At 40.7% G+C, this 115,343-nt stretch carries 107 protein-coding genes (1 of these 107 running past the window's edge); 86 read left to right on the top strand and 21 right to left on the bottom strand.

Features of this window, described 5'->3' with window-relative positions:
* A protein-coding gene (argS, locus tag CVT14_RS04375; protein ID WP_021088671.1) for an arginine--tRNA ligase crosses the window boundary here: on the top strand, positions 1–555 show its 3' portion. Its footprint begins 1,029 nt before the window's first position; the window shows 555 of its 1,584 coding nt (coding positions 1,030–1,584); its start codon lies beyond the left edge, outside the window; its stop codon occupies positions 553–555.
* A gap of 49 nt (positions 556–604) precedes the next feature.
* Here argS and CVT14_RS04370 read toward each other — a convergent pair whose 3' ends face one another.
* Entirely contained in the window at positions 605–1,540 is a 936-nt protein-coding gene (locus CVT14_RS04370) for a sugar transferase (protein WP_021088588.1), read from the bottom strand.
* Positions 1,541–1,643: 103 nt separating this feature from the next.
* On the opposite strand from CVT14_RS04370, the gene CVT14_RS04365 reads away from it, so the two are divergent.
* Entirely contained in the window at positions 1,644–2,627 is a 984-nt protein-coding gene (locus CVT14_RS04365; protein ID WP_107849795.1) for a YeiH family protein, read from the top strand.
* Here CVT14_RS04365 and nadD read toward each other — a convergent pair.
* Entirely contained in the window at positions 2,611–3,492 is an 882-nt protein-coding gene (gene nadD, locus CVT14_RS04360) for a nicotinate (nicotinamide) nucleotide adenylyltransferase (protein WP_107849794.1), read from the bottom strand. The two genes, CVT14_RS04365 and nadD, sit on opposite strands and share 17 nt — an antisense overlap.
* 79 nt (positions 3,493–3,571) lie before the next feature.
* Here nadD and gap point away from each other — a divergent pair, with 79 nt between their 5' ends.
* The 5 genes from gap to CVT14_RS04335 all read left to right on the top strand — a co-directional run bounded on the left by gap (position 3,572) and on the right by CVT14_RS04335 (position 8,205).
* Complete coding sequence (gene gap, locus CVT14_RS04355; protein WP_107849793.1) at positions 3,572–4,570, top strand: type I glyceraldehyde-3-phosphate dehydrogenase; 999 nt, start codon at positions 3,572–3,574, stop codon at positions 4,568–4,570.
* Positions 4,571–4,586: 16 nt separating this feature from the next.
* Positions 4,587–5,786 (top strand): phosphoglycerate kinase, encoded by a 1,200-nt coding sequence (locus CVT14_RS04350; protein ID WP_107849792.1) that lies wholly within the window; start codon positions 4,587–4,589, stop codon positions 5,784–5,786.
* A gap of 3 nt (positions 5,787–5,789) precedes the next feature.
* Positions 5,790–6,470, top strand: a complete 681-nt coding sequence (locus tag CVT14_RS04345; RefSeq protein ID WP_021088619.1) for a triose-phosphate isomerase — start codon at positions 5,790–5,792, stop codon at positions 6,468–6,470.
* A 168-nt stretch (positions 6,471–6,638) separates the two neighbouring features.
* Positions 6,639–7,457 (top strand): enoyl-ACP reductase FabI, encoded by an 819-nt coding sequence (gene fabI / locus CVT14_RS04340; RefSeq protein WP_021088641.1) that lies wholly within the window; start codon positions 6,639–6,641, stop codon positions 7,455–7,457.
* Between the two features lie 79 nt (positions 7,458–7,536).
* On the top strand, positions 7,537–8,205 hold the full coding sequence (locus CVT14_RS04335; RefSeq protein ID WP_021088635.1) for a DUF2625 family protein: 669 nt from the start codon (positions 7,537–7,539) through the stop codon (positions 8,203–8,205).
* Between the two features lie 682 nt (positions 8,206–8,887).
* Here the strand turns inward: CVT14_RS04335 and CVT14_RS04325 are convergent.
* A complete protein-coding gene (locus CVT14_RS04325) occupies positions 8,888–9,994 on the bottom strand; it encodes an FtsW/RodA/SpoVE family cell cycle protein (RefSeq protein ID WP_107849791.1) in 1,107 nt (368 codons plus the stop codon).
* A gap of 52 nt (positions 9,995–10,046) precedes the next feature.
* Here CVT14_RS04325 and CVT14_RS04320 point away from each other — a divergent pair, with 52 nt between their 5' ends.
* The 24 genes from CVT14_RS04320 (at position 10,047) to CVT14_RS04195 (ending at position 40,375) form a co-directional block, all read left to right on the top strand.
* Entirely contained in the window at positions 10,047–11,018 is a 972-nt protein-coding gene (locus CVT14_RS04320; RefSeq protein ID WP_107849790.1) for an RluA family pseudouridine synthase, read from the top strand.
* Complete coding sequence (locus tag CVT14_RS04315) at positions 10,951–11,625, top strand: fibronectin type III domain-containing protein (protein WP_187153557.1); 675 nt, start codon at positions 10,951–10,953, stop codon at positions 11,623–11,625. The genes CVT14_RS04320 and CVT14_RS04315 overlap by 68 nt, the downstream gene beginning before the upstream one ends.
* Positions 11,626–12,156: 531 nt before the next feature.
* Positions 12,157–13,344 (top strand): tRNA (guanosine(46)-N7)-methyltransferase TrmB, encoded by a 1,188-nt coding sequence (gene trmB / locus CVT14_RS04305; protein WP_107849789.1) that lies wholly within the window; start codon positions 12,157–12,159, stop codon positions 13,342–13,344.
* On the top strand, positions 13,328–13,999 hold the full coding sequence (locus CVT14_RS04300) for a cell division ATP-binding protein FtsE (protein WP_004317228.1): 672 nt from the start codon (positions 13,328–13,330) through the stop codon (positions 13,997–13,999). Before trmB ends, CVT14_RS04300 begins: the two co-directional genes overlap by 17 nt.
* Positions 13,986–14,801 carry a cell division protein FtsX gene (locus CVT14_RS04295; RefSeq protein WP_107849788.1) on the top strand — a complete coding sequence of 272 codons (816 nt, stop codon included), beginning with the start codon at positions 13,986–13,988 and terminating at the stop codon, positions 14,799–14,801. The genes CVT14_RS04300 and CVT14_RS04295 overlap by 14 nt, the downstream gene beginning before the upstream one ends.
* Positions 14,798–16,015 (top strand): murein hydrolase activator EnvC family protein, encoded by a 1,218-nt coding sequence (locus CVT14_RS04290; protein WP_107849787.1) that lies wholly within the window; start codon positions 14,798–14,800, stop codon positions 16,013–16,015. Before CVT14_RS04295 ends, CVT14_RS04290 begins: the two co-directional genes overlap by 4 nt.
* Before the next feature lie 73 nt (positions 16,016–16,088).
* The gene (gene pyrH, locus CVT14_RS04285) at positions 16,089–16,805 is read left to right on the top strand and encodes a UMP kinase (protein ID WP_009294284.1); all 717 of its coding nucleotides are present in this window, start codon (positions 16,089–16,091) and stop codon (positions 16,803–16,805) included.
* Between the two features lie 18 nt (positions 16,806–16,823).
* Positions 16,824–17,039, top strand: coding sequence for a DNA-directed RNA polymerase subunit omega (locus CVT14_RS04280; RefSeq protein ID WP_004317259.1), 216 nt, complete (start codon positions 16,824–16,826; stop codon positions 17,037–17,039).
* On the top strand, positions 17,026–19,215 hold the full coding sequence (locus CVT14_RS04275) for a RelA/SpoT family protein (protein ID WP_021088672.1): 2,190 nt from the start codon (positions 17,026–17,028) through the stop codon (positions 19,213–19,215). The genes CVT14_RS04280 and CVT14_RS04275 overlap by 14 nt, the downstream gene beginning before the upstream one ends.
* Before the next feature lie 9 nt (positions 19,216–19,224).
* Positions 19,225–20,433, top strand: a complete 1,209-nt coding sequence (tyrS, locus tag CVT14_RS04270) for a tyrosine--tRNA ligase (RefSeq protein WP_021088624.1) — start codon at positions 19,225–19,227, stop codon at positions 20,431–20,433.
* Positions 20,434–21,525, top strand: a complete 1,092-nt coding sequence (locus tag CVT14_RS04265) for a nitronate monooxygenase (RefSeq protein WP_004317256.1) — start codon at positions 20,434–20,436, stop codon at positions 21,523–21,525.
* Positions 21,522–22,967 (top strand): N-acetylmuramoyl-L-alanine amidase family protein, encoded by a 1,446-nt coding sequence (locus CVT14_RS04260; RefSeq protein ID WP_021088608.1) that lies wholly within the window; start codon positions 21,522–21,524, stop codon positions 22,965–22,967. Before CVT14_RS04265 ends, CVT14_RS04260 begins: the two co-directional genes overlap by 4 nt.
* The gene (gene mnmC / locus CVT14_RS04255; RefSeq protein ID WP_107849786.1) at positions 22,964–24,829 is read left to right on the top strand and encodes a bifunctional tRNA (5-methylaminomethyl-2-thiouridine)(34)-methyltransferase MnmD/FAD-dependent 5-carboxymethylaminomethyl-2-thiouridine(34) oxidoreductase MnmC; all 1,866 of its coding nucleotides are present in this window, start codon (positions 22,964–22,966) and stop codon (positions 24,827–24,829) included. Before CVT14_RS04260 ends, mnmC begins: the two co-directional genes overlap by 4 nt.
* A 73-nt stretch (positions 24,830–24,902) precedes the next feature.
* The gene (locus CVT14_RS04250; protein WP_002941685.1) at positions 24,903–25,547 is read left to right on the top strand and encodes a cupin domain-containing protein; all 645 of its coding nucleotides are present in this window, start codon (positions 24,903–24,905) and stop codon (positions 25,545–25,547) included.
* Between the two features lie 111 nt (positions 25,548–25,658).
* Positions 25,659–26,819 (top strand): multidrug effflux MFS transporter, encoded by a 1,161-nt coding sequence (locus CVT14_RS04245; RefSeq protein WP_107805168.1) that lies wholly within the window; start codon positions 25,659–25,661, stop codon positions 26,817–26,819.
* Positions 26,812–27,450, top strand: coding sequence for a uroporphyrinogen-III synthase (locus CVT14_RS04240; protein ID WP_107849785.1), 639 nt, complete (start codon positions 26,812–26,814; stop codon positions 27,448–27,450). The genes CVT14_RS04245 and CVT14_RS04240 overlap by 8 nt, the downstream gene beginning before the upstream one ends.
* Positions 27,451–27,682: 232 nt before the next feature.
* On the top strand, positions 27,683–28,927 hold the full coding sequence (gene purD, locus CVT14_RS04235) for a phosphoribosylamine--glycine ligase (protein ID WP_021088674.1): 1,245 nt from the start codon (positions 27,683–27,685) through the stop codon (positions 28,925–28,927).
* Positions 28,924–29,373, top strand: coding sequence for an RDD family protein (locus CVT14_RS04230; protein WP_002941696.1), 450 nt, complete (start codon positions 28,924–28,926; stop codon positions 29,371–29,373). Before purD ends, CVT14_RS04230 begins: the two co-directional genes overlap by 4 nt.
* Positions 29,366–31,528, top strand: coding sequence for an LPS-assembly protein LptD (locus tag CVT14_RS04225; protein WP_021088667.1), 2,163 nt, complete (start codon positions 29,366–29,368; stop codon positions 31,526–31,528). The genes CVT14_RS04230 and CVT14_RS04225 overlap by 8 nt, the downstream gene beginning before the upstream one ends.
* A gap of 13 nt (positions 31,529–31,541) precedes the next feature.
* The gene (locus tag CVT14_RS04220) at positions 31,542–32,240 is read left to right on the top strand and encodes a sodium:proton antiporter (protein WP_002941705.1); all 699 of its coding nucleotides are present in this window, start codon (positions 31,542–31,544) and stop codon (positions 32,238–32,240) included.
* Positions 32,230–34,428, top strand: a complete 2,199-nt coding sequence (locus CVT14_RS04215) for a polyribonucleotide nucleotidyltransferase (RefSeq protein WP_107849784.1) — start codon at positions 32,230–32,232, stop codon at positions 34,426–34,428. The genes CVT14_RS04220 and CVT14_RS04215 overlap by 11 nt, the downstream gene beginning before the upstream one ends.
* Before the next feature lie 18 nt (positions 34,429–34,446).
* The gene (locus CVT14_RS04210; protein WP_103596952.1) at positions 34,447–35,298 is read left to right on the top strand and encodes a universal stress protein; all 852 of its coding nucleotides are present in this window, start codon (positions 34,447–34,449) and stop codon (positions 35,296–35,298) included.
* 742 nt (positions 35,299–36,040) lie between these two features.
* Positions 36,041–39,652: a DNA polymerase III subunit alpha gene (gene dnaE, locus CVT14_RS04200; protein ID WP_107849783.1), complete on the top strand. Its 3,612-nt coding sequence runs from the start codon at positions 36,041–36,043 to the stop codon at positions 39,650–39,652.
* Between the two features lie 15 nt (positions 39,653–39,667).
* A complete protein-coding gene (locus tag CVT14_RS04195; RefSeq protein WP_021088587.1) occupies positions 39,668–40,375 on the top strand; it encodes a DUF6882 domain-containing protein in 708 nt (235 codons plus the stop codon).
* On the opposite strand, the gene CVT14_RS04190 is transcribed toward CVT14_RS04195, so the two are convergent.
* The 3 genes from CVT14_RS04190 to CVT14_RS04180 form a co-directional block, all read right to left on the bottom strand.
* On the bottom strand, positions 40,361–41,254 hold the full coding sequence (locus CVT14_RS04190; RefSeq protein WP_035169674.1) for a glutamate--tRNA ligase family protein: 894 nt from the start codon (positions 41,252–41,254) through the stop codon (positions 40,361–40,363). The two genes, CVT14_RS04195 and CVT14_RS04190, sit on opposite strands and share 15 nt — an antisense overlap.
* A complete protein-coding gene (locus CVT14_RS04185) occupies positions 41,232–41,477 on the bottom strand; it encodes an RNA recognition motif domain-containing protein (protein ID WP_009294719.1) in 246 nt (81 codons plus the stop codon). The genes CVT14_RS04190 and CVT14_RS04185 overlap by 23 nt, the downstream gene beginning before the upstream one ends.
* Positions 41,478–41,701: 224 nt before the next feature.
* The gene (locus CVT14_RS04180) at positions 41,702–42,253 is read right to left on the bottom strand and encodes a DJ-1 family glyoxalase III (protein ID WP_021088630.1); all 552 of its coding nucleotides are present in this window, start codon (positions 42,251–42,253) and stop codon (positions 41,702–41,704) included.
* 81 nt (positions 42,254–42,334) lie between these two features.
* Here CVT14_RS04180 and CVT14_RS04175 point away from each other — a divergent pair, with 81 nt between their 5' ends.
* The gene (locus tag CVT14_RS04175) at positions 42,335–42,592 is read left to right on the top strand and encodes a SelT/SelW/SelH family (seleno)protein (protein WP_257639680.1); all 258 of its coding nucleotides are present in this window, start codon (positions 42,335–42,337) and stop codon (positions 42,590–42,592) included.
* A gap of 43 nt (positions 42,593–42,635) precedes the next feature.
* Here the strand turns inward: CVT14_RS04175 and waaF are convergent, their stop codons facing one another.
* Together waaF and CVT14_RS04165 are read right to left on the bottom strand one after the other, a co-directional pair.
* Positions 42,636–43,589, bottom strand: coding sequence for a lipopolysaccharide heptosyltransferase II (waaF, locus tag CVT14_RS04170; protein WP_035169677.1), 954 nt, complete (start codon positions 43,587–43,589; stop codon positions 42,636–42,638).
* Entirely contained in the window at positions 43,586–44,617 is a 1,032-nt protein-coding gene (locus tag CVT14_RS04165; RefSeq protein WP_021088661.1) for a glycosyltransferase family 4 protein, read from the bottom strand. The genes waaF and CVT14_RS04165 overlap by 4 nt, the downstream gene beginning before the upstream one ends.
* A 131-nt stretch (positions 44,618–44,748) precedes the next feature.
* Between CVT14_RS04165 and CVT14_RS04160 the strand changes: the two genes are divergently transcribed.
* From CVT14_RS04160 to CVT14_RS04140, 5 genes are read left to right on the top strand one after another with little or no spacing between them, the layout of a single operon-like run.
* Positions 44,749–45,684: a glycosyltransferase family 9 protein gene (locus CVT14_RS04160; protein WP_021088591.1), complete on the top strand. Its 936-nt coding sequence runs from the start codon at positions 44,749–44,751 to the stop codon at positions 45,682–45,684.
* On the top strand, positions 45,650–46,966 hold the full coding sequence (locus CVT14_RS04155) for an O-antigen ligase family protein (protein WP_021088628.1): 1,317 nt from the start codon (positions 45,650–45,652) through the stop codon (positions 46,964–46,966). The genes CVT14_RS04160 and CVT14_RS04155 overlap by 35 nt, the downstream gene beginning before the upstream one ends.
* Entirely contained in the window at positions 46,944–47,981 is a 1,038-nt protein-coding gene (locus CVT14_RS04150) for a glycosyltransferase (RefSeq protein ID WP_107849782.1), read from the top strand. The genes CVT14_RS04155 and CVT14_RS04150 overlap by 23 nt, the downstream gene beginning before the upstream one ends.
* The gene (locus CVT14_RS04145) at positions 47,968–49,041 is read left to right on the top strand and encodes a glycosyltransferase family 9 protein (RefSeq protein WP_107849781.1); all 1,074 of its coding nucleotides are present in this window, start codon (positions 47,968–47,970) and stop codon (positions 49,039–49,041) included. The genes CVT14_RS04150 and CVT14_RS04145 overlap by 14 nt, the downstream gene beginning before the upstream one ends.
* Positions 49,038–50,153, top strand: coding sequence for a glycosyltransferase family 4 protein (locus CVT14_RS04140; protein WP_107849780.1), 1,116 nt, complete (start codon positions 49,038–49,040; stop codon positions 50,151–50,153). The genes CVT14_RS04145 and CVT14_RS04140 overlap by 4 nt, the downstream gene beginning before the upstream one ends.
* Here CVT14_RS04140 and CVT14_RS04135 read toward each other — a convergent pair.
* The gene (locus CVT14_RS04135) at positions 50,101–51,198 is read right to left on the bottom strand and encodes a glycosyltransferase family 9 protein (RefSeq protein WP_107849779.1); all 1,098 of its coding nucleotides are present in this window, start codon (positions 51,196–51,198) and stop codon (positions 50,101–50,103) included. The two genes, CVT14_RS04140 and CVT14_RS04135, sit on opposite strands and share 53 nt — an antisense overlap.
* A gap of 102 nt (positions 51,199–51,300) precedes the next feature.
* Here CVT14_RS04135 and CVT14_RS04130 point away from each other — a divergent pair, with 102 nt between their 5' ends.
* The gene (locus CVT14_RS04130) at positions 51,301–52,071 is read left to right on the top strand and encodes a polysaccharide deacetylase family protein (RefSeq protein WP_107849778.1); all 771 of its coding nucleotides are present in this window, start codon (positions 51,301–51,303) and stop codon (positions 52,069–52,071) included.
* Positions 52,072–52,447: 376 nt separating this feature from the next.
* Here CVT14_RS04130 and CVT14_RS10815 read toward each other — a convergent pair whose 3' ends face one another.
* The 5 genes from CVT14_RS10815 to waaC all read right to left on the bottom strand — a co-directional run bounded on the left by CVT14_RS10815 (position 52,448) and on the right by waaC (position 56,467).
* Positions 52,448–52,774, bottom strand: a complete 327-nt coding sequence (locus CVT14_RS10815) for a glycosyltransferase (protein ID WP_021088593.1) — start codon at positions 52,772–52,774, stop codon at positions 52,448–52,450.
* Between the two features lie 73 nt (positions 52,775–52,847).
* Positions 52,848–53,912 (bottom strand): putative lipopolysaccharide heptosyltransferase III, encoded by a 1,065-nt coding sequence (gene rfaQ, locus CVT14_RS04120; protein WP_021088653.1) that lies wholly within the window; start codon positions 53,910–53,912, stop codon positions 52,848–52,850.
* On the bottom strand, positions 53,909–54,613 hold the full coding sequence (locus CVT14_RS04115; protein ID WP_021088645.1) for a glycosyltransferase family 2 protein: 705 nt from the start codon (positions 54,611–54,613) through the stop codon (positions 53,909–53,911). Before CVT14_RS04115 ends, rfaQ begins: the two co-directional genes overlap by 4 nt.
* Complete coding sequence (locus CVT14_RS04110) at positions 54,607–55,500, bottom strand: lipid A biosynthesis lauroyl acyltransferase (RefSeq protein ID WP_107849777.1); 894 nt, start codon at positions 55,498–55,500, stop codon at positions 54,607–54,609. Before CVT14_RS04110 ends, CVT14_RS04115 begins: the two co-directional genes overlap by 7 nt.
* A complete protein-coding gene (gene waaC / locus CVT14_RS04105; protein ID WP_107849776.1) occupies positions 55,493–56,467 on the bottom strand; it encodes a lipopolysaccharide heptosyltransferase I in 975 nt (324 codons plus the stop codon). Before waaC ends, CVT14_RS04110 begins: the two co-directional genes overlap by 8 nt.
* A 63-nt stretch (positions 56,468–56,530) precedes the next feature.
* Here waaC and CVT14_RS04100 point away from each other — a divergent pair, with 63 nt between their 5' ends.
* From CVT14_RS04100 to CVT14_RS04090, 3 genes are read left to right on the top strand one after another with little or no spacing between them, the layout of a single operon-like run.
* Positions 56,531–57,541, top strand: coding sequence for a 3'-5' exonuclease (locus tag CVT14_RS04100; protein WP_103596306.1), 1,011 nt, complete (start codon positions 56,531–56,533; stop codon positions 57,539–57,541).
* A gap of 20 nt (positions 57,542–57,561) precedes the next feature.
* The gene (locus CVT14_RS04095) at positions 57,562–58,620 is read left to right on the top strand and encodes an NAD-dependent epimerase (RefSeq protein WP_107849775.1); all 1,059 of its coding nucleotides are present in this window, start codon (positions 57,562–57,564) and stop codon (positions 58,618–58,620) included.
* On the top strand, positions 58,617–59,483 hold the full coding sequence (locus CVT14_RS04090; RefSeq protein ID WP_021088580.1) for a DNA ligase: 867 nt from the start codon (positions 58,617–58,619) through the stop codon (positions 59,481–59,483). The genes CVT14_RS04095 and CVT14_RS04090 overlap by 4 nt, the downstream gene beginning before the upstream one ends.
* On the opposite strand, the gene CVT14_RS04085 is transcribed toward CVT14_RS04090, so the two are convergent.
* Positions 59,480–60,520: an LLM class flavin-dependent oxidoreductase gene (locus CVT14_RS04085; RefSeq protein ID WP_021088688.1), complete on the bottom strand. Its 1,041-nt coding sequence runs from the start codon at positions 60,518–60,520 to the stop codon at positions 59,480–59,482. The two genes, CVT14_RS04090 and CVT14_RS04085, sit on opposite strands and share 4 nt — an antisense overlap.
* Before the next feature lie 190 nt (positions 60,521–60,710).
* On the opposite strand from CVT14_RS04085, the gene galE reads away from it, so the two are divergent.
* The 30 genes from galE to CVT14_RS03940 all read left to right on the top strand — a co-directional run bounded on the left by galE (position 60,711) and on the right by CVT14_RS03940 (position 93,316).
* Entirely contained in the window at positions 60,711–61,694 is a 984-nt protein-coding gene (gene galE / locus CVT14_RS04080; protein WP_021088639.1) for a UDP-glucose 4-epimerase GalE, read from the top strand.
* A gap of 8 nt (positions 61,695–61,702) precedes the next feature.
* Positions 61,703–63,025 carry a UDP-glucose dehydrogenase family protein gene (locus CVT14_RS04075; RefSeq protein WP_107849774.1) on the top strand — a complete coding sequence of 441 codons (1,323 nt, stop codon included), beginning with the start codon at positions 61,703–61,705 and terminating at the stop codon, positions 63,023–63,025.
* Positions 63,022–63,465, top strand: a complete 444-nt coding sequence (locus tag CVT14_RS04070; protein WP_021088626.1) for an ecotin precursor — start codon at positions 63,022–63,024, stop codon at positions 63,463–63,465. Before CVT14_RS04075 ends, CVT14_RS04070 begins: the two co-directional genes overlap by 4 nt.
* Positions 63,462–64,694: a nucleotide sugar dehydrogenase gene (locus CVT14_RS04065; RefSeq protein WP_002939912.1), complete on the top strand. Its 1,233-nt coding sequence runs from the start codon at positions 63,462–63,464 to the stop codon at positions 64,692–64,694. The genes CVT14_RS04070 and CVT14_RS04065 overlap by 4 nt, the downstream gene beginning before the upstream one ends.
* A 118-nt stretch (positions 64,695–64,812) precedes the next feature.
* Positions 64,813–66,330: an MATE family efflux transporter gene (locus CVT14_RS04060; RefSeq protein ID WP_107849773.1), complete on the top strand. Its 1,518-nt coding sequence runs from the start codon at positions 64,813–64,815 to the stop codon at positions 66,328–66,330.
* Positions 66,331–67,092, top strand: a complete 762-nt coding sequence (locus tag CVT14_RS04055) for a glycosyltransferase family 25 protein (protein ID WP_107849772.1) — start codon at positions 66,331–66,333, stop codon at positions 67,090–67,092.
* The gene (locus CVT14_RS04050) at positions 67,093–68,025 is read left to right on the top strand and encodes a glycosyltransferase family 2 protein (RefSeq protein WP_107849771.1); all 933 of its coding nucleotides are present in this window, start codon (positions 67,093–67,095) and stop codon (positions 68,023–68,025) included.
* A complete protein-coding gene (locus tag CVT14_RS04045) occupies positions 68,022–69,080 on the top strand; it encodes a glycosyltransferase (protein ID WP_107849770.1) in 1,059 nt (352 codons plus the stop codon). The genes CVT14_RS04050 and CVT14_RS04045 overlap by 4 nt, the downstream gene beginning before the upstream one ends.
* Positions 69,077–70,120 (top strand): glycosyltransferase, encoded by a 1,044-nt coding sequence (locus tag CVT14_RS04040; RefSeq protein WP_107849769.1) that lies wholly within the window; start codon positions 69,077–69,079, stop codon positions 70,118–70,120. Before CVT14_RS04045 ends, CVT14_RS04040 begins: the two co-directional genes overlap by 4 nt.
* Positions 70,117–71,241 carry a glycosyltransferase gene (locus CVT14_RS04035; protein WP_107849768.1) on the top strand — a complete coding sequence of 375 codons (1,125 nt, stop codon included), beginning with the start codon at positions 70,117–70,119 and terminating at the stop codon, positions 71,239–71,241. Before CVT14_RS04040 ends, CVT14_RS04035 begins: the two co-directional genes overlap by 4 nt.
* Positions 71,234–73,333 carry an STT3 domain-containing protein gene (locus tag CVT14_RS04030; protein WP_107849767.1) on the top strand — a complete coding sequence of 700 codons (2,100 nt, stop codon included), beginning with the start codon at positions 71,234–71,236 and terminating at the stop codon, positions 73,331–73,333. The genes CVT14_RS04035 and CVT14_RS04030 overlap by 8 nt, the downstream gene beginning before the upstream one ends.
* Before the next feature lie 2 nt (positions 73,334–73,335).
* On the top strand, positions 73,336–74,451 hold the full coding sequence (gene pglA / locus CVT14_RS04025) for a N,N'-diacetylbacillosaminyl-diphospho-undecaprenol alpha-1,3-N-acetylgalactosaminyltransferase (RefSeq protein ID WP_107849766.1): 1,116 nt from the start codon (positions 73,336–73,338) through the stop codon (positions 74,449–74,451).
* Positions 74,444–75,049: an undecaprenyl phosphate N,N'-diacetylbacillosamine 1-phosphate transferase gene (gene pglC / locus CVT14_RS04020; RefSeq protein ID WP_107849765.1), complete on the top strand. Its 606-nt coding sequence runs from the start codon at positions 74,444–74,446 to the stop codon at positions 75,047–75,049. The genes pglA and pglC overlap by 8 nt, the downstream gene beginning before the upstream one ends.
* Positions 75,036–75,626, top strand: a complete 591-nt coding sequence (gene pglD / locus CVT14_RS04015) for a UDP-N-acetylbacillosamine N-acetyltransferase (RefSeq protein WP_107849764.1) — start codon at positions 75,036–75,038, stop codon at positions 75,624–75,626. Before pglC ends, pglD begins: the two co-directional genes overlap by 14 nt.
* 49 nt (positions 75,627–75,675) lie before the next feature.
* On the top strand, positions 75,676–76,767 hold the full coding sequence (pglE, locus tag CVT14_RS04010; protein WP_107849763.1) for a UDP-N-acetylbacillosamine transaminase: 1,092 nt from the start codon (positions 75,676–75,678) through the stop codon (positions 76,765–76,767).
* On the top strand, positions 76,768–78,549 hold the full coding sequence (gene pglF, locus CVT14_RS04005; RefSeq protein WP_107849762.1) for a UDP-N-acetylglucosamine 4,6-dehydratase (configuration-retaining): 1,782 nt from the start codon (positions 76,768–76,770) through the stop codon (positions 78,547–78,549).
* A 2-nt stretch (positions 78,550–78,551) separates the two neighbouring features.
* Positions 78,552–79,448, top strand: a complete 897-nt coding sequence (locus CVT14_RS04000) for a PDC sensor domain-containing protein (RefSeq protein WP_009294679.1) — start codon at positions 78,552–78,554, stop codon at positions 79,446–79,448.
* Complete coding sequence (hisH, locus tag CVT14_RS03995) at positions 79,445–80,056, top strand: imidazole glycerol phosphate synthase subunit HisH (protein WP_107849761.1); 612 nt, start codon at positions 79,445–79,447, stop codon at positions 80,054–80,056. The genes CVT14_RS04000 and hisH overlap by 4 nt, the downstream gene beginning before the upstream one ends.
* On the top strand, positions 80,056–80,766 hold the full coding sequence (gene hisA / locus CVT14_RS03990; protein WP_103570229.1) for a 1-(5-phosphoribosyl)-5-[(5-phosphoribosylamino)methylideneamino]imidazole-4-carboxamide isomerase: 711 nt from the start codon (positions 80,056–80,058) through the stop codon (positions 80,764–80,766). Before hisH ends, hisA begins: the two co-directional genes overlap by 1 nt.
* Before the next feature lie 63 nt (positions 80,767–80,829).
* Complete coding sequence (locus CVT14_RS03985; RefSeq protein WP_002939933.1) at positions 80,830–81,195, top strand: chemotaxis response regulator CheY; 366 nt, start codon at positions 80,830–80,832, stop codon at positions 81,193–81,195.
* Positions 81,195–82,028: a 50S ribosomal protein L11 methyltransferase gene (locus CVT14_RS03980; protein ID WP_103570230.1), complete on the top strand. Its 834-nt coding sequence runs from the start codon at positions 81,195–81,197 to the stop codon at positions 82,026–82,028. Before CVT14_RS03985 ends, CVT14_RS03980 begins: the two co-directional genes overlap by 1 nt.
* Positions 82,021–83,946, top strand: a complete 1,926-nt coding sequence (gene ftsH / locus CVT14_RS03975; protein ID WP_002939560.1) for an ATP-dependent zinc metalloprotease FtsH — start codon at positions 82,021–82,023, stop codon at positions 83,944–83,946. The genes CVT14_RS03980 and ftsH overlap by 8 nt, the downstream gene beginning before the upstream one ends.
* A gap of 2 nt (positions 83,947–83,948) precedes the next feature.
* Positions 83,949–84,566, top strand: coding sequence for a phosphatidylserine decarboxylase (locus CVT14_RS03970; protein WP_103570231.1), 618 nt, complete (start codon positions 83,949–83,951; stop codon positions 84,564–84,566).
* Between the two features lies 1 nt (position 84,567).
* Entirely contained in the window at positions 84,568–85,299 is a 732-nt protein-coding gene (gene pssA / locus CVT14_RS03965; protein ID WP_107849760.1) for a CDP-diacylglycerol--serine O-phosphatidyltransferase, read from the top strand.
* A 140-nt stretch (positions 85,300–85,439) separates the two neighbouring features.
* On the top strand, positions 85,440–86,954 hold the full coding sequence (locus tag CVT14_RS03960; RefSeq protein ID WP_103570233.1) for a 2-isopropylmalate synthase: 1,515 nt from the start codon (positions 85,440–85,442) through the stop codon (positions 86,952–86,954).
* 905 nt (positions 86,955–87,859) lie between these two features.
* Positions 87,860–88,882: an NADH:flavin oxidoreductase/NADH oxidase gene (locus CVT14_RS03955; RefSeq protein WP_021088611.1), complete on the top strand. Its 1,023-nt coding sequence runs from the start codon at positions 87,860–87,862 to the stop codon at positions 88,880–88,882.
* A 231-nt stretch (positions 88,883–89,113) separates the two neighbouring features.
* Positions 89,114–90,016 carry a TonB-dependent receptor plug domain-containing protein gene (locus tag CVT14_RS10810; protein ID WP_234403114.1) on the top strand — a complete coding sequence of 301 codons (903 nt, stop codon included), beginning with the start codon at positions 89,114–89,116 and terminating at the stop codon, positions 90,014–90,016.
* Positions 90,007–91,125: a TonB-dependent receptor domain-containing protein gene (locus CVT14_RS10805; RefSeq protein WP_234403113.1), complete on the top strand. Its 1,119-nt coding sequence runs from the start codon at positions 90,007–90,009 to the stop codon at positions 91,123–91,125. The genes CVT14_RS10810 and CVT14_RS10805 overlap by 10 nt, the downstream gene beginning before the upstream one ends.
* A gap of 128 nt (positions 91,126–91,253) precedes the next feature.
* Positions 91,254–92,600 (top strand): FAD-dependent oxidoreductase, encoded by a 1,347-nt coding sequence (locus CVT14_RS03945; protein WP_107849759.1) that lies wholly within the window; start codon positions 91,254–91,256, stop codon positions 92,598–92,600.
* A 38-nt stretch (positions 92,601–92,638) separates the two neighbouring features.
* On the top strand, positions 92,639–93,316 hold the full coding sequence (locus CVT14_RS03940; RefSeq protein ID WP_234403112.1) for a DUF4272 domain-containing protein: 678 nt from the start codon (positions 92,639–92,641) through the stop codon (positions 93,314–93,316).
* A gap of 203 nt (positions 93,317–93,519) precedes the next feature.
* Here CVT14_RS03940 and CVT14_RS03930 read toward each other — a convergent pair whose 3' ends face one another.
* From CVT14_RS03930 to galU, 4 genes are all read right to left on the bottom strand, one after another.
* On the bottom strand, positions 93,520–95,109 hold the full coding sequence (locus CVT14_RS03930; RefSeq protein ID WP_107849757.1) for an ABC-F family ATP-binding cassette domain-containing protein: 1,590 nt from the start codon (positions 95,107–95,109) through the stop codon (positions 93,520–93,522).
* A gap of 62 nt (positions 95,110–95,171) precedes the next feature.
* On the bottom strand, positions 95,172–95,717 hold the full coding sequence (locus CVT14_RS03925; protein WP_107849756.1) for a DUF1287 domain-containing protein: 546 nt from the start codon (positions 95,715–95,717) through the stop codon (positions 95,172–95,174).
* 3 nt (positions 95,718–95,720) lie between these two features.
* Positions 95,721–96,941, bottom strand: a complete 1,221-nt coding sequence (locus CVT14_RS03920) for a glucose-6-phosphate isomerase (protein ID WP_107849755.1) — start codon at positions 96,939–96,941, stop codon at positions 95,721–95,723.
* Positions 96,938–97,759, bottom strand: a complete 822-nt coding sequence (gene galU, locus CVT14_RS03915; protein WP_107849754.1) for a UTP--glucose-1-phosphate uridylyltransferase GalU — start codon at positions 97,757–97,759, stop codon at positions 96,938–96,940. The genes CVT14_RS03920 and galU overlap by 4 nt, the downstream gene beginning before the upstream one ends.
* 126 nt (positions 97,760–97,885) lie before the next feature.
* On the opposite strand from galU, the gene CVT14_RS03910 reads away from it, so the two are divergent.
* From CVT14_RS03910 to CVT14_RS03880, 6 genes are all read left to right on the top strand, one after another.
* Positions 97,886–98,521, top strand: a complete 636-nt coding sequence (locus CVT14_RS03910; RefSeq protein ID WP_107849753.1) for an IMPACT family protein — start codon at positions 97,886–97,888, stop codon at positions 98,519–98,521.
* 36 nt (positions 98,522–98,557) lie between these two features.
* A complete protein-coding gene (lgt, locus tag CVT14_RS03905; RefSeq protein ID WP_107849752.1) occupies positions 98,558–99,373 on the top strand; it encodes a prolipoprotein diacylglyceryl transferase in 816 nt (271 codons plus the stop codon).
* Positions 99,374–99,492: 119 nt separating this feature from the next.
* Positions 99,493–100,191, top strand: coding sequence for a fumarate reductase cytochrome b subunit (locus CVT14_RS03900; RefSeq protein ID WP_035142502.1), 699 nt, complete (start codon positions 99,493–99,495; stop codon positions 100,189–100,191).
* Positions 100,192–100,205: 14 nt separating this feature from the next.
* Positions 100,206–102,224, top strand: a complete 2,019-nt coding sequence (locus CVT14_RS03895; protein WP_004317497.1) for a fumarate reductase flavoprotein subunit — start codon at positions 100,206–100,208, stop codon at positions 102,222–102,224.
* Positions 102,217–102,936, top strand: a complete 720-nt coding sequence (locus tag CVT14_RS03890) for a fumarate reductase iron-sulfur subunit (RefSeq protein ID WP_004317555.1) — start codon at positions 102,217–102,219, stop codon at positions 102,934–102,936. Before CVT14_RS03895 ends, CVT14_RS03890 begins: the two co-directional genes overlap by 8 nt.
* Before the next feature lie 285 nt (positions 102,937–103,221).
* Entirely contained in the window at positions 103,222–103,665 is a 444-nt protein-coding gene (locus CVT14_RS03880; protein ID WP_265094439.1) for a restriction endonuclease, read from the top strand.
* Positions 103,666–103,889: 224 nt separating this feature from the next.
* Here CVT14_RS03880 and CVT14_RS03875 read toward each other — a convergent pair whose 3' ends face one another.
* Positions 103,890–104,765, bottom strand: a complete 876-nt coding sequence (locus CVT14_RS03875) for a pirin family protein (RefSeq protein ID WP_021088643.1) — start codon at positions 104,763–104,765, stop codon at positions 103,890–103,892.
* Between the two features lie 229 nt (positions 104,766–104,994).
* Between CVT14_RS03875 and CVT14_RS03870 the strand changes: the two genes are divergently transcribed.
* From CVT14_RS03870 to tsaD, 5 genes are read left to right on the top strand one after another with little or no spacing between them, the layout of a single operon-like run.
* Complete coding sequence (locus CVT14_RS03870; RefSeq protein ID WP_107849750.1) at positions 104,995–105,726, top strand: phosphatidate cytidylyltransferase; 732 nt, start codon at positions 104,995–104,997, stop codon at positions 105,724–105,726.
* Positions 105,708–106,817: a 1-deoxy-D-xylulose-5-phosphate reductoisomerase gene (gene dxr / locus CVT14_RS03865; protein ID WP_107849749.1), complete on the top strand. Its 1,110-nt coding sequence runs from the start codon at positions 105,708–105,710 to the stop codon at positions 106,815–106,817. The genes CVT14_RS03870 and dxr overlap by 19 nt, the downstream gene beginning before the upstream one ends.
* On the top strand, positions 106,804–108,039 hold the full coding sequence (locus CVT14_RS03860) for a uracil-xanthine permease family protein (RefSeq protein ID WP_107849748.1): 1,236 nt from the start codon (positions 106,804–106,806) through the stop codon (positions 108,037–108,039). Before dxr ends, CVT14_RS03860 begins: the two co-directional genes overlap by 14 nt.
* Positions 108,039–109,337, top strand: a complete 1,299-nt coding sequence (locus CVT14_RS03855) for a M99 family carboxypeptidase catalytic domain-containing protein (RefSeq protein ID WP_107849747.1) — start codon at positions 108,039–108,041, stop codon at positions 109,335–109,337. Before CVT14_RS03860 ends, CVT14_RS03855 begins: the two co-directional genes overlap by 1 nt.
* Positions 109,334–110,338, top strand: coding sequence for a tRNA (adenosine(37)-N6)-threonylcarbamoyltransferase complex transferase subunit TsaD (tsaD, locus tag CVT14_RS03850; RefSeq protein ID WP_107849746.1), 1,005 nt, complete (start codon positions 109,334–109,336; stop codon positions 110,336–110,338). The genes CVT14_RS03855 and tsaD overlap by 4 nt, the downstream gene beginning before the upstream one ends.
* 48 nt (positions 110,339–110,386) lie before the next feature.
* Here the strand turns inward: tsaD and putP are convergent, their stop codons facing one another.
* The gene (gene putP, locus CVT14_RS03845; protein WP_021084746.1) at positions 110,387–111,874 is read right to left on the bottom strand and encodes a sodium/proline symporter PutP; all 1,488 of its coding nucleotides are present in this window, start codon (positions 111,872–111,874) and stop codon (positions 110,387–110,389) included.
* Positions 111,875–112,020: 146 nt separating this feature from the next.
* Here putP and CVT14_RS03840 point away from each other — a divergent pair, with 146 nt between their 5' ends.
* The 4 genes from CVT14_RS03840 to CVT14_RS03825 all read left to right on the top strand — a co-directional run.
* Positions 112,021–112,731 carry an amino acid ABC transporter permease gene (locus tag CVT14_RS03840; RefSeq protein WP_012140157.1) on the top strand — a complete coding sequence of 237 codons (711 nt, stop codon included), beginning with the start codon at positions 112,021–112,023 and terminating at the stop codon, positions 112,729–112,731.
* Positions 112,724–113,452 (top strand): amino acid ABC transporter ATP-binding protein, encoded by a 729-nt coding sequence (locus tag CVT14_RS03835; protein ID WP_009294566.1) that lies wholly within the window; start codon positions 112,724–112,726, stop codon positions 113,450–113,452. The genes CVT14_RS03840 and CVT14_RS03835 overlap by 8 nt, the downstream gene beginning before the upstream one ends.
* An 11-nt stretch (positions 113,453–113,463) precedes the next feature.
* Positions 113,464–114,234, top strand: coding sequence for a basic amino acid ABC transporter substrate-binding protein (locus tag CVT14_RS03830; protein WP_021086683.1), 771 nt, complete (start codon positions 113,464–113,466; stop codon positions 114,232–114,234).
* Positions 114,235–114,363: 129 nt separating this feature from the next.
* A partial coding sequence (locus tag CVT14_RS03825) for a cache domain-containing protein (protein WP_159071745.1) occupies positions 114,364–115,343 on the top strand: 980 nt, incomplete at its 3' end.

Raw genomic sequence — 115,343 nt, 5'->3', positions numbered from 1 at the left:
CTTATGCAGATGGTTAGCCTATTAAAAGAGGGCAAGCCATATAAAATGAGCAAGCGCGCTGGCAATGCGGTGCTGATGAGTGATATCGCGAGCGAGATCGGTGCTGAGGCACTTAGATTTATCTTTATAAGCAAAGCAAACACAAGTAGTTTGGAATTTGACGTGGATGAGCTTAAAAAAGAGGATAGCTCAAACCCTATTTTTTATATAAATTACGCTCACGCCAGGATAAATCAGATCTTTGCAAAGGCTGGAAAAAGTGTTAGTGACGTGATAAATGCTGACTTTGAGTGCCTAGATGAAAATGCTAAAAATTTACTTTTTGAAGCGCTTATATTGCCTGAAATTTTAGAGGATGCTTTTGCTTCAAGGCAGCTTCAAAAGATATCAGACTATCTAAAGTCGCTGGCTGCTAGCTTTCATAAATTCTATAATGAAAACCGCGTGGTTGGAAATGAAAATGAAGATAGCTTGCTAAAAGTCTTTGCAGTCGTTGCTGTCTCGATAAAAACAGCATTTAACATAATGGGAATCACAGCTAAAGATAGGATGTAGCTTTATATCCACCAGACAAATTTAGTCAAAAAGGGATATGCGGGTTTGACTAAATGCCCCTTTTTTCAAATATAATTGCAATAGTTTTTACTATTATCTTTATCTCCAGCCAAAGTGACCAGTGCTTTATGTAATAAAGATCATACATCAGCTTTTGTTTGGCGTCATGTGTGTTTGCGCCATAAGGGTAATTTACCTGTGCCCAGCCGGTAATGCCAGGGCGGACGATATGTCGTTCATTGTAGTAAGGTATCTCTTTTTCAAAGAAATTTATCCAATATCTTCGCTCTGGTCTTGGGCCTATTAGGTGCATCTGACCGCGAAGCACATTTATGCACTGTGGCACCTCGTCTATGCGAGTTTTACGCATAAATTCGCCAAATTCAAAGACTCTCTCATCGTTTTTGCTAGCAAATTTAGCCCCGTCTTTTTCAGCATCAACCACCATTGAGCGAAATTTGATACACTCAAATTCTCTATTTCCCAGCCCAACCCTGTTTTGCAAGAAGTAAAGGCTACCAGGGGACTGCTCATCTATCTTTTTCTTTACATAAAATTTAAGCATAAAAAGTATCATAAGAAGCAGTGAGCAGCTTACATAGTCGATCACGCGTTTTAAGGTGTATTCAAGGGCATTATAAGGCTTGATATCGTTTAAAAAGTTTAAATTTTCGCCATTTTCTGGGATGTAGCACTTTTGCAAGTAAATTTCTAAAAAGCTCTCCACATTTAGAAATTTGATCTTTTTATACTTCGTCTTAAACTGCAAAAGCGTGAGAAATCTCACCAGTTTGCTATCAACAGGCTTTTGGGTATTTAGCACTATTAGCCTCTGATCGCCTGATTTTATGAGATTTTCTAGCGCACCTCGCAGGGCTTTTGCGTCGCTATTTTCAGGGGATAAAAAATTTACCTGGCCAAATTTCTTCCTAAGCTTCTCTAGCTCGAGTTTGGTGAAAGTATATTTTTCGCCAAGGATGATCATAGGCCTATCCCTTTATCTTTATTTTAAATTTGCATTATAAAATTCGTCTAATTATACCCAAACGTGCTAATTGCATTTTTAAAAAAAGAGTTAAGGTTAAAATATGTCTCACAAAATTCTCGCAGTGCTTGTTTTAGCGCTCATATGCGCCGTTTCTTTCATGCTCTCAAACATGGTCTTGGCTAAATTTCACACCAGCCCACTCATCATCTCTATCATTTTAGGCGCCATTTTTGCAAATCTTTTCACCAAACAGACTCAAATTTTAAAAAATAGTGGCATCGTAGCGATCGCTGGGAAGCAAATTTTAAGGCTAGGCATCATACTTTTTGGCTTTAACATAAGCCTTAGCGAGATCGCAAGTGTCGGCACCATTGGCGTGATATACGCAGCTTTTATGGTTTTTGCGACCTTTTGCTTTGCGCTTTTTACCGCCAAAGCTTTGGGGCTTAGCAAGGATAGCGCCGTGCTCATTGGCTCGGGGGCTAGCATATGCGGTGCAGCTGCTGTTATGGCTACTCAAAATGAGATAAAAGCGGACGCAAACAAGCTTGCTATCGCCATTTGCACGGTGGTGCTATTTGGGACTATTGGCATGTTTATCTACCCATTTATCGCTAAATTTCTAGCTCTCACGCCTCAGCAAACTGGCTTTTTTATCGGCGGCTCACTTCACGAAGTAGCCCACGTAGTGGCAGCCTCAGCAGCATTTGACAGCACAGCAAGTAGCACTGCCGTCATCATAAAAATGCTTCGCGTCATCATGCTAGTGCCATTTTTGTTTTTGCTAAATTTCTTAAATTTAAGCCAAAATAGTGACGCCTCAAAGCTAAAGAGCATACCATGGTTTGCGCTATTTTTCCTAGTGGCGATCTGCGTTAGATCTTTGCCATTTTTCCCTGAAAATTTGGTACAAATTTTAAAGCTAGCCGCTAGCATTTGCCTTTGCGTGGCGATGTGTGCTTTGGGGTTTGGGATAGATAGGAGTATATTTAAAGCGACGGGCAAAAAACCATTTTTGTTAGCATTTTTTATATTTTTATGGCTTATTTGCTCATCGCTTGTCTTTGTTAAGACTCTTTGCTAGTTTTTAGCTTTTGCAAAAACTCTTCAATGTTGTATTTTGCCCTGTAAGCTGGGCTTAAAAGATGTATCAAGATGTCGCCAAGGTCCATCACGATCCAATCAGGCGAGCTCTCAGTGCCTATAAATTTCTCTCCAAGAGGCTTAAGCTCCTCTTTTAGATCCTCAGCCAGCGAGTAAGCGTGCCTCTCACCAAGCGTAGTAGCGATAACTACGGCCTTTACGAAATAATCATCCCCGCTCATATCAAACACTTGTATCTCTTCAGCCTTTTTTGCGTCTAAAACCTTAACTATACTTTCGGTGCGCTCTTGCATCGATCTTTCCTGCATCTTTAATCCTTGGTAAAAATTTATAATCTCATCTTTTATCTCGCTAGGCAGCTCATCAAGCCCCTTTTGGTGCCTGATCTGCGACGAGCTAACATCCACGTGCACGTCCATTTTTTGTAAATTTCGCGGAATTTCTATGTGATTGCGCTTGGCGATCACAAAATGCACCAAATTTTTTAGCTCCTCATATCCGTGCCACTTATCAAGCGTGGCTAGGTGGTCCGCGCCTATTATGAGATAAAATTTCTCTATCTTGAATTTCTCATACAAATACTTAACCGTCTCTATGGTAGGCACTGGGCGAGCTAAATTTATCTCATAGTCTGAGATCTCGACCTTCTCTAGGCCGCCCCAAATTTCTCTTATCCACTTTAGGCGAAGCTCTGGCGGAGCTGAAAATTCGCTCTTAAAGGGACTTATAAAAGTTGGCATGATGATGAGCTTGTCGATATCAAGGCCACTTAGTGCCATTTTTACAATGCTATCGTGTCCTAAATGAACCGGGTCAAAGCTCCCGCCAAAAAGTGCTAACTTCATCTATTAAAGTGCCTTGTTTATATTTGTTTTAAAATTCTTTTTTGTAGAATTAGGCGTAATTATATCAAAAGGAGCTAAGATGTCAGTTAAAGTAGCAATAAACGGCTTTGGGCGTATCGGTAGGTGTGCTGCGCGTATTATTTTAGAACGTGATGATGTTGAGCTTGTCGCTATTAACGACACCGCAACAAGGGATATGACGAGGTACTTGCTCAAATACGACAGCGTTCATGGCGAATTTAAGCAAGACGTTAAGGTGATAAGCGACGATTTTATAGAAGTAAATGGCAAAAAGATAAGAGTTTTTTCTACAAGAGATTTAAACGAGCTTAGCTACGCAGACTACGGCACAGACGTGGTTTTAGAGTGCACTGGCAAGTTTTTAACCACTGAAAAATGTGAGCCATATCTTGCTCGCGGCGTCAAAAAAGTCGTCATGAGCGCTCCGGCAAAAGATGATACGGCGACATTTGTAGTCGGCGTAAATGACGATAAATACGCAGGCGAAGCGATCGTCTCAAACGCAAGCTGCACCACAAACGGCCTAGCTCCAGTTGCAAAGGTGCTAAACGATAAATTTGGCATCGTAAAAGGGCTGATGACCACGATCCACGCCTATACAAATGGTCAGAGCTTAGTTGATGTAAAAGCTAAGGATTTCCGCCGCTCACGCGCTGCAGCGCTAAATATCGGACCTACGACCACCGGAGCTGCAAAAGCGATCGCTAAAGTGCTTCCAGAGCTAAATGGCAAACTACACGGCCAAGCAGTGCGTGTGCCAGTGGCAAACGTCTCTATGGTCGATCTAACGGCGGTTTTAAAAAGACCAGCTAGCAAAGATGAGATAAACGAGGCGTTTAGAACGGCTGCGGAGTCAAATTTAAAGGGAATTTTATTTGTTGATGACGACTACAGAGTTAGTAGCGACTTTTGCACGAGCACCTTTAGCAGCATCGTAGCTAGCGACACTACGCAGGTTATCGCTGATGATATGGTGAAGGTCTTTGCGTGGTACGACAACGAGTGGGGCTACTCAACAAGGCTTGTAGATCTTGCTAAGATCGTGGCTACAAAGTAAATTTAAAGGGTGAAAAATGAGTGATATTTTATCGATCAACGACCTTGAACTTAACGGCGCAAAAGTCTTTATAAGGTGCGATTTTAACGTGCCTATGGATGAGTTTTTAAACATCACTGATGACCGCAGGATCCGCTCGGCGATACCAACTATCCGCTACTGCTTGGATAATGGTTGCAGCGTGGTTTTGGCTAGTCACCTTGGACGCCCAAAAAACGGCTATGAAGAGAAATTTTCACTTCGCGGCGTAGCAAAAAGGCTATCAAGACTGCTTGATAGAGAGGTGATATTTGCTGAAGATGTGATCGGAAATGACGCTAAGACAAAGGCTGAGGCGCTAAAAGCTGGCGAAATTTTGATGATAGAAAATTTACGCTTTGAAAAGGGCGAAACCAAAAACGATGAGGCTTTGGCAAAAGAGCTTTCAGGCTTTGGCGAATTTTACATCAATGACGCATTTGGCGTTTGTCACAGGGCTCACGCATCAGTCGAAGCGATCACTAAATTTTATGATGAAAAGCACAAAGCAGCTGGATTTTTACTACAAAAAGAGATAAATTTCGCTCAAAATTTGATAAAACATCCATCTCGTCCATTTGTCGCAGTCGTGGGTGGCTCAAAGGTTAGTGGCAAGCTTCAAGCCTTGCATAACCTTTTGCCACGCGTAGATAAGCTCATAATTGGCGGCGGTATGGCATTTACATTTTTAAAATCACTTGGCGAAAACATCGGAAATTCGCTCCTTGAAGAAGAGCTCATCGAAGATGCAAGGCAAATTTTACAAAAAGGCAAAGAGCTAGGAGTGAAAATTTACCTACCAGTAGATGTCGTCGCTGCTCAGACATTTTCAGCTGAAAGTGCCGTAAAATACGTCCCAGCTCAAGAGATCCCAAATGGCTGGATGGGGCTTGACATCGGACCTGCATCGATTAGGCTATTTAAAGAGGTCATCGCAGATGCGCAAACCATCTGGTGGAACGGACCTATGGGCGTTTTTGAGATGGATAAATTTAGCAAGGGTAGCATCAAAATGAGCCACGCTATCATCGACACTCACGCGACAACTGTCGTTGGCGGTGGCGATACGGCTGACGTGGTCGAGCGCGCAGGCGACGCTGATGAGATGACATTTATCTCGACTGGCGGTGGTGCGAGCTTGGAGCTCATTGAAGGCAAAGAGCTGCCTGGCATAAAGCCGCTTAGAAAAGAGGAGTAGGTCTTGAAATTTCTAGCGAATTTAAAGTGCAACCACACAAGAGCAAGCTTTAGAGAGTACGCGAAAATTTTAGACGCAAATTTAAGCGCAAATGACGACGTGAGCGTATTTGCTCCAGCTAGTGCTTTTGATGAAAAAAGGCATATTTTTAGGCTTGGAGCGCAGAATTTCTACCCATGCGAGAGTGGGGCATTTACTGGCGAGATCGGCAAGGCGATGCTTGATGAATTTGACATAAAAGACGTGCTGATAGGCCACTCTGAAAGGCGTGAAATTTTAAAAGAGAGCGAGGAATTTTTGCGAGCGAAATTTGACTTTGCCGCAAAAAATGGCTGGAATGTGATCTACTGTATCGGCGAAAATTTAAGCACAAATGAAAGCGGAGCGACCAAAGAATTTCTAAGCCGCCAGCTTGAAAATATCGACCTTGGCTATAAAAAATTAGTCATCGCCTACGAGCCGATCTGGGCGATAGGAACCGGTAAAAGCGCTAGCATAGAGCAGATAGATGAGGTGCTAAGCTTTTTAAAGACAAAGGCAAATGTGTCGCTACTTTACGGCGGAAGCGTCAATGCGGCAAATATCGCTGATATCGCGGGTATCAAAAGCTGCGATGGGGTGCTGGTAGGCACAGCCAGCTGGGATGCGAATAATTTTTTAAATTTGATACGCGTTGTCTCGTGAGTGCCTTTTAATGAGTTCGAAATTTTAAGTCTGCGACAGGCTATTTGCCTAGTCTTGACCTAAAATTTCTACACAACATTAAAATTCATCTCGCGATACTGCCGCTATTAAATTTGGTTTAAAATTTAAATATCGCTTAAAAGCCAAACAAAATAAAAAGGAGAAATGATGATACTAAAGGGTAAAAAAGGTCTAATCGTAGGCGTCGCTAATGCAAAATCGATAGCTTACGGCATCGCAAAAGCTTGTCACGATCAAGGTGCGCAGATGGCATTTACATACCTAAACGACGCTCTTAAAAAGCGCGTAGAGCCGATCGCTGAGGAGTTTGGTAGCAAATTTGTCTATGAGCTTGACGTAAATAACCAAGCTCACTTAGACGTCCTTGCTGATAGGATCAAAAAAGACCTTGGCGAGATCGACTTTGTCGTGCACGCTGTGGCTTACGCGCCAAAAGAGGCACTTGAGGGCGAGTTTGTAAATACCACAAAAGAGGCATTTGACATAGCGATGGGCACTAGCGTCTACTCGCTACTAAGCCTTACTCGCGCGGTCTTACCGGTGCTAAAAGAGGGCGGCTCGGTGCTAACTCTTACGTATCTTGGCGGACCAAAATTTGTGCCACACTACAACGTCATGGGCGTTGCCAAAGCAGCACTTGAAAGCTCAGTTCGCTACCTAGCACACGACCTTGGCGCTAAAAACATCCGCGTAAATGCGATCAGCGCAGGCCCAATTAAAACGCTTGCTGCAAGCGGAATAGGTGACTTTAGGATGATTTTGCGCTACAACGAAGTAAATAGCCCGCTAAAACGCAACGTCACCACTGAAGATGTCGGCAACAGCGCTATGTACCTGCTTAGCGACCTAGCTAGCGGCGTAACAGGCGAGGTTCATTACGTAGACTGCGGCTACAACATCATGGGCATGGGCGACGTGGCTACCGACGCCGAGGGCAACACTATCCTAGCTTGGGACGCAAAATAACATACTGATATAAATTTGGCGGGGCGACTCGCCAAATTCTTCTTTTAAATTTCACCAAATTTGATAAAAAGGACAGAAAGTGAGAGCTTTAGATGAGCTTATAGACACAAATGAGCCAGGCTGGGCGCTGATCGAAGAGTGGCTAAAGGAGGCTAAAAACGACTATGAAATTTTGCCTCGCGATGAGAGCAGGGCGCAAAGTGAGCTTTTAGGACTTCAAGTCACCACTCGCTCGCCGATGGGAGCGCTTGTTTATGGGTGCGGCGGCATAGTGATAGATGGCGGTTGGTTGCGCCTGCTTGGCTCAGGGTGCGAGCGGATGAAGCGCGGAATTTACAGCTTTAACCTTGGCAAAAGCTTTAGCGAAGTAGGGCAGATGCCTAGCTATTTGCTCGTGGCGGACGATATTTTGGGTGGATTTTTCGCGGTAAATGGCGGCGCCTTTGGTGGCAAAGCTGGTAACGTCTTTTACTACGCACCAGACAGCGGCGAATGGGAAGATACGCAGCTTGGCTACTCGCAGTTTTTATACTGGGCGTTAAGTGGCGATATATCTAAATTTTACGAGCTTTACCGCTGGGATGGCTGGCGCGAGGATGTGCGTAAATTTAGCCTTGATAAGGTGATGTTTGCGCTACCACCACTTCTTTGGCAAGACGCCGACGTAAAACTAAGGCTTAAAGATATGAAAAAAGATGGCGTTAATATAGGTGAATATTTTTCTTCTTTGTTTGAGGAGGAGAAATAGGATTGATTTTGTAAATTTCTGCTTTTGCAAATTTTAAAATCTTACTCGCTTACCTTAGCAACTTACCAAATTCAGGTCTTGTTATTACTTGCCACTGAATTTGGAAGCGTGATATGCTCGTTCATAAATTTTAAAATTTGCTCGAGTTTCTAACCGCATGCAGTGCAAAGCACTATTGCATGCACTTTGAACGTGCGAGAGGGTTTTTACTCGGGCTTCGTCCGTAGCCGCAAGCAGACGATGATATAAAGAGAGATAAGGGGACAGGCTTCGTGTCTGCCACTCAGTTGCGAGCCCGCGAAGCAAAATTTAAATCCTCTTGTCACCCTTTTTTAATAAAAAGAATTTACAAATTTAATGAAGCTATTTTACAAATTTTAAAACTTTCATTCACTCGCAAGAGTTGGCTACTAAAATTTGGCTTCGCTAACCGCTTAGCTCAAATTTTAGAGCCGAAATTACTCGTTCATGAAATTTTAAAATTTGTCTGACACTTGTCTGATTTGACAAAATAAATTTATAAATTTTAAAATCTTACTCACTCGCCTTAGCAGACTACTAAATTTAGGCTGCATTTCGTTTAGCACTAAATTTAGAGCCGTGATATGCCAGCTCTAATTTTAAAATTCGTTTGAATATTTTTGTAAAAAAATTAAATATTTGTAGTTCGTGGTCGCAAATTTTAAAATTTAAATTTCACTGAGCGGTAGGTCTGATCAAACCTAAATGTTAGTAGATTTTGCAGTATCCCAAAAAGTACCATGAAGGTGACAAAGCTGCTTCCGCCGTAGCTAAAAAACGGCAGTGGCACGCCCACAACCGGCGCAAAACCGATCGTCATCGAAACATTTACCCCCACATAAACAAAGATGAGCGTGGCTATACCAGTGGCGGTCACCTGCGTGAAATAATCATTTTTAAGCCCGTAGTTTAGGCTAAGTAAGTGCGTTATAAGCGCTCCATAAAGCCCCAGCAAAAGAAGCGCGCCGTAAAAGCCAAAACGCTCGATATTGTAGGCAAAGATGAAGTCACTTGTGGCGATTGGCAAAAATTTAAAGTGCGTTTGCGTCGCCTCGTCCTTTGGCTTGCCTTTTAGCCCGCCGCTACCTATGGCGATGATACTTTGTTTGACGTGATAGCTTGGCTCTTCGGCGATGAAGTCGTGGATCCTCTTTTTTTGATAATCATGCAAATTTTCATATAAAACTGGCGCCGAAAATCCTATGGCAAGGATGATGCAGATCCAAATTTTCTTATTTACGCCGATGACAAAAAGGATGGTGTAGCCAACTATCAAAAGTATGAGCGCGGTGCCAAGATCAGGCTCTTTAATGATGAGCGCAAATGGCAAAAGTATGTAAAAACTAAGCCTTAAAAAGTCTTTTAGCCCGTAACCATCGACCTCTGGCGGGCGCTGCTTAACTAGATAGGCTAGCATCAGCAAAAAGGCTGGCTTCATGAGCTCTGAGGGCTGAAGTGTGAAGTGAACGAAGGGAATTTCCAGCCAGCGCCTAGCTCCAAGCTTGCTAACGCCAAAGATATCAACGCTTAAAAGCAGCACGATGCAGACCCAGTAAAACATCGGGATGATCCAGTCGATGCGTCTAATGGGCAGTAAAAATGCGATGCAAAATGAGACAAATCCTATGCCAAAATACACAAGCTGTTTGTTTGCCAAAATGTCATTTGCTTCGGAGACTAGGATGTATGAGATGGCTATGATTGGGATGATCAAAAACGGCTGAATAAAATCAAAATGTGTTAAAATACGCCGATCTAGTTTTATCAAGAAGCAAACCTTAATTTTTGGGCTAGATTATATCACAAACAAGGCTTTGATTTTGGTTAAATTTAATGTTTTAAATAGCTCAAGACTCGACGTTGCAGTAGCACATGAGCTTCAAATTTCACGTAATCAAGCTTTAAATTTGATAAAAGACTCCCTTGTAAGCGTAAATTTAAAACCAGTCTCAAAACCAAGCTTTTTGTTAAATGAAAACGATGAAATTTGCGTAAATTTTGCCCCAAAAAAAGAGGTGCAAAACGAGTACGAAGTAAATTTTGATATCCCGATTATATATGAAGACGACGATCTCATAGTGCTAAACAAGCCCCCACAAATCGTCGTTCACCAAGCCCCAAGCGTCAAAGAGGCGACACTTGTTGAGTGGCTAAACAAAAAAGGCTTTATGCTTTCAAATTTAAACGGCGACGTAAGAGCTGGCATCGTCCACCGCCTAGATAAGGGCACGAGCGGCGCTATCGTCGTCGCTAAAAACAACTTCTCCCACGCAAAACTTAGCGAGCAACTAAGCGATAAGAGCATGGGACGAATTTATCTAGCGCTCACCGACTTGCCCCTAAAAGAGGACGTCGTCATCGACAAGCCAATCGGCAGAAATCCAAACAACCGCCTAAAAAAAGCGATCGTTGCGGACGCTAAATTTGCAAAAAGTGCCTTTGTAAATTTGCTAAGTGAAGGCGGAGTAAATTTGATAGCGGCAAAGCTTTTTACAGGTAGGACGCATCAGATAAGAGTGCATCTTGCTAGCATAAATCGCCACATTTTAGGTGATGATTTATACGGATTTAAGAGCCAAGGCGATAAAATAAGCAGGGTTATGCTTCACGCTTATATGCTCTATTTTATCCATCCGCGAACTGGCAAAAGGGTAGAATTTACCGCAAAAACGTATGATGACTTTAACCAAATAATTTACAAAAAAATTCCCAAGGAGATTTTTGATGAAAAAATTTGCCCTACGCATATTGACACCATTTTTAGTAGCTTTCTTAGCGGGATGCGGCTCTAGCGTACCGACTCAGCAAAGCACGTCACTGCCAACTATTACAAGCTTAAAAACTATTTCAGATATGACAGAAGTTGGCTTCGAGTGGAACCCAGTGAGCGACGAGAGCGTCGTTGGCTACTATCTTTACCGCTCAAATCCAAACGATGCAAACTCAAAAATGCAACTAGTTGCAAACATAAAAGACCGCTTTGCTACGCACTATGTGGATCGCGACCTAGCTCCAGAGACGACTTATTCATACCAAATGAGAACCTACTCAAGTAACGCCATCTCTCAACCAGGTGCGATCGCAACTGCGACAACTAAGCCACTACTTGACTCTGTGCCATTTGCGCAAGCTATCACTGGGCTTCCAGGCCGCGTAAAAGTGATCTGGAGACCACATCCTGATAGCACAGTAGCAAGCTACATCATTCAAAGAAGCGATGCAGGAGCTAATAAATTTAGCCAAGTAGCAGAGGTAAATGGCAGACTAAATGCCGAGTATATCGACACTGATGTAAAACCTGGCAGGTCTTATGAGTATAGGATCTTAGTTAAAACTTCTTCTGGCGTCATCTCAAAACCAAGCCAAAACATAAGCGCCACAACAAAGGAGTTACCCTAAATCAGTAACGAACGTCCAAGCAACCAAAAATGCTCCAAAAAAGATCATCTTAACGTGGGATTACGCGCCAGCTGAGGATTTTGCTTATTTTAAGGTTTATAGAACGACAAGTAAAATTTTACCTTACACATACCTAGCAAAAACGACTAGCAACACCTATGAGGACCTCATAAATACAAACGCAGCGACAAGGTATTATAGAGTCACAGCTGTCGATAAAGACGGTCTTGAGAGCTTAAAGCAAGAAGAGCCGATCGTTGGTAGCACACTTGGCGCACCAAAAACTCCAAGCATAAGCGCTAGCTACGATGGCAGCGGTGTAAATGTAAGCTGGAGCGCAGTTGATAGAGCTAGCTCATATACAGTTTATAGAAGCGGTGCTAGCGAGAAAGTCTTTAGCGGTATAAGTGATACTGGGCTTAGAGATGACAGCGTCCAAAAAGGAGCTAGCTACTCTTACAGCGTCGTAGCAGTCGATGAATACGGCATCGCCTCTGATAAGTCATCAAAAGCAGAAGTTAGCACAAAATAATGCCAAATTTCATCGCTTCGTCCTTAAAAGAGCTCTCGTTTCCATTTGGTAACGACAAGATCAAATTTCTTTGGCAGGCAAATGGCCGAAACGAGAGGCTCATCTACACAAAAAATGAAGATGAAGGCTTTTTTCTAGTCGTAAAGCCAGGCAAAAATGGCGTCGTCGTAAAGGGAGAAAAGCTTACAAAACCTGCTAAAGTCGGACTTTTGCAAGAGGCGCTGGAGCTTTTTAAAGAGCAAAATTGTAACGACATCATCAGTCAAGCATTTGCTGTAAAAAAGACAAATTTGACCAAAAAAGTGAGTGAAATTTTAAGTCTTGAAGAGTTTGTGCCAGCATTTTTCGAGCTAAAAGATAAATTTAAAGAGATTTTTATCGAGATTGGCTTTGGCTCTGGCAGGCACTTGCTCTATCAGGCTAAAAACAACCCAAATGCCCTAGTTATCGGCATAGAGGTCTATAAACCAAGCATCGAGCAAGTAGCAAAGCTAGCTAGGGCAAATGCCCTAGAAAATGTGCGTCTAATAAACACCGACGCAAGGCTCTTACTCTCACTTGTTGGATCAAATTTGGTTGATAGAGTATTTTTACACTTTCCAGTGCCGTGGGACAAGGCCGAGCATAGACGCGTGGTCTCATCGGCGTTTGCGCTTGAGTGTGAGAGGATACTAAAAGTTGGCGGTAAATTTGAGCTAAGGACTGATAGTAAGGAGTATTGCGACTTTAGTTTGAGTAAATTTTTAGAGCCCGCAAACTCAAAGATAGAGGCTTTTAAAAATAGAAATTTAGAAGTAACTAGCAAGTATGAAGACCGCTGGAGACGCCAAGATAAGGACATTTACGATGTCATTTATACTTGTGAGGTTGAAAGTGGCGAGAGCGTTTTGGCTGGAGATTTTAGCTTCAAAGAAAAGACAAGCGTAAAAAATATCATTAAAAATTTTAAAAATTTCATCATAAAAAAAGAGGATCACTTTTTACATTTTGAAGAAATTTATACTATAAACGAGGGTGAAATTTTGCTAAAAGTCGCCTTTGGAGCGTTTAACAAACCAGAGCAGTGTTTCATCAAAATAAGCGATGAAAAAAGCGAATATTTTATAAAAAAACCGATCTTAATACGTGAAAATTTAGCAGCACACGAGCTTTTGAAGGAGTATTTGGCTGATGCAAGAGATAATTAGCGCAAGAAATTTAAGCCTTGCTTATGAGCGCAATGAGGTTGTGATCAATAGCGTAAATTTAGACATCTACGCAAATGACTTTGTCTTTATCACAGGCAAGAGTGGAAGCGGAAAGAGCACGCTTTTAAAGTCATTTTACGGAGAAATTTCACCACTTGCTGGCGAGCTAAATGTCTGCATGACGCAAATGGACGATATCGATGACAAAAGACTTTGCGAGCTTAGGCAGCGAGTTGGCATTATATTTCAAAACTATCGCTTGATAAATGAGTGGAATGTCGAAAAAAACGTCATGCTGCCACTCATCATCAAAGGCGTCAATCAAAATGTGAGCAAAAAGCAGGTCGCTAAACTTTTAAAACATGTAAATATGCTTCACAAAGCCGATAAATACCCTCGCGAGCTAAGTGGCGGCGAACAGCAAAGAGTTGCCATGGCAAGAGCACTCGCGCACAATCCAAATTTGCTCTTATGTGACGAGCCAACGGGAAATTTAGACGAATACTCAAGCGACGTCATCTGGTCGCTTCTAAAATCAGCCAGAGAATTTCTAGGCACAAGCGTTGTCGTGGTGACGCATCACATCCCATCAACGCTTCGCATCCCATACCGCCACTTCGTCATAGAAAATGGAGGCGTGCATGAGATCGCTTAAAAACCACCTTGGATTTATCCTGCCGTTAATCGCGCTTTTATTTTCAGTGCAGTTTAGCCTCACAGCAGACAAGATCGTAAGAGAGTATGAGAGGCTTATGGGAAATGACTACAACATCGTGGTGGTCTCAAACAAAGAGCTAAGCGAGCCAGTGCTAAAGCCAGTAGTTGGCACGCTAGCAAGTGTAGAGCCACTAAGCCCACAAAAGATCATCGACCGCCTATCAAACGACATCTCGGCTAAAAATTTATCCATCCTTCAAAACGCCTTGCCTAAATTTTACTCGCTAAGACTAAGCGAATTTCCATCGCCAGAATATATGGAGGAGATAAAGCAAAAGCTTTTGAAATTTGATGGTATAAGCAAGGTCGAGACATTTTCAAAGACCCATGACAAGGTCTTTAAGATGCTAAATTTAGCCAAAAGTATATCTTATGCATTTATGGCGATACTTTGTGTCGTTGGGCTTATGCTTATGCTGAAACAGACTAAAATTTGGCTATTTGAGCATAGAGAGCGCATCGAGATCATGACGCTTTTTGGCGCGCCATTTTGGCTAAAATCAGCCATGCTCTATAAATCAGCCATGGTTGATAGCATAGTTGCGACCATTGTTGTTGGCGCATTTTTCTTTTTCTTGCCTAGCATTGAAATTTTTAGAGAAAATGCCGCAAGCATCGATGTAGTCTTGCCTAGCCTTGATCTTTCAAGAGATATTTTTATCCTATTTGGCGTGGCTGTGGTTTTAAGCATTTTTGCTGTTAGTTTAGTGATGAGTAAGGCTAGAAAAAGCACGATATGAAAAAAGGAATTTTTACACTTTTGCTAGCTTTTAGTCTAGCTTTTGCATCAAATACTAAAGAGAAGATAAAAGACTCCAAAAACTCGTTAAGATCGACGCAGGCCATGAGTGAGCAGCTTAGTAAAAAGCTCGATGACTTGGCTGGTGATATCGTAACTGGCGAGAAAAAACTGCGCGGCATAAGCGGCGATATCACAAATTTAAAAGGTCAAATTTCAGTTCTTGAGACAAATGCTTCAAAAGCGCTTCTTGAGCTTGATGATCTAACAAAGCAAAACAAAGAGCTAGAGCGCACCCAAAAAGAGCTAGAGCAAAATATGATAAGGATCATCGCAGAAGACCTCTCTTTTGATCTTATGATGTCTGCAAGCGAGGGCAAACAAAGCGAAGAGAGCATCATCTCGTCGCAAATTTTAACCAAGCTAAATGCCATAGCAAAAGAGGACTTTAAAAGGCTTAGTGAGAACTACGAAGATACGATAGAAAAGATAAAAAACAAATCAAGCAAGATAAACGAGATAAACTCAAGCATAAAAAACTATAGGCGCAAGCAAAATGATCTGCAAAGCTTAGAGAGCACGCAGAAAAATACAATAAACGGGCTAAAACGCGATAAAGAAATTTACAGCAAAAAGTTAGCCAAGCTTCAAGCTCAACAAGATGAGCTAAGAAAGACACTTGAGCAGCTTGCTATCATGCAAAAGCAAGAGGATGAAGCAGCCAGAGCTGCCAGAGAAAAGCAAGAAAGAGCAGCTAGCAAAGGTGGCAAAAAGGGCGAAAAGAGCCAGCCAATGGGTGGGGGCTATCAGACAAGCTCTGTTAAGAGATACTCAGGCACAAGGACGATCGCTCCGCTTGATAGCTACTCTGTAAAGCAAAAATTTGGCAATTACGTAGATCCGATATATAACATCAAAATTTTTAACGAGTCAGTCATACTTCGCTCAAGCACGCCAGATGCGAAGGTTAAAAGCGTTTTAAATGGTAAGGTTGTCTTTGCAAAAGCTACTCCGATGCTTGAAAATGTCGTTATCATCGAAAACGAAAACGGCATCCACACGATCTACGCCCACCTAAGCCAGATCGCGCCAACTGTAAAGGTCGGCTCAGTCGTGCAAAAAGGCTACGTCATAGGTAGGGTAAGGAACGATCTAACTTTTGAAGTAACGCAAAGAAACTACCATATCGACCCGCTTGAAATGATCTCAAAATAGTCACTTTGTAAGCGTTATTAGCTAAATTTAAAGCCTTTTTGGCTAAAATGCGTGAATTTCAAGGAGCATGACAATGAGTAAGAGAAAACGCGTATTGGTCAAATTTTCAGGCGAGGCCTTGGCTGGAGAAAATGGTTTTGGTATAGACACAGCTGTGCTTAAATTTATAGCAAGCGAGATAAAAGAGCTTATAGAAAATGATATCGAAGTTGGCATCGTAATTGGCGGTGGCAACATAGTGCGCGGTGTGAGCGCTGCAAAAGATGGTATCATCAAGCGAACAAGTGGCGATCATATGGGCATGCTAGCAACTGTCATCAACTCGATCGCGATGCGTGAAGCTTTGGAGAGAAGTGGGCTTGAAGTAAGAGTGCAAAGTGCGATCAAGATGGAAGCGATCTGTGAGACTTTCATCGTGGGACGTGCGCAGCGCCATTTAGAAAAGGGCAGAGTTGTTATCTTTGCTGCAGGCACTGGCAATCCATTCTTCACAACAGATACAGCAGCTACGCTAAGAGCTATCGAGATCGGCTCAGATATGATCATAAAAGCGACAAAAGTTGATGGCGTTTATGACAAAGATCCTAAAAAATTCAAAGATGCAAAACTTCTAAAATCACTAAACTACGAAAAGGCGATGAGCGATGACATCAAGGTTATGGACGACACTGCCATAGCTTTAGCAAAAGATAACGCACTGCCGATCTTAGTTTGTAATATGTTTAAGGCTGGAAATTTATTAAAAATAATAAATGAAGAAGAAGCAGCCCTATACTCAGTTGTAAAATAAATTTCAAAAAGGATAAAAATGAGAACAGAACAAATCACAGCAAGAGCACTAAAACAAGTAGGAGATGACAGATATAAGCTTTCACTTATCGTTGCAAAGCGTGCAGAAGCGCTAGCAAATGGCGCCATAGCTTTAGTTGATGCTGATACTTCAAAGATGAAATTTGCCGACATAGCACTACTTGAAGTGGCTGAGGGCAAAATAGGCTTAGAGGCAATAGTTGAAGGAAAATAGTCTTTTTTTAGAGCAGTTGATAGAGCAAATTTTAGCTTGCAAAAACGTTTCAGAAGCGATAAAACTGCTCTTTTCTCTTTGTGAGAGAAGTGAAATTTTAGACAAAGCGATAGATAGCTGCGTCACATCTCACGCTGGACAATACCGCAAAAGTGGCGAACCATACGCCATCCACCCCATCTTAGTAGCCTCTATCGTAGCAAATATGGGCGGCGATGAGAGCATGGTTATAGCTGCACTCCTTCATGACGTGGTCGAAGATACCGACGTAACGCTAGGTGAGCTTCAGGCTGAATTTGGCGATGAGGTGGCAAAGCTAGTTGAAGGGCTTACAAAGATAGTTGCCATTAGAGAAAACAAGCTCGCAAGCTCGGATAGCAACGAAAAACTGGCAAGCTCGGCGCTAACTTTTAGAAAGATGCTCTTAATCTCCATAGAAGACGTCAGAGTCCTTGTCGTAAAGCTTTGCGACAGACTTCACAACATGCTAACTCTTGAAGCGCTAAGGCCTGAAAAGCAAAAACGCATAGCCGAAGAGACGCTTATGGTCTATGCTCCGATTGCTCATAGGCTGGGAATTTCATCGATCAAAAACATGCTTGAAGATCTAAGCTTTAAGTATGCGATGCCAGAAGAATACGCAAAGATCGATAGCTACCTAAACAAAAACAAGCAGCAGCTTAGCCTAAAACTAAATGCTTTTCACGAAAAGGTAAGTCAAATTTTGCTTGAAAATGGCTTTATCGAGGGCACTTTTGAGATACAAAAACGCATAAAACACTACTACTCGATCTACCTAAAGATGCAAAGAAAGGGCATTTCTATCGAAGAGGTGCTTGACTTGCTTGCCATTAGGATCATCGTGCAAAAGCCGCTTGATTGCTACCTTGCACTTGGAAATTTACATATAAATTTTAATCCTCTCATCTCAAGATTTAAAGACTATATAGCGCTTCCAAAGCAAAATGGCTATCAAACGATACACACAACCATTTTTGATAACAAAAGCATATTTGAGGCGCAAGTTCGCACTTATGATATGCATAAAACCGCTGAATACGGCGTTGCCGCTCACTGGAAATATAAAAACGGCGAGGGCAGCCTCTTAAATCCAAAGCTTGACTGGCTAAATGACATCAGCATGCAAAATAGCGAGAATGAGAGCAATGTTGAAGAGCTCTATGAATACGCAAAAGATAGCCTTTATATCGAAGATATCGCAGTTTATTCTCCAAAGGGCGAGGTCTTTACTTTACCACGTGGTGCTACGGCGCTTGATTACGCTTATGAGATACACTCAGAGATCGGACTTTACGCAAAAGAAGCTTATATAAACCGCGTTAGGATGCCACTTTTAACAGAGCTAAAAAATGGCGACATCGTTAGGATAGTAACTGGCGAAGAGGCTAAATTTCGCTGTTCATGGATAAACAGCGTGCGAACAGGCAAGGCAAAGGCGACGATAAGGTCATTTTGTAAGCAAAAGATAAGAGATATAAACTACAAAATGGCGATCGATATCTTAAAATCAGTATTTAATGTCTCAAAAGATAGAATTTTAGAGTGGGTAGAGAGTGAAAATTTAGGCAAAAAGGTATTTCGTGCAGCAACTGATAGCGAGTATCTGCAAGAAGTGGCAAATATGCTTAAAAAATACATCAGAAAAGAGCGCCCATTTATGATCTCTTTGGGCGACAAATACCAGATCAAAAAGCAAAAATTTGAAAATATAGTGATCTACTCAAACCATAAAATTTCAAATGTCGAGTTTGATTATTGTTGCAATCCAAAAAGGGGCGATAGCATAGTTGGCTTTAAAAATGGCCACACCGTGACAGTGCATCACAAGCTTTGCGAGCGCGCTGGCAAGCTAATGGATAAAGGCGATGAGATCATCTTTGTCAAATGGACGAGAAATGCCCCACATAGGTATAAAATTTTATTAAATTTAGAAAACAGAAAAGGTGCGTTGGCTGAATTTTTAACATATCTTGCTAGACTTGATATAAATTTAGCTACAATCTCGCTAAACGAAGCAAATGATCTTAGCGGAGATACGTTTGAAATAAGCGTCGAAATAGCAGAAAACATCGATGCAAACGAGATCAAAGAGAAGATCAAAGATAGATATAAGATTATTGATTTTGTTTCGCAAAGCGACCCATATCATAATTAGGAGAGAAAAATGGTTCAAGATATAGACGATATTTTACAAGAGATAAACCGCGGCGTTGCCGAGATGATCGATGCTGAGAGAGTTGAAAATTTGGTTAAAAATTATTATGAAAAAGGCGAAAATTTCTACGTAAAAGCAGGCTTTGACCCAACCGCTCCAGACCTTCACCTAGGTCACACAGTCGTTTTAAACAAGATGGCTTTGCTTCAAAAACATGGCGCGATCGTGCAGTTTTTGATAGGCGATTTTACCGCTCAAATAGGCGATCCAACAGGCAAGTCAGCCACTAGAAAAAAGCTAGATCAAGAGACTGTTTTAAAAAATGCTAAAACTTACGAAGAGCAAGTTTTTAAAATTTTAGATCCTAAAAAAACTGTGATAATGTTTAACTCAAAATGGTCAAATGAGCTAGGAGCTGCTGGGATGATTGAGCTAACTAGCACATTTTCAGTAGCTAGGATGCTAGAGCGAGATGACTTTGAAAAGAGGATAAAAGCGGGCAATCCTATATCAATCTCTGAGTTTATGTATCCGCTTCTTCAAGGCTATGATAGCGTTGCTATGAAGTGTGACATCGAGATGGGTGGCACAGATCAGAAATTTAACCTTCTAATGGGCAGAACCTTACAGCGAACATATAATATCGGCAAAGAGCAAGCTGTCATCATGATGCCACTTCTTGAAGGGCTTGATGGCGTAAATAAGATGAGTAAAAGCCTTGGTAACTACATCGGCGTTACTGAAAATGCAAATGATATGTTTGCAAAAACGCTTAGCATAAGTGACGAGCTTATGTGGCGCTGGTACGAGCTACTAAGCACAAAAAATCTTGGCGAGATAGAAGAGCTGATGAATGACGTAAATAGTGGCAAATATCATCCAAAAAAGGCAAAAGAGGATCTTGCTTATGAGATAACAGCGAGATATCACGGCGAGGAGGCTGCTAAGGCTGCTATGGCTGAGTTTAACAGCGTGCACTCTCAAAATCAGCTCCCAACTGATATGAAAGAATTTAGCTTAAAAGCGCCGATTTGGATAGTTGAAGCCTTATCTCAGTGTGGGCTAAGCGAGTCAAACTCTCAAGCAAGGCGAGATATAAAAGCAAACGCAGTTAGCATCAATCAAGAAAAAATTAGTGATGAGCAGTTAAAATTAGGAGCAGGCGAGTATATCTTGCAGGTTGGAAAGCGTAAATTTGCGAAGATAAAGGTTGAATAAATGGAGTTAAAGCCGTTAAAAATAGGTAAATACGAGATAAAATACCCGATATTTCAAGGCGGTATGGGGCTTGGCATCAGCTGGGACAAACTAGCTGGCAATGTGAGCTTAGAAGGCGGTCTTGGCATAATTAGCTCAGTTGGCACAGGCTACTATGAAAACCGCAAATTTATAGATAAAGAGCTAAATGCAAAGCCTTTTGGAAGCGAAAATTTCTACTCTACAAGAGGTCTTCGAGCAGTCATAGAAAATGCACGTAAAATTTGTGGTGACTTGCCACTTGGCGTAAATATAATGTATGCTGCAAACGACTACGCAAGGGTGGTTAAAGACGCCTGCGAGGCTGGTATAAATATCATAGTCTCAGGTGCAGGTTTGCCTACAAATTTACCTGAATTTACACAAAATTTTAAAGAGATAGCACTTGTGCCGATCGTCTCAAGCGCAAAAGCACTAAAGATCATCTGTAAGCGCTGGCTTCAAAGATATGAGCGCTTGCCAGACGCTGTCGTGCTTGAAGGGCCACTAAGTGGTGGACATCAGGGCTTTACATACGAGCAGTGCCTTGATCCTGAGTTTTCGCTATTTAATCTCATCCCGCAAGTAAAAGCCGAGATCAAAGAGTGGGGCGACTTCCCTCTCATCGCAGCTGGTGGAATTTGGGATAAAAATGACATCGAAAAGGCGATATCACTTGGAGCAAATGGCGTTCAGATGGGCACACGCTTCATCGGCACTCACGAGTGCGACGCAGACATCGGCTTTAAAGAGGTCCTGCTAGCAGCTGAAGAAAAAGACATCGAGCTTATAAAGAGCCCAGTTGGCTACCCAGCTCGCGGGATAAGAACAAATTTGATAAATTTAGTCGATAAAAGAATGGGGCCAAAGATCCAGTGCATAAGCAACTGCGTAAGCCCTTGCCAAAGAGGAAAAGAGGCAAAGCAGGTGGGATACTGCATCGCGGATAGGCTATTTGACGCATATAGCGGCAAAAAAGAGAGCGGGCTTTTTTTCACGGGAGCAAACGGCTACAAACTAAAAGAGCTAATAAGCGTAAAAGAGCTAATGCATAAGCTGGTACATGGTGAATGAAACGGGTTTTAATATCTCTTTTTCTAACATTTAGTTTTCTTTTTGCAGCGACAAATTCGGAGACTTTTGCCAAATTTGATAGAAATTTTATGGCTCTAAATAGAAGCGCAAAGATCAAGCTTCATAATGATATAAAAAATATCTATGTTGATGCGATCATCAAAAATGATAAAAACACGAAAAAGCAGGCACTCACTAGACTTATAACCAGCTCAAAAGCGCTTGGTTTTGACTCAAGCGCATATATAAGAGATATAAATGCGATAAACGGCGTAAAAGGTGCCAGCGCGCAAGCGGTTTCGCCAGCTTTAACGCTACTAAGCGCTACAAAGGTAAATGATACCTTGGTGCTTAAATTTAACACGAAGCTAGATACCGCAAGGCTAAAAACATCGTTTGCCAAACAGCAAAATGCCTACAAAAATATCATGGACATCGATGGCAGGCTAAATGGCAACCCGCTAACTTATAAAAATTTCATCTCAGACTACATCCACATCTCTCAGTATGACAAAAATACCGTCAGGATCATCTTTTCTGACAAGGCGCAAAAGACGATAAAAGCAAATGCGACTGGCGATTTGCTAATAATAAGCGCTCAAAATTTCATCTCAAATGAAAATGTAAGAGCGCCACTTCATAAGCTTAAAAATAAAAATGAAAAGCCAGCACAAAGCGCCGTAGAGCCAAATTTAAAGTCTGAGCCAGCACAAAGTGAGCCAGTAGAAGAGCCTTTGCCTCCAGTTGCTGCGGGTAAATTTTCACGCAACAAAACGATCGTCATCGACCCAGGGCATGGCGGCACAGATCCTGGTGCGGTAAATGGCAGTTTAAAAGAAAAAACAGCCGTTTTAGGTGTAGCCAAAAAGCTTGGCGAGATACTAAAATCTCGTGGTTACAAGGTCTATTTCACCAGATCAACTGACGTTTTTATAAATTTAAGATCAAGAACGAAATTTGCAAATGACAAGATGGCTGACCTCTTTGTCTCTATCCACGCAAACGCCGCTCCAAACGCTGCTAAAGCAAAGAGCATGCACGGCATCGAGACATTTTTCTTATCGCCTGCAAGGAGCGAGCGCAGCAAAAACGCAGCCGCACTTGAAAACAAATCAGACATCGAAGAGATGAACTATTTTTCGCAGCAAACGTTTCTAAACGTGCTAAACCGCGAGAAGATCATCGCCTCAAACAAGCTTGGTATCGACATCCAAAAAGAAATTTTAGCAAGTGCTAGAAAGGTCTATGCAGCCAGCGACGGCAGCGTGCGAGAGGCGCCATTTTGGGTACTCGTGGGCGCTCTTATGCCGGCAGTTCTTGTCGAGATCGGCTACATCACGCATCCAGTCGAGGGCGAAAAACTCTTTGACGAGGCCTATCAAAAAGCCCTTGCAAACGGCATCGCAAACGGCATAGATGGATATTTCGCAAAAAATAGATGAAAAATGCAAATTTGAGCTTTAAAGGGCAAATTCCATTTAACGAAGAGTTTGGTGACATCTACTTTAACACCGAAAAACCCTGGCTTGAGAGCGAATTTGTCTTTGCGAGCGCACTTGATGAAATTTGGCAGAGCAAAGATAGCTTTATAGTCGCTGAGACTGGCTTTGGCGCCGGACTAAATTTCTTCACACTTTGTAAGAAATTTAAAAATAGCTCCAAAAAACTTCATTTCGTTAGCATCGAAAAAAGCCCTATCAAAAAAGAAGATCTTTTAAAAATTTATGAAAATTTAGGCATTTTTAAAGCCTACGCCAAAAAACTAGTTTCGCTCTATCCACCGCTAATTTCAGGCATACACCGCATAAATTTCGCGCCAAATATCACCCTTGATCTTTGCTACGGCGAGGCGGATCAAATTTTGCCTGAGCTTGATTTCGCCGCTGATATCTGGTTTTTAGACGGCTTTGCCCCAAGCAAAAATGGCTCGATCTGGAGCGAGGGCGTCTTTAAGCAGATCGCAAGGCTAAGCAGGGTTGGCACCATAGTTAGAACCTACTCGTGCGCAAAAATGGTAAAAGATGGGCTAAAAAATGCTGGCTTTTTACTGAGCCTAAAAGAGGGCTACGCTAGAAAACGCCAGATGAGTAGCGCCGTGCTAGAGAAAAAGGATGAAAATTTAAAGGACGCTTGGTTTGCGAGATGCGAGCCAGTTGCCAGCGTAAAAGGCAAAACAGCGCTTGTTATAGGAGCAGGAGTGGCTGGACTTGCCACCGCTGGAGAGCTAGCTAAAAATGGCTTTAAAGTGGTGATCGCTGAGGCAAAGAGTGAGGTCGCGACAAATGGCTCAGGCAACCACTGCGGCGCCTTGATGCCATTAGTTACGAAGCCTGGGGTAAATTTAGGCCGCATGCACATAAATGCGTTTTTGCAAGCAGTGAGATTTTACAAGGCAAATTTACCAAAAAGCCTCATCAAATTTAATGGCTGCATCGACTATGCATTTGATGACGAGCTCGTTAAAAGATACGCATCGTGGCAGGATCAAAGCGCGGAGGATATTTTTAAATTTGATGAGAGCTTAAAGCCATATCTTGGGATATTTATAAAAGAGGCGGCATACGCTAGGCCAAGAGAAATTTGTAAATTTCTATCAAGTAACTTTGAAATTTTATTTAACCACGAGTACGAGAGTAGGGCGCACCTGCAAAATGGCAAGATAAGCGTTAAATTTAAAAATAAAAAAAGCTTGGAGGCTGATATCTTAGTCTTTTGTACAGGTAGTAAAAGTAGCGAAATTTTTAAAGACTATGACATGCAAATAAGTAGCGTCCGCGGTCAAGTCACGCACCTAAAACCAGTGCTAAAAAATGAGCTGCCACTAAGCGCAAAAGGCTACATCTGCCCAGCCGTAAAAGGTGTGCAAGTCATCGGCGCAACCTACGCTAGAAATGAAATTTGCGACATGCCTAAAGATGAGGATAACGCTAAAAATTTAAGCGACGTGAGCGAGTTTTTTGACGCCACAAAAGCCACCATCATCGGCTCACGCGTGGGATATAGAAGTTATAGCGGAGATAGATTTCCGATAATCGGCGCTTTGCACGACGAGGAGTTTTACAAGCAAAACTACAAAGGGCTATTTTGGAGTAAAAATAAAGATAACAATCCAAAAGCAAGCTACGAAAAAAATCTCTTTGTAAATTTCGCTCACGGCTCAAGGGGCCTTGGTACGGCGATACTTGGAGCAAATTTGATAACCGATCTTGTGCTTGCCCGCCCACTTTGCATAGAAAGATCGCTATTTTACGAGCTACACCCTGCTAGATTTTTGATAAGAAAACTAAAAAAAGGACTAAAATAGTCAAATTCCTTAACATATGTTAAGAACTGTTATCAAAACTTGCATTATAATCCTTCGCAAAAAAGGATACAACTTGAGCAAAATTTATAATCTTGACAAAGACACAAAGATAGTTGAAAAAAGCGTCGTTAGTAAAAGGCTCTTTCAAAACAAAAACGCAAGTGTAGATATATACGCATTTGATGAGGGTGAGGAGCTTGATCACGAGATGCTTTTTATAGATAGCCTTGCCTTCGTCATAGACGGCGAAGCGCAGCTTGAATACGGCGAAAAGCAGATGAAGCTTGGACGCGATGAAGCCTGCCTTATCGAGGCAAAAACCTGGCGAAAGCTCAAATTTACAAAGAAGACAAAATATTTACTAATAGATTTTAAGGAGAATGTTATGATAGATCATTTAGACAAAGCGAGTGTCTTTAGCCTCGCAGATGCCGTTAGCTACGAGAGTGGCAAGATAGTTAGCAAGACGCTTGTCAAAAACGAAAATGGCTCGATGTCACTACTTAGTTTTGACAAAGACCAAGAGCTATCAACTCACGCTGCCCCTGGCGATGCGCTACTTATCGCGCTTGATGGAGAGCTTGATTTAAAGATAGCTGATGAGAGCTTTCACCTAGTAAAAGGCGATAGCATCGTGCTTCCAGGTAAGATCCCGCATGGCCTAAAAGTGAAAGACAAATTCAAAATGCTTCTAATCGTCACAAAAGACAAAATGTAAAAATAAGCCCTATCTTAGGGCTTTTCTCTTTTACAAATAACATTAAATTTACCCTTAATAACTCAAAAAGCAAAGTCATAATATAATCTCTTTAAAATTTAAAGAAGAGCTATGAAAAAAGAAAATTCCAAACTATTTTTACTACTATTTTTGGGCGCGCTTTCAGCTTTTGGACCATTTGTCACAGACCTTTACCTGCCAGCACTTCCAGCCATAACTGAGTGGTTTGGCACAAGCGTTTCAGCAACCCAGCTAACTCTTACAACCTCGATGGCAGGCCTTGCGATCGGTCAGTTAATAGTTGGTCCAATCAGCGATAAATTTGGGCGAAAAACACCACTTACCATCTCGCTCATAATCTACACGATAAGCACGATTTTTATATTTTTTGCGCAAAATATCCAGTTTTTTATCTTTATGCGCATCATCCAAGGGCTTGCAAGTGCGGGCAGTCTGGTTATCTCAAGAGCCGTTGTGAGCGACCTTTACAAGGGTCACGAGATGACTAAATTTTTTAGTCTTATGATGGTTGTAAATGGTCTTGCTCCGATATTTTCGCCCATAGGCGGTAGCTTGCTGCTTAAATTTACCGACTGGCGCGGCATCTTTATGGCGCTAACGATCATCGGCATTTTACTATTTATCGCAAATTTTTACTTCAAAGAGAGCCTAAGCCCCGCTAACCGCCTAAAAGTGCCTTTGCTTCAGACCTACAGCGTCTTTGGCAAAATTTTAAGAAAAAAGAAATTTATGCTATTTATTGCGATCCAGACATTTACGATGGCTGCGATGTTTGCCTATATCGCGGCATCTTCTTTTATCTTACAAGAGTTTTACCTGCTAAGCCCAGTAAGCTACAGCTTTTGCTTTGCGGCAAATGGTCTAGCCATCGTCATAGGTGCTAGGCTTGCAAGCTTGCTAAATGAACGAAAAGCACTAAAAACTGGGCTTTTTGGCACCTTGTTTGCTAGCATTTTTATAGCGTTTATGCTTTGCTTTAAATTTGAAGTGATCGGCGTTATCATCGCATTTTTCTTACTTTTGCTCTTTACTGGCTTTATCTTACCAACGGCCTCATCACTTGCGATGAACGAGGGCAGGGAGTACGCTGGCTCAGCCTCGGCAGTGCTTGGATTTTGCCCATTTTTCTTAGGCGGCGTCATCTCTCCACTAGTTGGTCTTGGTGACATTTTTTACTCGACGTCAATAGCCATTTTAGCTTGCAGCGTGCTTGCTTTTATCTCATTTTTAGGACTAAAAAGAGTTGCGTAAAATTTATCTTGTCTCAAACACAAAAACGACTGATGAGAGCGTTATAAATTTAAGCGTTAGTAAGATAGAGTTTTTGAAATTTGAGATAAATTTAAGCGAATATGACGCGCTTGTAGCAACCTCAAAAAATACCTTTAAAGCTTTAAAATTTAATGGCATTTCGCCTATAAATTTGCCAGTTTTTGCTATCGCAAATAGTTGCGCAACATCTGCAAGAGAGTTTGGTTTTAGTGAAATTTACACTGGGCAAAATGCTCATGGAGATGACTTTGCAAGAGAAAGTTTGCCACTTTTAAAGGGCAAAAAGGTTCTTTATCTAAAAGGCAAAGATAGCGCTTCAAATTTCTTAGAAATTTTGCAAGATGGCGGCGTAAATATAAAGGCGGTCATAGCTTATGAAAATGTCTTAAATCCTTGCAAAATGGAGCTAAAGCCACCAAAAAATAGCATTTTGATCTTCGCATCTCCGATAAATGTGAGAAATTTTCTAACTAATTTTGGCTGGGACGATAGCTATCAGACGATAAGCATCGGAAAGGTCACTGCAAAAGAGCTAAAATTTAGCACGCCACTTGTTAGTCAAAGTCAAGATATAAACGCTTGTATCGCACTTGCCAAAACATTACTTTAAGCAAAGAATTTATATAATTTTATTGCCTGAGTGAAGCGAGTCAGCATTTTACGGGGTCCAACACTTTTTTGTTAGCGAAAAGGTATGGGTGCCTTGCGATGTGGCTTCGTTTGAGCCTTAAACAGCGAGAAGTTGCAACCTTTTGGTATCCATCTATTTGCAAGATTGGCTTTGTTTATGGGCCACTCTTCTATGCGACGCCCACTTGGGTTTTTAAATTTACGGAGATAATATGAACATTCTCATAATAGGAAGTGGCGGCCGCGAATACGCCATTGCTCTAAAACTAAAAAGCGAAAAAAATATAAATTTATACTTTGCGCCCGGAAATGGTGCGACCTCACGCCTTGGTGAGAATTTAAACATAAAAGACTTTCATGAGCTAGCAAATTTTGCCAAAAAAAATAGTATCGATCTAACTATCGTGGGACCTGAAGCGCCTCTTAGTGAAGGCGTGGTGGATATCTTTAAAAAAGAGGGTTTGCTCATCTTTGGGCCAAGCAAAGCAGCTGCTAGACTTGAGGCTAGCAAGGCCTATATGAAGGACTTTTTAGCTAGAAATAATATAAAAACTGCAAAATATTTAAACACAGACGACAAAGAAAAAGCATTTAAATTTATTGATACCCTAAGCGCTCCGATGGTCGTAAAGGCTGATGGACTTTGCGCTGGAAAAGGCGTGATCATCGCAAATTCCAAAGAAGAAGCCAAAGAGGCAGTTAGCGACATGCTAAGTGGGGCTAGCTTTGGTGATGCTGGTAAATTTGTGGTGGTTGAAGAGTTTTTAGACGGCTTTGAGCTAAGCTTTTTTGCCATTTGTGACGGCGAAAATTTTGTAAGCTTGCCAGTGGCACAAGACCACAAACGCCTGCTTGACAACGACGAGGGTCCAAATACTGGCGGCATGGGCGCTTATGCTCCAAGTCCGCTTGCTTCAAAAGAGCTGATAAAAAGGGTTGAAGAAGAGGTGGTAAAACCTACATTAAAAGGGATGAAAAACGAGGGCAGTCCGTTTTGTGGAGTGCTTTTTGTGGGGCTGATGATCGTAAAAAATGAGCCTTATGTGCTTGAGTTTAACGTGAGATTTGGCGATCCTGAGTGCGAGGTCTTGATGCCATTAATCGACGGAAATTTGAGTGAAATTTTACTAAACGCTGCAAAAGGCGAGCTAAAGCCTATCAGCTTAAAAGATGAATTTGCTGTTGGCGTCGTGATGTCTAGCAAAAACTATCCGTATAAAAGCAGCCCAAAGGCTAAAATTTCAGTTTTAAATGATGTAAAAGACGCCCATATAGCTTACGCAGGTGTGAGCAAAGAAGGTGATGAAATTTACGCAGATGGGGGTAGAGTGCTAGTCTGCGTGGCGACTGCAAAGAGCATAAAAGAGGCACGTGATAAGGCCTATGAGCTTTGCGAAAATGTCAAATTTGACGGAGCACACTTTAGAAAAGATATCGCGTGGCAGGCTCTAAAATGAGTATGCAGATAGAAGAGAAGCTTCAAAACGAAGAAATTTCACTTGCTCCTTTTGCTAAGAGGATCATGGCGTTTTCTATCGATGAGATCATAGTTTCGTTTCTTTTTATGATCATCTATTGGGAGCCTCTTTCTACTAGTACTAACTATGATGACGCTAGAAATTTAGTATTAAATTTATTTTGGCAAGTGGTAGCTTTAAAAGTCATCTATCACACATTTTTTGTTTGGTATTATGGCGCAAGCCTCGGGCAGATGATAACAAAGACGATGTGTATAAATGTAGAAATTTTAGATAAGCCAAATTTAACTCAAAGTCTTGTTAGGGCGATATTTAGGATAGTTAGTGAAGCTTGTTTTTATCTTGGCTTTGCTTGGGCACTTTCAAACCCTGCAAGGCAGACGTGGCAAGACAAAATAGCAAAAACAGTGGTGATAAATGCGTAAAATTTTATTTTTAATTCCGGTTTGTGTTTTTAGTTTAAGTGCAGCAGTGCAAGATGTACAGCTATTGGCTGATGATGTGAAGCAAGATAAGGGCATCGTAACGGCAAACAAAAACGTCGTTGTATATTCGCAAGAGTATCTTGTGACGGCTGATTGTGCTGTTTATGATCAAAACAACTCAGTCATTGAGCTCTTTGGCAATGTCAATATGATGAAGGGCAAAGATGAGGTCTCTCGCTCAAACTACGCTAAGCTAAATTTAAAAAACAACAATGCTGCTTTTGAGTCACTCTTTATGATGAACAAAGACATGGAAGTGTGGATGAGAAGCGACGAGAGCAGCTCTGATAGCGAGTACTACAGAGTAAGAAAGGCGATGGTTTCAAGCTGCAACGTCCAAGATCCTGACTGGAGCATTACCTCAAGCTCAGCCATGCTAAATAAACAGAGCAAATTTTTGCACCTTTTTAACCCAGTCTTTCGCATTGCAAACGTGCCAGTCTTTTACCTGCCATACTTTGGCTTCTCAACTGATACTACAAGAAGGACAGGCCTTTTGCCACCAGAGCTTGGATATGGCAAGTCAGAGGGCTTTTACTACAAACAACCAGTCTATTTTGCACCTTATAATGAGTGGGATCTGGAGTTTGATCCGCAGATAAGGACAAACAGGGGCGCTGGAATTTACGGTGCTTTTAGATTTACTGATTCGCCTGATTCAAGAGGTGAGATCAGCTTTGGTTCATTTACTGATAAAAACAGCTACCGAGCCAAGCAAAAAAGTGAGACTTCAAACAGAGCTGAGCTAAAAAACAAAACTCACAAAGGTGTCGGGCTAAAATATGAAAGAGATAAACTCATAAAATATCTTAGCGAGGCTGATCTGCAAGAGGGCATGTGGATAGATGCAACCAAGCTAAATGATATAGACTATCTAAATTTAAAGGGCAGAGATGATGACTATGACTCGCTTGTCACCTCTAAATTTAACTACTTCATAGCAAATGACGATCACTACTTTGGCGCCTATGCGAAATACTACATAGATACCGAAAAGATCGGCTCAAAGAACGAAAACAAAGATACGCTTCAAGAGCTTCCATCGCTTCAGTATCATAAATTTACAGACGATATAGTCTTGCCAAATATCTTATATTCAATCGATCTTCAATCACACAGATATGATAGAAAGATAGGCGTTAGAGCAACTCAGTATGAATTTACTCTACCAGCTTCAGTTCATGTGCCACTGTTTGATGATAGCCTAACATTTTCATTTTATGAGTACCTTTACGCTTCAAGGATAAACTACGAAAACAAGATAAATTCATTTGATGACAAAAGAGAAGATAAACACGCAAATTTTGTAAATAACTATCATAAATTTGCCCTTCACACAGACCTTGCAAAGGCGTATGAGAGCTTTTATCACACTTTAAATTTTGGTGCTGAATATTTGCTACCTGGCTACAGAAAAGGAAATTTAGACGACGAGTTTATCTATGACAAAGATCTAAATGAGTATGAAAATTTCTTAGCTCAAGATCAGAGCAAAGAGGAAGTTTCTGGCTATTTGACGCAGTATTTCTTTAACGGCAGTGGCATAAAAGTCGTAAAACACAGCATCTCACAAGGTTACTACACAAAAGATGATGAGTATTCAAATTTAAAAAATGCCATCTATCTATATCCGTTTGAGAATTTTAGCCTTTATAACAAGCTAGAGTATTCACACAAAGATAGAGAGCTTAAAAAGGTTCAAAATGGACTTTACTATACGCATGATCTATTTTGGATAAATATGCTCCATACGATGAAAAAGAGCGACAGCAAGGCTAAAAATAGTGCAACAAAAGATAGCTACTTTACCAGCAGCGCTGGCGTGAAGCTCCCTCATCAATATAGCCTAATTGGCGGCTGGCAATACGACCTTGAGAGAAGCTACACAAAGAGCTGGAGAGTTGGCGTGCTTCATCAAAGAAAGTGCTGGAACTACGGGCTGATCTACCAACACGATGTCGAGCCGACAACAACGACAAATGGCTCAGCCTCAACTAAGAAAAGTGGCATCTACTTTACTATAAATTTCTATCCGATGGGCGGCTTGCACTATGACTTTTCACAAAGCAGCACTACTTCATCAAGTAGCAAATAAGATGGCTAGATAAATGGCAAGCGTTAAATTTAAAGATCAACTAGATGCAGCTAACAAGCTCATCGAGATCTTGCCAAAAAAAGAGCTAAATGACGCTAAGACGATAGTTCTTTGCATGTCGCTTGAGTCAGTTATCCTGACTGATGTGGTTTGCAGGGGGTTAAATTTAAGTTATGAGATGCTCTTTAGCGAGCCAATCCCTGCGCCAAATAACAGCGAATGCGACGTAGCGATAGTTAGCGAAACAGAAGATATCGTGCTAAACGATCCTCTCATAAAAGCTTTTAATATAAGCTATGACTACATCTACGGCGAAGCGCATAGAAAATATGAAGAGAAAATTTTAAAAAATGTCTATAAATACAGAAAAGGAAATTTGATAGGAGAGCTAAAGGGCAAGAATATTTTACTGATCGATGAGGGGTGTGAGACTGGCATGACGGCACTCATCTGCATAAAGACGCTGCTTGATGTGAAGGTAAAATCCATCTCATACGCAACGCCGATGATAGCCACTGATGTCTTTGCAAATTTAAATGATATGGTCGATGAAATTTACACGATAAACAAGATCGTTGATTTTATCGATGTGGATTCGTACTACGAGAAAAAGATCGAGGCTACGAGCGAGCGCATCATGTCGATATTAGAAGAGAGCCCTCACTATTTACCGTTACAAAAACAACAAGGAGATAAAAATAATGCAATATAGTATAGAAGTCAATAATCAGGTCGAAATTTTTGACCTTAATAAAGTAGCTAAACAAGCTAGTGGGGCAGTGCTTTTAAGGGTGAAAAACACCGTAGTTTTAGCAACTGTGGCAAGAGAAGATGTGCAAGTTGAAGAGGATTTTTTACCTCTAACCGTGCAATACATCGAAAAAGCTTACGCTGCTGGTAAAATCCCAGGTGGTTACGTCAAGCGCGAGACCAAGCCAGGCGACTTTGAGACGCTAACAGCTCGCATCATAGATAGATCACTTCGCCCACTTTTTCCAAAAGGCTACGCATACCCAACACAGATCGTTGTCATGGTACTTTCAGCTGATCCTGAGGTTGATTTGCAAGTTGTGAGCCTAAATGCGGCTTCAGTTGCACTATATCTTAGCGACATCCCTGTAAATCGCCCAGTTTGTGGTGTAAGAGTTGGATATATAGATGATAAATTTGTTATCAATCCAAGCAACTCTGAGCTAAAACAAAGCGCGATCGACCTATATGTTGCTGGCACAAAAGATGAGCTTTTGATGATCGAGATGAGAAGCTTGCCTCAGCAAACTACGCAGCTCATACCGATGGTAGCGATCGAGCCGATGATAGATCCTAGCCTAAGCGATAGCATGGCGCAAAAGCAAGTGATGAATGAATTTAGTGAAGATAAGATGGTTGAGGCGATCGACTTTGCTGGCAAGGCTATACTAAGAGCTAGCAGCGCTTATGAAGAGGCGTTTAAAGAGCATAAAAAAGAAGACGCCACACTTGAGCTAAAACCAGAGATAGAAAACGAAAATATCGCTATTTACATCGATAAATTTTATAAAGCAGAGGTTAAAAACGCGATCAATCAAATGGCAAAGAGCGAGCGTGCAAGCGAGCTTGGCAAGATCGCTAAACAAATTTCAAGCGATGAGGTAGCTCAAAAAGAGGGCTGGGACGAGGCTGTCATCTCAAATGTCCTTGGCAAATATAAAAAGAAAATAGTAAGAGAGCAGATCATAAACGAGGGCGTTAGAGCCGACGGACGCGGGCTTGAAGAGGTTAGACCTATTAGCATCGAGACAAATGTCCTTCCAAACGCTCACGGCTCATGCCTCTTCACAAGAGGTCAGACTCAGGCGCTAGTTGTCGCCACTCTTGGCACAGATAGCGATGCTCAGATGTATGACATCCTTACTGAAAAAGCTCCTTTGGTTGAGAAATTTATGTTTAACTACAACTTCCCAGGCTTTAGCGTAGGCGAAGCAAGCCCGCTTAAAGCTCCAGGCAGACGTGAGCTTGGACATGGAAATTTAGCCAAACGTGCCCTTGCACCAAGCATCGATCTAGCATCTCCATATACGATAAGGGTTGTTTCAGAAATTTTAGAGAGCAACGGCTCAAGCTCGATGGCTAGCGTTTGCGGTGGTTCGCTCGCACTTAGAGCTGCTGGGGTCAATACCCAAAAACTTGTCGCTGGTGTTGCTATGGGTCTTATATTTGAAGGCGATAAGCACGCAGTTTTAACTGACATCATGGGACTTGAAGACCACGACGGCGATATGGACTTTAAAGTTGCTGGCACAAGTGATGGCATCACAGCGCTTCAGATGGATATCAAGCTTGGAGGCATCAGCCTAGAGGTGCTAAAAGAGGCACTTTATCAAGCAAAACGCGGCAGAGAGCATATCCTTGCTCTAATGACACAGGCTGATAAAAATATAGAGATAAACGAAGATGTGCTTCCAAAACTCGAGCTATTTAGCGTTGATCCAAGCAAGATCGTGGATATCATCGGTCAAGCTGGCAAGACCATAAAAGAGATCATCGAGAAATTTGAAGTTTCAATCGACCTTGATAGAGAAAAAGGCGAGGTTAAAATCGCAGGTGGTGCCAAGAAAAATGTCGATGCGGCAAAAGACTACATCATCTCGATCACTTCAAAAGAGAACTCTCGCTCATTTAGCAAAAAGCCATTTAAACACGACAAAGACCGCGTAAAACCGACATTTAACATAGGCGATGAATTTACAGGAAGCGTAAAAAGCGTGGTTGATTTTGGAGTATTTATCGAGCTAAAAGACGGAGTTGATGGTCTGCTTCACATCTCAAAGATAAAGAGCCCATTAAACGTAGGCGATCAGGTAAAAGTGTGTGTGAGTGAGCAAAAAGGAAATAAAATTTCGCTCTCTTTGGTTGAATAAATTTTTAAAGGATAGATGATGAAATACAAAAAGTTGCTTTTTCCAATAGGAGCAGGGGACGATATCGAGCCAAGAATTTACGGTGCTTTAAAAGTTGCACAATGGTTTAAAGCTCACATGGAGATCCTCACTTGCCAACTAGATCCAAGCGTGGTTTATAATATGAAAATGACGCTTCGTGGTGGAGTGCTTTTTGAGGAATTCTTAAAATCAGCCAAGTCAGAGCTTGCGGTTGAACACGAAGAGAATGAAAAGCTTTTTAATAAAATTTGCGCAGAGCTAGGCATAAAGGTGAGCGACGAGGTCATCGAAGATGTCTGCACTGCAAATTTCACGATCCATAATGGAAAAAGAAGCGCCATAGTTGAGCAAGAGAGTAAATTTTGCGATCTAGTCGTAGCTGCAGTGCCACTTGATGGCAAGATCACTGGCACATTTGAGTCAGCTGTTTTAAAAAGCGGCAAAAATGCGATCGTTATACCTAGAAAGATGCGTGAATTTAAGGCTGATAATATCCTTGTGAGCTGGACAGGAACTACTCAAAGCTCAAGAGCCCTAACTGGCGCGATCGATCTTTTAAAGAGTGCCAAAAAGGTTCAGTGCATCACTTCAAAAGCAAGCCTTGGCGATAACGCTGAGCTAAATCTTAAAAAGCTTGAAGAGTACTTTAAGGTTCATAATATCAGTGCTAGTTTTGAAGTTATAGCAACTACAACGATACCTGGCGAGGCACTTTTAAAGGCTGCAAATGATAGAAATGCAGACCTTATCGTAGCTAGCAGATACGGTGAGAACGGACTAATGGAGATGGTTCTTGGTGGAACATCAAGATTTTTCTTAGAACATACAAATATCCCAGTTTATCTATAATGGATTGCGGCTTGGTCCGCGATCTAATTTATTATTTTGCAAATTTTAAAACTTTACTCACTTGCCTTAGCAACTTACTAAATTTAGCCCTCGTAAAACTCGCCACTAAATTTAGAAGCGTGATATGATTGTTCTTAAATTTTTAAAATTTGCCTACACCTGCCTGACGATAAAACGCATGCGGTGCAAAGCGCTATCGCATGCACATCTAACGTGCGAGGGGTTTGGGGGATTTAAAAAGGGGGATAAGGGGACGTCTTTACTTTCGATTTCGTCTCGTAACTGCGAGCAGACCGTAACTCGAGTCCCCTTGTCTCCCTTTTGAATAAAAAGAAATTTACAAATTTAATCAAGCTATCTTTTAAATTTTTAAAACTTTCATTCACTCGCAAGAATTGACTACAAAAATTTGGCTTCGCTTACCGCTTAACTCAAATTTTAGAGCTGAAATTACTAGTTCATGAAATTTTAAAATTTGCTCGAGTTTTTAACTGTATGCGATTGTGCTAGCGCAGCGCATGCCGTTTAAAATTTTATCGAGGTTAAATTTGACAATGTGATATGCCAGTTCTAGTTTTTAAATTCCTCAAACGCTAAATAGCGCAGCGTGACAACTTAACCAAGCGCTTTGCTCTTGTCGCAGGCTTAAAAAATCTCTAAATTTTAAAGCTATCATTAAGCTTTCATCAAGCGCCTTATTAGCCAAAATTTTGTAAAATCCGCTCATTAAAAAGGATAAAAAATGAGTGAAAATTCTGGCTTTACACACCTACATTTACACACCGAATACTCCCTACTAGATGGAGCTAACAAGATAGAAGAGCTAGCTCATACGCTCCATGACAGAGGCGATACGGCAGCAGCGATCACGGATCACGGCAACATGTTTGGCGCGATTGATTTTTACAAAAAGATGAAAAAAAATGGGATAAAACCGCTAATTGGCATCGAGGCATATGTGCATAACGGCGAGCAGCTCGATGATAAGAGCACCAAGCAGCGCTTTCACCTCATACTAATCGCCAAAAACGAGACTGGCTATAAAAATTTGATGTATCTTAGCTCCATGAGCTATATCGAGGGCTTTTACTACTATCCTCGTATCAATAAAAAAATCTTAAAAGAGCACAGCGAGGGCCTAGTTTGCAGCTCTGCTTGTTTGCAGGGCGAGGTGAGCTGGCATCTAAATTTAAGCGAGCGCAACGTTAAATTTGGCGCTAAAGGCTACGAGCGGGCAAAAGAGGTCGCGCTTGAGTATAAAGAAATTTTTGGAGATGACTTTTACCTTGAGATCATGCGCCACGGCATCGGCGATCAAAGGCGCATAGACGATGACATCTTGCGTATCGCAAAAGAGACTGGCATCAAGGTCATCGCCACAAATGACACCCACTACACTTTTAAAGAAAGAGCCGCTGCGCACGAGGTTTTCATGTGCATCGCGATGAACAAAACCTTAGACGATCCAAACCGACTTCGCCACAGCGTCCATGAGTTTTTTGTTAAAAGCAAAGAGCAGATGAATGAGCTATTTTTAGACATCCCTGAAGCGATAGAAAATACCCAAGAGATCGTGGATAAGTGCAACCTTGAGATCAAGCTTGGCAACCCAACTCCGCCAAATTTTAAATTTACTCTTGAGTGCGCCAAGGAGAGAAATTTGACCCTCCCAGAGCCAGAAAACAGATATAGCTTTAAAAATGACGCTGTTTTTTTCGAGCATGAGTGCAGAAAGGGTCTTGAAGAGAGGCTGAAATTTGTCCCTGAAAATTTACACGAAGAGTATAGAAAGCGCCTTGAGATAGAGATCGGCATCATCAATAAGATGAATTTCCCAGGATATATGATGATCGTTTGGGACTTCATCAACGAAGCCAAGCGTAGAGGCGTGCCAGTTGGCCCAGGACGTGGCTCTGCGGCTGGTAGCTTGGTCGCTTACTCGCTAAAGATCACCGACCTTGACCCTATCCCATACAACCTGCTTTTTGAGAGATTTCTAAACCCAGAGCGCGTTAGCATGCCAGATATCGACGTGGATTTTTGTCAAAGCAGACGTGGCGAGATCATCGACTACGTCACGCAAAAATACGGCAAATTTAACGTTGCTGGCGTTATTACATTTGGTAAATTGCTCGCAAAAGGTGTCATTAGAGATGTCGCTAGAGTCTGCGACATGCCTTATGCGGAGGCTGATGCGATGGCAAAGCTTATCCCTGATGAGCTTAACATCACGCTAAAAGACGCCTACGAGAAAGAGCCAAAGATAGCTGAGCTAATAAGCCAAAATCCAAAGGCGGCTAAAATTTGGAAATTTGCCCTTGATCTTGAGGGACTAAATAGAAACGCCGGCCAGCACGCAGCAGGTGTCGTCATCTCAAACGAAGAGCTTTGGAACAAAACCCCGCTATTTCGCCAGCCAAACAGCCCAGAAGATCGCTTTGTGACGCAGTATAGTCTAAAATACCTTGAAGACGTTGATTTAATAAAATTTGACTTTCTTGGTCTTAAGACGCTAACGGTTATCGACAATGCGATCAAGCTCGTTAAACAGCGCACTGGCAAGGACATCATCTGGGAGCAGGTCGATAAAAACGACTCTGGCGTTTATAAAATGATACAAAGTGGCCAAGCCATCGGCATCTTTCAGATAGAGGGCGAGGGCATGAGAAAGCTAGGAACTAGCCTGCGCCCAGACTGCTTTGAGGATATCGTCGCGATGCTAGCACTCTACCGCCCAGGACCGATGGAGAGTGGCATGCTTGATGACTTCGTCAAAAGAAAACATGGCGAGGCGGAGATAACATACGCATTTAAGGAGCTTGAGCCGATCCTTGCGCCAACATACGGCGTCATCGTCTATCAAGAGCAAGTCATGCAGATCGTGCAAGCCATAGGCGGCTTTAGTCTTGGTGGGGCGGATCTTGTGCGCCGTGCGATGGGTAAAAAGATCAAAGAGGAGATGGATAGGCTAAAGGGCGAGTTTGTAAAAGGCGCTGAGGCAAAGGGACTAAATGGCCAAAAAGCGGATGATCTTTTCGAGCTGATCGTTAAATTTGCAGGATATGGTTTTAACAAGTCTCACTCTGCAGCCTACGCTTATGTCACATTTCAGACAGCTTACTTGAAGGCTTACTATCCAGCTGAATTTATGGCGGCACTTCTAACAAGCGAGGAGAGCAACGTCGATAAGATCGTTCGCTACATCGATGAGATAAAGCGCATAAACATCGATACTTTGCCACCATCTATCAACAAATCAACCAAAGAATTTAGCGTCGTTAAAAATGAGGGTCACGATGGCATTATTTTTGGTCTTGGAGCGATTAAAGGCGTTGGTGGAGCAGCTATTGAGAACATCATCGCTGAGCGTGATGCAAAGGGCGAGTTTAAGAGCATGGACGACTTCGTCTCAAGGATCGATCCATTTAAGGTCAATAAAAAGGTCTTTGAAAGCCTTATAAAAGCTGGCTGCTTCGATGAGTTTGGCTTTAGTCGCAAGATGCTTTTACAAAATGTAGAAAATATCGTAGAAGCTTGCAAAAATGCAGCTCAGATACGTAAAAATGCGGCCGAGAGCCTCTTTGGCGAAGATGATAGCATGAATGATGTGAAGATAAATTTCGTCACTATAGATGATGAATTTGACATCAAGCAGATCTTGAAATTTGAGCAAGAGAGCGTTGGCATCTACCTCTCAGGTCACCCGCTTGATGACTATAAGGACGAGATAAATAAGATCAAATACACGCTAAGCTCAGAGTTTGAGACCTTGCCACAAAGTGCTGAAATTTTGGTGGTTGGCAAGATCGAGGACTTTAGCACAAGGATCACAAAAAGTGGCAAAAAAATGGGCACTATAAATGTGCTGGACTTTCACGGCAACATCGAGATCGCCGTCTTTGAAAGGGAGCTTGGCAACATCGAAGATATCGTAAAAGACGAGGCAAAACGCGATCTGCCTTATGCTTTTAGGATAAATATCTCGCGCGACGATCAGTTTGTAAGGACAAATTTAAATGAGGTTTATAGTCTAGAAGATGCGCAAAATTTAGACTTTAAGACTAGAAAGCTAAAGCAAAACTCTAAATTTAGTAAAAATGAAGAGGCGAGCGCCTCTCAAAAAGTAAGAGAGTACGCCGAGTTAGAGGTGCTTTTAAGCCTTAGCGAGCTTAGCAGGCAAAAGCTGGAGCAAATTTACTCGCTAGTTTTTAGCAAAAATGCTCCAAATAATCAAAAACGGCTAATTTTGAAGATAAAAAATGAAGCAACTGGCGAAATTTTCATCTATAAGACTGAGTTTATCATAAGTGACGATGTAGGCGAAGAGATAGAAAAGCTCGCTGCTTCGGCGTAAATTTAAGGATAAGAAATGTTTGATATTTTTAGAAAAAAGAGCCATTTTTTAGATGAGCTTGGCATAGATAAAAGTAACTGGAGTGAGCTTTTTAGCGCATGTCTTGGCAGAGCGATGCTGCTTCAAAAGAGATTATTTAAGCAAGTGGTTGAGGCTAGCAAGTGGCAGGCTGACTTTGAAAGTGGCAAAATTTGCTTTGACAAACAGGAGTTTGATATGCAGTTTATCGGCTCTGAGAGCTTTTCGTCAAATACTTGGCTTTGGGGCTATGAAAATGTAAATGGCTTTGATGAGCGCTTGCTTAGCCTTGCAAATAGGGCGCGTGAGTTTGGCGAGAAATTTGGGCTTGAAGCGTTTAGCACGGCGCGGTTTGAGCTGGACGAAAATGTAAATGGTCATACGCTTAGCTTGGTTGCTTGCGTGGCGCTTGATGAGGAGCTAAGCTACTACAAAATTAATTACGACGGAGGTGCTGCGTACGTGGCATTTAGGGCGGAGGCCATCTTTAAAGAGCCAGTTTTAGCAAATGAAGTAATAAGCGTAGTAAATGAGTGCTTAAGCGCCTATGAACTGGATCACAAGCTTTTTATAAAAGGACTTTTGTTGGGCAGCGAGATAAAATTTAGTGAAAACAAAGATGAAATAGTAGCTAAGTTTAAAGATGAACTTAGCTTCAAATTTGATAATCTTAATAGGCTCATAAATATTTCAGGTGCGATTTAGCAATAGTTCAGCTATATTTTTAAGCTTAAATTCATGCAAAAGGTTTGAAATTTTATCTGCTGAGTTTAAATTTAGCCCAAGATCACTTGCTAACATTTTGTAATAAATTTGAGGATTTTGGCTTAGATCAATAGGTGGTGATTTCGAGCTTTTAGAAAGCTTTTTAGCTCCGTCTAAAAGTAGCTTGTGGTGGATAAATTTAGCATTTAAAAAGCTAAAATTTAGCCTTTTTGCAAGGTATCTTTGAGCTAGCGTGCAAGGCAGCAAGTCCTCGCCTCTAACGACCAAATTTACCCCCATATCCTCATCGTCAATGACGCTTGCGAAGTTGTAAGCTGGAGTAAAATCCTTTTTATAAATTACAAAATCGCCCATCTGCGCTGCCACTTGCCTGCCAAGCTCGTCGTTTTCATCCACGCTTAGTCTGATAGCGGTTTTATCTTTTATAAATTTTAACTTTTTGTCTTTGCAAATTTTAGTGTAAATGCTGTTTTCATAGGCATCTTTGGTAGCTCTTGTGCACTCACAAATGTAAATTTCATCTAGCTTTTCAAGTGCGTTTTCATATCTTTTAGCTCTTTTTTTAAAGCTAAAATTACGCTCAAAGTCGCTAACGCTTGTGGCACCTTTGTCGTAACAAAGCCCCAGAAATTCTAAAACGTCAAAGATATTTTGAACAAATTCGCGCCGGTATCTGCCAAGGTCATAATCATCGATCCTTAAGTATAAAACGCCACCCAGTGAGCGCGTCAAAAGGTAAGTCAAGATGAAGTTGTAGGCGTTGCCAGCGTGCAGGTAGCCGCTTGGCGTCGGAGCTATGCGAGAGACTATGCCACCAGATGGTGGCAAATAGTCATTAATCCCTTGGTCTAGCCTCATTTACTCTTAAAGTGCGTCCGCCAAGTTCTTTTTCATTTAGTGCGTCGATCGCCTTTTGGCCCTCGTTCGCGTCGTCCATTTCAACAAATCCAAAGCCCTTTGAGCGGTCTGTTTCTCTATCTTTTACGATCTTTGCGCGCCTTACTTCACCAAATTGTGCAAAAGCTTCCTTCAACTCTGCCTCTGTCGTTCTATACGACAAATTTCCTACATAAATGTTCACAGGATTATTCCTTAAAAAAATTATCGATCTGATCGATTAGAGAAATAATAGCTTATTTCCGTCAAAAAGATGTAAAAATCAAAAAAAATATTACAAATTTTTAAAAAATATCCTTAAATGCAACAAATCGCAATAGCAAGGCATTATAATATCTATCACTAAACAAAATTTATCCTTAAGTTTAAGTGGAATAATTAAATAAAAAATTACAATTTTTTTATAAACTATTTATAAAGTAAATCATTTTTTACTTTATGGTAAGCCTCTTCGCCAAGCAAATTTTTCACTATAAAAAGCGCAAATTCCATAGAAAAAGCAGGTCCCTTGCCAGTGATGATGTTTTGATCTTTTAGCACGTTTTTATCGCTCACGTAGCCTTTTTTGTCGCTTCTTACATTTTCTTCAAATCCAGGATAGCAAACAAAATACTCTTTAAGCACACGAGCTCGCTCAAGCACCATAGGAGCGGCACAAATGGCACAAATTAGCTTACCCTCTTTATCAAATTTTTGCAAAATTTCTCTTAGTTTGGCGTCATTTGCGAGATTTTCTGCGCCAGGCAGACCTCCTGGAAGCACGATCGCATCATAGCCTAGCTCCTCCACCTCACGAAGCGTGACATCAGCTTTTACACTTATGTTGTGAGCACCTCTGATCTGCGCGTCCTTCAAGCTAGCGATAGATGCTATCGCGCCTGCTCTGCGTAAAACATCGACGGAGGTTAGCGCCTCGATCTCCTCAAAACCATCAGCTAGGATTACGGCTACCTTTTTCATAAAATCGTCCTTTCTCATGTTATCTGTTCGTTAGGATAAATTTTATATAATCAAAGCTTATTTCACAAGAAAGGACAGAGCATGCAAGTAAAAATTATTTACTGCAACTCTTGAAACTATCGTCCGGTAGCTTCTCGTGTAGAAGATGAAATAAAAGCGAACTTTAGTGATGCAAGAGTCGAGTTGGTTGTAGGAGATGGTGGAAATTTCATCGTCGAGGTTGATGGAAACGTTATCTTTTCTAAAAAGGATCGCATCGGAAACGATGAGTCAAGGTTCCCACACGGCGAAGAGATCACAACTCTTATAAACAAATATCTCAAAGAAAAGTCGGCTTAATGCTAACTAGCGGGGCAGGCAACTGCCTCGTTTTATTTTTTGCCTAAATTCCACTCTCTTTTCTTAGTAAATTTATCTCATCTATCACTATTTGCGGCTTGAGATCTTTCATGCAAGCGTGCGTTTTTAGTGGGCAAACTCGCTTCATACAGGGCATGCAAGCTAAATTTAGATGCACTATCTTTGCAAATTTATTGCCCCATGGAGAGGTCTCGCTAAATTTTGTCGGTCCAAAAAGAGCGATCGTTGGCACATGAAAGGCGGCAGCTACGTGCATAGGACCGCTATCGTTTGTGACGAAAATGCCATTTTGTCTAAGCCCAGCTATGCGCTCACAAAGCTCTTTGACACTGGTTTTGCCAGCTAAATTTTGGCAGGCTACGCCATTTTCTTTTAAAATTTGCTCTATTTTCTCGCAAATTTCTTGCTCGCCTTTGCCACCAAAGATAACGATCTCAAACTCATCTTTAAAATTTAGCGCCACTTGTGCAAAATACTCTGGATACCATCTTTTCGCACTTCCGTAGCTCGCACCTGGATTTAGTGCTAGTGTTTTTTTAGCTGAAATTTGAGGTGTAAAATGTAACTTTAGCTGAGTGGAAATTTCGCCCAAGCCAAGGGTATTTTTTACAAAATTTGCATATTTTAGCACCTGATGAAGGACGGTTTTACTCTTTTTAAATATGGCTTTTTTCTTAGCGTTTATAAAAAATAGCAAAAATTTACTAGCAAACGAGCTTCTAAAGCTAAGCGCTAAATCAAATTTGCCAAGATTTTTTGCACTTTTAGCAAGAGATAAAAATCTAAATTTAGCCTTTTTGCTCTCATCAACGACCACTTTTTCGCAGTTTGGATGGTTTTTGTAAAGCTCGCAGGCTACAAATGAGCCAAAAAAAACGATTTGTAAATTCTTCTCATTTTGCACTAAATTTTCGATCGCAGCGCTTGCCATTACGCTATCACCTAGCCAGGTTGGAAGCTCGATAAAAACTCTCATTTTAAAAGACTTTTTATCACTTTAAGAGTGAGCTCGGCGTTTTTTTCGATGCTAAAATTTAGCGAAAGCTGGTAGGCCTTCTCTTGCAGGCTCGCTAAAAGCTGGTGGTTTGCGAGAATTTCATCTATAAACTCCAGCGCGCTCTCGTCGTTTGGATTTTGAAGCACAAATTTATCTTCAAGTATCTCGCCGGCGCCATTTTGAGCCGTCGTAAAGACCACGTTTTTAAAGCTAAGTGCCTCTAGCACGACATTTGAAAATGGTTCATAGTGCGTTGGAAAGATAAAAATATCACTCGCCTCATAAAATTTCGCCGTGCTCTTTTGCTCGCCGACAAAGTAGGCGTTTAACCCAAGTTTTTTAGCTAGGCGTTTGTAGCTTGAGATGTTTTTGTCTTTGCCCACAATGAGCGTATTTACGGGCGTTTTTAGCTTTGAAGCAAGGAGTAAAAACTCTTTTAGCCCCTTTCTTTTAAAGCCATTTCCCACAAAAAGCAGGGTCGCAAGCTCAAATTTAAGTCCGAATTCCTCACAAAGTGCGAGCTTTGCCTCGGCTTTTTGTACCCTTTGGGGTAAATTTACGCCGTTATAAATGGTCGTGATCTTTTCAGGCTCTATGCCGTAAGTCGCGATGATCTGCTCTTTAATGAAATTTGAGTTTGTGATGATCTTTTGGGAGTTTTTAAAGCATTTTTTCTCTAAGTATGGATATACGAAATTTAGAGGATTTAGCCACCAAAAGCTCTTTGTCGCCCTATAAACCTTGTGCACGCCGTCTCCAGCCCTGTAGATATCGGCGCAGCTTACACGCTCTAGGCTAAAGTAAAACTCATCTTCTTTTTTTTGGCGTTTTACTTGGCGGTTAAAATGTAGAGCCTTTTTCCAAGAGGAGACGCCGGTGTCACCAAGATATGAGCGAATCTCAGTTTGGATACCAAGCTCATTTATGGCCTTAACAAGCCTTCTTAAGTATCTTTCAGCACCTCCAACTGCGTTTGGATTAGTTCTTAAAAATACTATTTTTTTCATCGATAACTCCGCCAAAGACATTTTTAAATAATATTAAATTGTTTAATAATACAAAAAAATGCCTTAACCTAAAAATTGGCTTGTTTTAAAATAATCTTAGATATAATTTGCCATTTTAATGAAGGAACATTTTGAAAATTTTACTTATAAGAAATGACAACATAGGTGATTTAATTTGCACTACGCCAGCCATTGAAGCGTTGCGCAAAGCCTACGCTCAGGCTCAGATAGATATCGTAGTAAATAGCTTAAATGCTTGTGTTGTTAAAAACAACCCTTTTTTAAACAAAATATACACATATACAAAGCCAAAGCATGTGAGATCCATTGCCACGAAGGTTAAAGCTTTTTTTGGAAAGTGTAAAATTTTATTTCAAATTTGGCGTGAAAATTATGATGTAGTTGTTATTTTTAGAAGCTCCTATTCGCCATCTGCCGCTATCTTTGCAAGAGTGGCTCGTGCTAAAAAGATAATAGGGGCAGTCAAACAAAACGAAGATAGACATCTCATAACAGATAGGTTACATTTTGATCAGTCCTTACATGAAGCCATGCTATGTTGTCAATGCTTGACACCACTTGGGGTAAATTTTAAAGATGAAAAAACACTTTATGTGCCAAGTGAAAAAAATGAAAAATTTAAAGACTTTGTATTTTTTCATATCTCATCACGAGTAGAACAAAATCGCTTAAGCGAAGGTAAAATCTTAGAAATTTTAGAATTTCTAAAGCAGCGATTTAAAAATATTGCCATTAGTGCAGAAGAAGCCAACTTTGGTAATGACATATCACATAAGGCAGATGTTATTTTTGCTAGAACAAAAAGTTTAGATGAGCTAGCGAGTTATATCTGGGCAGCCAAATTTGTTCTTACTCTTGATGGAGGTGTAGCACATTTAGCCCCAGCGCTTGGTGTAAAGACGATCGTTTTATTTGGAAAAACAAATCCTTTAAGATGGGCGCCAATCTACGGCAGTGGTGAGTGCATAGTCTTACAAAACCCAAACAAAATAGCAGAGGAAATCAAAAATAATGAAATTTTTAACAAAATATTACAGTTTGCTTGAAAATTTAAAATATATATTTTTTATCATTTATCTCTTTTCTTTGCCAGTGGCAAAAGTAGCTTCTATACAGTCTATATCTATGTCATTATTTACTCTCTTGGTTATTGCAACAGAGTATAAAAAATGGAGCTTGAAAGATTTACTAAAAATAAAAGCTCCACTAGCTCTATTTTTTATCATAGCTTTATTGGCGTATATATCACTTTTTTTTACCATAGATATAAATGAAACACTAAAAGAGGTTAATAAGGGTGTTATAAAAAACGCCGCATTTATGATCGTTTTGTTCTATTATTTTATGAATTTAGAATATGACAAAATTAAAATTTATATTTATATATTTTTCTCTTCACTTTTACTGCATTCTATCATAAATATAATAACATGGGCTAATGTTGGCTTTGATTTCCGTTATAGAACTGGCGGGTTATTAGATGGATATATTTACGATGGTGGCGGCGAGAGGTTTGGAATTTGGGCAGTGTATGCTTTTGGATGTGCCATTTCTCTTTTAACATTTAAAAAAAATAAAGCATTTGCGGTTCTTTTTTTAGCAATATCACTAGTTAGCATCATTTCAAACAATACAAGAGCTACTTATATAGGTGTTATATTTGTACTAACAACTGTTTTTTTTATTTTTATACGATCAAATAAAATCAGAATATTGTCTTGTGCATTAGTTGCTATATTTATCTTTGGTTTTTATGAGATTTCTCATCACATATCTCCAGATAGATATAATTTGACACTAATACCAAAATATATTGAGCTTATGAAAAAATCTCCAAAAGAGATGGAATCATATTCAGACATGGGACTAACCATATCTGTTCCAGCTAGGCTAGCCATGTGGAAGTCAGTCCTTATTTATAGACTGCATGAGCCATTTGTGCCGACTGGATATGGTAGATTTTTATATGGAAAAACTATTAGAAAATTAAATAGTGAGCAAGATGTGCCTTTTTCTGATTATTCTCAAGTCCATAATGAATTTTTAGGGATGTTTTTTTCGCTTGGTATATTTGGGCTTCTCGCATTTATTGGAATTTGGATAAGTTATTTAAAAACTAGCATTCAGGTAAGTAAAAATAATGATACGCTTTTAAGGGTATTTGGATACACGATTTTCTTTGGCGGACTTGGTTTTATTGCAAGCTTGCTATTTGGTAGTTTTTTTGGAAGTAGCGAAGCAAAACTTTTCTACCTTACGCTAGGTATGGCACTTGGCATATACTATAAAGAAGGCTCTAAAAACGATGATAAATATACTAGAGCTTGAAAGCTCTCTTGGATTTGGCGGGCAGGAGCACCGCACGCAGCGTGTGATAAATGGACTAGACAAGAGCAAATTTAAAGTTTTTTATGGCCTAAACCCTGGCTCAAAAAGTTTTGAAAAGCAGATAGAGTGTGAATTTGTCGAGTTTAACCTTAAAAAATCTTTTAATATCCTTGAAATTTTAAAAATTTGCAAATTTGTAAAACAAAATAATATAAAAATCATCTCAACTCACTCGGGTAAAGATGGAATTATAGGTGCTATAGTTAGCAAAATAACTGGCGCAAAGGTAGTTCGCACTAGACATTTGCAAACCCCAATTAGGTCGCCATTTAGTTACAACATAAATGATAAGATCGTTGTTGTTTCAAATGCCGTCAAGACTCAGCTTATATCTCAAGGAGTACAAGAAAACCTAATAGAGACTATCTACACTGGAGTTGATACTGAAAAATTTACTCCACATTTTAAAAAAGATATAAGAGACCAGCTTGGCTTGCCTGCAAATTCCATTATAGTGGGCATTGTGGCAGTGTTAAGAGCTGCTAAAAATCACAAAATTTTATTTGAAGCATTTAGTGAGCTAAATTTACAAAATACTTTTTTAGTTGTAGTTGGCGATGGCCCACAATATGAAAATTTGCAGAATATAAAAACTTCAAATATTTTAATGGTTGGCAATAGAGCCGATGTAAGCGATTTCTTAGGTAGCTTTGATCTATTTGTTTTGCCATCAAAAATGGAAGCCCTTGGCACAGCATTGCTTGAGGCTCAGTCTTGTGCGGTGCCTTGCATAGGCAGTGATGTAGGTGGTATTGGCGAGGCGATAAAAGATAATGAAACTGGACTTTTATTTGAGAATGACAACAAAGATTCTTTAAAAAATGCTTTAAAAACTCTTATAGAAGATGCTAAGCTTCGTGCTAAATTTAGTAGAAATGCTAGAGATTTTATAGTAGAGAATTTCTCAATCCAAACAATGGTGAGACAAACGGAAAAAATGTATGAAGCTCTTTGAAAACTTTATGCGTCTAATTTTAAATTTTAAAAGAATACAAAAGACGCAGCTGGTAACCGAGCCTTTTCAAACCATTTGTTTTTTTAGTAACACAGCACTAGGCGATACTATTTTTAACACACCAGTATTTCGAGTGTTTAAGCAAAATTTTCCGCATGTAAAAGTAGTTGCGCTACTAAATCCATCTACAGCCTCACTTTTTAAAACCGATCCAAACATTGATGAAATTTTATTATATGATGGTAAAAAAAGTGGGTTTTTGGATATTTTAAAAAAATTAAAAAAACTATCACCAGATATAGTTTTTATCTTGCACTCAAATGAACCGCAAGCTACTCCACTAGCTGTCCTTAGTGGGGCAAAATATCTATTCAAACTGCCAAATTTAAATAATAAGTTTAGCCCCTTTCACTCAAATGCTCCAGAGCCATATGGAGATGATAGATATGTGGTATTAAACCGTCTAGAACAGCTTAAATTTATAGGTATTCAAAGTCGTGACACGCGTCTAAATTTATATCTTGAGGCAAGTGATTTTACTAATGTTGATGAGGTGCTAAAAGGCCATGAGGGCCGTAAAATTGTCGGTTTTCAAATGGGTGCTAGCACTATTTCTAGGCAGTGGTTTATAGATAAGTGGGAAAAACTTGCAAGGCTTGTTTTGCAAGATAGAAATGCTATCATAGTCTTAACAGGAAGTCCTGCTGAGCGTGCCATGACTAAGCAGCTAGAAGAAAGGATAAATGATTCTCGTCTTTTAAACCTTGCTGGTAAATTTAATATTAGAGAAGCAGCTGCACTAATTTCAAGGCTAAATATACTAATCACGCCAGATACTGGTCCTTTGCATGTCGCAGCAGCCCTAAAAACTCCAACTATTGGTCTTTTTGCGGTGGCATCACCTATAAATTCAAATCCAGATTTTGATATAGATATTCATAAATTTATTAAAAAACCACGCACTTGCTCTCCATGTGTAGGCAAAAAGTGTAAATTTCAAAAATGTATGTTGCAAATTGATGAAAAAGAGGTTTATGATATGCTCAAGGAAATGATTTGAAAAAAATTTTGTTTGTGGATACTGGACATGAATATGGTGGCGGAACAAAGAGCTTTTTATATCTCTTAGAAGGTCTAGAAAAATACAAGAAATATCAATTTAGTGTTTTTTTTGAAAATGACTATAAAGTTGGTGAGCAAAATATATCTGAAATAATCAATAATCTTGGCGTGAACTTTATAAAATTTACGCCAAAGAGGCAGCCAACAAAAATAATAAAAGAGCTACTGCGTATATTTAACAAAGAAACTTTAGCTAAATACCTTTATCAAAAAGATTACAAATATGCCATCGCTATGCTTTCAAATGAAAAACCAGACATAATTCATCTAAATAATCACTTTTCAACAAATCTTGCCTACATCGAAGCTGCAAATGTTTTAGGCATTAAAGTCATACAGCATTTACGAAAAAATTCTCTCATAGAGCCGTTTAAGCTTAAAATTTTAAATAAACAAAAATTTATACCTATTTGCGTTTCAAACTCAACTTATGAATTTTATGCCAAACAGATAGAAATACAAAAAAACATCATATATAATCCAGTGATAGTTAATAACGAAGCAACTGTTATAGACAATATAAAATTTGATAAAAATAAGATCAATATAATAATGCCTGCAAATTTTCTAACACTCAAAGGACATGAGCTGGTCTTTGATACGCTAACTATTTTAAAAAGAGATGATGTCGATGTTTATTTTGCAGGCAGTGGAGAGCTCACACCTGGCGCAAAAGAGAAATTTGACATGCTAATAAGATCAGGTAAAGTACAATATTTGGGATTTGTGCAACAAATGGGAGAAATTTATAAAAATTGTGACTACGTACTAGGCTTTTCAAGCAATGAAGGATTGCCAAGGGTTGTCATAGAAGGACTTAGTTGTGGACTTGGCGTTATTTACTCAAATATACCAGTTATAAGAGAAATGTATAATATATCATCAAAAAAAGAAGATTTTTTCATAGTCCAAAGAGACCCAATGTCGCTTTTAAAATGTCTTGAAAATTTAACTAAACCAAGCTCAAAGGCGCCAGATAGTGCAGTCATTGATACTTTTAGTTTGGATAATTATATTCGCAGCGTTGATGCGATATATAGTGATCTTTGACAAATCGTTCAATCTTTTCTAGATCATCTTTGCTGAGCTCAAAAAAGGAACTTGCATCTATATTTCTAACAGTTTTAAACACCGAACTAATCGGGGATAAAGCAGAATTTATAACAAGCGAATCAAATACTCCCCTTTGCTCACTAGCAAAGCATGGACCCATTAAACATATCGTTGGAGTGTGCACGCTGTCAGCCACATAGTAGTTTCCAGTATCAGAGCTTACGTATATCTGCATCTGTGATAGATAAAACGGAAGTTCTTCAAGTTTGATCTTATCTATCATCGATATAAATTTTAATCCCTCAAAACTATTTCTTTCATTACTTTCTAAAATTAGTTTTTCCAGTAGTTTAGCCTCATCGCCAACGCCAAAAACATAAATTTCACAGTCAAATTTAGAGAAAATTTTTAAGATCTTCTTCCAAGTTTGATTAGGTGGCGTTTTCATTTTATTGCCAGCACTAAGACTTATACCTATCTTAAATTTATCACTTTTGATAATATTTTCTGATGGCACTAGTAGAGGTTTTTGTAGTTGTTTTTCAAATTTTAATTCATTAACGTTTATCATCTTTAGATATGTTGATAGTGTTAAGTCATTTAATGTATGTGAAATTTTTTTCATACCAAAAGCTAGCAGTTTAAAGCTACTAGAAGTAGCGTAATGTTTGATAGTTACTATGTTTTTGGATAAAGTGCAACGTGCCAAGAAAAGATTTAGACTATTTGGCATAAGAACATAAACATCTTTATAGTTTTGTTTAAAAAGTGCAAATGCCAGTCTTAGTTTGGAAGTTTTTTTCTTTTTTATATCATTTATTATAAAAATTTTATCTATCCTATTGTCATGTTTGGCAAAAGCAACATTTATCTCATCAAGCAATATATCAAATTTAGCCAAAGGCCCAAAAATAACAGTAGAATTTGCATAGTCGCCGATCTTGGCAGTTTGTATGATTAAAATTTTATCAGATGGTTTTCTAAAAAAACTTATAAATTTAAATATGGGATAAAAAAGTATGTATTGTAAAAGGTAAAACAAAATAAATTCCTTTAGTTTGATTTAAGGCGTATTTTACACAGTTTTTAATAAATAGGTTGTTAGAATACAAAAATAAAAAATGAAATTTTGTAAAAGGCAAAAATGAGCGTACCAGTTTTGATGTATCACCACGTACTTGAAAAGAGCGGTTTTATCGCTAGTAGCGTGGATGAGTTTAGATCGCATATGAAATTTCTAGCCGAAAATGGCTATAAAACTTTAAGTATAAATGAATTTATCGCATACAAAAAAGGCGAGCTTGAAGTGCCTAAAAAGAGCGTTTGCATAACATTTGATGATGGCTGGATGGACAACTACATCTATGCCTATCATATCGTGAAAGAATTTGGACTAAAAGCAAATATGTTTATAGTTACTGGCTGGATAGAAGCAGCACAAAAGGCCCATGAGATAAGTCGTGGAACCTTCTTAAATGGCAGCCATAGTGAGTGCAAAAAAGTGGCTCCGAGCAGACCGCAAGACGTGATCTTAAATTTAGAGCTGATCGAGAAGATGAGCGACTGTTTTAGCTTTCACTCGCATACGCATGGGCATTTTGATGGATATTTTGGGCAGCTTAGCTTGGATGAGGAATTTGGTCTTTGTCGTGAGTTTATGAAGAAAAACTTTGGTTTTGAGGATGAAGCACTTTGCTGGCCAAGGGGTAAATATAATGATGAGTATATAAATGCTGCTAAAAAGCATGGCTACAGCGCATTTTTCACAACAAAACGCGGCATAAACAGAGCTGATGATAATTTAGAGGAGATAAAACGCATAGTGACAAAGCGCGATGAAAAATGGCTTAAAAAGACTATGTTTATCTATCAAAATGACTTTTTGGGCTCGATATATGCTTTTCTTAGAAGTTAAAACCAACAAAACATTATTAAATTTTTCAATTAATTAGTGAGATCAAAAAAGATAAAGAATTCCTTTTGACCTCAAAATATAGTTATTCTTGTTTTTGTTATTTGAAATGTCAATATCTTTTACCTTAAATTTATCATCTCCAATTCAAAAGCCAAAATTTCTTTTTTATAGTGTTTTCTGGGATGTTTTTTATAAACTGTTCGCTTAAAACATGCCAAGTAAAATTTAGAAACATTCTTGAATGTGCTACCATTGCACCATACTTCTTTATTTTTTCTTTTTTCTTTTCATAAATTATTTTATTTTGTGAATTATCTTTGTTTAATGAGTGATATAAGGCTTTAAGCCCAAGCGTGAGACAAAAATTATCCTAAAGTCATCTTTGTGGCTTAGTTTTATAGTTCGCCATAAATTTTAATGTGTCTTCATAAAAGATATGATCTAAGTCTGTGATTATTAATTTATCACTTTTTGCGCTTAGAACTCCTAAATTTCTTGCTCCACTTTGGTTCCATTTTATGTCTTCATTGATTTTTATCCAGCGTAAATTTAGATTAAAATCTGGTATTTTATATTTTAATGGTGAGCCGTCATCTATTATGACAAATTCCATAATATCTAGCAATTCTGGGTCATATTTTACATAGGCATTTAATAAATTTATAACAGAGTTTATATCATTTTGATCGCAATAAAAATGCATAACATAGCTAAGCTTTATATAAAAGCGATTTTTAGTTGCAAAGTACGATGGGGCTTAATAGGAAGCTTTATTTTTATCCTTTTAAAATTTGGCTTATCCTCTCTTTTATCTCTGGCATTTCATCGCTAAAATCCATTAAAGTATTCTCAACGCCGTGCTCTTTTATGCCCTCTTTGTCGCAAGGCACAAAGTCCAAATCTTTTTGATATACGATGTGTTTGCCCATGCTTTGGATGCCGTTTTGCGCTGTGTAGCCATTTTGCATCAAGCTATTATCCCATGGTCCCCATTCAAAAGCTCCACTTGGCCCAAAAAAGGCGATCACTGGCACGTCATTTGCTGCAGCTATGTGCATGATCGCAGTATCGACGCCGATAAAGAGACTTGAGCGCTTTGAGAGGGCTATCGTTTGTTTTAGGCTTAGCTTGCCACCTAAATTTATAGGCTCACTTTTGCAAATTTTTAGCACGCTTGCAAGCTTATTTAGCTCATTTTCTTTGTTATCGCTTGTTAGCACGACTTTTACATTTAGCTCATTTTCGCAGTAGTCTATAAGCTCTGACATGCTATCGTCGTTTGCGCATTTAAACATCCAGCGACTTGTTAGATGTACATGCACAAAGCGCTTTGGTAAATTTAGATGCTCCACGCTCTCGTCTGAAAAAACGCTCACTTTTTTGCTAACCGGCTCAAAGCCCAAAGCCCTTAGCGCGTTTAAATTTAGATCAACCGTGTGGGAGAAATTTTCGTAGTATTTTGCCTTTACGCTTAAAAGCTTGTTTATCGCCTTGTGCTTGCCTAAAAAGCCGACTATCTTTTTGATCTTGGCGTACTTTGAGATGATGACGCCGCGGTCTCCAGTGGTCGTTTGCACCGCCATATCGTATTTCTCTTTTTTGATCGCTCTTATAAATTTTAGCTCGGTCATTAGCTTTTTAAAAAAACCAGAATTTGCACTTTGCCTATCGTAAATGTGGATTTTATTTATATAAGGATTGCCTTCTATCATCGCTTCTGTCCCTTTGTTTAGGGCAAAGTCGATGGTTGCCTCTGGGTAGTAGTGGTGCAAATTTTCAATGAGTGGCGTTGTCAAAAGCACGTCGCCGATGTTTCTAAATTTAATCACAAGTATTTTCATTTTATATATTTCCAAAATGTGTACTGGGCGTAAAGTCTAGCGATAACGTAGCCCGTAAGCCCCTCTTTAAAGCCACCTTTTAGCACATAAAGCTTAAAAAATGTCCAAGCTGGGCTTGTAAGCGCCTTTAGCAAATTTCTTTTTGCGCCCATGCTTGAGTAGCGATTTTGCTTGGCGATAAACTGCTCGATGCTCTCATACGCGTAGTGTAAGAAGTGATTTTTAAGCGCGCCAAGCCTTTGTGAGCCGTCATTTAAAACAACCTTTTCATGCACAGCTCTGCCATCAAATTTGGCAAAATTTTTATTAAAAAGTCTCACCGTGTAGTCTGGATATAGTCCCATGTTTTTTATCGCTTTGCCAAAGAAAAAATTTAGCCTAGCAACGTTATAAGCCATAAATTTAGGCTCTTTTAGCGTATCTATGATCTCATTTTTAAGCTCGTCTGTAATCACCTCGTCGCTATCAAGCACAAAGACCCACTCGTTTTTGGCTAGATCCACGCCCTTTTGCTTTTGCGCGCCAAATCCAAGCCAAGCTTGCTCGTGAAATTTCACGTTACTAAAGCCATCACAAATTTGCCTTGTGCCATCTTTTGAGCCGCTATCAACCATGATGATCTCATCAGCAAATTTAGCGCTCTCTAGCACCTCTTTTAGGTACTTTTCGCTATTAAAAGTCAAAATGACAACACTTAGCATTTGTACTCATTTTCGTAAAATCTCTTAAACCTTTGGTGAAACCAAAAGTACTCCTCAGGCCTTGCTCTAACCATCTCTTCGCACGCACTGCACTGCATCTGCGTCGCTTTTTGCACGGCATCTTCTTTGTCAAATGTGCTTATATCTATTGGCTCTTCAAAGCAAATTTCATTTAAATTTTCACCTTTTTGGTAGATAAATGCGTTTATGATAAGGGCATTTGTCTTTTGCGCTAGCACACTTGCAGCTGGCGTGTGAAGCACATCTTTGCCAAAAAACTGCACCTTTATGCCATCTTTTGGCGCTGTGTTTTGATCGACTAAAATTCCTACTATTCGCCTAGCTTTCAGCGCTTTTAAGATATCTTTTGCGCCGCCATCTTTGTCGATTAGCTCCACGTCAAACTGCGCTCTATTTGCCCTTAAAATTTTATCCATGACGCTGCTATCAAGCTTTCTGCCAAGCACTGAAGATGGCCCAAAATGCGCTGCAACAGCTAGAGGAAATATCTCCCACTGCCCAAAGTGCGCCGTTGTGACGATGATAGGCCGACCAGACTTCATCGCATCAAGCAAAAAGTGCTCATTTTTAAAAACAACTTGCTTAAGTATCTTTTGCTTTGTCGTGTTTTGATTAAGGATGAAATTTATACCAAGATATTTTGCAAAGTTGTAGTAGCATTTTTTGGCGATCTCTAGCTTTTCTTCTTTGCTCTTTGTTTCGCCAAATGCAAGGTCTAAATTTGTCATTACGATGTGAAATCTCTTTTTTTTAAGCTTCATAAACGCAAATGCTAAAAATTTAGCAAGCATATTTTGAAGCGAGCTTGGCAATATAAATATAAGAAATTTCAAGGTATAAAAGCCAGCTAGATATAGCCTATCCATTTAGCAGCCTTTTTGCGAAATTTGCAACCGTTTCAGGGTAAATTTCTCTTATGCAAAAGTCGTTTTTATCGATACTTCTAGCATCTATTTGCTTGCCCATATCAACAACTAAGTTTTTGTCCGTGACGTAAGCATTGCGGTGGCTTGGTCGGTTGCCAAAAAGCGTGATAGAAGGCCTATTTACAGCCCATGCAAGGTGCGTTAGACCGCTATCGTTACCGATTACCAGATCGCAGCTCGCGATGTAATCTATCATATCTTTTATGCTTAGTTTTTCAAGCAGTTTTGCAGAAGTGCCTGAAATGATCGCCTCAGCCCTTGTTTTTTCGCTCTCACTCCCGTAGCAAAGGTAAATTTCACAACCTTCAAGCAGTCTGATCACATCTTTAAATTTGTCATAAATTTTACTCTCTTCACTTGCAAAAGCAGCGATTAATACGCGTTTTTTGCCGCTTTCATTTTTAAATTTTCCCACTATTTCAAAGCAGGGCGATTTTTTTAAAATTTCATCTCTATTAAAGCCAAAATTTAGAGCGTATCCAACGAGGCTTAGGTTTCTAACTATGATATTTTCGTTGTAGTCGATCTTAAATTTATGCCTATAAAGCCTGGCTGCGATCTTTTCTTTGACGCTCTCTCTGCTAAAGCCATAAATTTCTTTGCCAAGTAGTTTTGCGACGACGGCTGATTTGAAAAGTCCCTGCAGGTCGATGATCTTGTCAAATTTGCCAAGCGTTTTTATGATCTTGTAGCTCTTTTTAAAACTCTCTTTAAGCGGCAAAATGACTAACTCGTCGATAAGCGGATGATCTTTTAAAAGGCTTGCAAAACGGGCATCAACTAGCCATGTGATGTGAGCATTTGGGCAATGCTTTTTAATAAACTGAAGCACAATGGCTGCGTGCACGATGTCCCCAAGAGCGGAGAGCTTGACTATGGCTATTTTTAGCTGATTTTTATCTTGCATTGGCTACTTTAAATATAAATTTTTGGTATGATTTTAAAAAAAAATGCTTAAAAAAGGGCTAAAATGGCGAAAAGTTACATCTGCGTCTTTGACTGTGAGACGATACCTGATGCAAATTTGATAAGAAAAATTTACGGCATTGACGGGAGCGACGAAGATGTGAGCGTGCAGGCGATGGCCTTGCAAAAAGAGGCTAGTGGGAGTGAGTTTTTGCCTGTGATGTTTCATAGAGTGGTCGCGATCTCTGCGGTGATGGCCGATGAATACGGCAAATTTTTAAAAGTTAGCACGATGGAGGGCAAGGATGAGCGCGAGATCATCGCTAAATTTTTAAAATTTATAAATGACTACAACCCAAGGCTTGTTAGCTTTAATGGCCGTGGCTTTGACCTGCCAATGCTTATGGTGCGTGCGATGCGCTACAACCTAAACGCGGCGGCATATTATGAGAGCGAGAACAAAGAGCTAAATAAAAACAAATGGGAAAATTATAGAGCAAGGTATTCGCCTAAATTTCACCTTGATCTGCTTGATTTTATAAGCGATTTTGGAAGCGTAAGAGGGCTAAAGCTTGATACACTTTGTGCTAGCTTAAATTTACCTGGCAAGTACGACGTGCACGGCGATCAGGTGCTTGAGCTATACTACGCAGGCGAGCTTGATAAGATAAACGAATACTGCGAAAGCGATGTGCTTAACACCTACTGGCTATTTTTGAAATTTGAACTTTTGCAGGCAAATATCTTGCAAGAAGACTACATAAATCACCTAAACGTGATGAGCGAATTTTTAGCCAAAAACTGCGCTCACAGGGGATATAGTGAGGTCTTTTGCTCTGCGATAAGCGACGAGCTAGCAAGGCTTAGCGGACAGCTAGACTATGAGATAAAAGTAGATAAAGAGGCTTTGGAATTTAGCGAATTTGATGATGTAAGGCCGATTAGCAAAGAGGAGCTAAACCGCGATATGCTAGGCGGTTTGCTTAAAAAAGCAAGCGATCTAAAGCCAAAAGAGCCAAAGAGCAAGACACTTTTTGAAGAGAAAGTGCCTGAGATAAATTTAGACGACGAATAAGTCAAAATGAAAGGAAAAATATGAAAATTTTAGTAACTGGAACAGCTGGATTTATAGGATTTCACCTTGCAAATGCCCTTGTGGCGCGTGGGGATGAGGTCGTTGGATATGACGTGATAAATGACTATTACGACGTAAATTTAAAGCTTGCACGCCTAAAAACGGCAGGCTTTGACGTGAGCGAGATAGACTACGGCAAGCTTATCACCTCAAAAACTCATCCAAATTTAAAATTTATAAAAGCAGACCTTGCTGATGAAAAGACGATGAAAGAGCTTTTTGAGAAGGAGAAATTTGACGTAGTGGTAAATTTAGCCGCACAAGCTGGCGTTCGCTACTCGCTCATAAATCCAAAAGCCTACATCGACAGCAACATCACAGGCTTTATGAACATCCTCGAGTGCTGCCGCCACAATGAGATCAAAAATTTAGTCTATGCAAGCTCTAGCTCGGTTTATGGCTTAAATGAAAACATGCCATTTTCTACGCACGAGGGGGTAAATCACCCTATAAGCCTCTACGCAGCGACTAAAAAGAGCAACGAGATGATGGCGCACACTTATAGCCATCTATTTAACGTGCCGACGACTGGACTTCGCTTTTTTACGGTTTATGGACCATGGGGACGCCCTGATATGGCGCTATTTTTGTTCGTTGATGCCGCACTTAAAGATAAAACCATCGACGTCTTTAACTACGGCAAGATGAAGCGCGACTTTACCTACGTGGACGACATCGTAAAGGGCATCATCAAGTGCATCGACAACCCAGCTAAGCCAAACCAAGCTTGGGACGCAAAGCACCCAGACCCTGCCACCTCAAAGGCGCCGTTTAAGGTCTATAATATCGGCAACAACAGCCCAGTCGAGCTCATGGACTACATCAAGGCAGTTGAGATAAAGATCGGCCGTGAGATCAAGAAAAATTTTCTCCCACTTCAAGCAGGCGACGTCCCAGCGACCTTCGCGGACGTGAGCGACTTGGTGGCTGACTTTGACTACAAGCCAAATACAAAGGTAAATGACGGCGTGGCTAAATTTGTCGAGTGGTATAGCGAGTTTTACGGCATAAAAATTTGAAATTTCTAGCCGTTTTCTTAGCGTTTTGCCTTAGCTTTGCTTTTGGAGCAGGGCAGGGCAAGCTTGAGCTGCTGCGACTTAGCGAGTATAAAGATCAAAACGTCTCAGGCTGGCTAGCTAGCGAGAAGCTTGATGGCGTGCGTGCCTACTGGGACGGAGAAATTTTGCTCTCAAGGCAGGGCAAAAAGCTAAATGCACCGCAAAGTTTTACTAAAAATTTCCCAAAATTTGCACTTGATGGCGAGCTTTACGCAAAAGGGCTTAAATTTGAAGAAATTCAAGCAAGTGTGATGGATAAGCTGCCAGATGAAAAGGCGTGGAACAGGCTTAAATTTCACGTTTTTGACGTGCCAGAGGCGAGTGGTGGCTTGCTTGATAGGCTTGAAGTTTTGGCTAAATTTCTAAAAAATGAGCCAAATGACAATTTAATCATCATAAAACAGATAAAGATGCGTGATAACGCTCAGTTTTTAAAATTTACTGAAAGTATTATCGCAAAAGGCGGCGAAGGAGCTGTGGTGCGTGAGCCAAATGCGCCTTATGAGCGAAAGCGAAGTAAAAATGCGCTCAAATTTAAGAAATTTAAAGACGCCGAGTGTGAGGTTATCGCCGTAAATAAAGGCAGCGGCAAATACGCCAATCTTGCTGGCTCGCTTACCTGCAAGGCGCTTGGCGGCAAAAATGACAAAGAAAGAGCTGGCGAGCCAAAAGAGGGCACTATCTTTAAAATAGGCTCAGGGCTAAGCGATAAAAACCGTCAAGAGCCTCCAAAGATAGGCTCTATCATCACATATAAATTTCAAAATTTAACGACTAATGGCAAGCCAAGATTTCCCATATTTTTAAGGATTAGAGAGGATTAAATTTCGTCCGCGATCTCTTTTAATGCCCTAAAAGAGTCAAGCTGCACCCTTTCATCAAAAATAAAGCTTTGAGCCATGATCTCATTGACTTCAAGTCTATTTTGAAACTCTAAAATTTGCTCTTTAACGCTTTGCTTTGAGCCTATAAAAGAGCACGCCATCATCTCTTCTGTGACGATTCTTTCTCTATTTTTTAGCTCTATTTGCCTAAAGTCGATCGGCCCAAAATGCGGAGTCTGTGCGCCTGCCTTGCCACTTATGGCAAATACTTCGTCGTTATCCTTTTTTGGTGGCTGCAAATACTCTTTTTCGCCAGTTACTACGTTTAAGAAAAACTGCGTTTGCGTGGTTGCCAAACTCTTCGCTAGCTCGTCACTTTGGGCTATTATCACATTTGCCCCTGCGATGACATAGGGTGCTTTTAAAAAGGGTGATGGTTTGAAATTTTGACGATAAATTTCTACCGCTTTTTCTAGCGCACGTGGTGCAAAGTGCGACGCAAAGGCGTAAGGCAGACCAAACTCAGCCGCCACGTATGCGCTATATATGCTTGAGCCAAGTATGTAAATAGGCGGAAATTTTTCAATTTTTGGATAGGCTTTTACGGCTCTTTTGGCGTTAAAATAGTCCATTAGTTCGTTTATTTGCATATCAAATTCTATCTCTCTTGCGCCTCGTCTAAGCACTGCAGCTGTCTCTTGGTCAGTCCCTGGAGCTCTGCCTAGCCCAAGATCGACTCGGTTTGGAAATAGCGTCTCAAGAGTGGCGTACTGCTCGGCGATGGAGTAGGGGCTGTGGTTTGGTAGCATCACGCCGCCAGAGCCCACGCGAAGGCTTTTGGTATGCTCTAAGATGTGTGCGATGATGAGCTGCGTGGCTGAGCTAGCTAAATTTTGCATATTGTGATGCTCTGCGACCCAGTAGCGCTTTATGCCGATATCCTCGGCAAATTTAGCCAGTCTGATGGCCGCATCTATGGCTTCTTTTGCGTCACTGCCTTGTTTTATCGGTAGTAAATTTAAGATTGAGACATTCATTTTTATCCTTTTTTGTAGATGAGGGATTATAAAGATTAAATTTAAAATAGATTGTAAGTCTATTTTAAATTTATAAAGGCAAAGACCTATCCACGCAGCGTTCAAGCAAAATTTAAAAACTAACCTTGCTTTACTTTTGCTTTACTCTATTTTTGATAAAATTAACCACTTTTTTATGAAAGGCTTAAACTTGAAAATTTTAGTAACAGGTGGAGCTGGATACATCGGCAGCCACGTAGTAAAAGCACTTTTAAAGCAAGGCAAAGATGAGATAACTATCATCGACAATCTCTGCAAGGGCTCACAAAAAGCACTTGAGGCACTCCAAAAGATAGGAAATTTTAAATTTATAAATGCAAATTTAGAAGATGATCTAAGCGAAATTTTTGCAAATGGTAAATTTGATGCGATCATCCATTTTGCAGCGTTTATTGAGGTCTTTGAGAGTATGAGCGAGCCGCTAAAATACTATCTAAACAATACCGCAAATGTCGCAAGAGTGCTAAGATATGCAAAAACTTACAATGTAAATAAATTTATATTTAGCTCAACTGCTGCAGTTTATGGCGAGCCAGACGTGGCAGAAGTTAGCGAGACAACGCCTACAAATCCGATAAATCCATACGGCAGAAGCAAGCTCATGAGCGAGCAGATCATAAAAGACTACGCTGCGTCAAATGAAAATTTCAAATTTGCGATTTTGCGCTACTTTAACGTGGCAGGCGCAGACGAGGAGGGGCTTATCGGTCAAAACTATCCAAACGCCACGCACCTTATCAAAGTAGCCGTGCAAACAGCCCTTGGCAAGCGTGAGAGCATGGGTATCTTTGGTGATGACTACGCGACAAAAGATGGCACATGCGTAAGAGACTACATCCACGTTAGCGACCTAGCAGACGCCCATATAAGCGCGCTGGAGTATATCAGTCAAAATGGCAGCGAAACTTTTAACGTGGGATATGGCAGGGGATTTAGCGTAAAAGAGGTCATCGAGACTGCAAAAAAAGTAAGTGGAGTAAATTTTAAAGTGCTAAATGCGCCAAGAAGGGACGGCGACCCAGCTATCCTCATCTCAAATGCAAGCAAACTACGCTTGCTAACAAGTTGGAGGCCAAAAAGAGACGATCTGGCGCTCATCATAAAAACTGCCCTTGAGTGGGAAAAGAGAATTTAGGGGAAAACATGAAAATAGCAGTAATCGGAACTGGATACGTTGGACTAGTAAGTGGCGCATGCTTTGCTAAGATGGGCAACAGCGTGATCTGCGTCGATGTAGATAGTAAAAAGATCGAGGCGCTAAAAAACGGCGTCGTGCCTATATATGAGCCAGGGCTCGCTGATATCGTGAGTGAGTGCTACAAAAATGGCTCGCTTAAATTTAGCACGCAGATAACTGAGGCGCTAGAGCATGCAGATGTGCTATTTATCGCAGTTGGCACGCCTATGGGCGCTGACGGGCAGGCGGATTTAAAATACGTGCTTTCAGTTGCCAAGTCAATCGGAGAAAATTTAAACAAACCGCTAATCGTGGTCGATAAATCAACCGTTCCAGTAGGCACTGGAGCTAAGGTGCACGAGGTGATCGAGGCTGAGCTTAAAAAGAGAAATGCAAAGGTTAAATTTGAAGTCGTCTCAAACCCAGAGTTTTTAAAAGAGGGCGCGGCGGTTGAGGACTTTTTAAAGCCAGATCGCGTTGTTATCGGAGCTAGCAGCGAGTGGGGCTTTAGTGTGATGAGAGAGCTTTATGAGCCATTTATGAAAAACCACGACAGGCTCATTTGCATGGACGTAAAGTCAGCCGAGATGACAAAATACGCTGCAAATTCGATGCTAGCAACCAAAATAAGCTTTATAAACGAGATAGCAAATATCTGCGAACGCGTGGGAGCTGATGTAAATTTAGTAAGAAAAGGCATCGGCAGCGACTCAAGGATCGGATATAGCTTCATCTATCCAGGCTGCGGATATGGCGGCAGCTGCTTTCCAAAAGACGTCGAGGCGCTCATCTACACGGCTAGACAAAATGGCTTTGAGCCAGAGCTTTTAAACGCGGTCGAGTCAAGAAATAAGGCTCAAAAAAGAGTGCTATTTGATAAAATTTATAACTTCTTTGGCGGCGATCTAAAGGGCAAAACGATTACACTTTGGGGGCTTGCGTTTAAGCCAAATACCGATGATATGAGAGAGGCTAACTCGCTAACTTTGATAAAGCTTTTAGACGAGGCTGGCGCAAAAGTGGTCGCTTACGATCCAAAAGCGAGCGAAGAAGCTAAAAAATATATGCCAAATTTAGATGTGAAATACGCTAAAAATAAATATGACGCTCTTGATAACGCCGATGCTATGGTGCTTGTGACAGAGTGGAGCGAGTTTAGATCGCCTGATTTTATGGAGATCAAAGAGAGGCTAAAAAACGCCGTCATATTTGACGGACGCAACCAGTATAACGCTAAAGCTTTAGCTGAGCATGGATTTAAATATTTTCAAATAGGTGTCAAAGCGTGAAGCAAATTTTATCTCTCATAGCTTTTTTGCTACCTTTTACGCTTTTAGCTAGTGATGAGGTAGGCAAAAGTGAAGTAAAGACGCAAGAGCAGGTTTTTGAGCTCCCTATCTCAAAGATGCCGCATGATTATTTTAAATATGAAGTTGCATTTTTTAAAGAGGTGCAAACGGATTGCGAATTTGCTATGCTAGAGGGCGGACATTTAGATAAAAAAGAGGATAAAAGCGGGGTTTATTATGAATTTAACGCAGATGATGAACCGCTTAAGCCTTGCAACGGCAAAAAGAAAAAGAGGCAAATTTATTATGAATTTACTCAAATTTTGCCTGGCATTAGCCCCATTAAGATCGTAACTCCGCAAGGCGTGGGCGCAGAGATAAGAATTTATGAACGTATAAAAACGATAAAACCAAAAATTTTAAAAAGGAAAGAGAAATGAAAATAGCAGTAGTAGGACTTGGATATGTGGGACTTCCACTAGCAGCAGCTTTTAGTGAAAAGTACGAAGTAGTCGGCTTTGACGTAAATGCAAAACGTATAGAAGAGCTTAAAAGTGGCTATGACAGAACGCTTGAGCTTAGCAATGAGCAGATGAAAAAAGCGATCGATAATGGCATGAAATTTAGCCTAAATTTAGATGACATCAGAAGTTGCAACTTCTTTATCGTAACCGTCCCAACTCCGATAGATAAGAACAAACGCCCTGATCTAACTCCAGTGGTAAAAGCGACTGAGAGCGTAGCAAAAGTGCTTAAAAAAGGCGACATCGTTGTCTATGAAAGCACCGTTTATCCAGGCGTTACAGAAGAAATTTGCGTGCCGCTTCTTGAAAAGAGTGGGCTTAAATTTAACAAAGACTTCTTCTGCGGCTACTCTCCAGAGCGCATAAACCCAGGTGATAAAGAGCACACTGTGACAAAGATCAAAAAGATCACAAGTGGCTCAACCCCAGAGATCGCTGACAAGGTCGATGAAATTTATCGCTCTATCATCACAGCTGGCACTCACAAAGCTTCAAGCATCAAAGTAGCAGAGGCCGCAAAGGTCATCGAAAACACTCAGCGCGACATCAACATCGCCTTTATAAACGAGCTTGCGATGCTCTTTGAAAAGCTTCACATCAACACCATAGACGTGCTTGAGGCTGCAGGCACTAAGTGGAATTTCTTAAATTTCCGTCCAGGTCTAGTCGGCGGTCACTGCATCGGCGTAGATCCATACTACCTAACTCACAAAGCTCAAGAGGTAGGCTACAACCCTGAAATGATCCTAGCAGGTCGCCGCATCAACGATGATATGGGCAGATACGCAGCCGATCAAGTGATCAAACTCATGATAAGAAAAGGCGTGCTTATCAACAAAGCGCGCGTGCTTGTTCTTGGTATGACATTTAAAGAAAACTGCCCAGATATAAGAAATTCTCGCGTTATAGACGTGGTTGATGAGCTAAAAGACTTTGGTTGCAAGGTCGATGTGACTGATCCTTGGGCTGATAGCGCTGAGGTAAAACATGAGTACGGCTTTGATTTAGTAAAAGAGTATAACCTAGACGACTACGACTGCATCGTGATCGCCGTAGCTCACAATGAATTTAAAAAGCTCAACCTAAAAGGCCACTTGGTTTATGATATAAAAAATATCTACCCAGAGGCTGACGCTAGGCTGTAAGTGAGCGTTAAATTTAAAATTTACTTAGCTGCCTTGCCATCTGGCTTGGCGGCTAAAATTTATGGTTTTTTCTTTTTAAATTTAGCTTTTGGGCTAAATTTCAAAGGTTAAAAGTCTAATGCTAATCAATCTAATAAGCTCGATCGTCGTTTTTGTCGTATCAATGGGCATAAATTTCTTTCTTACGCCATTTATCTTAAAAAGCCTTGGCAACGAGGCATTTGGCTTTGTAGGCCTTAGCAACGCCATCGTAAGCTACGCAGCAGTCGTGAGCGTGGCGATAAACTCTGTCAGCGGCCGCTTTGTCGCTCATGCGTGGCACAAAAAAGATCTAAGCCTTGCAAACACCTATTACTCATCAGTGCTTGTTGTAAATATCTTCTTTTGCGCCGTTGTGGTGGTACTTAGCTCCATTTTCATACTAAATTTGCAAAGCTTTTTAAATGTCCCTGAAAATTTACTCTTTGACGTGAGAATGACCCTTGTTTTTTACTTTATAAATTTCTGCGTTGGGCTATTTAACGGCGTTTTGACGGTTTGTGCTTTTGTGACAAATAAGCTCTATCTACTCTCCATCAGAAACGCCATCTCAAGCGCGATTTTAGCAGCCCTCATCGTGGCGCTCTTTTTCTTTTTTAAGCCGTTCATTTCATACATCGCCATTTCAGCGCTAGTTGCTAGCCTTTTTGTCTTTTTTAGCACCATTTTTATGTCAGCTCGCATCACGCCGGAGCTAAAATTTAGCCTTAGCAAATTTGACTTTTCTAAGATAAAAGAGCTTTTAAGCTCTGGTATTTGGAACAGCTTTAATGCGCTAAACCGCATACTTTTAACAGGCATGGACCTATTTATCTGCAACATTTTCGTAAATGCAAATGCCACTGGTCTTCTTTCAGTCGCCAAGGCCGCCCCTATCATACTTGAGAGCTTCGTGGCGCAGCTTAGCGGCATCTTTGCGCCAAAATTTGTCGAGCTTTACTCTAAAAATTTGATCACGGACCTCATAAAAGAGGCTAAATTTTCAATGAAGGTGATCGCCTTTGTGATGAGCGCTCCGGCTGCATTTTTCGTCGTTTTTGGGCTTGATTTTTACACGCTTTGGCTACCTTTTAAAAGCACAGATGAGGTTAAATTTATCTACAATGTCTCGATGATAACGCTAGTGCCGATCGTCTTTATAAGCTTTGTTTTTTCGCTTTTTAACCTTGATAGCGCGACAAACAAGCTTCGCCGACCAGCCATTGCCAACACCATTCTTGGCGTTAGCACGATCATAGCGCAGATCGCACTGCTCAAATTTAGTGACTACGGCGTTTATGGTATCGTCATCGTCGCAGCCATTTTTTATAGCATAAGGATTCTCGGCTTTGACCTCATAAATGCCGCCTTAAATTTAGAGGTGAAACTCACCACCTTTTACGGGGTTTATTTTAAAAATTTAGCCGTTTTTGCGCTTTGCGTGCTTGCGATGTTTGCCTGCAAGGACTTTGTGAGCCTAGATAACTGGCTAAAATTTGCTATCTTTGCTGCGATATACGCCGGCGCAGCTTATGTTTTGGGATATTTTTTGTTTTTTAATGCCTTCGAGCGAGGCATAGTCTGGCGTAAAATTTTAAAAAAATTTAAAAGGTCTTAAATGAATGAAATTTATCTGATCTCTTTGGCAAAAGATACCAAAAGGCGCGAGCTTTTAAAGCAGAAATTTAGCTCTTATGATAGCTTTAAACTAATAGACGCAGTTGATGGCAGGGAGCTAAACGCGAGGGAGTACTATAAGATCATTTCGCCATCATTTAAAGCTTATGGCAAGGTTTTAAGCCCAGCAGAGGTTGGCTGTTCGCTCTCGCACGTGAAGGCTTATGAGGCGTTTTTGGCAAGCGAGGCTAAATTTGCTCTCATCTTTGAAGACGACGTGATAGGAGATGATGAGGCCATAAAAGAGGCCTTTTTAGCAGCTAGTAAGATGCCTGAAAATAGCGTGCTGATATGTGGCATGCAAGATGGGCTAGAGGGCAGGTTTAGCGCCTTTGGCAAAAAGGTGGATGCTAGCCTAAGTAAGCCACTTTGGCAGGTCTCAAAGCACTCATTTTCAAGCATTTATAGAGCGGGGGCTTATGTGCTAACTAAAAAAAGTGCTAAAAATTTGCTTGAAATTCATAAACGTGCGCTTTGCACGACCGATGTTTGGGACTATTTACTAGGCGTTAATGATATGCAGATGTATTTTTGCGACCTTTTTGCGCATCCAACTGATCTTAGTGGCTCAAACATCGAGGGCGAGCGCCTTGAGAGAGGATACAGTGCAAATTTAAAGGCTTATATAAAGACAATTAAATTTATACTTTTCTCACGACTTGAAAAGCTTCAAGGCTATGAGAGAATTTTTAAAAGGGGCTAAATGAGCGAGCCATTAATCAGCATCGTAACCGCGACTTATAAGCGTCCAGAGCTTTTAAAAAAGGCCATAAAAAGCGCTCTAGCTCAAAGCTATAAAAATTTAGAAATAGTTGTAACCGATGACGGCGATGACGAGAGTGCGAGTGAAATTTGCAAGAGTTTTAACGACGCTAGGATCAAATTTGTAAAAAACAGCGCTCACAAAAAGAGCCCAAATGGCAACAAAAATAACGGCTTTGACAACGCAACAGGCGAGTTTATCTGCTTACTTGACGATGATGACGAGCTTTTGCCAGAGGCGATTGCCCAGTGCTATGAAATTTTAAAAAGTGGCGAGTATTCGTGCGTTTTTGCAGACGCGATCTGTGAGAAAGATGGCGTGATGACCGAGGTCGTGGCTGGCAGAAGCCCATATAGCAAGAGTGGGGCGATGAGTAAGGTTGATTATCACTGTGGGCGGATAAATGGCGAGTATTTTAAGCTTTTTTCGCGTGAATTTATAGATGGTTTTAGGTTTGATGAGAGCAGTTTTGGTGGCGAAAATGAGCTTTACATTCGCTTTTTTGAAAAAAATGTCTTCTATCTTAAAAAGCCACTTTACATCTACCGCATCGCAAGAAGCGATAGTGCTACGCTAAATGCTAGCAAGCACGCGTTAAACGTCGCAAACGCCTATATAAAAACGGCAAATATGCACTACGACATCGCTATAAAAAATGAGCCAAAATTTCTAGCTATGCAGTATAAAAACGCCGCTTACTACGCCAAAATAGCAGGCGAATATGGGCTGATGTTAAGGTGTATCTTTAAAAGTTTAAGCATTAAATTTAGCAAAGAGGCGCTTATATTTTTACTGCTTAGCCCGCTTCCAAGTGGCATTTTACCGGCACTTTCAAAGCTTAGAGTAAAGATAAAACAAAGGTTTGGCGTATGAAGGTTTTATTTGTCACATCAACGCTTAGAAGTGGCGGTGCGGAGCGAGTTTGCGCGGTGATCGCATCAAGATTTAGCATGGATCACGAGGTAAGCCTTGTTAAATTTGACAAGGGCGAGCCATTTTACGAGCTAGCAAGTGGCGTGAAGCTCATAAATTTGGGCGTTGGGGCTGATGAGCTTGGCTTGGTTGGAAATTTAAAAAAGAGAGTTTTAAAGGTGCTTGCTTTAAGAGCGCTCATAAAAGAGGGCAAATTTGACGCTGTTATATCTTTTTTAGACGCCGTAAATACCTTGGTGCTCTTTAGCTCAGCGGGTCTAAAAACGCCTATAATAATAAGCGAGCACACAAACTACCTTGCGCCAAAAAGAGCCATTTTTAAGGTGCTAAGACGCCTTAGCTATCCATTTGCAAACGCACTTAGCGTCTTAAGCGACGAGGATCTTGGCTACTACTCGAAATTTTGCAAAAATGTGATGAAAATTTACAACCCACTCTTTGAAGAGATACGCAGTGAGAGCTTTACTAAAGAAAATTTAGTCATATTTGTTGGCAGGCTAAATAAGATAAAAAACTGCGAAATGTTTGTAAGAGTGGCTGCAAGCTTAAAGCAAAGCGGCTATAAATTTGTTGTCGCTGGAGATGGCGGCGAGAGGGTAAATTTAGAAAATTTAGCTAAAAATTTGGGTGCAGAGGTGGAGTTTTTAGGCAACGTTAGCGACATCGCCTCGCTTTATAAAAGAGCAAAGGTGCTGCTCTCTTGCTCAAATTTCGAGGGTCTTGGAAACACCTTGATAGAGGCGATAAACTATGGCTGCGTGCGGGTTGCGACAAAAACTAGCGGGGCAAAAGAGCTTATAAAAGATGGCTTTGATGGCTTGCTTTGTGAGATAAATGATGCTGGGCAGATGAGCGAAAAGCTTGCAAAAATGCTGCAAGATGAGGCAAAAATGGGCGAATTTGCTAAAAACGCAAGGGCTAGACTTGATGAGTTTAGCGTGGAGCAAATTTATAAAAAATGGCTGGAGCTTTTAAAGCTTGGAGGTGTGAAATGAAAATTCTTTTTGTCATCGCCGCACTTAGAAACGGCGGAGCTGAACGTGTGCTAAACGTGCTTGCAAATGAGCTTTGCAAAGACAATGAGATCACTATCGCCCTGCTTGAAGAGGATCTTGGGCTTTATAAATTTAGCGAAAAAATAAATATCATAAATCTTAACGTGAGTGGCTCTGGGCTCGCTTTAAAATTTAAGAAAATTTTAGCCCTTAGAGCGCTTTTTAAAGAGCAAAGGGCTGATCTTATAATTAGCTTTATCGACTGGACAAACGTCGCTTGCGTGATCGCAAATGCTGGGCTAAAGAGCAAACTAATAGCAACCGAGCACCACGAGCATAGCTACTTAAAAAGTAAAGTAGCAAGCGCTATGCGTGATATTAGCTACCGCTTTGTAGATGGTTTAAGCGTGCTAAGTAAAAGCGACTACGACTACTATAAATTTGCCAAAAATCGCGAGGTCATACATAATCCACTTTTTATCGACGTGCCTGAAATTTGCGAGAAGCAAAATGTCATCTTAAGCGTGGCAAGGCTGGAGGCGGTAAAGGGCTATGATGTCTATTTTGAGGCGCTTAGCAAGGTAGATAAGAGCTTGCTTGATGGCTGGGAGATAAAGATCGCAGGCAGTGGCAGACAGGAAGTGCAGCTAAAAGAGATGGCCTCAAATTTAGGGCTTAGCGTCAAATTCTTAGGTCACATGAGTGATGTTACAAAACTTTACAGCGAGGCAAAAATTTTCACTCTTTGTTCAAGAAGCGAGGGGCTTTCAAACGTGTTAATCGAGTCAGGTGCATTTGGCTGCGCTAGGCTAAGTAGCGACACTGTGGGCGCAAGAGAGCTTATAAATGACGGCATAGATGGGCTTATCTTTAAAAATGGCGACGCAAATGATCTAAAAGATAAGCTTGAGATGCTTTTAAAAGATGAAAATTTAAGGCAAAAACTAGCAAAAAACGCCAGCGAAAGTGCAAATTTATTTAGCAAAGAAAATATCATCAAGCAGTGGCGAGAATTTATAAAAAAGGTTGTTAGCAAGTGAAAAAATTAGCCGTTTTTTTATACTCGATGGGGCCTGGCGGAGCTGAGCGAAATGTGGCAAATTTACTGCCATTTTTGGTCAAATGTTATGAAGTTCATCTCATCTTAATGAGCAAGGTCATCGCCTACGAGATCCCAAGCGAGGTGCAAACCCACTTTATAGAAAATAGCGATCCTTACGAGAGCGGGCTAAAGAAGCTTGCAAGGCTCTTTTTAGCGATGCCATTGCTTGCCTTTAAATATAAAAAACTTTGTCAAAACTTAGGCATCGACACGCAGTTTGTGCTGATGAACCGCCCATGCTACATCGCTGGGGTTGCTAGAATTTTAGGGCTAAAGGCTAGGCTAGTTATCAGCGAGCGAAGTTGCCCGTCGATCCTATATAAAGACGATCTAAGCGGCAGGGTTAATAAATTTTTACTCACTCATCTTTATAAAAAGGCTGATCTAATCCTCGCAAATGCAGCTGGCAACAAAGAGGATCTGGTGCGAAATTTTGGTATGAGCGAGGCAAAAACAAAGGTGCTTTACAACGCCCTTGATCTAAAAACTATAAATTTGCTAAAAGATGAGCCACTTGAGAGCGACTTTAAGCCATTTTTCATAAATATAGGTCGCCTTGATAGCGGTAAAAATCAAGCTATGCTAATAAAAATAATAGCTTCGATTAACGACCCTCGCGCCACGCTTGGCATCCTTGGCAAAGGGCCTTTAAAAGATGAGCTGCAAAATTTGATAGATAAATTTGGCGTGGGCGAGCGAGTGAAGCTTCTTGGCACTGATAAAAACCCTTTTAGGCATATAAAAAACGCCTCTTGCTTGCTTTGTGCTTCGCGTTTTGAGGGCTTTTCAAATGTCCTGCTTGAAGCGCTAGCATGTGAAAAAACTATCATTTCAACCGAGCACAAGAGCGGTGCAAAGGAGCTTTTGGGTGAGAGCGAGTTTGGCATCTTAGTGCCTATTGATGACGAAAATGCAATGAAAGAGGCGATGTTAAAAGTGCTTAACGAGCCAAAGATAAGGCAAAATTTTGAAAATGTTGCGTATAATCGGGCTAAATTTTTTGATAGTGAAAATATAGCGAGCGAGCTTATAAAATTTTTGGAAAATCCTAATGAATAGAAATTTGTTTTTTAAAAATTACTCTTTATACCTTATGATATTTGCCGCAGTCATCTTTGGCATGGTTTGCAGGCTTTACTGGGTCTTTTGGGCGAGCGAGTATCCAGTCTTTTTCTGGAACAACGAGCTGATGATCAGCACGAACGACGGCTACGCATTTGCCGAGGGCGCAAGGGATATGTTAGCTGGCTTTCACCAAGAAAACGACCTTAGCTACTACGGCTATCCACTCTCGACGCTTACTTACTGGATCGTTAAATTTCTAGGGGTAAAGCTAGAGACAGCGATGATTTATATGAGCGTCTTTTTTTCATCGCTTGTGGCTGTGCCTGTTATCTTGATCGCAAATGAATACAAAGCAAGAATGGCTGGCTTCATCGCTGCACTTCTTGCAGTGATCGCAAATAGCTACTACAACCGCACGATGGCAGGATATTACGATACCGATATGCTCATCATCACACTTAGCGTCTTTGTCGTCTGGGGGCTTATTAGAGTGCTTGAGAAAAAGGACGCAAAGAGCCTAATAATAGCACCTTTAAGCGTGCTTATCTATATGTGGTGGTATATGAGCGCCTTTTCGCTTATTAGCATTTTAACTGGGCTATTTTTACTCTACACGCTCATTTTTGATAGGAAAAATCCACTTTTTTACCTTGAAATTTCTCTGCTTTTACTTGCTATCTCAAACCTTGATCTAACTCTTAAATTTATTGCTGTTATCGCTATTTACGCACTTTGCTTATTTAAAAAAGAGGTGATAAATTTAAAAATTGCTATTGGCATTTTGGCAGTTATCTTTGTCGTTTTTGTCATCCGTGGTGGGCTAAATCCTATAATCTTTCAACTTAAATTTTACGTCTTTAGAGATGCGCCTGAAGTTGGTGGCATGAGCTTTCACTTTTTTAATGTCAATCAAACTATCCAAGAGTCAAGCGTCGTTGATTTTACGCTATTTTGCGAGAGGATCAGCGCAAATGTCATCACATTTTTGATCTCGCTTGTTGGTGTTGCTCTTTTTTGTTATAGACACCGCTCATTTGCTGTCTCGCTTGGCATGCTCGCACTTGGCTTTTTAGCCTTTAAAAGCGGCCTTAGATTTACCATTTATGCCGTGCCTATCATGGCGCTTGGCTTTGGCTATTTGGTGGAGTTCGTGCTTTCAAATTTAAAGCTAAAAGGAGCCGTGCTAAATCTCATAAGAGCGTTCATAGCGGCTCTCGTGCTTACTCCAGCGCTCATTCATATCTATGGCTACAAGGCTGAGCCAGTCTTTGTAAATAAAGAGGTTGAAATTTTAAATAAGCTAAAAGGCATCGCAGGACGCGAGGACTACGTGGTTGCGTGGTGGGACTATGGATATCCGATTAGATATTATAGCGATGTTAAGACGCTAATTGACGGCGGAAAGCACCTTGGACGTGAAAATTTTACCGTGAGTTTTGCGCTTGGAAGCGACGAGATGAGCTCGGCAAATATGGCAAGGCTTGATGTTGAGTATACGGAGCGAAATTTCAAAGAGCACTTTAATGGCAACTTGGCTCAAATTTTAAAAGATAGAAATTTAAGCGTTGATCAGTTTTTTAGCGAGATAAAAGAGGCAAATTTTAGCCTGCCAGCAAAGAGCAGAGAGATATATTATTACCTGCCAGATAGGATGCTTAGCATCTTTCCGACCATTTTGCAGTTTAGTAAGATCGATCTAAAAAGCGGTAAAAATTTAAACAACGGACTTTTTGTCACCGCAAGAGCGATCTCGCAAAGCGAAAAGGGCATTAGGCTAAGTGGTGGATTTACACTAACAAGTGATGTCACAAGTTTGATCTATGATGGCAAGGTCTTGCCACTAAGATCTTTCATAGAGACTGATTACAACGAGGCTGGCAAGCTAAATGTAAAAGAGTATAAAAATAACGAAATGTCAAACATTTCTGTCATTTATATGAGGGATTATGGCAGATTCATCATCCTTGATGAGAGCATTTTAAATAGCGCCTACATCCAGCTTTTCGTGCTAGAAAGATACGATCCAAAAGTCTTTGAACCAGTCATACTTGACGGGGCGGCAAAAGTTTATAGGCTAAAGAGGTAGAGATGGCAAGGATAGGTTTTTTAAGCCACGCTGATATGAGCATACACTTTTTTAGACGGCCCATTATGCAGGCTTTAAAAGATATGGGGCATGAGGTTTTTGCTATCGCTCCAAGAGGAAATTTCACTAATGAGCTTGCTAAAAGCTTTCACACCGTTACCTACGAGCTTGACAAGGCGAGCCTAAACCCACTAACTGTGATAAATAACTCAAAAAAACTATCTCAAATTTTAGGCGAGCTAAATTTAGACCTGCTTCAAACTGGCGCTCACAAGTCAAATGTCTTTGGCACATTTGCCGCTAAAAATGCTGGCATAAAGCATGTTATAAATTTGGTTGAAGGGCTTGGTAGCTTTTATATCGATGATGACATTAAAACAAAGGCCGTGCGTTTTGTCATGGAGAGTCTTTATAAGCTCTCTTTTGCAAAGGCCGACGCTTGCGTCTTCGTAAATGACGCAGACCCAGACTATCTGATCTCAAGAAATTTGATAGACAAAAGCAAAGTGTATCGCATAAAAAGCGTCGGCGTGGATACTGCTAAATTTGACCCAGCTATCACGCAGGCGACTGACCTTGGTGAAAAAAAGGTGATTTTGATGATCGCAAGAGCCATGTGGCACAAGGGCGTTCGTGAATTTTACGAGGCGGCAGAAATTTTAAATGGCTACAAAAACTGTGAATTTGTCTTTGTTGGCGAAGGCTTTGCTGGTAATAAATCAACCGCGGACGAGAGCTTTTTAAAAGGTGGCAAAGTGCGCTATCTTGGTGCTAGAAACGACATCCCACAGCTTTTAAAGGCTTCTTATTTGCTTGCTTTGCCAAGTTATAAAGAGGGCTTTCCAAGAACGGTTTTAGAGGCGATGAGTATGGCTAAAGCAGTCGTTGCAAGTGACGTGACAGGCTGTAATGAAGCTGTAAAAGAGGGCTACAATGGACTTTTATGCAAGGTAAAAGACGCGAGCGACCTAGCAGAAAAGATCAAAATCTTACTTGATGACGAGGAGCTTTGCGCTAAGCTTGGGCAAAATGGCAGAAACTGGGCGGTTAGTGAGTTTGACGAGCGAGTGATCGCAAAAAAATATATAGAAATTTATAGGAAATTTATAGATGTATAGAAATTTTTTTAAAAGAGTGATTGATATTTTGGGGGCTTTGTTTTTGCTCATTTTAACATCGCCCATCATCATAGCAACGGCGATCTTTATCTATTTTAAGGTTAGTCGCGATGTCATTTTTACACAGGCAAGACCAGGACTAAATGAGAAAATTTTTAAAATTTATAAATTTAAGACTATGAGCGACGAGCGTGACGCAAATGGCGAGCTCTTGCCAGATGATCAGCGTCTTGGTAAATTTGGCAAACTTATCCGCTCTCTTAGCCTCGATGAGCTGCCACAACTCTTTAACGTGCTAAAAGGCGATATGAGTTTTATCGGACCAAGGCCGCTTTTGGTCGAGTATCTACCCATCTATAACGAAACGCAAAAGCACCGCCACGACGTGCGCCCTGGTATCACGGGCCTAGCGCAGGTAAATGGCAGAAACGCCATAAGCTGGGAGAAAAAATTTGAATACGACGTCTATTACGCTAAAAATTTAAGCTTTATGCTTGATGTAAAGATCGCCTTGCAGACCATCGAAAAGGTGCTAAAACGAAGTGGTGTCAGCAAAGAGGGTCAGGCGACTACGGAGAAATTTAATGGCAAAAACTAAGAAAATTTACATCTACGGAGCGAGTGGGCATGGGCTTGTGATCGCTGACATCGCTAGAGATAATGGCTATGATGAGATAGCTTTTTTAGACGATGCTAGCGAGCGTAAATTTAGCCCAGAGCTTGAAAAAGCTGACATCATAATAGCCATAGGCGATAATAAAACTAGAGAGATGATAAGCAAAAGAGTCGAAGCTGCTGGCTTTGAGATAGTAAATTTGATCCATAAGAGTGCGGTTGTGAGTGAAAGTGCCGTGATAGAAAAAGGTGTGGTTGTCATGCCAAATGCTGTGATAAACGCAAAGGCTCATATAAAAGAGGGCGCTATTATAAACTCTGGCGCGGTGATAGAGCATGAGTGTGTGATAGGCAAATTTGCTCACATCAGCCCAAATGCAGCCCTTGCTGGAAACGTTAGCGTGGGAGAATTTACGCACGTTGGCATTGGCTCAAGCGTCATTCAAGGCATAAGCATCGGTAAAAACTGCATTATTGGTGCTGGAAGCGTGGTCGTTAGAGATATAAAGGACGGCATAAAGGCGTATGGTGTGCCTGCATGCGAGCGCGCTAAGATATAAATTTAAAAATAAGTGCTAAAATCGCCAAAAAATCACGAAAGGTATGAAAATGGATAGGGTTTTTTTATCTCCACCAAATATGAGTGGAAAAGAGCAGGAATATATAAAAAAAGTTTTTGAAAGCAACTACATAGCGCCACTTGGCGAATATGTCAATAAATTTGAAGATAGCATAAAGGCCTATACTGGCGCCAAAGATGCGCTTGCACTATGCGCTGGAACTGCGGCACTTCACCTAGCACTTCGCGTCCTTGGCGTAAAAGAGGGCGATCTTGTGCTAGCTTCTAGCTTTACTTTCATGGCTTCAGTCTCGCCGATACTTTATGAAAAGGCAACTCCAGTCTTTATAGATAGTGACGAGAGCTGGAATTTAAGCCCAGAGCTACTTAAAAAAGCGATCTCAAATTTACCTAAAAAGCCAAAAGCGCTAGTCGTCACTCATCTTTACGGACAAGCTTCAAAGATGAAAGAAATTTGTGAAATTTGCCAAAATGAAGGCATCGCTTTGGTTGAAGATGCAGCCGAAGCGCTTGGTGGATTTTACGGCGGCAAGGCACTTGGCACATTTGGCGTGATGGGTGGATATAGCTTTAATGGCAACAAGATCATCACTACTTCAGGTGGCGGTATGCTAGTTGGAGATAGCGAATTTGTAGAAAAAGCTAGATTTTACAGCACGCAAGCAAGAGAGCCGCTGCTTCACTACGAGCACAAGGACTACGGCTACAACTACCGCTTAAGCAACGTTCTGGGCGCTATTGGCGTGGCTCAGATGGAAGTTTTAGAAAAGAGAGTCGAGCAAAAGAGAAAGGTCTTTGATATCTATGAAAAAGAGCTTGGCGATATTTTAGAATTTATGCCAGAGCTACCAAATTCTCGTGGAAACAGATGGCTCACAACTGGCGTTTTTGCTAAAAAAGATGCACATTTAAAGGTTATAAAAGCACTAGCTGACGCAAACATCGAGAGCCGCCCACTTTGGAAACCTATGCACTTGCAGCCTGTCTTTAAAGGTGCGTTAAGCTTTGTTGATAGATATAGTGAAGATCTATTTTCAAGAGGAATTTGCTTGCCAAGCGGCAGCGATATGAGCGAGCAGACACAAGAAAGAGTGATAAAAATAGTCAAGGAAAATGCGTAAATGTTTCATGCAACGAAGTTAAAAAGGCTCGTATTTTTCCTTCTTGGCGATGTTTTTATATTTATTTTTTCGATATATGCGGCTTATCTTTTAAGATTTAACGCCGATATCCCAGATATCTACGTGCAAGGGCTTTTTGTAACGGCAGGATTTTTGATCGTATTTAAGCTCTTTTTCATGTGGATGTTTAAAATTTACAAGGTGCCGTGGAGATTTTTTGGCTTAAACGAAGCTCGTAAAATTTTCCTAGCTCACGTTTGTGCGGCGATCTTATTTACGATCGTCTTTTTTATCATACAAGATTTTTTAAATCCTTACCCAAGAAGCGTCATATTTATCGATCTTCTTATCTCATGCCTACTCATCGGGCTTTTGAGAATTTCAAAGCGTATGGTGCTTGACTTTTCAAACAGACCTCACAAAGGCGAGCCTTGTATCGTTATAGGTGCGACCTCAAAAGCGCTTCACGTCTTACGTGGCTTAAAGCAGGGCTATCTTGACTACTACGCAGTTGGCGTGGTAGATGGCAGAAGCGATCTTGTTGGCACATATTGTGATGGATTTTTAGTTCAAGATAAAAAAGATATACCAAGCCTTATAAAAGACTACGACGCAAAGACTGCTATCATCGCACTAGCACTTGATCAAGATGAGCTTCAAGCTTTAGTTGATGAGCTTACTGGATATGGCATAAGAGATATGAAGCTCTTTTCGCTTATCGAAAATGAGCCGATCAAAGATATCTCGATCGAAGATTTGCTCGCTAGAAAGCCAAAAGACCTTAATCCAGAAGCCATTTCAAATTTCTTAAAAGATAAAAGAGTGCTTGTCACTGGAGCTGGCGGTAGTATAGGAAGCGAAATTTGCAAGCAGTGCTTGAAATATGGCGTAAGCGAGCTTATAATGGTCGAGCACAGCGAGTTTAACCTTTATAAAATAGGCGAAGATACAAGAGATAAAAGAACTGTTAGCAAGCTTGTAAATATCACAAATTTAAAAGACTTTGAAGAGGTTTTTGAAGAATTTAGACCAGAGATCGTCATCCACGCTGCAGCCTACAAACACGTGCCACTTTGCGAGCTAAATCCTCGCTCAGCAGTTGAAAACAACATCCTTGGCACAAAAAATGCAGTCGATCTTTCTAAAAAATATGGTGCTAAGAAATTTGTCATGATCTCATCAGACAAGGCTGTGCGCCCAACAAACATAATGGGCACAACTAAGCGTGTTTGCGAGCTTTACGCACTAAATTCAAACGAAGCAGGTGTGTGCGAGATAGTTTGTGTGCGCTTTGGTAACGTCCTTGGCTCAAGTGGCTCAGTCATACCTAAATTTAAGGCGCAGATCGCTGCAAATAAGCCACTAAGCGTCACTCACCCAGAGATCACAAGGTACTTTATGCTTACATCTGAGGCGTGTCAGCTAGTCCTTCAAGCAGCCTCTATCGCAAAAGGCGGAGAGCTTTTCGTGCTTGACATGGGCGAGCCAGTTAAGATCGTCGATCTTGCTAAAAAGATGCTTTTGCTTTCAAACAAAGAGCATCTGGGTATCGAATTTGTGGGGCTTAGACCTGGCGAGAAGCTTTATGAGGAGCTACTTATTAACAAAGATGACGTTCAAACTAAGTATGAGTCGATCTTCGTGACACACTCACAGCCTTATGATCTAACCCTTTTAAATTCACAGATAAATGGGCTTTTACAGCTTGAAGATGACGAGGTAGCGCCTGCTCTTAAGGTGATCGTGCCAGAGTTTAACCATGCATTAAATTTAAAAGGCTAGTTTTGGTTATAAAAGATATTAAGAGATTTAGTGACACGAGATACAAGGCAAGGGCGTATATCTGCTATTTATTTAGTAGAAATTTGCCAAACAGACTGCCTGGAGTGTGCTTAGAAAACATAAAAGCTGGCTTTGATAAGATCAGCCACGAGATAGAAAATTTTGACGCACTATACATTTTGGATGAAAATGGCATACAGATCGAAGACTCTATCAGCCTAAATGAAAAGTATAAAATCCCAAAAGGTGAAAACCGCGCAAATAAAGCCTACTACTACACCGCCGTGCGCGAGAAAAGGTGCGTTTTAAGCGATCCATATCCATCAAGTCTAAATGGAGGTTTGTGCGTCACAGCAAGCGTGCCTATCTATAATGAAAAAAATGAGCTTAAATTTATCGCTTGCATCGACATAAGCCTAGAAAATATCCTAAATATGGTCGATAGCGGCTTTGTCGAGGAGCATTTTGGTAGATTTTTAAAGACAGTCTATGCGCTCTTTTGTGCATCGCTTTTTATGATCTGTGCATTTTTATTTTGGCACGGTGTAAAGAGCTTTATCTCAAAGAGTATCGAGCATATAAATGTCGAAGAAATTTTTGAATCAACCATCATTTTAACGCTGGCTCTTGCCATTTTTGACCTTGTAAAGACGATATTTGAAGAAGAAGTTTTAGGCAAAAATCACGAAGAAAATAGCGTTATTTATAAGACAATGGTTAGATTTATCGGCTCCATCATCATCGCACTTGCGATCGAGGCGCTCATGCTTGTGTTTAAATTTGCTATCACTGCACCTGAAAATATCATAAATGCTATCTATCTAATAGGCGGTGTGGCGATGCTGATGGCAGCACTTAGCTTTTATCTCTTTAGCGTAAAAAGACAAGAGAACAGATGATTGCTATTATTGACTACGGCGCTGGAAATATCAAAAGCGTGATAAATGCTTTTAAATTTCTTGGGCATGAGTGCGTTTTACTAAGTGAGCCCAAGAGTTTAAAAGAGTACTCTCACATCGTTTTACCAGGTGTTGGGGCATTTGGCGAGGCGATGAAAAAGCTCAAATTTAATGGCATGGATGAAGCGATAAAAGAGGCTGTAAAAAATGGCAAGGCCTTTATAGGAATTTGCCTTGGTATGCAGCTTTTGTTTGAAAAAAGCTTCGAATTTGGCGAGCACGAGGGGCTTTCTCTTTTGCCAGGCGAGGTTGTTAAATTTGATGAAGCTAAATTTGATAAACCACTAAAGATCCCACATGTTGGCTGGAACACGCTTAGTTTTAAACAAAATAGCCCTTTAAGATTAGGACTAAAAGAGCTTGAGTATTTATACTTTGTGCATAGCTACCACGTGGTTTGCGATGATAAATTTGCGCTTGCAAAGACCACTTATGGCTATGAATTTACAAGCGCGGTGCAGCATGAAAATCTCTTTGGTTTTCAGCCTCATCCAGAAAAAAGTCATGAGGTTGGGCTTAAAATTTTAGAAAATTTTGCGAGGTTGTGATGGAAATTTTCCCAGCGATAGATCTAAAAGATGGGCAAGCAGTTAGGCTTAGTAAAGGGCTCATGCAAAGTGCTAAAATTTATAGCAGTGAGCCAAGTGAGCTTGCTAAGAGGTTTGAAGATTACGGCGCAAAATGGCTGCATGTTGTCGATCTTGACGGAGCATTTGCAGGGGAAGCTATAAATTTTAACACGATAGAAAAGATAGTAAAAGCTACAAATTTAAAGGTGCAAGTGGGCGGCGGCATAAGGGATGAAGAGCGTATAAAGCGCTATTTGGATCTTGGAGTTAGCAGAGTGATCCTTGGCTCGGTTGCTCTAAAAGATCCAGAATTTACAGCAAAAATGGCTGGAATTTACAGGGTCGTAGTTGGCATAGACGCGAAAGATGGCTATGTGGCGGTGCAAGGTTGGGGTGAGGTTTCAAACATAAAAGCGGTCGATCTTGCAAAAAAATTTGCAGATGTGGGTGTAGAAGCTGTGATTTGCACCGATATTAACAAAGATGGAATGCTTGGCGGAGTTAATGTTGATTTTAGCTTGCAAATAGCTAGAAGCAGCAAGCTTGAGACCATAGCAAGTGGCGGTGTGAGCGATATAAACGACATTTTGGCACTAAAAGAGACAAAAGAGATAGCTGGCGTGATCGTTGGTAAAGCTTACTATGAGGGACGACTTGATTTAAAAGATGCTTTCAAACAAGTTGGCTAGCGTTAAAGCTTTTATAAATTTTAATTAGCTAGAATAGGGCAATTTTTACTAAAAGGATATTATGTGAAGATTTTGGTTGTAGATGACAGCTCAACAATGAGAAGGATCATAAAAAATACTTTGCAAAGGTTAGGACATCAAGAAATTCTCGAGGCTGAGCACGGGCTTGAAGCTTGGAATATCTTGACACAAAACGAGGGTATTGAGGTTCTTATTACTGACTGGAACATGCCTGAGATGAACGGTCTTGAGCTTGTTAAAAAGGTAAGAGCTGAGCAAAAATATGTTGATATGCCTATCATAATGGTAACAACAGAGGGCGGAAAAGCCGAGGTTATAACAGCTTTAAAAGCAGGTGTTAATAACTACATCGTTAAACCTTTTACGCCACAAGTTTTAAAAGAGAAGCTTGAAGACGTTCTTGGTTAATGAAAGATAAATTTTACGAATTAAGCATCAAAACATCAAATTTTTATGATGAAATTTTAGAGTTAGTTTTTTCTTTTGGGGTCACCTGTGTAGAAGAGCTAGACCATGAGATCATCATCAGGGAAGAGTATGATCTAAAAGATATAGCTTGGGGTGTCGAAGAGTATGCAAAAGGCCTCTCTAGTGTTCGTAAAATTTCAAATGATTTAAAAATTTCTCTTAATTCAAAAGAAAATAAGGACTGGCTAGGCGAATATAAAAAGGCAGTTAAGCCTATTTTGGTTGATAAAATTTATATTAGACCTAGCTGGGAAGAGCCACTTAGAGGCGTAACAAATATCATAATCGACCCAGCTCTAGCCTTTGGCTCAGGGCACCATGAAAGTACAAATTCTTGCTTGCAACTTTTACAAAAATATGCAAAAAGTGGTGATAACACTTTAGATGTGGGATGCGGAAGCGGGATATTAAGCATAGCTTTGGCAAAGCTTGGCTGCAATGTCGATGCCTGCGATACAGACGAGCAGGCCACGCAAAGCTCGCAAAGTAACGCCCAGCTAAATGAGGTTAAATTTAATAAAATTTGGACAGGTTCTATTGCAAATTTAGAGCAAAAATATGACATCGTCGTAGCAAATATCATTGCTGATGTTATTTTTATGCTCTCAAATGACTTGAAAAAATCGCTTAAAAAAGGCGGCTATTTAGTATTGTCAGGAATTTTGAACAAATACGAAGATAGGATTAAAGATACGTTTAAGGATTTGGAGCTAGTTGAGATAAAACAGGCTAATGATTGGGTTAGCTTTGTTTATAAGGAAATGGATGAATAATCAAAATAATAACCAAAATAATGGCGATAATAACGGGTTTTTCAACAAAAATCCCATCTTTATCTTTGCTATTTTTGCGATAGTTATAGTTCTAGCTTTTAGAAGCTTTAGTGGCGACGGACTAGGCGGTACTTTTGGGCTTGGTAGCAACGCTCAAAGCAAGATGATAGCTTATTCTGAATTTAAGGATATGCTAAAAAATAAGCAATTAAATGAGGTTGCGATATCTGAAACCACGATAAAAGGCGTTGGTAATGACAAAACCATCTATCTCGCAAAGCGCATAAATGATCCAACGCTCATTGGCATACTTGAGCAAAACGGCATAACTTACAGCGTTTATAGCGAAAATAACTGGTTTGGAGATCTTATATTTTCATGGATCATACCGGTGTTTATATTTTTTGCTATTTGGATGTTTATCGCTAGTCGTATGCAAAAGAATATCGGCGGTGGCATACTAGGTATAGGAAGTGCGAAAAAGCTTATAAATTCTGAAAAACCAAAAGTTAAATTTGACGATGTTGCAGGCGTTGAAGAGGCAAAAGAAGAGGTTCAAGAGATAGTTGATTATCTAAAGAGCCCAGATAAATATCTAAGACTTGGAGCTAAAATTCCAAAAGGTATTTTGTTAGTTGGCCCTCCAGGCACTGGTAAAACGCTTCTTGCAAGAGCAGTTGCGGGCGAGGCTAGTGTGCCATTTTTCTCTATGTCAGCATCAAGCTTTATCGAAATGTTTGTTGGCGTTGGTGCAAGTAGGGTTAGGGATCTTTTTGAAAATGCAAAAAAAGAAGCTCCAGCGATTGTTTTTATAGATGAGATCGATGCGATCGGTAAGAGCAGAAATTCTGGTCCGATGGGTGGCAATGACGAGAGAGAGCAAACGCTAAATCAGCTTCTTTCTGAGATGGACGGCTTTGATGCGGACAAGTCGCCAGTCATAGTTATAGCTGCTACAAATAGACCTGAAGTTTTGGATGCTGCACTTTTAAGACCGGGTAGATTTGACAGGCAAGTGCTTGTTGATAAGCCTGATTTTAAAGGACGTTGCGACATCTTAAAAGTCCATATGAAAGACGTGAAAATCGGCAAAGATGTAAATATCGAGGATATCGCAAGGCTTACTACTGGTTTAGCAGGTGCTGATCTTGAAAATATCATAAATGAGGCGGCACTTCTTGCAGGACGTAAGTCAAAGACTTTTGTCGAGCAGGCTGATCTAGTGGAGGCTGTCGAGAGATCGATAGCTGGTCTTGAGAAAAAATCACGCCGCGTAAATCCAAAAGAGAAAAAGATAGTCACTTACCATGAAAGCGGTCATGCCTTGATAGCTGAGCTAACAAAAGGTGCAAAAAGAGTGACAAAGGTCTCAGTCGTACCACGTGGTCTTGCAGCGCTTGGCTATACGCTAAATACACCTGAAGAGAATAAATTTATGATGCAAAAGCATGAGTTGCTTGCAGAAGTGGATGTTCTTTTGGCTGGTAGGGCTGCTGAAGAGGTATTTATAAAAGAGATATCAACTGGAGCTAGTAACGATCTAGAGCGTGCAACTGATATCATAAAAGCTATGGTTAGCATGTATGGTATGAGTGATGTTGCTGGTCTTATGGTACTTGAAAAGCAACGCGCGACATTTTTAAATGGCGGACAAAGCATAAAAGACTATAGCGACAAGATGGCTGAAAAGGTTGATGAGTTTGTAAAAGCACTTCTTCATGAGAGATATACAGCTGTGCTTGGTCTTCTTGAAATTTATAAAGGCGCCATTGAAAACATGGTTTCGGCACTTTATGAAGAAGAGACTATCGAGGGAAAAAGAGTTAGAGAGATCATCAAAAACTACGAAGAAGAAAATGGTCTTGAAAGCAGGCTTGTAGAGCTTGAAGAAGAGGAAAAAGGCAAAAAAGAGGAATAAAAATGAGTGGCTACATCGCAAAAGCAGGGTATAAATTTATATTATTCTTTTTGATTTTATTTGCTATATCTGCATTGTTTGGTATTGCGCCACTATTTTTTCTAGCACTGCTTCTTTTGACTCTTTATTTTTTTAGAGACCCTGAAAGAGAGCCTTTTACTGATGATAAACTAGCCTTACTTTCACCCATAGATGGTAAGATAAAAGAGATCAGCGTTTCAAATTTTGATGATAAAGAGGTGGCTAAGATAGTTATCTCAAAGCCATTTTTTGGCGTAGGTACGCTAAGGGCTATAAGCGATGCTAACGTCACTGAAGTTAAAAAAAGGCATGGGCTCTTTTTATGTCACGCGATGAAAATTTCAGAGATGCTAAATGAAAGAGCGATAATTCGTTTTGAAAAAGTAAATATTAAATTTGCTATGAAGATCATAGCTGGAGTTTTTAGTAGAAGTTTAGAAATTTATAACATTACCAGTCTAAAAGCCTCTAGAAAATTTGGCTTTTTAGGAAGCGGCGAAGTGATTTTATACTTGCCAAGAGATACTAAAATTTGCGTAAGCGTTGGCGAGAGTGTTAAAGCTGCTTCACTTCTTGGATACTTTGAAGAGGAAAAATAAAATGAATAGCATACAAAAAATGCAGTTAATGTATATCTTGCCAAATTTATTTACCGCTGCAAGCGCTTTTTTGGGCGTTATAAGCATTATTTCATCTATTCAGGGGAACTATTTTAAGGCTATTATTTACATCATTCTTTCACTGATTTTAGACGGACTTGATGGACGCGTGGCAAGACTTACAAAGACTACAAGCAAATTCGGAGTAGAGTTTGATAGCCTTGCAGACCTTGTAGCATTTGGTGTGGCTCCAGCGATTTTATTTTATCTAACAGTTGGTGCAAAATTTGGCAGATTTGGTGCGCTAATAGCAGCTATGTTTGTAGTCTTTGGAGCTATTAGACTAGCTCGTTTTAATGTCACTACAGGCACATACGAACCAAATGTTTTCATCGGACTTCCTATACCATCAGCAGCGATTGTCAGTGTACTTTGGATCGGCATTTATGTAGACTACACATTCTTAGAGGGTTTTGAGTGGTGCTTGATATTGCTTGAAGCGGTTTTGGCTATCTTGATGGTTAGCAACATCCGCTACCCAAGCTTTAAAAAGATGAATTTAAAACAAACTCATGTTATACGAATTTTAGTAGCACTTGTAGTTGTATTTTCTATGCTTTATCTATATCCATTCGAGAGTGCAACTTTAGTAATGAGCGTTTATATGCTTTATGGTATTATTAGAGCGGCTATAATGTTTAGCAAAAATCATAAAAAAAAGGAGAGCGAATGAGCGAAAATGGCATAATAAAATCGCGTAAATTTTTACCAAAAATCGAAATCAAAAACTCTCTACTGCTGCTACTTAGGTAGCAAATTCTTCTTTACTTAACTCATTAAATTTAAATATAAAAAATCATAAAAGGACAAAAAATGGATAAAAATAAAATTATAATCTTTGATACGACTTTAAGAGATGGTGAGCAAAGCCCAGGAGCTTCTATGAACACAGCTGAAAAGCTACAGATCGCACTTCAGCTTGAAAGGCTTGGTGTGGATGTGATGGAGGCTGGATTTGCAGCGGCTAGCCCAGGGGACTTTGACGCGGTAAATCAGATTGCAAAGCAAGCTTCAAACATCACTGTCTGCTCGCTTGCACGCGCGGTTGATCGTGATATCAAGGCAGCTGGCGAGGCACTAGCTCCGGCAAAAAACAAAAGAATTCACACCTTCATAGCAACAAGTCCGATCCACATGCAGTACAAGCTAAAAATGAGCCCAGATGAGGTGATCAGGCGTGCAGTCGAGGCGGTGCAATACTCAAAAACATTTTGCGATGATGTGGAGTTTAGCTGCGAGGATGCATGCAGAAGCGAGATGAGCTTTTTAAAAGAAATTTGCGACGCAGCGATAAATGCAGGGGCAAAAACCATAAACATCCCTGATACGGTTGGCTACTTGTATCCAGAGGAGATCACAGCTCGCATTAGCGAAATAGTAAAATTTATAGGTGGTAGAGCAGTAGTTTCGGTGCATAACCACAACGATCTAGGCATGGCAACAGCAAATTCACTAGCTGCTATAAAAGCTGGTGCAAGGCAGGTTGAAGGCACTATAAATGGCATCGGCGAGCGCGCTGGAAATGCTGCGCTTGAAGAGATCGTGATGGCTATAAAAACTCGTCAGGACGTCTTTGCGCCGCTTTACACAGGCATCATCTCAAAAGAAATTTATCCGACTTCAAGACTGATCGCTAGCATCACAGGCATCGAGCCACAGCCAAATAAAGCAATCGTTGGTAAAAACGCCTTTGCACACGAGAGTGGCATCCATCAAGACGGCGTACTAAAGCACAAAGAGACTTATGAGATCATCAGTGCTGAGAGTATCGGCTTAGAGAAAAACTCGCTCGTTCTTGGCAAGCACAGCGGCCGCCATGCGTTTAAAGATAAGCTTGCTAGCCTTGGATTTGACCTTGATAGTGATGCGCTTAATAAGGCGTTTGAGAAATTTAAAGACTTAGCAGATAAGAAAAAAGAGATATTTGACGATGATATCAGGGCGCTTGTTGCAGAGGAGATCACCAAGATCCCACAAGCTTACGAGATCACAGACTTGCTTCAAAGTAGCGGTGGCAGCTTAGCAAGTGCCTCTATGAGCATCAGGCACAACGACGAGATCGTTAGCGACTCAGCCCTTGGCAATGGCACAGCAGATGCGATATTTAAGGTAGTTGATCGCATCAGCGGCATTAATGGCACGCTCAAAGACTACAAGGTCACAGCTGTTTCTCAGGGCAAAGATGCACTTGCAAAGGTCGATGTAAAAGTCGAGTTTGAGGGCAAGACAGCAGTAATGGGTCACGGACTAGATATCGATACGATGATGGCAAGTGCTAAGGCCTATGTCGGCGCATTAAATAGCTACCTTCGCATCCATAAAAACTAAAATTTTAGCTGGCTGCTAGATTTGCAGCTAGCTAATTTAAATTTAGCTACTCTTTAAATTTACTGCGTTTTTTAAATTTTAAAATTCCATTTACTCGTCACTCGCAAGAATTGACTACTAAAATTTGGCTTCGCTTACCGCTTAGCTCAAATTTTAGAGCCGAAATTACTCGCTCATGAAATTTTAAAATTTGCCATATACTCACCTGACATAGAAATGCATGCAGTGTGTTAGCACTATATTGCATGCATTTCTAACGCGCGCAGGTTTTTACTAGGATTTCGTCTCATAACTGCAAGCAGATGAGGGATTAAAAAAGAAGTGGGACAAAGGGACGGGGTTTCGTGTCTGCCATGCAGTTGCGAGCCTGCGAAGCAAAGTTTAAGTCCCCTTGTCTCCCTTTTAAATAAAAAGAAATTTACAAAATCAATCAAGCTATCTTTGTAAATTTTAAAATTCCATTCACTCGCAAGAATTGGCTACTAAAATTTGGCTTCGCTTACAGCTTAACTCAAATTTTAGAGCCGAAATTACTCGCTCATGAAATTTTAAAATTTGCCTGGCGCCCAATGACATGCAAACGCATGCAGTGTGCCAGCACCATTGCATGCACATCTAACGTTGTTGGGGTTAGGGGATTGTTAAGGGGGAAGGGAGCGACTTCGTAATTCAAGCCTCTTCCCCCTTAACAAAGAAACAAATTTTTCAACTTTCATTCACTCGCCATAGCAACTTACCAAATTCAAGTCTTGTAGTTACTTACCACTAAATTTAGAGCCATGATATGTTCGCTCATAAATTTTAAAATTTACTAAGCACTTTTTGGGTTACAAAATGCAAATCTTTATAAATCCAAAAATTTAAACAAATATCCTAAAATAATCAAAAAATTTAAAGGAAATTTCATGCAAAACAAGCTTTTTGCGCCGCTTAAGATAGGCGGCATCGAGATCAAAAACCGCATTATCATGGCTCCGATGTGCATGTATGAGGTCAAAAAAGAGGATGGCCGTCCAAGGTGCTTTCACAAGCTCCACTACGCTACAAGGGCGATCGGCGGTGTCGGCATGATCATCGTTGAGGCGACGGCTGTGGAGGCGCGCGGCAGGATCACCAAAAAAGACCTTGGGCTTTGGAGTGACGAGCAGATCGAGGCTCACGCGGAGCTGGTAAAAGGCTGCAGCAAATACGGCGCCAAAATGGCCATCCAGCTTGCTCACGTCGGCAGAAAGGGCACTTTTGAGGGCATCATCGCACCAAGTGCTATCAAATTTAGCGATGAGTACGCCACGCCAAAAGAGATGAGCGCAGAGGATATCGCAAGCGTCAAGCAAAGCTTTGTGGATGCAGCCATTAGAGCAAAGAGCGCAGGATACGAGGCTGTGGAGATACACGCGGCACATGGATATTTGATAAATCAATTTTTATGCGTTGGCACAAATAAGCGAAGTGACGAATACGGCGGCACATTTGAAAACCGCATAAGGCTGCTGCTTGAAATTTTAAGAGAGATCAAGGCTGGCGCTAATATCACAGTTGGTGTGAGGATAAGTGCAAGTAGCTGGCTTAAGGGCGACTGGGACGTAGAAGATAGCGTAAAGCTCGCACGTGAGCTAGAGAAAAATGGAGCTGACTTCATCCACGTCTCAGCTGGCGGAGTCTATGGAAAAGTTGATAATGCGCCTAAATTTACACCACTTTATCAGGCTGGCTACGCAAAAGCAGTGAAAAATGCAGTCAAAATCCCAGTCTTTGCAGTTGGTCTCATCACAAAGGCAAGCGAGTGCGAGGCATTGCTGCTAGGCGATGTTTGCGATGGCGTGGCGCTTGGCAGGGAGCTACTACGCAACCCATATTTTGTTTTTGGCGCCATGAAAGAATTTGGCGAAAATGACAAAATAGAAAACGCCTACAAAAGGGCTTACTAAATTTTCTTGGCAAGGTGAGAGCCTTGCCAAATTTTACTTTTCTTAAATAAAATAACTAAAATTTACTTGCTATTTTTTCTACACAACAAATACAAATTTATATTTTCATAGCTACAAAATCGCATTTAGTTTAAATTTTACCTGAAATTTATATTTAAAATTATAATATTCAATCTCAAAATTAGATTATAAACTAAAATAGTAATTTTAATAATCAAACTAGGAGGAGAGATGAGGTTTAAGGGCTTATTTAAGCTCTCTCTTGCAGCAAGCGTGGCAGTTTGTGCAAACGCAGCAGATGAGAGCGTGCTAAGCGGTGTTGAGGTGACAAGTAGCAGTGGCGGATACGGCGTTGATGATATCAAAATTTCAACTAGAAACGCTGGCCTAGCAAAAGACGTGATGAGGGACATCCCTGGCGTCTATGTGGGCGGCACAAACGGCATGAACCAAAAAATTTATATGAGAGCCGTAAGTGACCGCGGTCTAAATATCACTATAGATGGCGCGAAACAAAATGGAAACACTTTTCACCATAACGCCGACTTGCTGATCGACCCTGATCTCATAAAAGCTATCGACGTCGAGGTTGGCTCAAGATCGGTCGTAAATGGCTCTGGCGCGCTTGGTGGCTCAGTCGCCTTTAAAACGGTCGACGCAAGGGACTTGTTAGAAAGCGGTGAGAAGATCGGCGCAAAGATAAAGACTGGATACGCCTCAAATAACAGCGAATTTTCTCAAGGCCTTATGCTCTTTACCACCCCAGTTGAAGGGCTTGATTTTATAGCTGCGATAAACCACAAAGGTTACGACTATGGCAAAAGCGGCAATGGCAATAAAATAGGTGGCGACGGCAACGACCTTAGCTATCTTCTAAAGCTTGGCTATAGCTTCCTTGATGCACATAGAATTTCTATCTCAAGAGAGCATAATGAATTTAAGGGTCTTTATCCATTTAGAGCAGAATTTGGTAGCTGGCACGATAAGCAAAATGCCGATGACTACCGCAAATATGAGCGTGATACGACGACGCTAAAGTATGAGTATAAACCTAGCGATCTTTTGAATTTAGAGGTAACGGCATACAATACCGAGCATAAAAAAGATGACCCAGTGTTAAAAATTTGGGCGTAGAGACAAATGGCATAAATGCAAAGGCTAAAAGCGTAGTCGAGAGTGGCGCTTTGACGCAGACTTTTAGATACGGCGCTGAGTTTTACCAAAGTAAAAATTTCAACAAACCAGACAATCACTACCCAGAAAAGGTAAATAACTACTCAATATACGCAGAAGATGCGCTAAATTTTAGCTCGCTAACCGTTACTCCTGGTATCAGATACACTCATCACGAGCTAAAAAGCTACGACGGCAGAGCTGGAAATGTAAAGAGCTACACATATAAATTTAACGAATTTACCCCAGCGCTTGCGCTTGATTATGAGATCATTAAAGGTCTTAACGCGTTTGCAAGCTATGCGAGGGTCTTTAGAGGACCTGACGTCATGGAGTCGATGATGGCAAGTGGAAGTAGTAGGGGCAGGGCTTTAAACTGGGCGGCAAATAAAGATCTAAAAGCAACAACCGGCAATAGCTACGAAACCGGTCTTAAATACCATGGCGACATAAGTGAAGCTAGCTCATATAGCCTATCTGCAAAATACTTCATGACAAAATATAAAAATTTAATAGTCGATAACAACGCAGCAGGTGGTGGTGTAAATCAAACTCTAGTCAGGATAAACGCTGGTGGGGCTGATATAAGCGGTGTCGAGCTACTTGCAAGGCTAAATTTAGACGCACTAAGCCTAGCTGCTAGCTACACTCATCAAAAGGTAAAATACAAAGATAGGGTCGCTAAACCAAATGGCAGCTACTACACCTCAAACATTATCGGCTACCGCGATCAGGGTGATAAATATACATTTAATGCAGAGTACGCATTTTCAAGGATCGATACGCTAATAGGCTACAACCTAATCTACTTTGCATCAAAAAATACCGTCTCAGCTGGCGACGATAAAAATGTCAAGATACCAAGCTACGCAGTTAGCGACATCTATGCTACATATGCGCCAAGCAGCGGTAAATTTAAAGGGCTAGAGATAAATGCTGGAATTTACAACCTCTTTAACAAAGCATACGCTTCGCAGTCTCAAAGAACGGCTGATTATACAGGCGATCCAAACTACGTAGACTGGGAGCCAGGTAGAAATTTCAAGGTAAATGTATCTTATAAATTTTAACTTCACGGCAAGGTGAGAGCCTTGCCAAATTTCACTTTTACACAGCCTATTTTTCACACCTCGCTTTTTGCTGTTTGATTTAAATTTAATATAGTATCATTTGTGCAACTAAACTTTCAGGGGAGAAAATGAGGCAAAAGCACTTTGAAGTGGCAATTATTGGAGCGGGCATTAGCGGGACGGCACTCTTTTACGAGTTGGCTGCATTTAGCGATATAAAAAAGGTCGCGCTTTTAGAAAAATATGACGGCGTAGCTACGCTAAATTCAAGCGGCAAGGGCAACTCGCAGACCATCCACTGCGGCGATATCGAGACAAACTACACGCTAGAAAAGGCAAAAAAGGTCTCACAAGTGGCAAATATGCCAGTAAAATATGCCCTAAAATACAACCTAGAGGGCAAATATATGTTCGCTCATCAAAAGATGACGCTAGCCATCGGAGATGCCGAAGTAGAGCGCATCAAGGAGCGATATGAGAGCTTTAAAGAGCTATTTGCTTATCTTGAAATTTATGACAAAGAGAAATTAAAACAGATCGAGCCAAACGTCGTTTTTGACGCAAATGGCAATGATCGCCCAGAAAATATCATCGCCATTGGCACGCAAAATGGGCAATTTACGACGATGGACTTTGGTGGCGTGTCAAATTCGCTCGTGCAAAATGCTCTAAATTTAGGCGGAGCTGGCTATGAGATCAGCCTAAGTTCAGAAGTGACTGATATGAAAAAGGTGGGCGATACATTTCACATCAAGATAAATGACGGCGAAGTGATCACTGCAAACTACGTCGTGGTCGATGCTGGAGCACACTCGCTATTTTTAGCTCACAAGATGGGTTATGGGCTTCATCTTAGCACGCTGCCAGTTGCTGGGAGCTTTTATTTCGCGAACAAGCGCCTGCTAAACGGCAAAGTCTATATGGTGCAAAACGACAAGCTGCCATTTGCCGCACTTCACGGCGACCCAGACATCCTAGCTAATGGCAACACTCGCTTTGGGCCAACTGCCCTTGTCATACCAAAGCTTGAGAGATTTCACGGAAGTTCTAGCTTTTTTGACTTCTTAAAGTGTCTAAAATTTGACAAAAACGTCCTTGAAGTCTTTACAAATTTACTAAAAGACGAGGACATCAGGTCATATATTTTGCGAAATTTCTTATTTGAAGTGCCATTTATCAACAAAAAAGAATTTGTTAAAGACGCCAGAAAGATCGTGCCAAGCCTAAGCGAAAACGACCTAAGCTACGCTGTAAATTTTGGTGGCGTAAGGCCACAAGTGATCGACCGCAATAAAAAAAGGCTAGAGCTTGGCGAGGGCAAGATCAGCACAGGCGAGGGCATAAGCTTTAACATGACACCAAGCCCAGGGGCTACTAGCTGTTTTGAGACGGCGAGGGCCGATATGGAGGAGATTTGTAAATTTTTGGGCAAAAATTTCGACGAAGAGAAATTTAATGCCGAGTTTTTTGGGTAAAAATGGGAGTATTTGATATTTTTAAAGGAGGTGAGGATATGCCAAAAACAGCGCAACAAAGAAAAGATGAGAATATAAAAATTTTAAAACAAGAGGGCGTGGCGGTGCTTGAGAGCTTGCCGCTTCGCTATGAAAATAGCGAGGTTATGCCAAGAGATATTGATGAGATAGTAAGGCGTGCAGTTTGCTCATTTACAGCGATAATGTGTGCTTGCACGATCCGTGATGAGGGCTCTTTGGGCGAAGAAAATATGGCGTGGGCAAAGAGCTTTTTGGGTGATGCCTACGAGGGACTTAGTGTAAAAGAAAAAGAGGTCATTGAGGACAGAGCTGATATGGACACGGCTGTGAATATGGGCTGGAAATATGAGTCGCTTTGGGTACTTCTTTGGGCGCTTGGCATCGCTGAAGATATCGGCCAGATGGATAAAATTTGTGACTGCGAGTTTGTGATGAACGTCTTTAGAGAGGGCGGGCTAAAAAGCCGCTCAAAGCTTCGCAGTATGGATGAAATTTTAAGCAAGCTTGATCTAGTTTATCGCTACCACTGGGCGTGCGTAAATGCAAGAGTAAATGGCACAAAGGCGGCTGGGCTTGACGAAGAGGTCGTTATGGAGAGGCGAGCAGGACTTGAGTGGCTATGCTGCAAAGGGCAAGAAAATGACGACTTGAGCGCTGAATTTAACTGCTGGGACTATCCTGATCTAAATACTTGATTAGAAATTTTAAGCTCAAATGAGCTTAAAATTTATCTTAATGTAAATGCTATCGGAAAGCGAAGATAGCGGTCTTCTTTTGGTTTTGGAAAGTCGTTTTTACATTTTCTATCTTACCTTCTACAAGTTGCTCAAATGCTCGTATATGTAGCAATAAACATTAAGCAAATTTAACTAGCCTAGCGCGGTTTAAACGGTAAAAACTAGCTCTCAAGGCCTAAATTTGCTCTATACTCTTCGTATGTGCCTTTAAAATCAATGACTTCGCCATTGCCTTTTAGGTGCAAAATTCTATTTGCAAAGGCGTCTATTAGCTCCCTGTCGTGGCTTACGCAGATGACTGAGCCATTAAAGTTGTAAAACGCCTCGCCAAGTGCGATGATAGCCTCAAGATCGAGGTGGTTGTTTGGCTCGTCCATGACAAGTAAATTTGGCCTGTGAAGCATGAGCTGAGCTAGTCTCACGCGATGTTTTTCACCACCGCTTAGCGCGCCTACTGCTTTTTCTTGCTCGGCACCGCTAAAGAGCATCCTGCCAAGGCACTTTCTGATCTCGTCGATGTCCTTGTTTTTGGCATCTTGCAGGTACTCATATAGCTTTAGCTCGCCATCTATCTTATTTACCGTATCTTGCGCAAAATATCCTAGCTCAATGGTCGCGCCTATATGCACCTCGCCCGCGTCAGGCTTTATCTCACCCATTATGATCTTGCAAAGTGTGCTTTTACCAACGCCGTTATGACCGATGATAGCTAGTTTATCACCCTTTTCAAGCTTAAAGTTAAAGTTTTCAAATACCACTTTATCATCAAATTTTTTACTTATGTTCTTTAGCTCAATTAGTTCATTGCCTATCTCGCGGTTTGCACGAAACAGAATGCTAGGATCACGCCTGCTTGAAACTGCGATCTCAGCGATATCTAATTTTTCAAGCTGTTTTGCACGAGAGGTCGCCTGCTTTGCCTTGCTTGCATTTGCTGAAAATCTCGCGATAAATTTCTCCAGCTCCTCTTTCTCTTTTAGCTTCTTATCGCGCTCCATCTCATGCTGCTTTGCGATCAAATTTGCAGCCATATACCAGTCGTCGTAGTTGCCTGAAAACTCGCGAATTTTCTTAAAATCCACATCCAAAATATTTGTACAAACTCTATTTAAAAAGTGCCTGTCGTGGCTGATAACCACAAGCGTGCCCTCGTGGCGGTTTAGCTCGTTTTCTAGCCATGCGATCGCGTCTATGTCAAGGTTGTTTGTTGGCTCGTCCAAGAACAAGATGTCTGGCTTTGGAAAGAGCACTTGAGCCAGCAAAACCTTAACTTTATCTGAGTTTTCGACCTCGCTCATGAGCTTATCAAATTCATTTAGACCAAGCGAGCTTAGGATTTTCTCTATCCTAGTCTCGTACTCGTAGCTTGGGTCTTCTTCAGCACTTATCATCTCAAGCTCACTTAAGCGCTCATTTATCTCATCTGTAAATTCCTCGCTCATATAGAGCTTTTCTTTCTCTTTTACAGCGTCATATAGGCGTTTGTTACCATAAAGCACCGCATCTTTTAGTGTGAAATTTTCAAACGCAAACTGATCTTGTCCAAGCACGCCAACTTTTAGTCCATTTTCTATTATGATCTCGCCGCTAGTTGGCTCGATAGCTCCGCTTAAAATTTTTAAAAATGTCGATTTACCAGCACCATTTGCACCGATTAGTCCGTATCTGTTGTGGCGATTTAGCTTTAAATTTACATCCTCAAATAGCAAACTGCTTGCAAATCTTTGAGTAAGTCCCCTAACTTCTAGCATTATTTTTCCTTGAATTTATTTTTTTGCGATTTTGCCTTAAATTTGATTAAAAAGCCATTTTGCTACTTTAGCCTAAAATGCCCCGTGATCTTGTAGCTATAAAGTATGTTTTCTTCCTGCACGCCAGAGCCGATATTGTGGATGACAAGCGGCGTTTGGCCTTCAAATTTATCTGAGATCACGCCGATGTGAGGTAGATTTCTTGGCAGCATCCATGTGACGATATCCCCTGGCAGAAATTTATCATCACTCACCTCAAAACCTTTTCTTTTTAGATAGGTAGCGATGTTTAAAACACGCCTGTGATCGATGTTTTTATCAGCCTTTTTAAGGCCCCATTTTTTAGAATAGCTTGCGAAATTTCTACTCATATCTTCAAAAATGAGCCTTTGCAGATCCATATCCTGATGACGTAGCGCCCTTACCACAACGTCGGTACAAACTCCCTTTTTGATATCCACATCGCCCATAGGATAGGCAAGTCTTTCGTAGCTTGGATCGTAACTGAGTGTCACGCCGATCTGCGACCTAGCGTCATTTACAAATTTACTCGCCGAAAAGGCAAAAATTTGCGTGGCAAAAAGAGCCAAAAGTAGAATTTTCTTCATTTTCTACTTTAAAAGCATAGTTTTTAAGATACGTTTTCCTATCTCAACGCCTGGCTGATCGTAGGTGTTGATACCTAGCATGATACCAGTGGCCGAGGTTAGTAGCTCGTAGTAAAAAATGAGCCAGCCAGCGTGAAACTCATCAAGCTTCTCAAGTGTGATCGTATCGACACTTATACCCTCTTGCACCAGCGCCATAGCCGTCGCGTCACACTGCAAATTTATAAGCTCATTTAGGCTTAGACCCGCCACAAAATCGCACTCTTCAAGCCCTTTTAGGTTAAAGCTCGGGATAGTCTTGTCGCTTGCGTGATCTTTTATCTTTATAAATGTCACGCTCTTATCTTTTACGCCGTCCATGATAAGCTGCAAAAAGCTGTGCTGATCGCGGCTGCCAACAAGTCCAACTGGCGTAAGGCCGACTCTTTTATAGCCTCTTTTTTTACCAAGGCTCTCCGCCCAAAGCTGCACATACCAGTCGTTAAATTCAAAAAATCTATCGCAATAGCTAAAAATGACATTTATGCTGGCGTTTCTGCTAGTAGCGTAGTGGTAGGCTTTAGCGACTATTGAGCTATCTTTTTGTTCGATGTATTGCTTCTTGCAAGCAAGTGCGCCTTCCAAAAGTGCCTTTATATCGTAGCCGCAGATACCAAGAGGCACAAGACCGATCGCGCTTAGCACGCTAAATCTCCCGCCAACGTTTTTTGGGATGTTAAAAAATTTGATCCCATTTTCTTTGGCGAAATTTTCTAAATTTGTGCCAGGATCTGTGATGATGAGGAAATTTTTGCCTAAATTTTGAGGCTTAAAGTCATCAAGCAAACACTTAAAAATGGTGATCGTCTCGATTGTATTGCCTGATTTTGAGCTTATTATAAAAAGTGTCTCGTCAAAATTTAGCCCATCAAGCGTGCTTTTGTAGCTGCAAGGATCGACGTTATCTAAAAATAAAAGCTCTCTTTTTATCCCCTTTGTGCCATCAAGCATTGATTTTAGCGCCTTTACGCCAAGACTGCTGCCGCCAATGCCAACTAGCACGACGTTTTTGATGTTAGCTAGCCCCTTTTTATACTCCTGGGTCTCGCCAAGCAAATTTTGCCCAAGAGCTGGTAGGTGGTAGTAGCCTATCTCGCCACTTTCGTACTCGTCGTTTATGCGTTTGGCATAAGAGTCGATGACCTCGCTACTTGCAAAGTTAAATTTAAATGAAGTCTCTATCATTTACTGCGCTCGTAAAAGAAATTTGTAGCCTCGACAAAGCCATCGATGCTGCCACAATCAAACCTCTTGCCTTTAAATTTATAAGCTAGCACCATGCCATCTTTTGCCTGCGTTTTTAGCGCGTCTGTGATCTGGATTTCGCCGTTTTTGCCTGGCTTTGTTCGCTCTAAGATATTAAAAATATCTGGCGTTAGGATGTAGCGGCCAATTATCGCTAAATTTGTCGGAGCCTCGGCAGGATCAGGCTTTTCAACCATATCATCAACCATTATGAGATCATCTTCTATAAACCTACCGCTTACGACGCCGTAAGACTTGGTCTGCTCTTTTGGCACTTCCATCACAGCTACTACGCTGCAGCGATACTTTTCATAAATTTTAACCATTTGCGAAAGCACGCCCTCGCCATTTTCATTTATACATAGATCATCTGCCAAAATGACCCCAAATGCTTCATCTCGAACTAGCGTTTTGCCCGTGTAAATGGCGTGTCCAAGCCCTCTCATCTCATTTTGTCTAGTAAATGAAAATGTGCATGAGCTCATCAAATTTCTTATCTCACTAAGTAGCGACTCTTTTGAGCTGCCTGCGATCTCTTTTTCTAGCTCGTAGCTGATATCAAAATAGTCCTCAAGCGCCCTTTTTCCGCGTCCTGTGACAAAGGCCATATTGTCCATGCCAGCCTCAAGCGCCTCATCAACGCCGTAGTGAATGAGCGGTTTTGTAAGGATCGGCAACATCTCTTTTGGGAGCGATTTTGTAGCTGGTAAAAACCTCGTTCCATATCCAGCCGCTGGAAATAGGCAAGTTTGTATCATTTTAGTCCTTCGTGAAAAATTGCAAAATTCTACTATCTTTTCCTTAATAATATAAATTTGTTTGAATTTACAAGGCTTTAATTAGCAAATTGATAAGATTTTTAAAATTTTAAAAAAAGAGCAAATTTGCAGACGATTGATAGGATATTTAAAGCACAGCTTGATATAAAAAAGTCAAATTTCTTAGCATTTTTGTGTCCGATAAGCTCGTTTAAAAGCTTGCACGAACACCTAAAAGAGGAGCATTTTAAGGCCGTTCACGTAGTTTGGGCGACAAGGGAGCTAAACAAATACGGACAAATCGTTGAAAATCAAAGTGATGATGGCGAGCCAAAGGGTACTAGCGGCCAGCCAAGCCTAAATGCGCTAAGAGGGGCGGGGCTTATAAATGTTGGGGTCTTGATAGTTCGCTACTTTGGCGGGATAAAGCTTGGCACTGGAGGGCTTGTCAGAGCCTACTCTGGGGCTGTAAATGAAGCGATAAATGAAGCCATAAAAGATGGTGGCGTGATGAAATTTGAGTTAAAAGATGAGGTTAAATTTTTTACGCCATTTTCGCTGATGAGCCGCTTTGAGCACTATTTTGCCACTAAAAATTTAAGTGAGTTTGAAAGAGAATTTAACGACCTTGGAGCGATCTGGAGCGTAAATTTAAACGAAGCCGAGTTTGCTGAGCTATTTAAATTTTGTAAAGAATTTGAAGCAAGCGAGTTTAAATTTCTAGCCTTGCCACTTGGCAGCAAAGCGCTGTTTATTTATTAATTGTAAAATCGCACAAATTTAAAAAGAAAGTAAAAAATGGAAATTTGGAACGACATTTATAACCACTTTAATCCAGTCGCCTTTAGCCTCTTTGGCTTTAGCGTGCACTGGTATGGGCTTATGTATATTTTGGCCCTTGTTTTGGCGCTCGCCATGGCAAAGTATCTCGTTAAAAAAGATGATATCCCTATCTCAAATCAACTTTTAGATAACTACTTTTTTTGGGTAGAGATAGGCGTCATTTTAGGCGCTAGACTTGGCTGGGTTTTAGTTTATTCTGGCGAAGCGGGATATTATCTAACACATCCTTGGCAAATTTTTAATCCAATCCACAACGGCGAGTTTATAGGAATTCGCGGCATGAGCTATCACGGCGCTGTGGTTGGCTTTTTGCTAGCGACAATTTTATTTTGCAAAAGATATAAGCAAAACGCATGGCAGCTACTTGATCTTTGTGCCATCTGCATACCTTTTGGCTACACCTTTGGCAGGATAGGAAATTTCTTAAATCAAGAGCTTTTTGGCAGGGTTACAGACGTGCCTTGGGCGATAAATGTCTTTGGTCAGCCAAGACATCCAAGCCAGCTTTATGAAGCATTCTTAGAAGGTTTAGTTATTTTCGTCATTTTATTTTTATATAGAAAATATAAGAAATTTAATGGCGAGCTCATAGCACTTTACGCCATTTTATACACATTTGCAAGATTTATTTGTGAATTTTACAGAGAGCCTGATTCTGGACTTGGATTTATTATTTATGGTCTATCAATGGGGCAAATTTTATCACTTATTATGTGTGGGCTCGGAATTTTTGTCTATATTAAACTCTATAAGAGATTTACGAAAATTTAATGTCAATATTTAAAATTTATTAAAGTAAAGTTCTGATAGCATTAGCTTTATCAATTAATGCTAATGTTTAAATTAGTATTAAGAAATGATAACTTATTTCAAATTTCTTAGGAGGGCTCATGACCGGGCTTATAGAAGGTTTTTTGGGGAAACGGTCGGACGGCAAAAAAAGCCGCACTCCAGCCGCTTGGGATAGATGGCAAAGTATTACAGGATTTATTCTAGCCTGTTTCATATTGTGCCATATGGTTTTTACTTCTACTATACTACTTGGCAAAGACGCATTTAACGCTGTCGTAGGATTTGCAGAGGCTAAATTTTTATTTGGTGAGGCTACTTGGTGGATCACAAATGTTATAGCTGCTGTTATCTTTGTAGTTTTTGTTACTCACGCCTTCTTGGCAATGAGAAAATTTCCTGCAAATTACAGACAATATTTAATGTTTAGAGGCCATAAAGACCGCATGAAGCACCTTGATACCACACTTTGGTGGTTCCAGTTTTTAACAGGCTTTGCTCTATTTTTTGCAGCAAGCGCCCACATAATCGACATCATCTTTGGTGGTCACATCACAGCTGACAAATCAGCTGCTGCTTTTCACAAACTAGAAATTTTCTACTTCGCACTACTTGTTTTCATGGTCGTTCACGCTGGCGTTGGCATGTACCGCTTGTATGTCAAGTGGGTAAGTATTGATGGCGCAAACAAACACGAAATGCTTGCTAAAAGAAATAAGGCAAAGACAGTTGTATTTGTCATTTATGGCATACTTGCTGTGATCGCGCTAATCGCCGATTTCGTGTGGATCAGCCATTAAAAAGGAGCTAGAAGATGAATGTAAAATATTATGACGCATTAGTAATTGGTGGTGGTCTAGCTGGTCTTAGAGCTGCTGTGGCTGCTGGAGAAAAGGGCTTAAGCACCGTAGTTTTGAGCTTAATCCCTGTAAAACGCTCTCACTCTGCTGCTGCACAAGGTGGCATGCAAGCAAGCCTTGGCAACTCTAAAATGAGTGAAGGCGATAACGAAGATGTGCACTTTGCTGACACAGTAAAAGGTAGCGACTGGGGTTGCGATCAACAAGTTGCACGTATGTTTTGTCAAACTGCTCCAAAAGCGATTCGTGAGCTTGCAGCTTGGGGCGTGCCTTGGACTAGGATCACAAAAGGCGAAAGAAGCGCTATCATCAACGCTCAAAAGACAACTATCGTTGAAAAAGAAGAGGTTCATGGCCTTATCCACTCACGTGACTTTGGTGGTACAAAAAAATGGAGAACATGCTACACAGCTGATGCAACTGGTCACACCATGCTTTTTGCTGTTGCAAACGAAGCGCTTAAACACAATGTAGAAATTCACGACCGCAAAGAGGCGATCGCTTTGATACACCAAAATAATCGCTGTTACGGCGCGATCGTTCGTGACCTAGTTAATGGCGAGATCACAGCTTATGTTTCAAAAGGCACACTTATAGCAACTGGCGGATACGGCAGAGTTTATAAACACACTACAAACGCTGTTGTTTGCGAGGGTATCGGCGCTGCGATCGCACTTGAGACTGGCGTAGCTCAGCTTGGTAACATGGAAGCTGTTCAGTTTCACCCAACTCCGATCGTCCCATCTGGCATTCTTTTAACAGAAGGTTGCCGTGGTGATGGCGGAATTTTACGTGACGTTGATGGATACCGCTTTATGCCTGATTATGAGCCAGAGAAAAAAGAGCTAGCTAGCCGCGACGTCGTTAGCCGCCGTATCATGGAGCACATCCGCGCAGGCAAAGGTGTGCCTAGCCCTTATGGCTATCACGTTTGGCTTGATATCTCTATCCTTGGACGCGAGCACATTGAGAAAAATTTACGTGACGTTCAAGAAATTTGCGAAATTTTTAACGGCATCGATCCTGCTGACACTGAAGTATATACCGACGAGACAGGACATCAGCGTGGCAAAGGCTGGGCACCGATCCTGCCTATGCAGCACTACTCAATGGGTGGCATCAAGACAAAACCAACTGGCGAGAGCCCAACACTAGCTGGTCTATTTAGTGCTGGCGAGGCTGCTTGCTGGGATATGCACGGCTTTAACCGCCTTGGTGGTAACTCAGTTTCTGAGACAGTCGTCGCTGGTATGATCGTTGGTGATTATTTTGCAGATTATTGCGCTAGCCACGAGATCGAGATAAACACAGCTGATATCGAGAAATTTGTTAAAAAACAAGAAGACTATCTAAATAGCCTCGTCACAAAAGAGGGCAAATTTAACGTCTTTGATATCAAAAACAAGATGAAAGAGGTAATGTGGGAGCACGTTGCGATATTTAGAACAGGCAAAGGTCTAGAGCTTGCTGTTAAAGAGCTTGAAGCACTCTATAAAGAGTCACTTGATGTAAAAGTAAGCAACAAAGCACTATTTGGCAACCCAGAGCTTGAAGAGGCTTACCGCGTGCCAAAGATGCTAAAACTAGCACTTTGTATCGCAAAAGGTGCGCTTGATAGAACAGAGAGCCGTGGCGCTCACTGCCGCGAAGACTATCCAAAAAGAGATGACCTTAACTGGCTAAACAGAACGCTTACAAGCTGGAAAGAAGGCGACACTATGCCAACTATCACTTATGAGCCACTTGATATCATGAAGATGGAGATGCCGCCAGCATTTAGAGGTTATGGTGCAAAAGGAAATATCATCGAGCATCCAAACAGCGCTATCCGCCAAAAAGAGGTCGATGAAATTCGCGAGAAAATGCAAGCAGAAGGCAAGAGCAGACAAGAAATTCAAGAGGCTTTGATGCACTATGACCTTCAACCAAAATATAAAGCACCAAATGAAAGAGCAGGTATAGGAAATGAGTAGAAAAATAACCATAAAAGCTTTTAAATACAATCCTTTAAGCAAAGTTTCAAAGCCTCATTTTGCGACTTATGAGCTTGAAGAGACTGATGGTATGACGCTATTTATCGCGTTAAATCAAATTCGTGAGAAATTTGATCCAGATCTTAGCTTTGACTTTGTTTGTCGTGCGGGAATTTGCGGAAGTTGCGGCATGCTAGTAAATGGCAAACCAAGCCTAGCTTGCAGAACCCTAACAAAAGACTTTGAAAGCGGTGTCATCGAGCTTATGCCTTTGCCAGTCTTTAAACTACTAAAAGATCTAAGCGTAGATACTGGCAACTGGATGAACGCTATGAGTAAGCGTGTCGAGAGCTGGATACACACAGATCATGAGACAGATATCTCTAAGCTTGAAGAGAAAGTTGAGCCAGAAGTCGCTCAAGAAGTTTTTGAGCTTGATCGCTGTATAGAGTGCGGAATTTGCGTCGCATCTTGTGGAACAGCTATCATGAGACCTGATTTCATCGGCGCTGTTGGTCTAAACAGGGTTGCTAGATTTAAGATAGACGCACTTGACAAGAGAACTGACGAGGACTTTTACGAGTTAATAGGCGATGATGATGGCGTATTTGGTTGTATGACTTTGCTTGGCTGCGAAGACAACTGCCCAAAACACCTACCACTTCAAAGCCGCATAGCTTATATGCGTAGAAAAATGGCTGCTATAAAGTAGCAAAGGGGCTGTAAAAAGCCCCAAATTTATTTAAAAACTCTACAAACTGACGCCAAGATACAGATACAAATATCTAGTGCCGCAAATACTAAAAACACAAATATTAAAATCGGGAACGACAAGACTAAGCCCATTATATAGCCAAGTGGCAAGGTAATAAAAAACAAAAGATCAAACCCAACACTAAAGCAAAAAAATAGCGCAAACAATGAAGCGATTATGTTTATAAATAAGTTGATATTTTCTGAGAAAAACTCTGTTAGGCTTACATATTTCATGCGGTGAATTATAACTTTTAAGATTACAAAAACTGGTGAAAATTTATCTAGCATTTTAGAAAAAATGAACTATGGAACCGGAAGCCTTACAAATAAAGGATTAGAAGGCGGGATAGATGGCATAATAGACGAAGATGAGCTAGGACTTTCTAAAATTTACATCCAGGCAAAGAGATATAAAGATGGTAGTAACATAGGCAGGCAAGAGATACAGCAGTTCATCGGCGCCATCTCAAATAAAAATACCAAAAAAGGCGTCTTTATTACAACGGCAAAATTTACAAAAGAGGCCCAAACGTTTGCCAAGGATAGTCAAAACTTTAGCGTAGTCTTGATAGATGGCGACAGACTGGCTGAGCTCATGATAAAGTATAAAGTAGGTGTTCAAACAAGCCAGATATATGAAATTTGCAAGATCGATACCGACTTTTTTGAGGAAAACAATTTTTAAGGCGTTGATTTGAAATTATCTTTTGCTATTTAAATTTTTAAAACAAAACAGTAAAAGCAAGCTTTGTGGCATCATTAAATTTATACAAAAACGCTTTAATTTTTAAGATTTTACTTTTGTAAAGCTTAGCAAGACTCTATCTTACAAAGCTTTAAAAATAAACCAAGACTAAAAATAACAAAATTTCTAAAATACGCACGCAGCCTTAACCACGTGCGTTTTATTTAGTTTTCCACCGGTATCTGCCCAAATTCTCCTCTGCGATAATCATCAATTGCTTGATTAATCTCCTCTTTTGTATTCATTACAAACGGTCCATATCCTACTACTGGCTCATCTATCGGCTCACCTGAGAGAAGTAGTATTTTTGCCTCACCACCCATAGCTTTTATGATTACTGCACCGCTAGCGTTTTCAAACCTTACTAGTTGTGTTTCACTTGCTTTTTGTGAGTTATTTATTATCACATTGCCACGCAAGATGACCAAGCTTAGATTGTGGCTTGCTGGTAAGTCTAGCGTTATCTTACCATCTTCTTTTATGCTTATATCCCAGACATTTAGCGGCGTAAATGTACTTGCAGCACCCCTTGCGTTCTCATACTCACCAGCTATTATCCTAGCTTCACCGTCTCCTATACTAACCACTGGGATACGCTCTTTTGGTAGGTGCTGATACTTAGGCTGCGTATTTTTATGTGCTTTTGGTAAATTTACCCAGAGCTGCACCATCTCAAAAAGCCCACCTTTTTGACTAAATTCTTTTGAGTGAAATTCTTGATGAGTTACTCCTGCACCAGCCGTCATCCACTGCACGTCACCTTGCTTTATGACACCGCCACCACCTGTTGAGTCTCTATGCTCGACCTCACCAGCATAAGCGATAGTTACCGTCTCAAAACCTTTGTGCGGATGCTCGCCAACACCACGAGGTTGTCCATTATTTGGCTCAAAATACTGCGGTGCTGCATAATCAAGCATCAAAAAAGGATTCGTTCCTTTATCAACTTCATCCATATGTGTAAAAAGCGGATATACTAAAAATCCATCACCCACCCAGTGCGAGCTTTTTGGATTGTAAACTTTGCTAACATTTCTCATGTTTTCTCCTTATTTTTTATTTTCGTGCGGAGAGTATAAAAAGGCACCATTAACATATAATTTAATTTCAGTAAATACTTATTAAGTTTCTTAAATAAATCTTAGACAAATAAACCAAAAGTAAATTTTACACATCTGTAGAAGTTAATTATTAAAATTTTATCACCTAAACGCCGTCTAAATTTTAAGTGTTATAATTACGGCAAAATAACGATTTTAAGGAGAGTGTATGTCCTCACGCATTATCACTGGCGTTTTGATGTTTGTTGCTATTTTGGTAGTTTTTTTTATAGATAATTATATTTTAAATTTTATTTTGCTTGGCGCTGTGCTTTACTTTGCCTTTAATGAGTCGCTCAAGCTTTATGGCATCGATCACAAACAGCTAGTTTATGCAGCACTCGCATTTTACGTGCTTACATATTTTACAAATCCGATCTTCATCGCGATCCTAGCTATCATGCTGGTAGCATCTATCCTTGCGCATATAAAAAGCGAAAATTTAAAGCTAGTCGCCCCTTTTGTCTATCCGACAACTCCTATATTTATGATGTGGATGCTTTATTCAGAGTATGGCATGGGCTATCTTGCGTGGCTTATCTTAAGCGTCGTTGCAAGCGATAGTGGCGCATTTTTCGTTGGCAAAGCCTTTGGCAAGCACCCGTTTAGCCCAAGCTCACCAAACAAAACCATCGAAGGTGCAGTTGGCGGCGTGGTAGTAGGCACTATAATTGGCAGCGTCGTTGGAAATTTCGTAACAGATGGATTTTTTCAAATTCTATTTTCAAGCTTTTTAGTCTGCGTCTTTGCAGTCTGGGGAGATCTCTTTGAGAGCTATCTAAAAAGACTTTGCGGTGTCAAAGACAGCGGTTCGCTTTTTCCAGGTCACGGCGGTATGCTTGATAGGATAGATGGCTATTTATTTGGCGTTGTCGCGCTACTTTGGTCGCTATCGTGGTAATACTTGGCTCAACTGGCTCGATCGGTAAAAATGCTCTTAATCTTTGCGAAAAATTTAATGTAGAGGTTGAGGCGCTAAGCTGCGCTAAAAACGTAGCTTTGCTAAATGAGCAAATTTTAAAATTTAGGCCAAAATTTGTCTGTGTGGGCGACGAAAAGCTAGCTAAAAATGTAAAAAACATTGAAGCTAAAAACATCTTTTTTGGCGAGGCTGGACTGCTAGAAATGCTTGAAATTTCAAGCTCAAAAAAGGTGATAAACGCCCTTGTTGGCTTTGCTGGACTTGCTCCTAGTCTAAAGACACAAGCGCTTGGCAAAAAACTTGCTCTTGCAAACAAAGAGAGCCTTGTAGTTGGCGGCAAATTTTTAAAAACAAGAGAAATTTTGCCCATTGATAGCGAGCATTTTGGGCTTAAATTTCTACTAGAAAATAAAACTACCCCAAGCAAGCTCATCATCACAGCAAGTGGCGGGGCATTTTATAAAAAACCGATCAAATTTCTAAAAGACGCCACGCCTAGCGACGCACTTAAACACCCAAACTGGGATATGGGCGCAAAGATAACGATTGATAGCGCTACGATGACAAACAAGCTTTTTGAGGTGATGGAGGCCTACTGGCTTTATGGCATAAAAGATATCGAGGCCGTGATAGAGCCAACCTCAGCCATCCACGCCGTAGTTGAGTTTATCGATGGCTCAAGCACGATGCATCTCTCACGCACAGATATGAAACTGGCCATTTCGCATGCTATCTTTGAAAAAGTTGAGCAAAATATCGTCTCACACGCAAATTTGCTTGATCTAAAAAATATCAAATTTCAGAGGATCAGCCTTAAAAAGTATCCGGTCTTTTCACTAAAAGATGAAGTCTTAGCTAGTCCTGATCTAGGTGTCGTCATAAACGCTGCAAACGAGGTTGGAGTATTTAGTTTTTTAGAGAAAAAGTGCTCATTTTTAGATATCTCAAGGCTTATTTTGGGCTTGGCTAATAAATTTAAAGATATAAAAATTTCAAGTGTAGATGAAATTTATGAAGTTGATAAAGAGGTTCGAGAATACGCAAAAAGGATGCTAAATGCAAAGGTATGAAGGGTATAAATTTGATCTTAGACAAAGCTTGATCGGTGTGCAGTTTTTATTTGTCGCCTTTGGTGCGCTGGTGCTCGTGCCTATCCTTACGGGGCTTGATGCAAACGTAGCGCTCTTTACCGCTGGCCTTGGTACGCTGCTTTTTCAGCTAATAACTAGAAAAAACGTCCCGCCGATCTTTCTAGCAAGCTCGTTTGCCTTCATCGCTCCGCTTCAGTACGGCATCGAAAAATGGGGCATACCAGTGACTATGGGCGGAGTTATATTTGCTGGATTTTTCTATGTCGCGCTAAGTCTTGTGGTTCGCTTTGGCGGCGAGAAAATTTTGCATAAAATTTTGCCTCCAGTTGTCGTTGGCCCTGTCATCATGACCATAGGTCTGATACTAGCTCCTAATGCCGTCAAAATGGCTACTTCAGCTACTGAGGCCTACACTCAAAACGTAGCGATGATAGTTGCAGCCACCTCGCTTATAGCTACTATCGTTGTCATGATGCTAGGACGCGGGATGTTTAGGCTCATACCGATCCTGCTTGGCATCATCGCTGGCTATATAGTGGCTTACTGCTTTGGCATGGTTGATTTTAGCGCCATTGCAAACGCCCCTTGGTTTAGAGTGCCAAGCTTTAGCGCACCAAAATTTGAACTTGAAGCGATCATCTACATGATACCTATCGCCATCGCCCCAGCGATCGAGCACATTGGCGATATGCTCGCTATCTCAAATGTCACAAAAGAGGACTTTTTGAAAAATCCAGGGCTTAAAAATACCCTTTTAGGCGACGGCCTAGCCACCTCGCTAGCTGCTGCCTTTGGTGGTCCGCCAAACACCACCTACTCAGAGGTCACAGGCGCAGTTAGCCTTACAAAAGCGTATAATCCAGCGATCATGACCTTTGCAGCGATCACTGCTATCGTGCTAGCCTTCGTTGGCAAGCTTGGCGCGGTGCTCTCGACCATCCCAGCTCCAGTCATCGGTGGTATCATGCTGCTACTTTTTGGCATCATCGCGAGCGTTGGCATGGAGACACTTATAAAAAACAGAGTAGATCTTGCCGATCCTAGAAATATGATAATCGTAGCCCTCATCTTCATCTTTGCCATCGGCGGTATGGTGCTTGACCTTGGAGCGGTTAAATTTTCAGGTATCGGACTTGGCGCGGTTACTGGTATAGTTTTAAATTTGCTTTTACCAAAAACAAAGCATTACGAAGGATATTAATGCGTAAATTTAGACTTTTTCTAGCAGCTCTAGCGGCTGCAAGCCTTGCAAATGCAGGCGCACTAGACTATGCACTTATCAAAAAAGGTGAGCCAAGTAGCAATACTATGCTCTTAATCGGTGGCATACAAGGCGACGAGCCAGGCGGCTTTTTGGCGGCCTCTATCGTGGCAACTGACTACAACATCACAAAAGGCTCGCTTTGGGTCGTGCCAAATTTAAATTTCCCAAGTATCATCGAGCGAAGTCGCGGTACAAAGGGCGATATGAATAGAAAATTCGCCCACGTCGAAAAGGACGATCCAGACTACAACTCGGTGATGAAGATAAAAGACGTCATCACCGACAAAAACGTCACTCTCATCTTAAATTTACACGATGGCAGCGGATATTATAGAGATAAATTTATAAGCAAGGACGAAAATCCAGACAAATGGGGCAACACCTGCATCATCGATCAAAGCACACTGCCAGGCTCAAAGTACCCAGAGCTTGAAAGCATCGCATCAAGCGTAAAAGACGTGCTAAATAAGCACCTTATAGATCCAAAACATCAGTATCACGTAAAAAATACGCACACAGCGATGGGCGATAAAGAGATGCTAAAAAGCCTCACCTACTACGCTATCACGCAAAACAAGTCTGCCTTTGCAAACGAAGCTAGCAAAAATTTAAACGCCGAGCAAAGGACATATTATCACCTAGTAGCGATCGAAGAGTATATGAAAAAGGCTGGCATTAGCTTTACTAGACCCTTTGAGCTCGATGTCAAAAGCGTGAAAAAAGCGATCGAAAAGGAGATCAGGCTTGAGCTGTTTAACAGCTACGCTCTTAGCCTTAAAAATTTAAAGCCAGTGATAAGCTTCGTGCCATTTAAAAGGGGTGAGCTAAGCTACCACTCGCCAAATCCGCTAATCGCCGTCATAAAAGATAACGACACCTACAAAGTGCAGTATGGCAACCGCTCTGTAACTAGGCTAAAACCGCAATACTTCGAGTTTGCAAAGCCACTTGATAAAATTTCTCTCTTAAGCGATGGCAAAGAGCTTGTGCTAAAAAGTGGCGATAAATTTAGCGTTAAAAAGAGCTTTAAGGTAAAAGCTCTCAAAAACGTGCGCGTAAATGTCATAGGATATGGCACTAAAAGCGTTGATGAGAGCGAGCAAGATATCGATAAAAACAGCCTAAACAAAAGCTATAGCATAGATAAAGATGGCAAAATTTACCGAGTTGAGTTTTACAAAAGCGAAAATGGCAAAGAGAAATTTGCTGGCATGATACTAGCGGAGTTTAGATGATACTTGGCATAGAAAGTAGTTGCGATGACAGCTCTGTCGCGCTCATAGATGAAGAGACGCTGGAGCAAATTTATTATAAAAAGATCTCGCAAGAAGAGGAGCACGCTATCTTTGGTGGCGTGGTCCCAGAGCTTGCAGCGAGGCTTCACACAAAGGCGCTGCCAGCACTTTTAAATGACATCTTGCCAAATTTAAAAGATATAAACGCCATCGCTGTGACAAACGAGCCAGGTCTTAGCGTTAGCCTGATAGGCGGCGTCAGCATGGCAAAAGCGCTAAGCGTCGCTCTAAATATTCCGCTAATCGCCGTAAATCACCTAGTTGGTCACATCTACTCGCTATTTTTGGACCGCGAAGCCACCTTTCCACTTGGCGTTTTGCTAGTAAGTGGCGGACATACGATGATACTTGAGATTAGCGAAAATGGCGAGATTACAGAGCTTGCAAGCACAAGCGATGATAGCTTTGGCGAGAGCTTTGACAAGGTGGCAAAGATGCTTGATCTTGGCTATCCAGGAGGCGCTGTCGTGCAGCAAAACGCACTTTTGAGTGAGGATAAAGATAGGTTTAAATTTACCGTCCCACTTCTTCACGACAAGCGCCTTGAATATAGCTTTTCAGGGCTTAAAAACCAAGTCAGAGTTGAAATTTCAAAGCTTGAAACTATCACACAAAAAGATATCGCAGATATTTGCTACGCCTTTGAAAATACCGCCTGCGAGCACATCTTAAATAAACTTGAAAAGGTTTTCAAGCTAAGAAATTTCAAGCGATTTGGCGTGGTTGGCGGAGCGAGTGCAAATTTAAATTTACGCAAAAGGCTTGAAGCTCTTTGTCAAAAAAATGAGTGCGAACTTTTGCTAGCTCCACTTTCGTTTTGCTCTGATAATGCGCTGATGATAGCAAGGGCTGGTCGTGAAAAATATCTAAAAAGAGAATTTATAAGCCACAGCGAACTAGCGATACATCCAAGGGTTAGCTTTAAGAAATTTGAAATTTAAAATTAGAGTAAATTTGATGGTGGCTAAAGCTAGCCACCATGCTTAAATTTAAAGCCTTGTTTTCATCTTTTCAAATTCATCTTTTATCACTTGCTCGTGTGGCTCGCTAGTCATTTTATTTATCGCGTCGCCCCAGATACTGACCATGATGATGGCTAGGCTTGAGGTTAAAATGCCAGGTAAAATTTCATAAACATAGGCATTTAGCCCTGATGTTATCCAAAATATCACGGTAGCACCGCCAGCTATCATACCAGCAAGTGCTCCAAGTGCGCTCATACGTTTCCAGTAAAGGCTAAAAAGCAGTACCGGTCCAAAGCTCGCGCCAAATCCAGCCCAAGCGTTGCCAACAACGTTTAAAACGTTATCTGTCGAGATAAAGGCAAGCACTGTGGCAATTATCGCCACGACCACGACTGCATAGCGGCTGATCGCTGTTTGCGTGCTTTGGCTCACCTCTTTTTTATAAAAGGCAAAGATGAAGTCCTTTGTGACCGAGCTTGAAGTGACTAAGAGCTGGCTTGAGATGGTACTCATGATCGCTGAAAGCACGGCTGAGATGATGATACCTATAAAAAATGGTGGGAAAAGTAGCTCACCAAGCTTTAAAAATACGGTCTCAGGATCGCTTAGTCCGCCTCTTTGGCTAAAATAGACAAAGCCGATAAGTCCGCTCATAATTGCACCAAGTAGGCCGATCGTCATCCAGCCGATGCCGATCCTTCTTGCCTTTGCAAGCTCTTTTGAGTCACGTATCGCCATAAATCTAACGATGATATGTGGCTGTCCAAAGTAGCCAAAGCCCCAAGCTAGAAGGCCCAAAATGCCCCAGAAAGTCTGGTCTCTAAATGGATTTAGGTGATTTGCATCAAGCTTGCTTATCTCTTTTATCAAATTTGTATCGCTTGGCAAGTCTAAATTTAGATATGCCACGACTGGGATCGAAACTAGGACACAAAACATCAAAAGCCCCTGAAATGCGTCAGTTATGCTAACAGCCTTAAATCCACCAAAAAATGTGTAAAAGACTACGATTATGAGCGTAAAGACCGCTCCGTATGCAAATTTTAAACCAAAAAAGCTCTCAAAAGTCTTGCCACCAGCGATGATGCCGCTACTTACGTAAAGTGTGAAAAATATCAATATGATAAGACCTGAGATGATCCTTAAAATTTTCGTCCTATCTTTAAAGCGGTTTTCCAAAAAGTCTGGTATCGTGATGCTATCGCTTGCAACCTCAGTATAGACCCTAAGTCTTTTTGCTAGAAATAGGTAGTTGCAGTAAGCTCCCACGATAAGGCCAGCTATCATCCAGACATTTGCCACGCCAGTTGCGTATAAGGCCCCGGGCACGCCAAGTAGCATCCAACCACTCATATCAGAAGCACCAGCGCTAAGTGCGGTGACGACTGGACCCATTTGACGGTTATCTAGCAGATACTCGTTCATACTTGCATTTTTATCGTAGAAATATCGTCCGATGAAGAGCAAGAAACCAAAATAGATGGCGATGGCTAAATAAGACCCAAAGCTCATAAATTTCCTTTCAAATAAAATAAAACGCTTATGTTATTACAAATTTATTTAAATTTCAATGCTAGGGCAATCCTTAAATTTATTTAAGCAAAATGATATATTTTTTTTCGTATCATTTAAGGCTACATTTTAAAGAAAGGATGAAGTTGAACGCTCAAAATTTAGCCAAATTTCTATTTTTTATAATAATTGTCTCACTTGGAACATATTTTTTCTATCCAAGAGATCTTAGCGAGGCGCAAGAGATCGCATATATCAAAAGTTACGGAGTAACACTTGGCCTTACGATAGGCGGTATCGCTATAGGCATTACACTTGGATTTATTTTAGCTTTTATTAAATTTTTAGATATCAAGGTTTTAAATTTCGTCATAGACGAGTATATCGACATCTTGCGTGGAACGCCTGTAATACTTCAACTTCTAATATTTTCTGTGGTGATTTTCGCCACTTGGAGCGATAACTTCTATGTAGCTGTGATCGCACTTGGACTAAATAGCTCGGCTTACGTCGCTGAGATCGTAAGAAGCGGCATAAATAGCGTCGATAAAGGTCAGATGGAGGCAGCTAGGGCGATGGGGCTAAACTACTACGTTTCGATGCGTGAAATAGTCTTTCCTCAAGCTACTAAAAATATCTTGCCAGCGCTTGCAAATGAGTTTATATCGCTTTTTAAAGAGACCTCAGTCGTTGGCTATATAAGCGTCGTTGATATCACGATGCAAAGTAAGAGCCTTCAAGCGGTCTTTTACAGCCCAGAGCCAGTCATTTTTACGGGCATTGTATATTACGTGAGCGTTAAATTTTTCACCCTTTTGGTGAAACTACTTGAGAGGAGGCTAAATCGCCATGATTGAGATTAAAAATTTAAACAAAAGCTATGGCGATTTGCGTGTTTTAAATGACATCAGCGTGGATATCAAAAAAGGCGAAGTCATAGCGATAATTGGCCCAAGTGGTGGTGGAAAAAGTACATTTTTGCGTTGCATAAACCGCCTTGAAGAGCCAGATAGCGGACATATCAAGATAAATGGCGAAGATATCCTCAATAAAAAATCAGACATAAATAAAATTCGCCAAAAAGTGAGCATGGTGTTTCAGCACTTTAACCTTTTTGCAAACAAAAATGTATTGCAAAATTTAACTCTAGCTCCGATAAAAGCTGGGATCTTAGACAAAGAGAGTGCTGAGAGGAGGGCAGATGAACTGCTAAAGAGCGTTGGGCTAAGCGATAAGAAATTTGCCTACCCGCACAAGCTCTCAGGCGGTCAAAAGCAGCGTATAGCAATCGCAAGAAGTCTTGCGATGGAGCCTGAGGTGATACTATTTGACGAGCCAACAAGTGCTTTGGACCCTGAGATGATCGGCGAGGTGCTTGATATCATGAAAGATGTCGCAGCCAAGGGTATAACGATGCTTGTGGTGACTCATGAGATGGGCTTTGCAAGAAATGTGGCAAATAGAATTTTCTTTATGGACAAAGGCAAGATAGCAGTTGATGACACACCAAAAAATGTCTTCACAAATCCGCAACACGAGCGTCTGCGAGAGTTTTTAGGTAAAATTTTAAATCACTAATAAGGAGTAAAATGAAAAATTTTTTAAAAGTTCTAGTGTTAGGGTTAGTTATGTTTTTTATAGGCTGTGGTGATGATAGTGGCAAAAAAGCCACTGCAAATGCGCCAGAAGCTAGCAAAAAGGTAGTTTATAAGGTCGGATCAAGCGCTGATTACCCTCCGTTTGAGTATCTTGACGAGAAAAATCAGATCGTTGGCTTTGAGATCGATCTTCTAAATGAGATCACTAAAAAAACTGGGATCAAATTTGACGTTGCAAATATGAATTTTGACGGCCTCATCTCAGCACTAAAAACAGGCAAGATCGATATCGCGATAAGCGGTATGAGCGCAACTGATGAGAGAAGAAAGTCTGTTGATTTTACTAAGCCATATTATTTTTCAGAGAATTTATTTATCCGCAAAAAAGGCTCAGATGTAAATAAAGACAACCTTAAAGATAAGAAAATTTCAGCTCAAGTTGGCACACTCCAAGAAGAGGCAGCTAAAAAGATCACAACTCAGTCAATCCCAGCTGAAAACGTAGCGGCAGCTATAATGTCACTAAATGCCGGCAAGATCGATGTTGTGCTTACTGATAGCCCGATAGGTGTTGAGTTTTTGAAACAAAATCCAGACTTAGAGGAGTTTTTAAGACTTCCTGACGGCACAGAGGGCTTTGCGATGGCATTTGATAAGGGCAAACATACTGATCTTATCAAAAAGATAGATGCTGCGATCGAAGAGCTACAAAAATCTGGCGAATTTGACAAAATGCTCGCTAAATACGACCTTAAAAAATAAATCCTAATATAAATTTGCAAGAGGCAAAAATGCTTCTTGCAAAAAATCTCACAAATTTCTAATTTATAAAATTTAATATTATTTAAATATATTGTAATAAAATTGTCAATTTACTTTAAGGAGAATGCAATGAAGTCACTCAGGATGAGAACGGCACTTGTGCTAAGTGTCATGCTTTTGGTTTGTGTTAGTGTGGTTGGTCTTGTGACCTATAACATGGCTAAAAATTTATATACCGACAGGGTTGAAAGTAAAGAATTTCCACTTGCTGTCAATGAAGTTGGTTATAAAATAGAGTCTTACATCGATAAGATAATCGACGCTTCTTATCAAATAACTCAAAATAGCTTTTTAATAGACTGGGTTAAAAATGGCGAGGACGAGCACGGTAGAAAGGTCTTGTTTGACTATTTTCAAACTCTTGCTAAAAATTTAAAGCTAGATACAATAATGTTTGGCTCAGATAGAACCCTAAACTACTACGTCGAAGATAAAATTTTAAAGGTCATTAACCCAGAAAATGACAAATGGTACTACGCCTTAAAAGATGGCAGCAGCTTAAGCCTAATCGACATCAACAAGGCTGAAGACGGCAGCGGCAAGATAATGATGTATATAAACTACAAAGTTCAAAAAGATGATAAATTTTATGGCATCGCAGCGACTGGCGTAAATTTAAGTGAGATAGTAAATTTTGTCCAATCACAAAAGATAGGTCGTGGCGGTAAATTTCTACTAGTCGATGAAAAAGGCGATATCAAGATCGGTAAAGATGCAAGCGGCAATCTAAAAGATTTAGTTGGCGATGCAAACCTTAAAAAGCTAATCAACGAAAATGGCAGCTACATATCGCTAGATAAAGATGGTAGAAATTTATTGATCGGCTCAAAATATATCAAAAGTATGGGCTGGTATCTTATCGGAGAGCTTGACAAAGATGAGCTTTTAGAGGATCTAAACTCACTTGCTTATGCATCTGTCGGAGTGCTTGTAGTGGTGCTTATTTTAGGACTATTGCTCTCACTTTATCTATCGTCTTACCTCCTAAAAATCATCCTCAAACTAAAAACAGGCCTACTATCTTTCTTTGATCTACTAAATCACAAGAC

The sequence above is a fragment of the Campylobacter concisus genome, assembly GCF_003048445.1.
GTDB lineage: Bacteria > Campylobacterota > Campylobacteria > Campylobacterales > Campylobacteraceae > Campylobacter_A > Campylobacter_A concisus_BF.
The sequence above is the reverse complement of the archived record's forward strand: the minus strand, read 5'-3'. Positions and strand labels throughout refer to the sequence as shown.

What these genes read in the sequence shown, in the direction of transcription:
- CVT14_RS04370 (WP_021088588.1), bottom strand. Translation starts at nt 1,540, where the DNA reads ATGATCATCCTTGGCGAAAAATATACTTTCACCAAACTCGAGCTAGAG.
- CVT14_RS04365 (WP_107849795.1), top strand. Translation starts at nt 1,644, where the DNA reads ATGTCTCACAAAATTCTCGCAGTGCTTGTTTTAGCGCTCATATGCGCC.
- nadD (WP_107849794.1), bottom strand. Translation starts at nt 3,492, where the DNA reads ATGAAGTTAGCACTTTTTGGCGGGAGCTTTGACCCGGTTCATTTAGGA.
- gap (WP_107849793.1), top strand. Translation starts at nt 3,572, where the DNA reads ATGTCAGTTAAAGTAGCAATAAACGGCTTTGGGCGTATCGGTAGGTGT.
- CVT14_RS04350 (WP_107849792.1), top strand. Translation starts at nt 4,587, where the DNA reads ATGAGTGATATTTTATCGATCAACGACCTTGAACTTAACGGCGCAAAA.
- fabI (WP_021088641.1), top strand. Translation starts at nt 6,639, where the DNA reads ATGATACTAAAGGGTAAAAAAGGTCTAATCGTAGGCGTCGCTAATGCA.
- CVT14_RS04315 (WP_187153557.1), top strand. Translation starts at nt 10,951, where the DNA reads ATGAAAAAATTTGCCCTACGCATATTGACACCATTTTTAGTAGCTTTC.
- trmB (WP_107849789.1), top strand. Translation starts at nt 12,157, where the DNA reads ATGCCAAATTTCATCGCTTCGTCCTTAAAAGAGCTCTCGTTTCCATTT.
- CVT14_RS04300 (WP_004317228.1), top strand. Translation starts at nt 13,328, where the DNA reads ATGCAAGAGATAATTAGCGCAAGAAATTTAAGCCTTGCTTATGAGCGC.
- CVT14_RS04295 (WP_107849788.1), top strand. Translation starts at nt 13,986, where the DNA reads ATGAGATCGCTTAAAAACCACCTTGGATTTATCCTGCCGTTAATCGCG.
- CVT14_RS04290 (WP_107849787.1), top strand. Translation starts at nt 14,798, where the DNA reads ATGAAAAAAGGAATTTTTACACTTTTGCTAGCTTTTAGTCTAGCTTTT.
- pyrH (WP_009294284.1), top strand. Translation starts at nt 16,089, where the DNA reads ATGAGTAAGAGAAAACGCGTATTGGTCAAATTTTCAGGCGAGGCCTTG.
- CVT14_RS04280 (WP_004317259.1), top strand. Translation starts at nt 16,824, where the DNA reads ATGAGAACAGAACAAATCACAGCAAGAGCACTAAAACAAGTAGGAGAT.
- tyrS (WP_021088624.1), top strand. Translation starts at nt 19,225, where the DNA reads ATGGTTCAAGATATAGACGATATTTTACAAGAGATAAACCGCGGCGTT.
- CVT14_RS04265 (WP_004317256.1), top strand. Translation starts at nt 20,434, where the DNA reads ATGGAGTTAAAGCCGTTAAAAATAGGTAAATACGAGATAAAATACCCG.
- CVT14_RS04260 (WP_021088608.1), top strand. Translation starts at nt 21,522, where the DNA reads ATGAAACGGGTTTTAATATCTCTTTTTCTAACATTTAGTTTTCTTTTT.
- mnmC (WP_107849786.1), top strand. Translation starts at nt 22,964, where the DNA reads ATGAAAAATGCAAATTTGAGCTTTAAAGGGCAAATTCCATTTAACGAA.
- CVT14_RS04245 (WP_107805168.1), top strand. Translation starts at nt 25,659, where the DNA reads ATGAAAAAAGAAAATTCCAAACTATTTTTACTACTATTTTTGGGCGCG.
- purD (WP_021088674.1), top strand. Translation starts at nt 27,683, where the DNA reads ATGAACATTCTCATAATAGGAAGTGGCGGCCGCGAATACGCCATTGCT.
- CVT14_RS04230 (WP_002941696.1), top strand. Translation starts at nt 28,924, where the DNA reads ATGAGTATGCAGATAGAAGAGAAGCTTCAAAACGAAGAAATTTCACTT.
- CVT14_RS04225 (WP_021088667.1), top strand. Translation starts at nt 29,366, where the DNA reads ATGCGTAAAATTTTATTTTTAATTCCGGTTTGTGTTTTTAGTTTAAGT.
- CVT14_RS04220 (WP_002941705.1), top strand. Translation starts at nt 31,542, where the DNA reads ATGGCAAGCGTTAAATTTAAAGATCAACTAGATGCAGCTAACAAGCTC.
- CVT14_RS04215 (WP_107849784.1), top strand. Translation starts at nt 32,230, where the DNA reads ATGCAATATAGTATAGAAGTCAATAATCAGGTCGAAATTTTTGACCTT.
- CVT14_RS04210 (WP_103596952.1), top strand. Translation starts at nt 34,447, where the DNA reads ATGAAATACAAAAAGTTGCTTTTTCCAATAGGAGCAGGGGACGATATC.
- dnaE (WP_107849783.1), top strand. Translation starts at nt 36,041, where the DNA reads ATGAGTGAAAATTCTGGCTTTACACACCTACATTTACACACCGAATAC.
- CVT14_RS04195 (WP_021088587.1), top strand. Translation starts at nt 39,668, where the DNA reads ATGTTTGATATTTTTAGAAAAAAGAGCCATTTTTTAGATGAGCTTGGC.
- CVT14_RS04190 (WP_035169674.1), bottom strand. Translation starts at nt 41,254, where the DNA reads ATGAGGCTAGACCAAGGGATTAATGACTATTTGCCACCATCTGGTGGC.
- CVT14_RS04180 (WP_021088630.1), bottom strand. Translation starts at nt 42,253, where the DNA reads ATGAAAAAGGTAGCCGTAATCCTAGCTGATGGTTTTGAGGAGATCGAG.
- waaF (WP_035169677.1), bottom strand. Translation starts at nt 43,589, where the DNA reads ATGAGAGTTTTTATCGAGCTTCCAACCTGGCTAGGTGATAGCGTAATG.
- CVT14_RS04165 (WP_021088661.1), bottom strand. Translation starts at nt 44,617, where the DNA reads ATGAAAAAAATAGTATTTTTAAGAACTAATCCAAACGCAGTTGGAGGT.
- CVT14_RS04155 (WP_021088628.1), top strand. Translation starts at nt 45,650, where the DNA reads ATGAAATTTTTAACAAAATATTACAGTTTGCTTGAAAATTTAAAATAT.
- CVT14_RS04150 (WP_107849782.1), top strand. Translation starts at nt 46,944, where the DNA reads ATGATAAATATACTAGAGCTTGAAAGCTCTCTTGGATTTGGCGGGCAG.
- CVT14_RS04145 (WP_107849781.1), top strand. Translation starts at nt 47,968, where the DNA reads ATGAAGCTCTTTGAAAACTTTATGCGTCTAATTTTAAATTTTAAAAGA.
- CVT14_RS04130 (WP_107849778.1), top strand. Translation starts at nt 51,301, where the DNA reads ATGAGCGTACCAGTTTTGATGTATCACCACGTACTTGAAAAGAGCGGT.
- CVT14_RS10815 (WP_021088593.1), bottom strand. Translation starts at nt 52,774, where the DNA reads ATGCATTTTTATTGCGATCAAAATGATATAAACTCTGTTATAAATTTA.
- rfaQ (WP_021088653.1), bottom strand. Translation starts at nt 53,912, where the DNA reads ATGAAAATACTTGTGATTAAATTTAGAAACATCGGCGACGTGCTTTTG.
- CVT14_RS04115 (WP_021088645.1), bottom strand. Translation starts at nt 54,613, where the DNA reads ATGCTAAGTGTTGTCATTTTGACTTTTAATAGCGAAAAGTACCTAAAA.
- CVT14_RS04110 (WP_107849777.1), bottom strand. Translation starts at nt 55,500, where the DNA reads ATGGATAGGCTATATCTAGCTGGCTTTTATACCTTGAAATTTCTTATA.
- waaC (WP_107849776.1), bottom strand. Translation starts at nt 56,467, where the DNA reads ATGCAAGATAAAAATCAGCTAAAAATAGCCATAGTCAAGCTCTCCGCT.
- CVT14_RS04100 (WP_103596306.1), top strand. Translation starts at nt 56,531, where the DNA reads ATGGCGAAAAGTTACATCTGCGTCTTTGACTGTGAGACGATACCTGAT.
- CVT14_RS04095 (WP_107849775.1), top strand. Translation starts at nt 57,562, where the DNA reads ATGAAAATTTTAGTAACTGGAACAGCTGGATTTATAGGATTTCACCTT.
- CVT14_RS04085 (WP_021088688.1), bottom strand. Translation starts at nt 60,520, where the DNA reads ATGAATGTCTCAATCTTAAATTTACTACCGATAAAACAAGGCAGTGAC.
- CVT14_RS04075 (WP_107849774.1), top strand. Translation starts at nt 61,703, where the DNA reads ATGAAAATAGCAGTAATCGGAACTGGATACGTTGGACTAGTAAGTGGC.
- CVT14_RS04065 (WP_002939912.1), top strand. Translation starts at nt 63,462, where the DNA reads ATGAAAATAGCAGTAGTAGGACTTGGATATGTGGGACTTCCACTAGCA.
- CVT14_RS04060 (WP_107849773.1), top strand. Translation starts at nt 64,813, where the DNA reads ATGCTAATCAATCTAATAAGCTCGATCGTCGTTTTTGTCGTATCAATG.
- CVT14_RS04055 (WP_107849772.1), top strand. Translation starts at nt 66,331, where the DNA reads ATGAATGAAATTTATCTGATCTCTTTGGCAAAAGATACCAAAAGGCGC.
- CVT14_RS04050 (WP_107849771.1), top strand. Translation starts at nt 67,093, where the DNA reads ATGAGCGAGCCATTAATCAGCATCGTAACCGCGACTTATAAGCGTCCA.
- CVT14_RS04045 (WP_107849770.1), top strand. Translation starts at nt 68,022, where the DNA reads ATGAAGGTTTTATTTGTCACATCAACGCTTAGAAGTGGCGGTGCGGAG.
- CVT14_RS04040 (WP_107849769.1), top strand. Translation starts at nt 69,077, where the DNA reads ATGAAAATTCTTTTTGTCATCGCCGCACTTAGAAACGGCGGAGCTGAA.
- CVT14_RS04030 (WP_107849767.1), top strand. Translation starts at nt 71,234, where the DNA reads ATGAATAGAAATTTGTTTTTTAAAAATTACTCTTTATACCTTATGATA.
- pglA (WP_107849766.1), top strand. Translation starts at nt 73,336, where the DNA reads ATGGCAAGGATAGGTTTTTTAAGCCACGCTGATATGAGCATACACTTT.
- pglC (WP_107849765.1), top strand. Translation starts at nt 74,444, where the DNA reads ATGTATAGAAATTTTTTTAAAAGAGTGATTGATATTTTGGGGGCTTTG.
- pglD (WP_107849764.1), top strand. Translation starts at nt 75,036, where the DNA reads ATGGCAAAAACTAAGAAAATTTACATCTACGGAGCGAGTGGGCATGGG.
- pglE (WP_107849763.1), top strand. Translation starts at nt 75,676, where the DNA reads ATGGATAGGGTTTTTTTATCTCCACCAAATATGAGTGGAAAAGAGCAG.
- pglF (WP_107849762.1), top strand. Translation starts at nt 76,768, where the DNA reads ATGTTTCATGCAACGAAGTTAAAAAGGCTCGTATTTTTCCTTCTTGGC.
- hisH (WP_107849761.1), top strand. Translation starts at nt 79,445, where the DNA reads ATGATTGCTATTATTGACTACGGCGCTGGAAATATCAAAAGCGTGATA.
- hisA (WP_103570229.1), top strand. Translation starts at nt 80,056, where the DNA reads ATGGAAATTTTCCCAGCGATAGATCTAAAAGATGGGCAAGCAGTTAGG.
- CVT14_RS03980 (WP_103570230.1), top strand. Translation starts at nt 81,195, where the DNA reads ATGAAAGATAAATTTTACGAATTAAGCATCAAAACATCAAATTTTTAT.
- ftsH (WP_002939560.1), top strand. Translation starts at nt 82,021, where the DNA reads ATGAATAATCAAAATAATAACCAAAATAATGGCGATAATAACGGGTTT.
- CVT14_RS03970 (WP_103570231.1), top strand. Translation starts at nt 83,949, where the DNA reads ATGAGTGGCTACATCGCAAAAGCAGGGTATAAATTTATATTATTCTTT.
- pssA (WP_107849760.1), top strand. Translation starts at nt 84,568, where the DNA reads ATGAATAGCATACAAAAAATGCAGTTAATGTATATCTTGCCAAATTTA.
- CVT14_RS03960 (WP_103570233.1), top strand. Translation starts at nt 85,440, where the DNA reads ATGGATAAAAATAAAATTATAATCTTTGATACGACTTTAAGAGATGGT.
- CVT14_RS03955 (WP_021088611.1), top strand. Translation starts at nt 87,860, where the DNA reads ATGCAAAACAAGCTTTTTGCGCCGCTTAAGATAGGCGGCATCGAGATC.
- CVT14_RS10810 (WP_234403114.1), top strand. Translation starts at nt 89,114, where the DNA reads ATGAGGTTTAAGGGCTTATTTAAGCTCTCTCTTGCAGCAAGCGTGGCA.
- CVT14_RS03945 (WP_107849759.1), top strand. Translation starts at nt 91,254, where the DNA reads ATGAGGCAAAAGCACTTTGAAGTGGCAATTATTGGAGCGGGCATTAGC.
- CVT14_RS03940 (WP_234403112.1), top strand. Translation starts at nt 92,639, where the DNA reads ATGCCAAAAACAGCGCAACAAAGAAAAGATGAGAATATAAAAATTTTA.
- CVT14_RS03930 (WP_107849757.1), bottom strand. Translation starts at nt 95,109, where the DNA reads ATGCTAGAAGTTAGGGGACTTACTCAAAGATTTGCAAGCAGTTTGCTA.
- CVT14_RS03925 (WP_107849756.1), bottom strand. Translation starts at nt 95,717, where the DNA reads ATGAAGAAAATTCTACTTTTGGCTCTTTTTGCCACGCAAATTTTTGCC.
- CVT14_RS03920 (WP_107849755.1), bottom strand. Translation starts at nt 96,941, where the DNA reads ATGATAGAGACTTCATTTAAATTTAACTTTGCAAGTAGCGAGGTCATC.
- galU (WP_107849754.1), bottom strand. Translation starts at nt 97,759, where the DNA reads ATGATACAAACTTGCCTATTTCCAGCGGCTGGATATGGAACGAGGTTT.
- lgt (WP_107849752.1), top strand. Translation starts at nt 98,558, where the DNA reads ATGGAAATTTGGAACGACATTTATAACCACTTTAATCCAGTCGCCTTT.
- CVT14_RS03900 (WP_035142502.1), top strand. Translation starts at nt 99,493, where the DNA reads ATGACCGGGCTTATAGAAGGTTTTTTGGGGAAACGGTCGGACGGCAAA.
- CVT14_RS03895 (WP_004317497.1), top strand. Translation starts at nt 100,206, where the DNA reads ATGAATGTAAAATATTATGACGCATTAGTAATTGGTGGTGGTCTAGCT.
- CVT14_RS03890 (WP_004317555.1), top strand. Translation starts at nt 102,217, where the DNA reads ATGAGTAGAAAAATAACCATAAAAGCTTTTAAATACAATCCTTTAAGC.
- CVT14_RS03875 (WP_021088643.1), bottom strand. Translation starts at nt 104,765, where the DNA reads ATGAGAAATGTTAGCAAAGTTTACAATCCAAAAAGCTCGCACTGGGTG.
- CVT14_RS03870 (WP_107849750.1), top strand. Translation starts at nt 104,995, where the DNA reads ATGTCCTCACGCATTATCACTGGCGTTTTGATGTTTGTTGCTATTTTG.
- CVT14_RS03860 (WP_107849748.1), top strand. Translation starts at nt 106,804, where the DNA reads ATGCAAAGGTATGAAGGGTATAAATTTGATCTTAGACAAAGCTTGATC.
- CVT14_RS03855 (WP_107849747.1), top strand. Translation starts at nt 108,039, where the DNA reads ATGCGTAAATTTAGACTTTTTCTAGCAGCTCTAGCGGCTGCAAGCCTT.
- tsaD (WP_107849746.1), top strand. Translation starts at nt 109,334, where the DNA reads ATGATACTTGGCATAGAAAGTAGTTGCGATGACAGCTCTGTCGCGCTC.
- putP (WP_021084746.1), bottom strand. Translation starts at nt 111,874, where the DNA reads ATGAGCTTTGGGTCTTATTTAGCCATCGCCATCTATTTTGGTTTCTTG.
- CVT14_RS03835 (WP_009294566.1), top strand. Translation starts at nt 112,724, where the DNA reads ATGATTGAGATTAAAAATTTAAACAAAAGCTATGGCGATTTGCGTGTT.
- CVT14_RS03830 (WP_021086683.1), top strand. Translation starts at nt 113,464, where the DNA reads ATGAAAAATTTTTTAAAAGTTCTAGTGTTAGGGTTAGTTATGTTTTTT.